Origin of the sequence: Thermoanaerobacterium xylanolyticum LX-11, assembly GCF_000189775.2 — a bacterium.
GTDB lineage: Bacteria > Bacillota > Thermoanaerobacteria > Thermoanaerobacterales > Thermoanaerobacteraceae > Thermoanaerobacterium > Thermoanaerobacterium thermosulfurigenes.
In genome coordinates this window covers 1,021,716-1,137,058 of the sequence record NC_015555.1, presented here as the reverse complement: position 1 = coordinate 1,137,058, position 115,343 = coordinate 1,021,716, and the positions used below count along the sequence as shown (strand labels likewise).

Below are 115,343 nucleotides of genomic sequence, written 5' to 3'. Positions count from 1 at the left end.
ATCATATCCTTAGTTGTAGTTTTTCCACTGCTGCCAGTTACAGCAATAAACGGAATATTGAATTTACTTCTATAATATTTAGCTATCCTGTGCAAAGCGTCTTTTGTATCTTCGACAAATATAATCGGTTTATTATCGTGCCTTATACAATTGGTAGACTCTGTAAGTGAGGCAGAACCTACATTTAAGGCATCATCTATGAATTTCTCTCCATTGAATCTTTCACCTTTTAAAGGTATAAACAAATCTCCAGGCTTAATTGTCCTCGAATCGGTACTTATACCGCTTACGCATATATTTATATCTCCAGATAGCAATTTCCCTTCTGTCGCATCTAATATCTCTTTAACTGTTAAAATCAACTTTTTCATCTCCATTTAATATATCTCTTACTATGTCTCTTTCATCAAAATCTATGACTTTGTCTTTCAATACTTGATATGTTTCATGACCTTTACCAGCTAAAATTACGACGTCATTGTCCTTCGCTATAGATAGTGCGTACTTTATAGCCTCTTTCCTATCTTCTATGATTGTGTAAGGACATTTTGTATTTTTAATGCCTTCTTCAATTTCTTGTATTATCTTAATAGGCTCCTCCGACCTTGGATTGTCCGAAGTTATAATTACAAAATCAGCATATTTGCCAGCGACTTCTCCCATTTTAGGGCGTTTGCCTTTATCTCTGTCACCTCCACAACCAAAAAGCAATATCTTTTTCCCAGTATTGTATTCACCAAATGCTTTCATCAAATTCTCAAGTCCGTCCGGAGTGTGGGCGTAGTCAATAACTACATTGTAAGGTACATCCAAATCAAGAACTTCAAATCTGCCTTTTATCTTGACATCCTTAAGAGCCATTTTCACAGACTGAAGCGGTATACCCAATATAAATGCTACTGAAATAGCCGCCAGTGAATTGTAAACACTAAATAGTCCCGGTATCTTTAAGGCTATTTCACTTTTTATATCTTCTATCTGAACGGTAAATTTCGCACCTTTAATATCGTTTTTGATATCTTTTGCCATTATGTATGCATAGTCTTTTATACCATATGTTACAACTTTAGCATTAGAATTCTCTATCATATACGAAGAATAATCATCATCTATGTTTATCACGCAAGCTGTCTTTGCCATTCTAAAAAGTTTAGCCTTTGCATTAGCATATTCATCCATCGTCTTATGAAAATCTAAATGGTCTTGGGTTAAATTCGTAAAAACAGCTATGTCAAATTTGCATTCATCTACTCTGTTTAACGCCAATGAATGTGAAGAAACTTCCATCACTACGTATTTCACACCTTCATCAACCATGAGCCTAAGGTATCGTTGAAGATCTAATGACTCTGGCGTAGTCCTCTCAGTTGGATAAACTTTATCGCCAATCATGTTGTGAATCGTTCCTATCAACCCGACTTTATTGTTCTGGCTTTCCAGTATGGACTTTATCATGTATGTGACAGAAGTTTTGCCGTTTGTTCCTGTCACGCCTATCATAAAAAGCTGCTTTGAAGGATCTCCATAATAATTTGATGCGATTTTAGCCAATGACTTCCTGGCATTTTCTACTTTTATGACGGTGATGTCTTTATCTATGCTTACTTCACGTTCAACTACAATGGCAACAGCTCCTCTTTCTACAGCATCATTTATGTAATCCGCGCCATCAAACTTAAATCCTTTGATTGCGACAAATAGCGAACCTTCTTTCGAATTTCTCGAATCATAGCAAATGCCTTTTACATCAACATCGATGTTGCCTTTAACCGTTGTATAATTTACATCCTTTAATATATCCACAAGTCTCATAATAGGCCTCCTAATTCATTATATACATTTAATAGTATAGCACAATTATGCAGTTTGCATATATCAAAAACTGCATATTGTGCTTGAATTAATTTTCCAGTGGCCTAAAGTCGACTTCAACAGTTGTTCCTTTATCAACTTTTTCACCTTTTTCTGGCTTCTGGCTTACAGCAATACCAGAACCATTGATTTTTATTTTCAGCCCTAAAGAGCTTAATATGTTACTCGCTTCTGTGATAGATTTTCCTTTTAGATCAGGAACATCAACCTTTCCGTTATTATTGTATTCATTTAAATACAAGACAATTTGCGAATCTTCTTCTACCATTGCCCCAGGTTTAGGCATTTGGTCTACAACTGTGTTTCCAGTTCCTTCGATGGAAAATTGCAGCTTATCTTTTAACAATGCATTTTGAGCCTCATTCAAGTTTAAATTCCTTACATCTGGAACTTTTACAAGAGGCTTCACTACAATGCCTTTTGGTTTTACATTTAAGTACGTCAAAGTATCATACAATATACTTCTTACTACAGGTCCTGCTAACGCACTACCAAAGTGGGTTTCGGCATTAGGTTCATCAATCACCACAAGCGCTATCACCTTTGGATCTTCTGCAGGTGCAAATCCCACGTATGAAGCCACGTATTTTCCAGGTGTATATTTTTCTGTAGTGCCTGTTTTTCCTCCAACATCATACCCTTCTATGTAACCTGCCTTACCTGTGCCTTCGGATACTACACTTTCAAGTATCTGCCTCATTGTAGCTGATGTCTTTTCGGATATCACTTGCCTTATTACGGTTGGTTTGAATTCTTTTATAGGTTTCCCATCAGAATCGACTATCTCTTTGACTATATGAGGCTCCATCAATTTCCCACCATTTACTATCGCTGAAACCGCTCGTATCATTTGAAGCGGTGTAACCGCAATACCCTGTCCGAATGAATTTGTAGCAAGCTCTACAGGACCTACATCTTTTTCTTTCATTACAAGGCCAGGTGCTTCTCCAGGCAATGTTATGCCGGTGGTTTCTCCAAAGCCAAATTCATGAATGTACTTGTACAATTTGTCTACTCCAAGCCTTTGGGCAACTGTCGCAAAAACAACGTTGCAGGAATTTTGGACTCCTTGTACAAATGTTTCGCTGTAATGTGTGGCCCAACAATTTATTCTCTGCCCTGCAACCATAATATATCCTGGATCATAAAATTGCTCATTTAACCCAACAACACCTTCCTCCAATGCTGCTGACGCTGTAACCGTCTTGAAAACTGAGCCGGGTTCGTAAGCATCCGATATAGCCTTATCTCGCCAATTTTTAAACCAATCGCTTTTGGAACCTGCAAATGGGTTGTTTGGATCGTAATCAGGTCTTGATGCCATGGCTAAAATATCACCTGTCTTAGGATCCATTACGATTGCAACAGCACCTTTTGTCGGCTTAGTATGTGCATACGCATCATCAAGAGCTTTCTCAGCAAAATGCTGTATGTTTGAATCAATCGTCAAAACGACATTGTAACCATCTATAGGTGGGATGTATTCTTCTTCACCATTCCCCATTTTCCTGCCCAATGCATCAACTGGCGACGAAATCCTTCCAGGTATTCCTCTTAAATAGCTGTCGTATACCGACTCGATTCCGTCCAGTCCTTGATTGTCTACACCTGTAAACCCAAGTATGTGGGAAGCTAAATTCTTCTCTGGATAATATCTTTTTGTATCTCCAGATATTACAATACAAGGTAGATTTAATTTTCTTATCTTGTTAGCCGTATCATCATCAATTCTCCTTGCAATCAATACCTCTTGTACATTCTTGTTGTTTATCTTTTTAAGGATATCTTCTTTGTCGATTTTTAAAATCTCAGACAGCTTTGACGCAATTTCATCTTTTTGGCTGTCTTTCACTTCTTTCGGTATTATGCTAACTTTATTAGAACTTGCGCTTTCAGCAAGTGCCTTTCCATTTCTGTCTAATATCAAGCCGCGTTTTGGCGTAACTGCAACGTCTAATGTCCACTGAGGTATGGCAAGCTTTTGAAATTCATCGCTTTTTACTATCTGTATCCAAAAAAGCCTAACAATGAGAACGCTAATAATAAGTATAGAAAAAAACAGCAAAAATAAAATTCTCTTTTTGGTAGAAATGCTTGGTGATATTTAAAATCCCTCCTATCTCACCAGCAGTCCCAAAATCCTTCCCCAAAAAGTCTTATTTTTGTTTTCATCATCTGTTTTTTTCTCAGCGACTTGATTTTGTTTGCCAACACTCATGTAGACTATCTGCCCTTTATCAGGCTCTACCATTCCTAACTGATTTTTCGCTATTTCTTCTATTCTCTGCAGATCGCTCATTGAAGCAATTTGGACTTCTAACTGCTGGTTTAACTTTTCTATTTCACTGGCTTTTGCCTCTACGCTGCTTAATGCAACAGATTTTTGATAGATCAACGCATACCTAAACAAAACGGTAAGGCTTAAAAATCCTACAAAAACTATTACTGCAAGGTTTTTAAGCTTCTTATTCTTTTTGGTTTTCTTTCCTTTATTTTCTTCATAATACGGCTTTAGATCATAATCGTAATTGTGCTTTTCTAATACCAATTTATTCTTCCCCCTTATACTTTAGAACAGCAACTTTTCTGCAACTCTTAGTTTTGCACTTCGAGATCTTGGGTTTACTTTTATTTCAACTTCACTTGGTACAATAGGTTTTTTAGTAATTATCTTTATTACTGGTTTTTTTCCACATGTACATGGCAAATTTTTAGGGCATGTACACGGATCTTCCAATTTCTTGTACGCATTTTTCACAATACGATCTTCCAATGAATGGAATGTTATGATTGCTATTCTTCCTCCAGGATTCATTACATCTACAAAGTCAGCAATAGCATCTCCAAGCCCTTTTAGCTCTTCATTGACTTCAATCCTTATGGCCTGAAATGTTCTTTTGGCAGGATGTGGTCCTGTCCTCCTTTTTGATGCAGGTATAGCTTTTTTTATTATGTCTACTAACTCAAATGTAGTTTTAATGGGTTTTCTCCTTCTCTCTTCAACGATAAACTTTGCAATTCGTTTAGCCCATAGTTCTTCACCGTAATCAGAAATTACCTTTGCAATTTCATCTTCTGAATAATTGTTTACAACATACTCTGCTGTAATGTCACTTTCTTTGTCCATCCTCATGTCAAGTGGGGCATCGTGCATGTAAGAAAATCCCCTTTGTGCCTCATCTAATTGATATGAAGATACGCCAAGGTCTAATAACGCCCCATCTATGCTCTCAATCCCACATTTTTTTAATATATCTTTTATATTCTTATAATTATCATGAATATACGTTGTATTATTGAAGTCTTTAAGCCTAATAGATGCAGCTTTTATGGCGTCCATGTCCCTGTCTATTGCGATTAATTTTCCTTTATCAAGCCGTCTTAATATCTCATATGAGTGACCGCCACCGCCTAAAGTTCCATCTACATAAATACCATCAGGTTTAATTTCTAAATATTCAATAGTCTCTTGCAACAACACACTTTCATGTTTGAAATCCATAAAAATCACCTTATATGTTTAAATCGTCTAAATGCTCTGCAACATCTTCAAAAGAAACATCAATATTATTTGAATATTCCATCCATACTTCTTTACTCCAAATCTCCACTCTTGACGATACCCCAATTATTATGACTTCTTTCTCAATTTTTGCATGTTCTCTCAAGATGTTCGGTATTAATACTCTTCCCTGCTTGTCTATTTCGCATTCAGTGGCACCTGCTAAGAAAAATCTGGTAAATGCTCTGGCATCTTTTCTGTTAAGTGGCAATGTCTTTAGCTTTGCCTCGATATTTGACCATTCTGACAATGAGTAAGCAAAAAGGCAATTGTCAAGCCCTCGCGTCAACACAAATTTATACCCCAGTTCGTCCCTGAACTTGGCAGGTATAAAAACTCTCCCTTTTTGATCTATTGTATGTTCATATTGCCCCATCAGCATACCGAACACCCATTTCTATTGCACTTCTAACCACTTTGCACCACTTTAAACCACTTATTATGTTTATTCTATATAAAACCCAAAAATCCTTCAACAAATTAAAAATTTTTTTCACAAAAAAAATAACGAGTATGGCTCGTTATCAAAAATTTTAACATATTATGGCTTTACAACAGATAATACACAGTTATCTTCATTAAAATGCGTCTTAAATCTATTTAGTACATCATCAGGAGTTATACCTTCTATAACAGATGTAAAATCCAAGATATTAATGTCTTTCATGTAGTATGATATAAAGTTGTGTGCAATACTTTCAACAGAATTAAATGATTTTACAAATCGGCCAAGTATCTTTTTCTTAATTCTATAGAAATCACCTTCATCCACTTTATTGATGGATGAAATTTTAGCTATAAGAGCCTTTTTCACAGCTTCAGGATCTACAGATTGACCACCTATTATAGAGTAACCATGATCTACTTCACCTACGTACTCTACATCAAAAGTTGTATCAATAAGTCCATCATTATAAAGTTTTTCATACAAGTCGGAGCTTCTACCGGCTAAAATCTCTAAGCAAATCTGTGTAGTTATGTCCTTTTTAAGTAATCTCTTTCCTCCATAACCTATGTCATTGTCTTTAAATCCAACATTAAATAGCGGCATCGAAACAGACATCTTTTGTTCCACGTAATTCTTGTTTATTTTAATCGGCTCATCAGGATAAATGCGCTTTATCTCTCCATTTCTTTTTTCTTTTTTAACACTATCATTTACGATTTCTGCAACTTTATCCACGTCCACATCGCCAACCGCAAACAACACCATGTTTGATGGATGGTAAAATGTATTGTAGCATTTATACAAGATGTCTTTGTCAATTCTTGATATAGATTCAATTGTACCTGCAATATCTATTTTTACAGGATGTTCGCGGTACAATCCACCTAACATATTGAAAAAGAGCCTCCAAGACGGATCGTCATCGTACATGCGAATTTCTTGAGCTATTATGCCTTTTTCCTTTTCTACATTTTCATCTGTAAAATAAGGCCTTTGGACAAAATCCAAAAGAAGTCTTAAATTGCTGTAAAAATTGTCTGTGCAAGAAAACAAATAAGCAGTAGTTGTAAAATTCGTATAAGCATTTGCAGAAGCCCCATTCTTAGAAAACTCTTCAAATACACTTCCACTTTCTTCCTCAAACATTTTATGCTCCAAAAAATGTGCAATACCATCCGGCACATGTGTAGGTTCACTTTCACCAGGAATTATAAATTCTCTATCGTTAGAACCATAATGGGTTGCAAACATGGCATACTGCTTTATAAAGCCTTTCTTAGGCATTACGAAGACATTTAATCCACTTTCATGTTCATATTTGTACATTTTTTCTTTTATCAAGTCATTAAATATTTCCATCATTTCATATCACTCCTCATTTTTTGTCATGAAATAGACAGTATCCAATTGCAGCTTTTTAGATACATCCACGATATCATTTATTGTAACTTTTTTTACCTTATTTATAAAATCGTCTATACTGTAATTTGTATGTGAAAGTTTTTGTGATAAGTAAAAATCCGCCAGTTGTGTTCCACTGTCTTTTATTGAATTAAACGACGTAATCAAAGCTTTCACAGCGGAATCAATTTCATAATCAGATATATTACCTGATTTTATCTCCTCTACTTGCTTTTGTATTATCTCCAATGCTTTTTCGTAATTTTCAATTTCAATGCCTGACATTATAAGCATTAATCCTTTAAATCTTTCTAACCTTGTCTGTGCATAATATGCAAGGCTTTCTCTTTCTCTAACATTCATAAAAAGCTTGGAAAACGGTCCTCCTCCCAAAACGCTGCTTAATACTAAAAGAGAAAAATACTCCTCATCCCATGGATTTACGTTTGTTCTGTATCCTAAAGTAAGTTTCCCTTGAGTAACATCAAGTTTATCTTCTACATATTTTACCTTATTGATCTTTCTTAATATAGGCGTATCTGGAATCACATCTACATTCGTTCTCTCTACTTTAAAATAGTTATTGAATAACTCTTTCACATTGTCTACATCCACATTGCCTACGACAAATATATCTATTGGAAGCCTTTTAATTGCTTTTTTATAATACTCATAAAGATTTTTTTCATCTATTTTATCTACGTCATCTACATTTCCAAGCTCATAAATTGAGTAATCTTCGTCTTTACACATTTCTTCTATACACCTTTCAACGGCGTATTTAGTCTTTTCATTTACGCGGGAATTGATAATATTCTTCTGCTTTTCTTTCTCTTGTTGCACATACGTTTGTTCAAAACCATCATTTGATATTAATGGATTCAAAAGTATGTCTGATATGAACTTAACGCTTTCTTCCAATATATCTTCCTTTAAATATGTACTATCTACAATTTCCATCTTAAACTGTGCAATCTGCCGCTCACCTTTTTTATAAACCGAATAAGCAAACGTAGCACCGTAAAGATCTTCTAAATGCTTTGTTATATCCTTATACGTTTTAAAGCTAAAGCTCCCTCTCCTTAGAACTGATGGCAGCAATGCAAATTTTGCCGTTTCATCGCTTAATTTATTGCTTATGTACACATTAATTGTTACCGTTTTAAACTTATTAAGTTTATTGACATAGAGTTCAATACCACTCGCAATGTTTTCCTTTATAATGGACATATTTTTCACTCCTTCTATAATAATCCAATTGACCTAATTATATTTAAAAACTACAAATATGTCAACAAAACATAAACCCGGGTTTCCCCAGGTTTATATTATGCACTTGGCGTTATCCTTTTTAGTATCTCTGTTATCTGTTTAGTAAACTCAGATAATGGTCTTCCGGCTGCTATTCCTTTTGCTATATTGTTTATCCTTGTATATAAATCAGGATCAGATGTTACAGACACATTCTTTATACCTTTATCAGTATATCTCACTGTCTTCTCTACTTTTTTCTTAACCTGTGTCTCATGTGTACCTTGGACACTGGCTTTCATGTCAATACCTACAATAGCAGTATTTCCGGATATAACTACAGTAGCCTTGTTTACTTCAGGAAGTTTTGCCACATTGCTGGCTATTTTTGCTGCTCTAACGCTTTGCGGAACCGGCTTTTTCGCTGGAGTCGGTGTAGTAGGTGCAGGTGTTGTTGGAGTTGGTGTTGTCGGCACTCTTGACGGTGCAGGAGTAGTCATTCCTGGTGACGGAGCTGGTGTCGTCCTAGGCGTCGTAGGAGTATATCTTGTTGGTGATGGCTTTTTAGATGCTTTGCAACCCGTCAAAGATATAGACAATGCCATTATCAATGCTAAAAGTATTGAAAAAATTTTTTTGCTATTTTTCAATTCAAACACCTCCAATCAATATTTTGCTCAGATGAAGTCAATTTATTACAATATTCAATGTAAATTATATCCAACATCTCAGTTTGAAGTTTTAGAGTTTTTCATATATAATCTATTTGATGTATTTAGAAAAATTTTTTGATTTTAAAAAGCGGAGGAATACAGATGGAAATAGGAATAGTTGGTCTACCTAATGTTGGAAAAAGCACGATTTTTAATGCAATAACACAAGCAGGCGCCGAATGTGCAAATTATCCTTTCTGTACGATAGAGCCTAATGTAGGAATCGTATCTGTACCCGATAAAAGACTTAATGAATTAGCAAACATTGTAAATCCTCAAAAGATAATACCTGCCACGATAAAATTTGTCGATATAGCAGGATTGGTAAAGGGTGCCAGCAAAGGCGAAGGCTTAGGCAATAAATTTTTATCACACATAAGAGAAGTTGATGCAATATTAAATGTGGTAAGGTGCTTTGATGATAGCAACATAACTCACGTTGAAGGCAGTATTGATCCAATAAGAGACATCGAAATAATAACGTTAGAGCTTATACTGGCTGATTTGGAAGTTGTTGAAAAGCGAATTGCAAAGACTTCCAAATACGCTAAAAACGATAAAACTGCTGCATTCGAATTGAATGTATTGGAGAAAATCAAAAAGACATTAGATGATGGTAAGCCTATCCGCACAATGGACTTTGATGATGAGGAATTATCCTTTGTAAATCAACTTATGCTTCTTACATCAAAGCCTGTAATGTATGCAGCTAATATATCAGAAGACGATCTTATATCTAAAAGCGAAAATGAGTATGTTAAGAAGCTTAAAGATTTTGCAAAAAATGAGAAATCTGATGTTATTGTAATATCAGCAAAAATAGAAGAAGAACTTTCGTCACTTCCAGATGAAGAAAAATATGAATTGCTTTCCGAATACGGTTTAGAAGAACCTGGATTAAATAACATAATCCGTCATGGGTACTCTCTTTTAGGACTTATTACATTTTTTACAGCAGGTCCAAAGGAAGTAAGAGCCTGGACTATTAAACGAGGTACAAAGGCACCACAGGCTGCCGGAAAAATACACTCAGATTTTGAGAAAGGTTTTATACGTGCTGAAGTAATATCGTATAAAGATTACGTTGAATCAGGTGGAGAAACTCCAGCAAAAGAAAAAGGATTGATGAGGTTAGAAGGAAAAGATTACGTCGTGGAAGATGGCGATATAATAGTATTCAGATTTAACGTATAAAATCCCATAGACTTATGCCTATGGGATTTTTTAGCTTTTTATCTTTATCTCATCTATTTCAAGACTGTTAATAAATTGTTCATAGTCTAATTCTTTTTCGCCTTTAATGACATCATCTAAATCCGGCTTTATAATAGGATGTTTCGGAACGAATATGGTGCAGCAGTCTTCATACGGCCTTATAGATATGTCGTACGTCCCGATTTTCTTAGAAATCTCTACAATTTCACTCTTATCCATTCCTATAAGTGGTCTAAACACTGGCATGTGTGTCACTGCATTTGTGCAGTACAAGCTTTCTATGGTTTGGCTGGCAACTTGTCCTAAGCTTTCACCTGTTATAAGCGCTTTTGCACCGTACTTAAGAGCAATATTTTCTGCGACTCTCATCATCATTCTTCTCATTATAATAGTAGTCAATTTTGGAGGACACTTATCGTATATGGCAAGTTGAAAATCTGTAAAATTCACCACATGTAAATATACATCTTGTCCATACTCTGAAAGTTTTTTGCACAAATCAATTACTTTGTCCTTTGCACGCTCCTGCGTATATGGTGGACTGTGAAAATACACTGCTTCTATCTTTACTCCTCTTTTCATCATCATCCATGCTGCGACGGGGCTATCAATTCCACCTGATAATAAAACCACAGCTTTCCCATTTGTGCCTATAGGCATTCCTCCAATTCCATCTACGGTATCAGAGTACAAATACGCCTTCTCCCTTATTTCCACATTTAATACCACATCAGGATTGTGCACATCAACATGAACACCATCAATGTTTTTAAGTATTTCACTTCCAATCATTCTACTTAATTCAATGCTTTCATAAGGAAATGATTTATTAGGTCTCCTAGTCTCCACTTTAAAACTTTTATTTGAATGATGCCTCATAATCTCAATTGCCGAGTCGTATATCGCATTAAGGTCCAATTCTACTTTTTTAGCTATTGTTATTCCAACTATTCCAAATACCTTTTTAAGTTTGTCAATAGCTTCTTTTGCATTGTTGCTTGTTTCTACGTATATCCTCCCATGTGTCTTTTCAACTTTTACTCCATCAAAGTTTTTTAAAGCTTCTTTAATGTTTCTAACAAGTTTATTTTCAAAAAAAGCTCTATTGTCGCCTTTTAAAGCTAACTCACCATACTTTATAAGAATAACTTCCATTTTTACCTCCTTTTGTATCTCCTTAAAAATTTCACTTTCTCCTTTAATACATCAACCGTATAATCTATTTCTTCATCTGTATTAAATACACTTAAGGAAAACCTAATAGCACCTTCTATATATTCGCTACTTAATCCAATAGCCTTTAATACATGGCTTTCAGTATTTTTATGGGATGAACAAGCAGAACCAGTTGACACATATATACCCTTGTCTTCCAAAGCATGAAGCAATACTTCACCTCTTACACCTAAAAAAGATACATTTAATATTTGCGGTGCACCATCATCGATGTCAGGGCCATTTAAGTGAATATCAGGAATCTCGTTTTTTATACCATCGTACAATTTTCTCTTTAATGTTTTAAGTTTAGCCTCGTATTCAAGAAAATTATCATTTATCAATAGACATGCTTCTCCAAGTCCTACGATGCCTGGCATGTTTTCAGTTCCTGACCTTAAATTGGCTTCCTGCCCTCCACCGTACAAAATAGGTTTAATTTTAGTCCCTTTTTTTACGTATAGAGCTCCTATGCCCTTTGGCCCATGCATTTTATGGCCGCTTAAAGACAAAAGGTCTATGTTAATATTCCTTAAATCAATATTAATTTTTCCAATTGCCTGTACACCATCAACATGAAAATAAAATTTATCTTTCATTTGTTTTAATTTGGCAATCTCATCCAATGGTTCTATAGTGCCTATCTCATTGTTGACAGCCATTATAGACATCAAAATCGTCCTGTCATTTATGACATTTTTTAACTCATCTAAGTCTACATATCCTTGTTTATCTACATTGAGATAAGTGACATCAAAACCTTCTTCTTCAAGCTGCTTCATGACATTCAATACAGATGGATGCTCAATCTTTGTGGTTATCAGATGATTGCCATATCGCTTCATGCTATGTACAATGCCGCGTATAGCCAAATTATTTGATTCAGTTCCACCTGATGTGAAAAATACTTCATCTGATGCACCCCCCAATAATTTCGCTACATCTTCTCTTGACTTAGACAATATCTTTTCTGCATTATATCCTTTACGATGTACCGACGATGGATTGCCATATTCGACTTCCATTACTTCAACCATTTTTTCAGCTACTTCTCTACGAACTTTCGTCGTGGCGCTATTGTCAAGATATACCTCCATACATATCAGTCCTCACATTTTTATGTAATTCAAATATATTATATGTTAATGATGATATATATTTCAACAAAAATTTAGGGCCCAATAGATGGACCCATCATTTTTAAAACTCCTAAGCTTCTTTAAACGATGTTTCACTTGACTCATCTTCACCGTGATCAACATGAAAATCGACGTCATCAGTATCAAATTGGCTGATTCTGTCTTTTATGTTTTTATGGTAAGATGAATCACCAAATTTATTGACAGCCAATTTTGCTTGATTTACGTTGTTATTTATTACTCCTGCACCACCAATACAACCTCCAACACAAGCCATGCCTTCTATAAAATTGTTTGGCAATTTGCCAGCTTTCATTATTTTCAATGTCTTGTTGCATTCATCAAGTCCATTGCATACTACAGGGTTTACTTCAACATCTGCGCCTATTTCTTTAACGGCTTCAACTACAGCCTCTAAGACTCCTCCCGATCTTGCAAACTTTCTTCCAAAAAGCGTAGCATCATCCACTTCCACATCTGGCTGTTCTTTCATGTCTATTTTTGCCGCATCTAATACAGCAACCATCTCTTCAAATGTCATGGCAAAATCCGTTATACCCTTTACGTCATCTCTCATGACTTCCGATTTCTTTGCAGTACATGGACCTATGAATACTGTCACTGCCATAGGATCGTGTTTTTTAATGTATTTTGATATAGCTGTCATTGGAGATACAGTTGTCGATATGTTTTGCGATAGCTCAGGATAGCTTTTCTTTATGTGTGCCACAAAGGCAGGACAACATGAACTTGTCATGACTTTTATGTCTTTTATTTTATGGCTAAATTCTTTTGCCTCTTCCATAGCTACAAAATCTGCCCCAAGAGCAACTTCAATCACATCGACAAAACCAAATTCTTTCAAAGCAGATTTTATCTGCCCCACTGTTACATCTTTAAATTGAGATGCTATGGCTGGCGCTACCAACGCATAAACTTTTTTCCCACTCTTAATCGCCCTTATAATGTCAACAATATAAGACTTGTCTGTTATAGCTCCAAATGGACATGCCACTGTACAAGCACCACATGAAGTACACTTTTCGTAATTTATGGCAGCTTTCAATTCTTCATCCATAGTTATGGCTTTTGCTGAACAAGATCTAATGCATGGCCTCAAATTGTCAGAAATTGCATTGTATGGGCACGCATCTTTGCATCTACCACATTCTATGCACTTGTCATAATCGATGTTTGCCTTTTTGTTGATTATCGTTATGGCACCTTTTGGACATACCTCTGTACACCTGTGAGTAATACACCCTCTACAAGCTTCAGTGACACGATACCTTTTAATTGGACATTCTTCACAGGCAATATCTAAAACCTGAATTATTGGCTCTTCTCCGTCCACTGCGTGTTTCATAGTACGCTTTAAATTTTTCCCCATAGCAACTTTGGTTCTTTGTTCAATTATAGCTCTTTCTTTATACACACAACACCTAAATCTCGGTTTAGTTCCCGGTATTATCTCATAAGGTATTTCGTCGTATTCATCTTCAAGCCTATCTTCAAGAGTCAATTTCGCAACGTTGTAAAGTACCTCGTACTTTAACATCTGAACATCTGTGTTAAACTTAAACAAGGCAATCTATCCTTTCTAAAAATAATTTACTTCCACATTTTTATTTAATATCTCTAATAAGTTTATAAGCTCTTCCACAATCCTGACCTTTATTCTAAGATCAGATGGAAAATCAGGATTTTGATGGGCACTGTTTACAGCCTGACCCACTAAGAAATTTACGTCAGTAGCGTAATTTAAAATCTTAAACAACCGAGTTGCAGCATCTTTTCTTGAAAATCTCAATAAGTTTGAATCTTTATTCTCAATATATTCTTTGAAAATTTCAACAGTCTTTCTTAAAGTCAATACACCTTCTGTCACCAAATCAATTCCATCAATGTGTGCATAAGGTGGTATGTCAGGATCAATATACTCTGTAGATGTGATCACATCTTTATTTAAAATCCTGCTTACAATTTTTGCAGCAGTACCGCCACATACCACCTTTAATCCTTCACTTTTCATGAGTTTTTTCACAACCCATTCATCCATATTTTTCAAAACCGGTGGTCCTACCATTACTGTAACTTTTTTCGATTCGTTAACTTTTATCACTATTGCAGTTGTATCATCACCTGGTTTATTCTTGTACAAATTATTGCAGGTTGTTATAAGCTGTGAGCAAATATCTGATGCATCGCTGTAGACTTCCAATATTTTTGATAAATATTGCTTGACATTATCCCACTGCCAGCCGAGATTTAATATTCCTCCTACACCTGCATGGATTACTCCGTCAGATACAACTATCAGTGAATCGTTCAAATCCAATTTGAAGCTGCTTTCAAAGATTTTCTTGTCACCTATTTCAACACAATTTCTGTCAATCTTCTTATACACACCATTCTTAAAATAAAACACAGATGGATTGTCATATTCAACCAGATGAGCATTATTGCCACATATAGAGACAACAGTAAATGTAGAATATGCTATATTCCTCTCTTTGCATATTGGCAATGTTTCAGCCACTGTTTCTACCACATCTTTTAGTTCAGAACCCATATCCAGCATTTTTGACACTATTCGTACTGTCAAAGTAGATAAAATGTTCGCCTTAACACCACTTCCAAGTCCATCTGCCATAACTGCCATTACATAATCTTTTTTTCTTATTATTTGAACACTATCTCCGCACAACTCTTCATCATACTTATTCAATGATGCATGTGCAATATCGATGTAATGACTCATTCATCATCACCTTGATTTAACAGCATATCTTTCATTTTGGTCAGTATGACTTTTGTCTCCGCGGTTGTTTCCCCTAACAAGCTGGCTATCTCTTGTGCAACTTTCATCTGTCTATCTATCACTTGCTGTGCTAACTGGTAGTTTTCCTTTTTAAGTTTTGAGAAACTTTCCTTTTGTTTCTCCATTTTCGTTATATCTGTAAAAATCCCAATGGCAATTTTATACTCTTCTAAATAGTAGATGCTTTCCAATGCTATGATTCCGTAATTTTTAAATGATACTTTCTTGTTGAAAATGCTTTTCTTATTTTCAATAACCTCTACAAAATCAGATATATCAAAGATCAACGATAGATCTTCACCTTTAACCATTGATGAATTCACTAAGAACATCTTCTCAAATGCTCTGTTCATATCTTGAATTTCATACTCGTTATTGACCGCAATTATGGCATTGGGAGTAGAGCTTATTATGATATTGGACAATGTTTCGGCCCTCCCCCTCATGTATGGCAAGCACATATAAGGTTCTGCCATTCCATTAAAGACTGCTATGGCCTTTTCCCTACAAGTGTCATAGCCACATGCACCGCAATTCAATTCATCTTCAGGTGAAAACTTGCCAATTTTCGATAGTATCTCTTTTATCTCGCTCTCGCTTGGCATCTTCCATTTATCGCTTAAATCAATAAACTTTCGACTTAAATCTAAAGAAAAATCGCTAAAGTCGCTGAAATCATCGTTAACTCTCTCCTTCACGCGAGAATAGCTTATAACTTCTTCCTTTCTTTTTGCAATTCCACTTTTTAACTTTCCAAATGCGGGACCATTGATACAACCGCCATCGCAAGCATTAGCTTCTATCCAATACCCATGTAAATTGCCATATCTTAAATCATTCAAAAGATCTTTGACATTCTCTATCGATGACACAGAGACAACCTTTCTTAAATTCAAATCAACATCCATGCAATCAATTGTTTTTCCTTCAATTGGATACAATTTGTACTGCTCTTCGACATCAACATCTTCCAAATAATCTTCCATATATTCAAAATCTACTTCATCTGTACCAAGCAAATTCATTACTTCTTCAAATGTCAATACAGCATCTATAGCTCCCTCACAACTAAAATCATTCATCTCAGCTTTTTTAGCGAGACACGGACCTATAAATACAACTTTCATGCTTTCACCGTACATGATTTTTATAGCCCTTCCAACAGCTACCATCGGTGATACGACTGGTACAAGGCAATTTATAAGATCTGGATAGTATTTTTCAACCAAATAATTTACGGATGGGCATGAAGTAGTGATTAAATTGTCATATTTCAAATCATTATAATACTTTTCATACTCCTTAGATATAAGCATAGCACCTACTGAGGTCTCAACTATCATTTCGGCTCCTAAACTTTTTAAAGCCTTCAAGAATTTTAAAGCATTATTATGCCCAACAAGTGCAGGATACGATGGAGCTACAGTGAAAACAACTTTTTCACCCCGATTTAAAAATGATTGCACTATTTCTACATCTGATCTAACTGTCTTCGCATTCTGAGGACAGATATTTAAACATCTTCCACATGCTATGCACCTGTATTCTATGATTTCAGCTTGTTCATTATTAACTTTTATCGCTTTTACTGGGCAGTATCTAATGCATTTATAGCAGTTTCTGCAATTGGCTTCTTTGAAATTAATGACACTCATTTTAGTTCACCTAAAACATATTCTTTAAAAAATTTTTCTACGTTATTAGGTTTAACTGATAAACACTTTCCATCATCAATTTTTACAGAAACCGCCCTTAAACAATTGCCCATGCAAAAATCAGCTTTTAATTCTACTTTGTCCTCAATACCGTAATTTTTAATCATTTCTTTTAATTTGTTTATAACATCGTAGGAACCTTTCAAGTGGCATGAACTACCTACGCAAACAGTAATAACCATAAAAATCACCCGTATACTGTATACAATTATTTTATTACATAAAAGAAAGCGTGTAAATAATAGTTAATTTATTAACAATTAGCGTTAAAAAATTAAAAAATTAGTCTTCCTCCCTTGATTCTTCAATCAACTTTTTTAATTTTCGTCCTCTTTCATTGACATCCAATGAAATATCAATAGCATCTTCTTCAGCAATATTACTAGGAAGATACTTTGTGGGAATATTTATCTTCCTGTCATCATCAAGAACAACTATAGCTACGTCATCTTCTATCTTCTCTACAATACCATGTATTCTCACATAAAACACCTTCTTTTTATTAATTATACACCCTTCTATTTCCATTATCAACATAGAGAAGGGTCTTTTCTGACCCTATTTTACTGCCAAATATTGCTCATTTTAAAAATTTAACTAATAAATCAACAACACTTTGAAGTTCCTCATAAGTTATCTTTCCATCTTCATTTGCAAGAAAGCACTGTTCAGCATGTTCATTTATGATTGACAATCCAACTTTTTCTAAAGAAGCTCTCACCGCTGCTATTTGAAGCAAAATGTTAGAACATCCTTTGTCTTCTTCCACCATTTTTTCGATTCCAGCTATATGCCCCTTTATGGTTTTTAATCTTAAAAGTACATCATCTTTTATACTTTTGGTCATAGCCATCACCTTTCAATTGTATTTTATAACTTTATCTAATTTTTCAAAAATTATGCTCATTTCTTTTTTAAAAAGTTCTTTCCAGTCAAACGTTTTAGCAAATTCCCTTCCGTTTCGTCCGTATATACTCATTTTATCATAATTTTCTATCAAATCTATAGCTTTTTCAACAAAATCCGATACATTGTACTCTATAGTTATACCACAATCATTTTCTTTAATCAATTTCCCTAAATCGCCAATGTCTGTTGCTATCACAGGAAGGCCAGATGCCATGTATTCTACAGCTTTAAGTGGAAAAGAATATTTTATTAGTTCCGTTGGAAAAAGCGTACAAAGTCCAATATCAGCTTTATTAAAATACAGCGGCAAATCGCTATACTTTACTTTTCCCAAAAAATGTACAACATCATTTACTTTGCAATCTCTCGACAATTTCCTAAGAACATGTTCATATTTTCCCTTCCCAAGTATCATCATCGAAACGTCATATTCTCGCCTTAAGATAGGAAGGGCTTTTATAGGCATCTCAACGCCTGACCAATGCTCTAATGAACCGCTAAATACAATGACTATTCCTTGATGTTTTTCCTTTCTGCCATTAAACAGTTCATAATTGACACCATTTGGTATGTAATATGGTGTAATGCCTGTCATGTTTTTTCTCAATTCTATCAAATGTTGATTTACAGAAAATGTAACATCAGAATTTTCAATGCAATATTTCTCCATGTTTTTTGTCCTCTCATAAATGTCCTCATATTCAAAAAACGCAGGAAAATAGTCGATATCTTCATAAGCCAAAAAACTTATTTTCCCAGCCTTCAGAAGTTCTACAGCAGTCAAACCTGCCCATGGACCTTGTGCAATACATATATCGTATTTAGAAGAATCAAGTTCAACGTATTTTTTATACAAAATCATCGGGCTAAAAAGACTTGCAAACTTAACAGGTATTCCTATATAAGTAATCGTACCTTCTTGCTTTTTTAATACCCCAAGATCGTCATACCTACAAAATACTACCGTCAAGTCATATTTGTCTTTTAAGTAATCTATCAAGTGATGACTTCTCTGCGGAAGTGAATTTAAAATATCGATAAATGTCATAAATAAAATTTTCATAAAAATCCTCCTATCATTGTTAATCGAGTAGGAGGCGGTGACTAACCGCCGTCCTCTCACACCACCGTACGTACCGTTCGGTATACGGCGGTTCATTAAGATTTAATGTACGATTAGATACCTTTTTGATAAACTTCTATAACCTATGTCTTCGAAGTATTTATTTGTAAGAGTCATATTGAGTATTTGGCTATTGGATATTCTCCAGTAGCCTTTCCTCGTATTGGCGTATGCCCAGGCTTTTTGTTTTTCTACTCCTAATTTTATCAGATTGTCATACTTTGTTTTTGTCTTCTTCCATTGCTTCCATATACATGCTCTTAGTCTACGCCTTATCCATTCGTCAAGAGCTTTCATTATTCCTTTCGCATCTGCTAATCCAAAATAGTTAACCCATCCTGTCGTTATCTGATTCAATCTACGTATTCTGTATTCCATGCTTATTCCCTTGTTTCGATTGGTTATTTCTCTTACTTTTTCCTTAAACCTTTTGATGGATTTTTCATGAATCCTTATTCTTACTTCGTTTTCTTTTGTATAAAACGAAAATCCTAAGAATTTTCTTTTCCATGGTCTATCTACAGCACTTTTTGTTTCATTGACTTTTAGTTTTAATTTGGTTTCTATGAATTTCTTTATGCTTTTCATTACTCTGTTTCCTGCTGACCTGCTTTTTACGTATATGTTGCAATCATCTGCATATCGACAGAATTTATGTCCTCTTCTTTCTAGTTCTTTGTCTAGTTCATCTAACATTATGTTTGCTAGTAGCGGACTTAATGGCCCTCCTTGTGGTGTCCCTTCTTCTGTTGCTACTTTGATTCCATTTATCATTACTCCTGATTCTAAGTATCTTCGTATTAGCTTCAGTACTCGTTTGTCTCCTATCCGCTTTTCTAATTTGGACATTAGTATGTCGTGGTTTACTCTGTCAAAGAACTTTTCTAAGTCTATATCTACTACCCATGTGCATCCTTCGTTTATATATACTTCTGCGGCTATTACTGCGTCTTTTGCACTGCGTCTAGGTCTGAAACCATAACTGTTATCAGAGAATGTATGGTCGTATATTCCACTTAGTATTTGGGCTATTGCTTGTTGTATTAGTCTGTCTAGTACTGTAGGTATCCCTAGTAGTCTTGTTCCTCCATCTGGTTTTGGTATTTCTACTCTCAACACTGGTTGTGGTTTATATTTTCCTTCCAGTAATTGTTGCTTTATGGTCGGCCAGTTTTCTTTGAGATACGGTAGAAGTTCATCTACTTCCATCCCATCGACTCCATGGCTTCCTTTATTTGCAACTACTCGTTTGTATGCTTCTTTCATGTTTTCTCGGTCTAGTATCATTTCAAGCATATTACTGGTGTATCTTTGTACATTGTTTCTTCTATCTTTTGACGCCGATGATATACTATGCACTTCCGCTCTCTCTTGAAATTCCATTTCTTGATTGAGCGGATAGCCTCTTTGTTGAGTTGTCTGCAGTCTCTGCATATCTTTCGAGTTCATAAGATTTCCAAAACCTCCTAATGTTCGGTCCTTCCTTATCTATTCATGACTAGATAAGTACTATGACCTCTGCTGACTTCTCAAGGTTCAGCCATACATCACTGCATGGGTTGTCATTTCAGAGTTCACTTTAATGACTTATCCTTGAGACCTCCCCGGGTAAGAACGATAACCTTCATCTCGTCTATCTGCCAGATTTACTGTATGGGGTTCGGGTAGTGTTGGACTTCGTTTTGTTCAGCAAACTCGTCCGCCCCAATTCAGCCTCTTATCTGGTTCGTATTCCTCAGACCGAGATTTTGCCTACCGCTTCCTTCAGATTCCACCTCACGATGGACACCCTTGCGGTTCAGCTAGTGGTTCCCACTACCAAGCCCACAGCGGACTTTCACCGCCAAGTTATCGCCCATGCCGGGCGCACTGAGAAAAGCCAGCTTATGCTGGCTTTTCATATTTTTAATATGGTGAATATGGGGCTTTCTGCGGAGGAAATATAGGTGGGAATGGTCTCTGCATGAATTCATCACATACATTTGTCGGAAACTCCTCGCACTCAGGTGGTACTGGGCAGAATCCATACGAAGGTATCAATAATTGCACATCCATAGCAGATTTTATGATGATCCATACACCTATGATTACCTCTAATGTTGTTGGTGTTCCAACATTGACTCTACCAAATAAGCACTCTGCAACAGCCTCAAACTTCATGATAGCAATAGTAGGTTCTGGCACGTACAATACTATATCCTTATTAAACGTAGTTGTTAGTCCTGTCAATGTTTGAATATCGCCAGATGTATTTGTAATCACTACATCATATGTTACTTGGAATGTAGCCTGCACTCTTGCAAATCCAGGTCTTTCAGGAATAGGTGTAAGTGTAAATCCTGGAGGTGATACAAGTGTAACAGTCACATTTTCACAGCGTCCAAATGTTGGGTTTGTAATAGTAGGCACAAATGGAACTGGTGGTATGCTGTCTAAACACAATCTCTGTGAGCATGAATCGTATATCTTTGTAACTTCTATGCAAGTTATCTCTGTTGGTTCAGGAAGCTGACCTGGCTCTACTGGACCTGGTCCTACTTCTTGTTCTCCAATCAGCTTTTTAGCAAATGCCATTTTATTTCCCCCTTACGACTAAATTTTTGTTTAATTTGATTTTGCATATTTCTAGTTACAATATACGTAATAACCATAATATTTGTTACAAATAAAGAATATAATTTTAAATGAAAGGAGGTATTTTATGGACAAGGTGCTATTAAATTTTAAAGGCAAGGTGTACAAATTTTCATCAAATCGGAACTCTATTTTGTTAAATATAGCTGGTGAAAATTCGGATGAAATAAGCCTTATAGACAATACAATAAGCGATTTCGATGTTGGATTAAACTCGGATGAAATTTTAATCACATATTTTAGCAAAGAGCAAAACATAGTTTTAGCACATTTAAATGATGATAACAAAATAATCAAAAAGATTTTGTACCATTATAATGACAAATCATTTTTTGCAGATAACTTCAGATTAATAATATTTGGTGGAACATTACATCTATTTTTTATAGAGCATAATCTATCAACACCCAAAAAATTGATTCTAAAGCATTTTGTACTCAATAAGACTTTCAAAGTTAATGACGTAGCTGTCATTTACAACAGCCAAATTAAGCCTTTCTACAGTGTAGCATCTGATAAATTCGGAATTATGCACTTAGTTTATGTCACAACCGAAAACACTCAAAAAATATACTATACAACGTATTTAAATGATACGTGGACTTTAAAGACTACAATTTCTGAAGCCATATCGCTTGAATATCCGAACATATCCATCGATGACAAACGAAACATTCATATATGCTGGGTTGAGGAAAACATAATAAAAGAACTAAAGTATAGAAAAAAAGTCGATGGTGGATGGCCAAAAGGATCGTGGGACAAGAAAATCACTTTGTCATTTTCAGATGCAATTTTGTGGCCTTGCTTTAACATAATAGACACCACTATATGGTGTACATGGATTCAACAAGACACTTTTTACAGCGCTGTATCATCAGACGGCGGCAATAGTTTCTGCAAGCCTTTTAAATTAGCTGAAAAGCCTTCGTCATATGAATTTGTAAAAAAAGTGGAAGATTCAATAGAAAAATTCACATTTTTAGATGATAACGGATTAGAGCTTCCTTTTAATAGAGTTAAAGATATCATATCATATGATAAAGATAATTACTTCACATTTTATATAAAAGAAGTCCAAGAATACTTAAGCACACTATCTAAAAAAATAGAAAACCTCCAAAAGGAGAAAGTACATTTAGAGAGAAATCTAAATCAAAAAAGCTATGAAATCGCACTTAAAAACAGAAATATTGAAGAACTTAAAGAAAATTTGAAGAAATATTATGAAGAAAGAATGAAGTACACTTCAAAAATTGACAATCTTAATTCTGTTTACAACAATGTCCTTTTGGAAAACGAAAAATTAAAAAAGCAGGTAAAAGATCTGCAAAATAAAATAATCATATTAAACTCAAAGCTTAATGAAAAAGTAGAAAATGGGACAATAGACAAAATAAAGTCAATTATCTTTGGAAAACCTAACGAACACCTATGACGGTATATCCGCTATATGTTTTCTCAACTTCATATATCCCTTTATAAGGGATATTTATTCTTTGTACTATTAATTTCACAATATCCACGTATTCCAGACCAAATTTTAAAGAATGGCTGCAGCTATTCATTATAGAGCGTGGCGTTGGTATAAATTCTACAGGTATATTGTTCTGCCTTAATACTTTGTCACACAACACTGCATGTTGATAAGAATAAAAGACTAATATCCCATATCTCATCTTTGCACCCCCTACTCACATTATATTCAGAGGCGCAACTATTGATAAGATTTCCTACGTGTCCATTAATTACTTAAAGGTTTTTTTCTTTTTTTGTCGAATAATTTTAATTAAGGGGTGTGATATTAGTGAAAAAAAATCTAAAGTACTATGCGACATTTGCAGTAATTTCATTGTCAATGATTAGCTCTTTTAATGCTGCAAAAGCTTCGTATTCTTACGGAACATATACAAACAACAATGTTGTCTACAATGGAACGACAACTTCAAATGCCACCACATCAAATTACTCTGTATTCAATACAGCCACAGTAAAAATAAATTATGTACAGGCAAATAACACAAATGCTTGGTACAACAACAATTATTGGTGGGTTACAATGGCTAATAACACTGCAAATGTAAACCAGACGACAATTAATACAAAAGGAACTGTTACAACTACGACTACATCAGCCGGCAATTCATCTTCCAATGCTGTTGAAAGCGTCAAGAATAGTAGCGCACAACAAAATTATCAAGGGTTATCAGTACAAGAAAAGCAGTTGGTGGATCTCATAAATAGCGAAAGAACGTCAAGAGGCTTGAGTCCGCTTACCATCGATGAAAACCTATCAAAAGTAGCCAGGATAAAAGCTGAGGATATGAGGGACAACAACTATTTTTCTCACACGTCACCTACTTATGGCTCGCCATTTGATATGATGAAAGAATTTGGTATAAGTTACAATGCCGCTGCAGAAAACATAGCACTAAACAGCGATGTTGTAAGTGTTCATTATGCATTGATGAATTCCAGCGGTCATAGAGAAAATATCTTAAACCCTTATTTCAATAAAGTCGGCGTTGGCGTTGTCACAAACAGCACTGGAAACGGCGTAATTGTGGTAGAAATGTTTATAAATCAATAAAATTGCTAAAAAACACCGGCTATACCGGTGTTTTTAAATGACCTTTACCTACTTAAAAGGAAGGATCTATATGCTTTATATCCCATGTACAAGTCAAGTTTTGATGACAATTCATAAGGTGAATGCATGCTTAAAAGTGCAATACCACAGTCAATAACCTCCATGCCATAATTTGCTGCAAAAAGTGCGACTGTTCCTCCGCCTCCAATGTCAACTTTTCCAAGCTCTCCTGTCTGCCATACTACATTATTTTCATTAAATATCTTTCTCACTTTTGCCACAAACTCAGCATTTGCATCATTTGATCCACTTTTTCCACGTGAACCTGTGTACTTCGTCAGGCATACACCATTTCCTATATATGAGCTGTTAAGTTTTTCACTTACATCAGGGTATAAAGGATCAAAGCCAGCATTTACATCTGCAGATAACAATTCTGCATTTCTCATGGCTGCTCTAAGCTTTATATCAGTGCTGCCTTCTTGCTTTTCCAAGATTTCCGCTATAGCATTTTCAAAAAATCTGGACTGCAATCCTGTATTTCCCATGCTTCCTATCTCTTCTTTGTCAGCAAATATAGCTACTGCAGTCTTTTCAGGATTGTCAACATCTAAAATAGCTCTAAGTACGTCATAAGCGCATATCCTATCATCTTGTCCGTAAGCACCTATCATACTTCTGTCAAAGCCTATATCCCTTGGTTTATGTGCTGGCACCAACTCCAACTCAGCACTTATAAAATCTTCTTCCACTATCCCATATTTCTCGTTTAAAATTTTCAATAAATTTGGCTTTACAGAAACGTCTTCAGACAAAGGCATATTTCCTATGACTGGATTCAATGCTTCTCCAGTGACCACGTCAGCAGCTTTTTTCTCCATTTGATCTTTTCCAAGGTGAGGCAGTAAATCAGTTATATATAGCACAGGATCTTTTTCATCTTCTCCAAGGTTAAAAACGACTTTTTCGCCACTTTCTTTTATGACAACTCCGTGCAATGCCAATGGTATCGTAACCCACTGGTATTTCTTAATCCCCCCATAATAATGTGTCTTAAAAAGAGCAAGACCACTATCTTCGTATAATGGATTTGGTTTTAAATCAATCCTTGGTGAATCTATATGAGCGGCTGCTGCTTTAAATCCATTGCGGACAGAATCTTTTCCAATAACAGCTAAAATTACCGATTTGCCTTTATTGTCATAGTACACCTTTGTGCCTGGCTTTAAGTTTGTAGCTGTTTCTAAATTTATAAAGCCATTTTCTTCAGCAATCTTTATTATCCTGTCTGCAACTTCTCTCTCCGTCTTACACTCTCCTATGAATGCTTTGTAATCTTCTGCGTACTCAAATATCTTTTCCCTTTCATCGTCATTTACTTTAAGCCATCCATTTTTGCTTTTGTATCCTAATCTTTTTTCAATGTCTTTTAACTCGCCACTCTCCATTTCATACGCCTCCTAAACATTTTGGATTACATATTAACTATAAAATATTTTTGGAATAAAAGCAAATTTTATGTATGCATATTGTACATATTATTATTTTTTAATAAATATATGGCAGCTTGAGTCCTATCTTTTACATCTAATTTTCTAAATATATTGTACACGTGATTTTTGACTGTCTTTTCGCTTAAGAAGAGCTTATCTGCTATCTCTTTATTGCTATAACCTTCAGCGATTAAATTCAATATCTCAAACTCTCTGTCAGTAAGATCTTTTTTGCATTCATTCTTCTCTAGGCTTTCAATTTCCCTGATAAGTGAAGGATGTATGTAAACGCCTCCATTTGATATGATTCTTATAGCCTTTATAAGTTCATCTGAATCTGCATCTTTTAATATGTAACCTTCCACACCTATTTTCAATGCCTCCATAAGGTACTCTTTGTCATTGTAGATAGTCAAAAACATTATTTTATTTTTAGGATCATTGCTTTTAATCATCTTTGCAGCTTTAATGCCATTTACATTTGGCATGTTTATATCCATCAAAATTATATCTGGAGAATTATTTTTAGCCAAATTATAAGCTTCTTCTCCATCTGAGGCTTGATACACCACTTTCATATCTTCTTCTAATTCAATTATCTGTTTTAGCCCTTGACGCAAAAGCACATGGTCATCAGCTATCATAATGTTAATCATTGCACTTATCACCACCTAGCGGAATGGAAATGTAAATTTGAGTCCCCTCATTAGGTGAACTATTTATTTCAAATTTCCCGTTTAATATCTGAACTCTCTCCCGCATCCCCAACAGTCCAAATTTATTGTCTTGAGATGTCTTTTCAAAACCTACACCGTCATCTTTTATAATTATGCTTATAAATCGATCACCAAACTCTAATCGTATCACGGCATTCTTCGCCTTTGAGTGCTTCCGAATGTTTGTCAAGGCTTCCTGAATGACCCTAAAACAGGTTATTTCTATTTCAGGCTTTAATCGTTTATGTTCAGATAAGGTAATAAAATCCACATTTATTCCAGTATCATTTTTAAAGTCATTTATGTACTTTGATACAGCAGGTATTAAGCCTAAATCATCAAGAACGGACGGCCTTAAATCGTAAATGATCTTTCTCACTTCTTTCAATGATAAATGTGCTATGTCTTTAAGATTTTTAAGCTCATCTTTAGCTTTTTCTACATCTTTGCTAATAAGTTTCTCGCATAGCTCTGCTTTTAATATTACATTTGCCATAGACTGGGCTGGACCATCGTGTATCTCGCGAGCGATCCTTTTCCTCTCATCTTCCTGAGCTTCTATTATGCGTATATTTAGAAGTTGCCTGTCTTTAAGTTCTTCGTACTGGCTGTGAAGCTTTGTCAAATCGCCTGTCAAGTAATCAAGGGCAACACCTATCTGTGTAGAAAGTTTTTCTGCTTTTTCTACAATTGCCCTATACTCAATTAGCTTTCTCTCCAGCTCATTTCTTCTTGCTATAAGGTCTTTTTCTTCCTGCCTTTTTAAAATAAGCGCTACCTGAATCTCCTTCGCTTCTTCGTAAGCTTCCTTTATGGCATCCTCACTTATATTGCCAAAGCGCTGGCTTACATAAGCCAGTTTTAACTTAGAGCTTTTCTCTTTTCTTTCAAGTTGTTCTACCTCTTTTATAACAAATCTAACCTTGACTTTCAGCTCGTTTATCTGTTCTTCTAAAAGGTGATACTCATTCCTTGTCCTCTCTAATATTTCTGAAATCTGCTCTTTGCTGCTACCTATAACTTCTATCGTCTTTTCTACTATGTTGTCAAGCTTTTTATCATATTCAAACTTGGAAGCCATTTTTACACCTCAAAGACAAATTTTATTTATCTAATTCGACAAAAATTTGCTAATTCCTCTATTTTTTTAATTTTAGACATAAAAAAAAGACCCGCTAGGGTTTACAAATGGGCTTAGATGGACTTGAACCATCGACCTCACGCTTATCAGGCGTGCGCTCTTACCGCCTGAGCTACAAGCCCATGGTGGAGATGAGGAGATTCGAACTCCTGACCCCCTGCTTGCAAGGCAGGTGCTCTCCCAACTGAGCTACACCCCCGTCAAACAATTATTATTATACCATAATTTCTAATGTTGTCAATTGCTTTCTATATTAATTTTTGAATTTCCATTTGGAACAGGCACAGTGTACTTATTGCCATTGACGTCTACAAAGCTTTGAGGCACATCACCTACGATTATGCTATCTGCAATAGGCATGTGTGTGGATACCTGTATTTGCTTTGATGCAAGCGGTGCAATTATTTGGATGTTTGTCTTTATGTAAAGATATATTATGTGCCTCGTCTGATTTATTCCCGCTGGTTCAAAGCTTGATTCAAAGTCTACATTCACCGAACCAATAGGCAGAAGTCCTACTTTTATCTTTGGGCCTGTGTTTGCAAATACATCCTTTGATATTAGACTACCAAGAGGCAGTTTCACGTACACCGATCCTATGCTGTTTAAATTATCCTGAACAGCTTGAGTAATCTTTGCAGATAAAATATTCATCTCTATCGTATTAGCTTGCAGCATCGATACTTTTCCACTGTTGTCAGTTCTTACATTTATAAGGTCGCTGTATTGAATACCTTTCAATACCTTTTCATTTATAGACTTATTGATAGATTTAACAGCCACTTCCTGAGCTACTGTCTCACTGGCTTTAATAAGAGCAGGTGTCAACCTGTATGTTACAAACATATACAGCAATGATAATATAAATAATGATGCCAAAACGTAAACAAAATTTTTGTTTATCCCACGTATTTTTATCCTCCTTCTTCCCCACTTTTTTCTCCTCATATATAAAAACACCTCCTCTACATTTTATGATAGATGAGGTGTTTTGGTTACTCATTTTTCTTTTAATTCTACGATTGTGACGCCGTCTTCTCCTTCGCCATACCTTCCAAGTCTAAAAGATTTTACATGCTTGTTCATTTTAAGAAGCCTTGTGATACCACTCCTTAAAGTGCCAGTCCCTTTCCCGTGTATGACAGTTACCTGTTTTAAACCTGCAAGGTATGCATCATCAAGGTATTTATCGACTTCTATCGAAGCTTCCTCCAATGTCTTTCCTCTTAAGTCAATTGAAGTAGAAATATTGGTAGATTTCTCATTAATGTACTTAGCAAAACCTTTCTCCATCTCTTTCTCTTCGCTTGATTCAGTCTCTCTAAGGTTGCTTATGTGCACATTCATCTTTAGAATTCCTGCCTGTATCTTTACATTTCCATCCTTATCAGGTTCTGACAAAGCTATTCCAGTCTGATCAAGCGGAACTATGTATAAAGTCTGTCCAGGCATGACATCTTTGGGAACTTTTTTATATTCGGGAATTTCCGATTTCTTAAGGCTTTCTTCCATCTCATTTATGTTTTCTTTAAGTTTAAGCCTAGCTTCCTCAATAAGCTTATTCTTTTTGTCGGATTTTTCCGCCTCTTTAAGCTTAGCAATAATTTCATCAGCAGTAGCTTTTGTATTTTCTAATATCTTTTTCGCCTTTTCTCTGGCTTTTTCTATAATTTTTTCTCTTTCTCTCTCTGTATCTTTTATTTTTTTTTCATACTCTTGTCTTAAACTTTCTACCTGATTTTTTAATGCTTCAATCTCTTCTTTGGCGTTTTCTGCTTCTATCCTTTTGTTTTCAAGGTCTTTTAATATGTCCTCGAATTTTAGCTCTTCACTTGTTATATAACTTTTTGCATTGTCTATGACGTCATCATTTAATCCTAAACGCTTGCTTATCTCAAATGCATTGCTTTTTCCAGGTATTCCTATGGTGAGGCGGTAAGTGGGCTTTAATGTCTCTACATCAAATTCCACAGAGGCATTCTCCACACCTTCGTTTTTCAGCGCATACTGCTTAAGCTCACTGTAATGTGTCGTGGCAATTGTGCGACAATTCATCCTGTGAAGAAAGTCAAGTATACTCATGGCAAGAGCAGCACCTTCTGTCGGATCTGTGCCAGCTCCTAATTCATCCAGCAAAACTAAACTATTGCTGGTGACATTGTTGAGTATTTTTACTATATTCGTCATGTGTGCTGAAAATGTGCTTAAGCTTTGCTCTATGCTTTGCTCATCTCCAATGTCGACAAATATGTTGTCAAAGAAAGCAACATCAGAACCCTCATCAGCAGGGATATTTAATCCTGACATGGACATAAGCGTCAAAAGCCCTACAGTCTTTAATGTGACAGTCTTTCCACCTGTATTAGGCCCTGTTATGACAAGAGTATTAAAAGATTCACCTAAATGTATGCTTATAGGTACGACTGCATCTTTTGAGATGAGAGGATGTCTTGCATTTTTTAAATTTACATATCCTTTAGTATTCAATATAGGTTTTGTTGAGTCTGTGCTTATGGAATACTTCGCCTTTGCAAAAATAACATCCAGCTCTTTTAATACAACCATGTTTTCATTTATCTCATCAACATGTTTTCCTACATCTTCTGTGAGCTCAGCTAAAATCCTTTCTACCTCATGTTGTTCCTTGATTTCAAGCTGTCTTAGATCATTGTTAAGTTCTACAACAGCCATAGGTTCTATGAAAAGCGTAGCACCGCTAGACGACTGATCGTGAATAAGGCCTTTAAATGTTCCTCTGTATTCCTGTTTTACCGGTACCACGTATCTCCCGTTTCTTATGGTTATGATAGGATCTTGCAGCTCTTTTGGCGAAGACGCAATTATAGAGTTTAATGTATCTCTTATCTTATTGTTTATTTGCGCTTTCTGCCTTCTTATCTCTTTTAAGGCAGGCGATGCGTCATCAGCCAGTTCATCTTCAGACATGACAGCTCTATCGATCTTATCGTACAGTTCCTTAATATTCGTAAGCCTCATGTTGTACTCCCTTAAATATAGGAAACTGCTTTCTTCCTTTTCGTTTCTCAAATACACTTTGACTTTACCTGCCAATGATAAAAACCTCGATAGAGATAAAAGCTGTCCCGGACTCAATGACGACTTTATCTTAGCTTTAGCCAAAATCTCGTCTAACTTTTTAAATGCAAAAGAAATATTGCCGTAAGAACTAATAAAAGATACCGCTTCATTTACTTTTTCAATTTCTTCTAATGCTTTTTCTACATTTTCGTACGGTTTAATGCTTAATGCTAACTCTTTTCCCGGTTCTGAATCACACAAATTTACAATTTGATTAATTATCTTGTCAAATTCCAAATTTTTAAAATACCTTTCATCCATTACAATACCCCTCTGTAAAAATGTCCTCTTGTGTAGTTTTCAACGTGTAAATCATAAGTTCCAAATTCCAATGAATCTTTGTAAGCTTTTATTACATCTCTTATTTCTTCATCGCTTTCAACTGTATCATTTATCCTTATATAAGATAAACCTATCTTTTTTAAATCATTCATCTTGTCCGCCATATATAAAACCGATGAGTTTAAAAGCCTTATTTTACAAAAGCCGTCGCTTACAATTTTCATGAGATTGCCCTTCCTGTCCTTTAAAAAATATTTTCCTTCTTCACAGCCTCTTTTATCGCATCCTTTTAAATTTTTTATTGGACAGTATTCCATCGTCAAAAGCGGCAATCTTCCATAAACAATCGCCTCAAATTTCGTATTGCTTCTTAAAGATATATCCTCTATCTGATGAATGTTAAGCTCCGGTGATAGTGTTATTGTATCTGCTTCATGGAAAAAATCAACAGCAAGGCTATTTGAAACATTCAAATTGAAATCAACACACACATCAAGTCCTAATTTTACTGCAGTATCATACAAACCTATGTTAGTCACAAGGACTTTTTTTAAACCCATCTCTTTAATATTTTTAAGCATATGTTTAAAATCATCCAGCTCATCCCTCATTATCTGCGGAAATGCCGGGATTATCTCACATTTATCCATGTAACAAATGACATCTTTTAGCACATCACCATTTAGCCTGTAATCGAAGTAGACTCTATCTACTCCAAGCGCGCACGCTATTTTCACATGTTCTTCTTTTTCAGTGTAAAATGACAATTTCAAATCACTAATTTTATCATTTATTAATTTATAAAGATTTATGTTAATATTTTTAGGCCTTCTATATTTTAATTTTTTTGTAATGAGGACTTCTACCGCTTCTCTTCTCGTCTCTTTTACCTCACTTAACGGCATAAAGAGGCCCTCATCCATGTCTACTTCTATGCTTTTCACAAAGAAAGGCGTATCGTTTATTGACGCCACTTTTTCTATCAATGTGTCTTTGTCAACAGCCTTTTTCAATGCCTTAGTTGAGACAATTTTGCTGTCTTTAGAGACACATATGTCGTTATTTTTAATCATTATATTAAGATGTCTATTTTCTTTCATATTCACAAATACATCAACAGGCGACTTTAACTCATTGGACACAGAAAATATCTTGTTTAATTTTACATCATACGTTTTGTATAAGACGTCACCACAATTTACAGGTATTTTTTTAAGCTCTACAACTTGCCCCTTATGGGCTTCATCCACTTTTTTGCCATCTGCTATAAGAACATCGACTTTATACCCATGTTCACCAGTCTCTGTTGATATGCCATCTCCAACTGATAGACTGTTTAAAAGCGATACTTTTATTTTTTTGCCATCAATGGATATGACTTTGCCTAATGGAACACCTTTATTTTTTGGATTTATGTAGCTCATGTAACGTGGCTTTCTTTCATAAAGATATCCATTAGAAAAGCCTCTGCTAAATATTCCAGACATCATTTCTTTGTACACGTCTGTGTTGATATTTTCTCCGCTTAAATATGCATCAATGGCCTTTCTGTATGATGCGACGACAGATGCCACGTATTCTTTTTCTTTCATGCGGCCTTCAATCTTAAATGAGTCAATGCCTGAGTCTATCATATCCTTTATGTGGTCTATCGTACATAAATCTGCCATACTTAATAAATGCATATTGCTGGCAATTGTATTCATTTTGTCATCTAAAAGATCGTATTTCAAGCGACATGGCCCCGCACATCTGCCTCTATTGCCACTTCTTCCGCCAATTATGCTGCTAAATAAGCATTGACCAGAGTAAGAGACACAAAGAGCGCCATGAACAAATACCTCTACTTCTATGCCAGTCACAGATTTTATCTTTTCAATTTCTTTTAAGCTTAGCTCACGAGGCACCACGACCCTTTTTATTCCTATCTCTTTGGCTGCTTTAATGCTTTCTAAGTTGCTTAAAGTCATCTGCGTGCTGGCATGTATGTCCAACTCAGGATAAAAGTCTTTAAGTAGTTTAACAACACCAAAGTCCTGAACTATTATCGCATCCACATTTAACTGATACAGATAATCGATGTATTTGAGAAGCAATTCAACTTCTTTGTTAAACACGATTGTATTTACAGTCACATAAACCTTTCTATCTCTCAAATGGGCATACTCTACTGCTTCTTTCAATTCATCTTCTTCAAAATTTGCCGCATATGCTCTGGCACCAAAAAGCTTGCCGCCAATGTATACAGCATCAGCTCCGTAATTTAAAGCAAATTTTAGCGTCTCCAGGTTTCCTGCAGGAGCCAACAATTCTACTCTTTTCATCAAATCACCTTATAAAGATATTTATATACTTAGTCTCTTTATTTTAATAGATTTTAACCAACATCGTCAAATGTATTTATGTATTCCTCCAACTCTTCTCTGGCTGCTTTTAATTCTTCTTTCAGCTTTTCAACTTCTTCTGTTAATTCTTCTATCCTTTCGTCATCAGCACTTAACCTTGATTTTAGCGATACAATCTCTTTTTTTAAGGCACTGTTTTCTTCCCTCGAGATAAAAAGCTCATCAGCTATATTAAGGGCCGATAAAACAAGCACCATCTGATTTGAAAGCCTATTGTAACTGCCGGAAATACCTGATATTACACCGTTTAAATGTTCTGTCAATCTGAGTATATAATCTTCAGGATAATCTGTCTTCAATATGTACTCATTGCCATTTATATTTACCGTTATCTTCCTAATTTCCATTAGAACATCCCCTCAAACCAAGCATTACTTTATTTATTTCTACAAATCTTTTCGATTTCCTCCTTTATGAAGAAAAAAAGACCAATCCGGTCTTTTTTTATCTTAATTGCGCTCCAAGTTCCTCATTCAGACTCATTACTATTTTGTCGTGGACTTTGCTTACTTCCTCGTCTGTCAAAGTCTTGTCGTACGATCTGTACCAAATTGAAAATGCCACGCTTTTTTTGCCATCAGGAATATTTTCACCTTCGTACACGTCAAACAATTTAACATCATCTACAAGTTTCCCGCCAACTTTTCTTATGACACTTTCTATATCTGCTACAAATGTGTTTTTATCCACCAAGACAGCTATATCCCTTTCAACGGCTGGATATTTTGGCAGCGGCTTGTAGACTTTCTCGTCGTTTGCATGCTTAAACAAAAGCTCAAGGTTTACCTCTGCGACGTAAACCCTCTTATTTATATCGTAGTTTTCTGCAACATCAGGGCTTAATTCGCCAAATACGCATATCTTTTCATCCTCTACAATGACATCAGCAGATCTTCCTGGATGATATGCAGGGTTTTGACTTCTTACGTATTTGACATTCTTGATGTTGAGAACGTCTAAAAGTTCTTCAACCACACCCTTAATCGTCAGAAAATCCACATCCTGTCCATACATGGCAATTATACCGCTTTTTATCTCTGTCGGAAGTTCTTCTACAGGCAGCGATTTCGGTATAAATACCCTCGATATTTCAAATGCTTTAAATTCTGGGACTTTGCGGCTGTAATTTGTGTAAGCCACGTTTAGCATGAATGGCAAAAGCGTCGTTCTCATGTAAGCCTGATCCTCTCCAAGCGGATTCATTATCTTGACAGCATTCCTCAAATAGCTGTCATCAGGCAAATTTATCCTGTCTAAATCCTTCATGCCCATAAATGACGTTGTTATGACTTCATTTAATCCGCAGGACAAAAATACATCCTTTACGGTATCTTCCAGTTTTTGTTCTCTTGTCTTAACACCTGCTGTAATCTGAGTTCCTTTTAAGAGGGTATCTTCTATGTTGTTGTAGCCGTACATTCTCCCGATTTCTTCCGCAATATCTGCTTCACCGTCAATATCACTTCTAAATGCTGGCACCTTCACTATCAAATTTTCTCCATCGCAGATGGCGCCAAAATCTAAAAATGAAAGTATTTCCTTCATTTCTTGGCAAGACAGATTTGTTCCTAAAAGCTTGTTTATTCTTTCATATCGCACACTTAAGACTTTCTCAGTTACAGGTTTTGGATATACGTCTAAAAGCCCTTCTAAAATCTCTCCGCCGCTTAATTCAGCCATAAGCTGTGCTGCTCTATTGCAGGCCAAAACCGTAATCTCTGGATCAAGCCCCTTCTCAAACCTTGACGATGCTTCACTTCTAAGCCCCAGTTTTCTCGATGTATATCGTATATTGCTGCCTTTAAAATTGGCGCTTTCTATCAATATGTTTATTGTATCATCTGTTATTTCAGTATTTTGACCACCCATAACACCAGCTAAGCCTATAGCCCTTTCCTCATCTGCGATTACAAGCATATCCCTATCTAAAATCCTCTCTTTGTCATCGAGAGTTGTAAGCTTTTCGCCTTCTTTTGCCCTTCTTACAATAATATGCCTGTTTTTGACTTTATCTAAGTCAAAAGCATGTAGAGGCTGTCCCAACTCCATCATAACGTAATTTGTCACATCTACTATGTTGTTTATGGGTCTTATGCCTGCTTTTAACAACCTCATTTGCATCCACATAGGCGATGGACCTATTTTCGCATTTCTTATCACCCTGGCAACATACCTGAAACACAAATCATCTGCTTCAACTGTGACAGTAGCTGGATTTTTGTCGTCAACTTCGTTTATTTTAACTTCAGGCATACTGTAGCTTTTTCTGTACGTGGCTGCGGCCTCTCTTGCAATTCCAACTACCGAAAGACAGTCAGGCCTATTTGGCGTTATTTCAAATTCTATTACATCATCCAATTCAAGGACCTTTCTCACATCCTCACCTAAGGGGAGCTCAGGCAGGATAAATATGCCATTTCTTTGGTATTCCGGAAGCAAGCTTTCGTCTAATCCCAATTCTTTGGCAGAGCACATCATTCCATTTGATTCAACACCTCTTAATTTACCTTTTTTTATCTTTACGCCGCCAGGAAGTGTTGAACCGTGCAGTGCGACAGGAATATAATCACCAACTTTGATATTTTGAGCACCTGTCACTATCTGCAATTTTTCTTCCCCTACATCTACGATTCCTATTTGAAGTTTATTGGCATCAGGATGTTTTTCTAAAGATACAATCTTTCCTATCACTACATTTTTTATTTCTTCTCCGTAACTTTTTATAGTCTCCACCTTTGAACCTGACATCGTAAGATCGTCAGCCAATTTTTTTGCATCAACAGACAAATCTACGTAGTCTTTTAACCATGAATACGATATTAGCATGTCTTAACCTCCTTAAAACTGTTTAATAAAGCGTAGGTCATTTTCGTAAAGAAGACGCAAATCGTCTATCCCATATTTTAACATAGTTATCCTGTCAAGTCCCATCCCAAATGCAAAGCCTGAATACTTCTCAGGATCGATTCCAGACATCCTAAGCACATTCGGGTGAACCATGCCAGATCCTAATATCTCAATCCACCCGGAATATCCACAGACTCTGCAGCCTTTTCCGCCACACGCAAAGCACGATACGTCCATTTCTGCACTTGGCTCAGTAAAAGGAAAATAGTGAGGCCTGAATTTAGTCTTTGTATCAGAGCCAAAAAGCCTTTTGGCAAATAGATTTAACACGCCTTTCAAATCTCCCATCGTTATTCCTTCATCAACTGCCAATCCTTCTATCTGATTGAATACAGGAGAATGTGTTGCATCTATTTCGTCTGACCTGTAAACTCGCCCCGGTGATATGACTTTTATAGGCGGTTTGCTTTTTTCCATCGTCCTGACCTGTACAGGCGATGTCTGCGTCCTAAGCAAAATATTTTTGGTAATGTAGAAAGTATCCTGCAAGTCCCTGGCCGGATGATCAGGCGGAGTATTTAAAGCCTCAAAATTGTAGTAATCAAGCTCGATTTCAGGCCCTTCGGCGATAGAAAATCCAAGCCCTAAAAATATGTCCTTTATTTCATCTAAAACTTTTGTCATAGGATGTTTGTGGCCTATCTCATGGACTTTTCCAGGCAATGTTATGTCTAAATATTCGCTTTTTATTTTTTTCTCTTTTTCCTGTCGCAACACTTCTTCTCTTTTTTGAGTAAGCTCTTTTTCGATCTCTTCTCTTACCTCGTTTGAGATTTTGCCAACAATAGGCCTTTCGTCAGGTGATAGGCTTCCCATACCTCTCAATATCTTTGTGAGTTCGCCTTTTTTCCCTAAATATTTAACCCTTATCTCATCAAGTGTCTTTAAACTTTCCGCAGATGATAGCTCTTTTTTGGCTTCTTCAAGTAGACTTCTCAATGTCTCTTCCAAAGAAATACTCTCCTTTCTTTCATAAATATAATAAAAAAACTCCATCTTAAAAAGGACGGAGATATGACCGTGGTACCACCTAATTTGGCTAAAAGCCCACTCATTTTGATGTAACGGATATAAACCGGTTATGCCTACTATCAGTTCAGCACACTGCTTAAGAGGGAACTTCCACTACGCAGTACCAACAATGCTCTCAGTCTACGGCATCGCCTCCCTGTCGCACTTAAGCGTAATGTACTTTACTCTTTCATCGCATTTTTCTTTATTTTTTCGAATATTATATCATCTTTATGCTATTTTATCAATCTCTGCCTCTCTGATTCATAAAGGCAAATAGACGCTGCTACAGATACATTTAAAGATTCCGCCATGCCATCCATAGGTATCTTAAAGGAACTATCTATGAATTCATCTAAAAGCCTATTTACACCTCTTGACTCATTTCCAAAAATCAGTGCTGCATTTTTTGAAATATCAAAATCGTATATGTACTTTTCTGCTTTAAGACTTGTAGATAAAATTCTTATGCCATGTTTCTTAAGTACATGAAAAAGCCTTGAAGGCTCTACATCATTTACAACAGGTAAGTGAAATATGGAGCCCATAGTGGACCGCAAGACTTTAGGATTGTATATATCTACAGTATTATTTATAGCAAAGACGCCATCTACATTAAATGCATCTGCAGACCTTATTATGGTTCCTACGTTGCCTGGATCTTGTACTTCGTCAAGTATCACGTAGAAGCCGCCTTCTTTGACAATGTCATTCACTTCCCACTTAGGCATCTTGACAACAGCCATAATCATCTGTGGAGCGACAGTGTCAGAAATCTTCTTAAATACCTTTTCATCCACAAAGACTATCTTTTCTTTTTCAATCTGAAAGTCTATATTAAAATCTTCTGCAACCAGCAGGTGTACAATTTCAAAGCCGCTTTTTAATGCTTCAAAAACGCTGTTTTTGCCTTCTACAAAAAACAACCTTTTCTCATATCTGTATTTCTTATCCGCTAACTTTTTTACATCCTTTATAAACTCATTTTTTTCGCTTGTTATGACCATTTGACATTCACTATCCTGTATATAGGTTAAAACCCGGCATGTACCGGGTATAAGATTATGCATTCAGTTGTTGCTTTGCTATGTTAACCAATTCTGCAAATGCTTTGTTGTCGTGTATAGCCATTTCTGATAACATCTTTCTATTTATCTCTATATTGGCCTTTTTAAGTCCGTTTATAAACCTGCTATAAGAAATACCATTTGCTCTTGCTGCAGCGTTAATTCTGGCAATCCACAACTTCCTGAAATCTCTCTTTCTTAATTTCCTTCCAATGTATGCATAATTAAGTGACTTCATTACAGCTTGGTTGGCTACTCTGAAAAGTTTGCTTTTTGCACCATAGTAGCCTTTAGCAAGTTTTAATATTTTTTTATGTCTTTTTCTCGTAACTTTTCCTGATTTTACCCTCGACATTTTTATACCTCCTAATTATTTACGCATAAGGAATCAAGCGCTTTATGTTCTTTGCATCGACACCACTTAAATACGCTATCTTTCTCAAGTTTCTCTTAGTTTTTCTAGTCTTTTTCGTAAGTATATGCCTCTTAAAAGCTTTTGATCTTTTTACTTTACCGGTTTTTGTAAGAGCGAATCTTTTTGCAGCTCCGCTGTGTGTTTTCATTTTTGGCATTTTCGTATCCTCCTCAATTAAACGTTTTTAGGTGCTAATATCATCATTAAATTTCTGCCCTCCATGTTTGGGGCCTTCTCAACATTACCGTATTCCTCTAAGCTTTTTGCAAATCTATTTAATAGTTCTTCGGCAAGATTTGTGTGTGAAGCTTCCCTGCCTCTGAATCTTATCGTCACTTTTACTTTATCTCCGTCTTTTAAGAACTTCATGGCACTTTTGACTTTAACGCCAAAGTCGTGTTCTTCAATCGCTGGAGTCATCCTTATCTCCTTTATGTTGATGACTTTCTGCTTCTTTTTAGATTCTTTCTCTTTCTTGCTTTGTTCATACCTGTATTTTCCGAAGTCCATTAATTTGCATACTGGTGGATTTGCCTGTGGTGCAATCTTAACCAGATCGATGTGCCTTTCTAAAGCAATTTTGTATGCCTCTTTTGCTGACATTATACCTAATTGATTACCATCTTGATCAATGAGGCGCACTTCCTTATCTCTAATTTCCTCATTAACCTGCAGCTCCTTGTTAATAAATACGCACCTCCTAAAATATTACAAAAAATAAAACGGGTATAAACCCGCTTCTTTTTTGGCTAAAACAACATTTTACTTTAAACCTGACACCTGCGGTGAAAGGTGAGAAGCGGGTGCTTCTACTTTAAACACAAGTTAAATTATAGCACAACTTATCATCTCAGTCAATACCCTTCTCGACATAATATCAATACTTTTCAACGATGTTCTCTTTCGGTTTCTCCTGTTTCGGCTCTACCTTCTCGACATAATATCAATACTTTTCAACTCTTTTCATATACATATTAAAGTTTTCTATCATATCATGCAAGGAATCTCCGCTAAATTTTTTAGTTACTTCATCGGCTATAGTCCACGCACATACAGCTTCTAATACAACTGCAGCAGCTTCAACAGCAGTCACATCTGAACGCTCATATGTGGCTTTCACTTCTTCCTTCGAATCTATATCGACAGACGTAAGAGGCTTTCTCAGAGTTGGTATGGGTTTCATATAAGCTCTCAAAACTATTGGCATACCGTTGGAAATGCCACCTTCAATTCCACCTGCGTTGTTGGTCTTTCTGTAAAAATGCCCATCGTAAAATATCTCGTCGTGAACTGAAGACCCCTTTTGCCTCGCCGACATAAATCCCATACCGATTTCCACCCCTTTTATGGCTTGAACACTCATGACGCTATAAGATAAAAGGGCGTCCAGTTTGCGATCCCATTGAACATGACTGCCTAAACCTATTGGCACACCGTCTATAGTAATTTCGATCACACCGCCTAACGTATCCCCTTCATTTTTAGCTTCATCTATAAGCGCAGGCCACTTTTCTCTATCTCTTTCTCCACCTATCTCCAATATATCGCTTTTTACCACTATGCCAAAGTTTTTAAGAAGCAATTTTGCTACAGCTCCAACAGATACTCTCGCTGCAGTTTCCCTTGCACTGGCTCTTTCCAAAACATCCCTCATGTCTTTTAGATCATATTTGATGGCACCAGATAGATCAGCATGGCCTGGTCTGGGTCTGGTCACTCTCGGCACATCTTTTCCCTTCCAATTTTCATAATCAAGGTTTCTAATGAGAATGGAAAGCGGTGCACCAATTGTCAAATTGTTTCTGACTCCACCTAAGATGTGGACAACATCGCTTTCAATAGACATCCTGCCGCCTCTACCGTAGCCAGATTGCCTTCTTTTAAGCTCATTATTTATAAAATCCAAATCTATAAACAAATTTGATGGCAAACCCTCGATAATCGCAACAAGCGCTTCTCCATGGGTCTCTCCAGATGTTAAATACCTCAAATCATACTCCCCCTTTGCTTAATACAGTTTTTTCAGGTTTATATAATGCAACAGCAAAAAGCAATACGCTGGACAAGACTCTCAATACTGTCGTAACATACATGAATGTCTCATATCCCACAATTTCATAAAACCACGTTCCAGCAATAGGCGATAAAAAAGCCGCAAACTGAGTAACAATGGTATAGATGGCAATGTAATTCATCTTTTCCTTATGGTCAGGCAATAGTTCTAAAAGCCAGTTTAAAGATAGCATCGTATATCCTGCCGTAGCCATACCGCCAAAAAAATCTATTACAGCACCTACATAGAGGCTTGTAACTTTAGCCCACAGTGCTGGAATTGTCGATATAAGCAGGGTGCTTATGCTTAATGCAATGCCATTTCCTTTTCTATCCGCAAGATTCGCCCACCACTTATAGGTTATTATAGATCCTACTGAGCCTACAATCGTAGAAATGCTCATCCACATGTTGTTAGCGTGTAGATCGTCGACTTTGTAAATGGTAAATATAGGCCATGCCATCATCCACGTGAAAGTGAATATGAAAGATGCAAGGCTAAAATAAATAAACTTTCTCGATTGCATCATAGTTTTTAGCGAATCTAAAATAGACGCTGAAGCTTCTTTTTTATGTGACACGTAGTGAAACTTTGAGTAATAATAGGCGTCAAGTATCCCAAACAAAAATGCTATAAAAAACATTATCTGGTACCCGTATGGAAACTTGATTCTGTCCAAAAGTATGCCTGTTATGAATACTGCTGCTGTACCTAACACACCTGTCCAGATATTTCTATCCGCAAAGACTTTGCCGCGAAACTCCTCAGGTATCAAATCACTCATAAATGACTGCCAACACATTCCTGCGACAATAGCCGGCAAATTCAATAGTCCAACAAATAAGACCACCGCTTCAGGCCTAAACTTGCTCATAAACGGAACTAATGCAACTAAAAGATAAAAACTCCTTGTAATGTACTCTAAAACGTAAGCAAATTTAAAGACATTTTTAGCTCTATTTATAAAGATTGTGGCAGGCAGTATCCCAATCAAAGCCATAAGGGCTGGAAGAGAATTAATAAGAGATACTTCGTAGTTGTTGGCACCCAATTTTATAGCGAATATGCCTACAAATGGCATAATCATGTTGTAACCTATAGAAAATGTTATGCCATTTAGCAGATTCATTTTTATGTTGTAGTTAAGATATTTGTAGACCTCCCTATTTTTAGTCGTAATTATTCCCCCCAATAAAACACTACATATTTAGATTACCATTTTTTATTTCGTCAATCAAGGTAGTAGAATGTCCACCAATTCAAGCTTGGTGGACATTTCTTTTAGAGGGACTTTTGCTTAATCTCTTCCAAAATGGATGATAAAAATTCTTGCAACGACTTAGAGCCAAGATCTCCTTCTTTTCTGGACCTTACAGAAACATTTCCCGCTTCTACTTCCTTATCGCCTAATATAAGCATGTAAGGTATTTTTTGCATCTGTGCTTCTCTTATCTTGTAGCCTATTTTCTCATTTCTATCATCAAGCTCAACCCTTATGTCATTTTCCAATAGCCTTTCATGAATATTCTGTGCATAAGCCAAGTGCTTATCAGAAATCGGGAGTATTTTTACCTGTACAGGAGCAAGCCATGTAGGAAAAGCACCGGCAAAGTTTTCTGTGAGAATCGCTATAAACCTTTCTATGCTGCCAAATACCACCCTGTGCAGCATGACAGGTCTATGCTTTTCTCCATCGTCGCCGACGTATTCGCAGTTAAATCTTTCAGGCATCTGAAAATCCAACTGTATCGTTCCACACTGCCATGTACGTCCTATACTATCCTTCAGATGGAAGTCGATCTTAGGACCGTAAAAGGCTCCATCGCCTTCATTCACTTTATAATTGAGCCCTATATGCTCCATAGCCTTTATTAAAGCATTTGTTGCCAATTCCCAGTCTTCATCAGAGCCTATAGAATTCTCTGGCCTTGTAGAAAGCTCAACAAAATACTCAAATCCAAATATCTTGTAGAAGTAATCGATAAGTTTGATGACGCCCAGAATTTCTGATTCCACCTGATCTGGCGTCATAAACAAATGGGCATCGTCCTGCGTGAAACTCCTCACTCTCATCAGCCCATGGAGAGCACCTGATAATTCATGCCTGTGAACAAGCCCCAGTTCGCAAAGCCTAAGTGGCAGATCTCTGTAACTATGCATAGTTGAATTGTACACAAGCAAAGCACCTGGACAATTCATTGGTTTAATAGCATAATCTTCATCATCAATCTTTGTAAAGTACATATTTTCTTTGTAGTGATCCCAATGGCCTGATCTGTGCCACAGCTCTTCGTTTAAAATTATTGGCGTCTTAATTTCCTGATAGCCTCTTTTTGCGTGTTCTTTTCTCCAAAAATCTTCTAATATATTTCTTAAGATCATTCCCTTTGGATGGAAAAACGGAAAACCTGGCCCTTCATTATGGATGCTGAAAAGATCCAATTCCTTTCCCAATTTCCTGTGGTCTCTTTTTTTAGCTTCCTCAAGCATATTTAAGTATTCATCTAACATGCTTTTCTTAGGAAAGCTTATGCCATATATTCTTTGCAGCATCTTGTTGCGCTCATCGCCTCTCCAGTAAGCACCTGCTACCGAAAGGAGTTTTATGGATTTAACCATGCCTGTTGATGGCAAATGAGGCCCTGCGCAAAGGTCTGTAAATTCGCCTTGTCTGTAAAAAGATATTGTGGCATCCTGCGGCAAATCCTTAATAAGCTCAACTTTGTAAGGTTCACCTTTCTCTTCCATGAATTTTATAGCTTCCTCTCTTGGAAGCACAAACCTCTCAAGCTTTAAATCTTCCTTAATAATCTTATTCATCTCGTCTTCTATCTTAGAAAAATCATCAACTGTAAAAGGTTCATCAACATCAAAATCGTAGTAAAAACCATTGTCAATGGCAGGGCCTATCGTAAGCTTCACATTTTTATAAAGCCTTTTAATAGCCTGTGCCATTATATGTGATGAAGTGTGCCAGTATATCTTTTTTCCATCCTCATCATCAAAAGTCAAGATTTCCAGCTTGCCGTCTTCGTTTATTGGTGTAAACAGCTCCACAATTCTGCCATTTAATTTGCCACCAAGTGCTTCTTTAGCAAGCTTCTGGCTTAGACTTTTAGCGATTTCATATACGCTTATGCCACTTTCATATTCTCTTTCTGTTCCATCTTTAAGTATTATTTTCATATCTTGTCCTCCTTTTTAAATTTAAATAAAAGAACCTCACGCCAAAAGAGGCAGAGGTTCTGCGGTTCCACTCTCATTTATACTCTAAATTATAACGGAATTACCGATCGGATTCATCACCCGCAGCTTAGAGGTGGTCTTCGATACCAAAAATATTTGAATGATTTCAGCCTACGTCATTCAATCTCTTTGATATTTTTAGATATCTACTTTCCTCATCATCGCCAAAATATTGATTTTTTTCTATTATATAATTGATATACTGACTTGTCAATATTCTACAGAAGCCTTACCACAAATGCCTGTAAAATGCCGATTACAAAACCTAAAACCCCGCCTAAAATTACAATCATCTTTAATTCTTTATTAGAAACATCCAGTATAATCTTCTCCAGCTTTTCAAGCTCAAAAAGTTTTATCTTCTCCTCAACTATTTCTGCTATGCCAATCTTTTCTGACATATCGTTTAGCATCGTAGCTGCAGATTCATCCAAAAACTTCTCTGCTTCTTTGCTTACAATCCCAACTACATAATTTACTATCATCGATTTTAATGATTTCGGTATAAATGAAGGAATATTCTTCTCAACTGTAGAATCAACGTCGTCTAATATCTTCTTTATTATATAATTGCGATTGTCCGTATTCAAAAGCTTATCCAATATGTCGTCCATCGATACAAGTTCGTCTTCCACTACTTTTCCTATTGATGACGCTATCTCATCTCTCCTTCTTGGTATAAGCCCTTGAATAGAAATGCCAAAAATTTTTACAGGCTTTATCGGTCTAAAAAGCATGACGACAGCAATGTAATTTGTTATCCATCCAATAGCAGCACCCACAACGCCTAAAAACATCATTTGTAGAAAAAAATGCATTAGATCACCTCAACAAAATAAGCTACATATATAATAACAGATTTTACTCAATAATAAAACCCAGCCTAAGCTGGGCATTATTTCCTTGCCTCATTTATCGTACATAAGCTGCAACCATTGCATATAAACACTTTGTTTGAAAATATTTTTTCAACAGTATCAAATACATCTTTACTTTTTATATTTTCCAACGAATGTATATATATCTTAGAAGGCGCCATTGCAATGAGTGTGCTTATAAGCATATCATCATCTGTCAATTCTCCTCCTGTAAATTCAATTGTTATATCGCTTAAAAATTTTCCTGTTATAGGTTTTTTTTCTTTATCGTAAAATAAAAATTTTCCGCTTTTATCAACGAGGATGTTAAGAACATCTATTTTGGAGTCCTGAAGTTCTACAAAATACTTTAATAGCCCGATAAATTCATCGTATTCCTTTTGCATCATGTATTCATCAACCGCTCTATCCACTACCTCACTTAACTCGCCAATAAAATCCCTTAACCTGAAATTGACAAACCCTTCTATGTCAATAGTCTCATTGTCCTTTAAGAAATCCTCTATTTCCTCAAAAATTCTTTCTTTCTTAACTAATTTGAATGTCTCTCTATTTACATCGTTATCTAAAATACCTCTCGCTATGTTTTCAATCTTTCGCTTCTCATCAGAATCAAAATAGTAATAGTATTTATCTATAATCCTTTTTATCAACTTCTTATCGATCTGATTGACTATTACATCAGAAATCATATCAGATACATGCTCTTTTATTTTAGCTATATTTTTACTCGAAACTCTATCCTCTACGTCTATATTAAAAAAAGTAATGTTACCACGATTATCTAAATTTACAGTAAAATCTAACCCTTTATTTTTCATATATTCTAATTCATTGTTAAAAACACTGCCACTTAATAAAGCATTTGGGATACCGATAGACAAAAGCTGCATTTTTCTCACTCCCTTCGTTAGTAGTATGTGCTTTTAAGTCTTTTCTTTGCATCATCAGTAGAGTGGAATAATGGAACCTATGTCTTTTACTTCACCAGATGACAAAAAAATTATTTCTTTGTTTTTATATTTCAAAAAATCAATTATTTTCTTGTATTCGTTGTGATATCTTAAATCTCCAGCAACGCAAAAAACATCTTTATCTATAAGTCCAGACGCTCCTCCTATAAATCCATAATCAAATCCATCAAGCTTTATACAGCCTTGTTCAATCAAAAGGCAGTCAAACCCTTCTTTAGAAGCCGTCTTATAAATACCTGCGTCCGATGTTATAAAACTTATATTGTCCACAATTGCTATATTGCACTTGGTGTATCCTTGCTTAACGTGTATAAATTTCACTCCTTTTTTCTCTAATACTCCCCTTAATACTGGATCAGTATACTTCAAATTATGAAAAGCATAATCGCCTAATCTTGCTACATTATATGCTATATTGTCAGGATAGTTTCTACCTAGTACAGTCTTTCCAAATATTACATCCAAATTTAAGTCTTTGATTTTTTTAACAAAGTTTCCATTAATATCAGGTGCTAAAACTACCTGACCGTCACCTACATTATGCATTATTATATCTGGATGATATGATATGGCTTCGTAGAGAGAACTATGTCTTTCTGTCATTACGACTTCTATTCCTATCTTTTTCAATGAATTAGCTACATCACAATGCCTTCCATCGACGACGACACACCGTACTTTTTTGTCAGGTACATAAGGATTTTTCAAAAATAAAACCTCCTAAAAAAAATCAGCATACCTACCGTATGCCTAACATTTCCTTCTATCTTTTAAGTATTTACTTCCTTCCATAGACTTAAGCTTCCTCTTAATCTCTGCAGCTACTGCACTTATCTGCAGCTCATTATCAAAATTCCTGTTTTCGTTCGTCACAACAGCTATAGATATTGAAACGAATGGAAACCTCTGTATTTCTCCTCGCCTATTGATGACTTCTATATAGCCATTGGCCAAATCCTCATCATCGTAATACCTCTTTATATCCTCATCAAAGGTATTTATTATATAATTGCATATATCATCGATTTTATCTGGAGTAGTTATTATTATAAAGTCATCTCCGCCTATATGCCCTAAAAAATCGTTGGGATTTCCACATTTAAAAAGGGCATCTTTCAAAATCCTGGCTGTCTGCCTTATTATTTTATCGCCACGTGAAAATCCGTAGTAATCATTAAATGACTTAAAATTATCCAAGTCTATGTACAAAACGGCGTACAAGAGCCCATTTTTTATGCGCCTTCTTATCTCATACTTTATGTCAATATTGCCTCTAAGTCCTGTAAGTGGATTGGCCATTCTATTGTGCTCGATCCTCTGAAACAGATTTTTCACTTGTGCAAGAAGTTCTTTTTCATTAAATGGCTTTGTTATGTAGGCATCAGCGCCTAACTCCAACCCGTGCAGTTTCTCTTCATAATTGTCACTGGATGTCAAAAGTATTACAGGCACCAATTGATTTTCTTCTTCATCCCTCAATATTCTAAGTAAGTCAAATCCACTAAGACCAGGCATGACTACATCAAGTATGACCATATCCGGCAAAATACGTCTATACAACTTTAAAGCCTCATCACCATCTTGTGACTCGTAAATTTTATACCCGGCACTGCCTAAAATGTTTTTTAAAATAGTCCTGCTTAGCTTATCATCATCAACGATCAATATACTTTTTTCATTCACATTACTTCCCCCAAAATCTTTTTCACCCATAATAAATTATATTTAAGACTTGTAAGAATGATTCGCTCCAAATGCAAATAAAAAATAATAACCAATATATTACATCACTAATAAATTATAATATTGAAGAAGGCAATAGTCAATAAAATATAAGAAAAATGGCAGGTTTGATGCTCTGCCATAATCGACTTTTGCAAATTTACCAAAATACTCCACCATATCTTGTTGATACCTGCCTTTAGATAATAGACATAGTCCTGCCATCCTCGTTGTAAGCACCTTCAACTTGATGCGAAGCCGTAGCCACGCCAAACAAAAAATCTTTGCTAAAGTCTGACATTTCACATCCTCCCATAAATTATCTATTACAATTATACCATATATTTACTATTAATAAAAAGAAAATAGACAAAAAAAATACAGGTATATACCTTTCGTACATACCCTTTCTAAATATACTATGCGTTTACTAATTTTATAGCGCCATGCGGGCAATACCTTGTGCAGACGCCGCATCCAGTGCACTTTTCTTTATCAACATTTATCTCTACTTGAAACAAGCCCTTTCTTGACAACTTAAATGCGCCAAACTTGCAACTGTGGCTTGCTGGGCAAAACGGTGATCTATCGCATATTTCTTGATCTACATATGCATACCTCATATCATTTCCTCCTTTAGTCTATCAATATTTTATTATACCCCCCTACTGTAGTAGGGTTGTCTGTATACATTATACTTGTCTTTCGCTTTATTTGTCAAGATATTTTTATAGATCATCTATAAAATTCTTATCTTGTACTTTAAAAGCCATTCATTTACTTGTATAAGGTATGCATATAACTGAGGACCACCCATAAGTTGAGAAAACCATGCTGGGTCGTAATCTTTCGCATCAGTATCTATGAGATTTTGCACTTCATTTTTGTTGACTAATTGTAAAATCGGTGAAGACGGATCGTCAATAATCCTTTGAAGCCAACTTTTTACCTTCTCTTTAAAAACCGGATTATGTGTCTTAGGATATGGACTTTTTTTCCTTTCTACTACTATATCAGGTATATATCCTCTTAACGATTCTCTCAAAAGGCCTTTCTCTCTGTTGTGGAGATTTTTCATATCCCACGGAATATTCCAGACATACTCCACTATCCTATGATCCAAAAACGGTACCCTGACTTCAAGACCTGACGCCATGCTCATCCTATCCATCCTATCCAGAAGCATGGAAAGAAATCTCGTCTGGTTTAGATAAAATATCTCTCTCATACGAGAAGATGCTTTATCTTCTCCTGAAAGCTTAGGTACTTCCCTTAATGCTTCATTGTACCGATCGTTTAAGTACTCTGTTGGACGGATCTTTTTTACAACGTCTTTAGATAAAAGATTCATTCTTTTTTCAACCATTCTTATCCATGGAAAAGTACCTGACTCGATGGCAGCTTTATTTCTAAACCATGGATAGCCTCCAAACACTTCATCAGCACCTTCACCTGACAGTGCGACTTTTACATCCTTTTTGACTTCTCTCAAAAATAAGTACAAAGACGAATCAACATCAGCCATTCCCGGCAAATCGCGGGCATAAAGAGCAGGTAATAGGGCATCTGCCAGTTCTTCATTATCTACATAGACATAATTATGAGCCGTATATATTTCTTTTGAAACAGCTTCAACTAAATCTGAATCGCTGTTTGGCTGAAATTGATTTGGTTTAAAGTATTTATCGTTTCCAATGTAATCTACCGAATATGTTATAAGCTTGCTGCCTAATTTCTTTAACTTTTCATTGGCAAAGGCAGAAACCGCAGTAGAGTCTAATCCACCAGAAAGCAACGAGCACAGCGGCACATCTGAAACAAGCTGACGCTTTGAGGCATCATCTAAAAGATACCGAATTTTTTCCATCGTAATTTTAAGGTCATCTTCATGGTCTTTACTTACCAATGACCAATATCTCTCAATTTTTATTCCGCCTTTGTTAAACGTAAGAGAATGGCCCGGCTTTAACTCATATATGTCACGAAAAATGCCAATCCCCGGCGTCCTGGTAGGACCCATGACAAAAATCTCTGCAAGTCCTTCTTCATCCACTTCGGCCTGAACGTATGGATGTGCTAAAATCGCTTTGATTTCCGAGCCGAAAATGAGAGAACCATTCTTATAAGTATAAAAAAGAGGTTTAACACCTATCCTATCCCTTGAAAGAAAAAGCTTATTCTCATAATCATCCCATACCGCAAATGCATATATGCCATTTAACTTGTGGACACAATCACTTCCCCATTCGATGTATGAAGTCAACAAAACTTCTGTATCTGAATGACCATTGAATTTGTAACCTAACGACCTAAGCTCATCTCTTATTTCCTCCGTATTGTACAATTCGCCATTGTATATTATCACGTACTTTCTCTCGCCAAACTCTTTAATCATTGGCTGTTCACCGCCCTCAGGGTCAATTACTATAAGCCTTGTCTGTGCAAAACCACAATGGGTCGAAAACCATGTACCCCAGCTATCAGGTCCTCTATTCCTAAGTCTTTCTCCCATTGCAACTACTATGTTTTTCCTATTTATCACTTCTTCATCAAAGCTTACCCATCCTGCTATTCCGCACATCGTATCAGCCCCTTTCGAAATAATAATAAGGGTAGCCATATTGATTGATATTGAATTTCATCTGTTTGTAGTATATGTAGAAAGGGTAAAAATGTGAAAATTCTTGGTGATACTTACCTTGCCAAAGTATTTGCTATGTAAAAAAAACTCCCACCATAAAAGATGGGAGATTTCTTTAATTCTTTGTTAAATTAGTGAATTTATGAATTGACCAGATGGCATCAGCATTGTCTGTATTAATGACGCATCAAGCATTCCAGTTGAATCATAAATTCCCATATTGTTATTGACTAAAGGCATTGTTTCATTTGCATAGTCTGTAAGAGGACTTTCAGCTATTCGCCAAGCAAATTGACCTACATTTACAGCCAATCCATCAAATCCAGAAAAGGCTGCTTGAGCAGTGCTAAAATTGTTCTGTATCGCATTATTGTTCTGTATCGCATTATTTAAAGCATTTTGATCTACCGAGAGAGTCATATCTGGATTTTGAGTAATTCCAATAGCTTGTAAATTTGATGCCTGATATTCATAATTTTGAGTAAGCTCTGAAACAACAAGAGGGCTTATATATTGCTGATTTTGATTTGCATATGTTAACAGGTCGTTGTAGTTATTGACAAAATTATTTATGCTGTTGCTTATGGATTGCGTATCAGGCGCCACTGTTACTGTAGCATTGCTTACAGTTTTATTAAATGTCATGGATAAGTTGTTATTGTCAACATTGACGGTGTTTGTTTGAGATGTACCACTTACTCCATTAATAGTATAATTTGCATTTGTTGCTTCTACTGTTACTGTATTTGCGCCAGTATATGAAACTGCATTGCCGTTGACATCTGTCAATGTGAATGCATTATTTGTTCCAGTATTATTTGCATTTATTTCTAACTGACTTGTACCAAGATATGGATTGTTATTTACAATGGCTGTAACCCCTATATTTGCAGAGTTAATTGCTTGAGCCATATTATCTAAGACAGTTTGATTAGTGTCTCCTTGATTGACATTAAAAGATATATTATATTGTTGCCCACCTACTTGTGCTTTAAAGCTGTATGTTCCAGGTGTAAGGCTTGTGACGCTATTGCTTGATAAACTTGTACCATTGTTTTGTTGCGCCATGGCAAGCTGATTTACAGTAACATTATAGGTAGAAGCAGTTGCACCTGGCTGAGCTGATACACTTATGGAATTTGGATCACTGGATGTAGCAACCATCTGATTAAAAACATTATCAGGCGATGTAAGTTGTAACTGTGACGCTGCCTCAGCTAAATTATTTGCGTAACTATTCAGCATGACAAGGGCATTTGTCGTTTGCATTGGCAATTGTTGGTTATACATATCTGTATACAATGCTTGCTGTGCAATTTGAGATATATTGTCAGAAGAAATATTTGATAATGAAGTCAATGGATTGCTCATATTAAAAAGATAGCTGTAATCACTGTAATAAGGGTACATCATATACATATAACTTGTATCAATATAGCCTGCCATATTTTCACCTCCAACCTTTTTATTTTACTTTTTTATCGGCAAAACTTTTAAAAATTTAATAGAAAATGTCAAGTTTTTGTTAATATCTAAAAGGCTTCTACACATTCTCTCATGTAGAAGCCTTGGTAATTTCACTAAATCTTTATATTGCTTTTTCTCCGCGCTCACCGGTTCTTATCCTTATGGCGTCTTGTATGTCGTATATAAATATCTTTCCATCACCTACATTGCCTGTTCTTGCCACTTTTGTAACAGCATCTACGATGTTTTCGACGCTTCCATCATCTGTCACAATCTCAATCTTAACTTTTGGAAGAAGGCTTATCTCAATTTCCGCACCTCTGTAAATCTCTTTTTTACCTTTCTGATGTCCACATCCAAAAACCTGCGACACCGTCATTCCGTGTATTTTCAGCTTATTAAGCTCTGACTTTACATCTTCCAAGACATCCGGTCTTATTATGCATTCAACTTTCTTCATTATTTTACCCCCTTGCTTAGTACAGCATCATCTAAAACTTGTGGACTTTTTACATTTTTTTCAAGAACACCATCCGAGTACACAACAGGCGTCAATTGGAAATCAGGATATGCTAAAACGCCCATTTCCGGCAAATCAAGCCCTGCGATTTCGTCTTCCGGTTTGACTCTTATACCCATTATAGCATCAAGGGCTTTATAGAACAAGTAACTTAATCCAAATCCATATACGACTATAACCGCCATATCTATAAGCTGTGCCCAAAGTTGACCTGTACTACCATAAAGTATTCCTGTTACAGCACCTTGTACTCCGTTGAGCCCTGCACCATATGTGCCATCTGCAAATATGCCGACGCTTAAAATACCCCACAAGCCATTTACACCGTGTACAGAAAAAGCTCCTACCGGATCATCAATCTTAAGTTTATTTTCAACAAAGGCAACAGATACGCAGACCAAAATGCCAGCCACAGCACCGATTATAAAAGCCGATATACCATTTACAAATGCACATGGTGCCGTTACCGCCACAAGTCCGGCTAAAGCACCATTACACATCATCGACGGATCAGGTTTTCCATATTTAACCCACATATAAAGCATTGCAACAAGTCCTCCTACAGCCCCAGCGATCATGGTATTTGTTGCAACAACCGCCAACCTTAGATCCGTTCCATTAAGTGTGGAACCTGCATTGAATGCAAACCATCCAAAGAAAAGTATGATGGTACCAAGAATAGCCATTGGTACGTCATGGCCTGGTATTGGCACAGGCGTACCATCTTTCTTGAATTTCCCAATTCTTGGTCCTATTACCATCGCTCCTGCAAGTGCCATCATGCCCCCCATTGCATGAACGACACCAGATCCTGCAAAGTCAATTACACCATTCCCGAGTCCGAGTTTGGCTCCAAGCTGTGAAAGCCATCCTCCTCCCCAGACCCATCCACCATAGATGGGATAATAAACCATTGAAACAAAAAACGATCCAATGACAACCGCTAAAAATTTAACTCTTTCTGCCATCGCACCAGTAGGTATTGTAACCGTCGTATCCATAAATACCATCTCAAAGAAGAACAACGCATACACACCTACATCATACGTTCCACCGCTTAATAGGAAAAATCCATTAAGCCCCACTAAATTCCATCCTCCTATGCTTAGTGCGTGGTTTAAAGGTGCTGTACCACCAAGGCTTGAAAATGAACCAGAGCCGCCCATCATAAATGCAAAACCTGTCAAGAAAAATCCAACAGTACCTACTAAAAATACCATAAGATTCATGGCCATAGTGTGCATTGCATTTTTAGCCTGTGTAAAGCCAGTTTCAACAAGTGCAAACCCAGCCTGAAAGAAGAATATCAAAAATGCAGTTAGCATTACCCATACGAAATTAATGCCAAGCTTATTCTTTGCAACCTGTGTTGCTACTTCATCTAATGTAGGTTTACCTGTAACTGCACTTGTAATGTCTTTTACAGTGCCAAGATTAGCCCCTGTTGGATCACCACCAGCAGCATATACCACCCCTACTGTCATTATCAAAAGTAATGCCAATACAATACCTATTACAATTTTCTTTTTCATGAAAAGCACCTCCATATTATTTAACTTTTATATTCTCTTAAAATTTCTAATTGAAAACTTTTTATCTTTTATATTTTTTGAAAGATTGTAAATCCTTACAAAATAGATTATTACAAGGTAGACAATTGGCAAAGCCATTATAAATGCTGGCACGCTATTGGAAAAGATTATTATTGTATTATGCATAGATATGCTGTATAATATAAACGTTAAAGCTAAAATAAAAATTATTGTATTTATAGTGTATAATGTGATGATAGGGATTTTTTTCATTTATGTCATCACCTCCTTTCAAAAAATGAAGGTGCTTAGATCTCCAAGATTTAAGCACCCTTGCTTTTTTATCGAATGACTATTTGTTTTATTATTGATTAAAGTCAAAAGCTTTAAAGCCAATGTTGTACGCTTCTTCACCGTGTTCAACTATATCAAGTCCTAATTCCTCTTCTTCTTTAGTAACTCTAAGCTCCATAAATAAGCTTATAAATTTCAATATTATAAATGACATAAGCCCTGCAAAGATGTAAGTTGTAACAACTCCTGTAAGCTGAATAAGCAATTGATTCGGATTGCCGTAGAATAAGCCATTAGCACCTGCAGGATTTATAGCTTTTGTTGCAAAAAGTCCTGTAGCCAGTGCACCCCATGTACCGCCAACGCCGTGTATACCAAACGCATCAAGTGAATCATCATATCCAAATTTATGCTTGATGTAATTGACAGATGTGAAGCATATTATACCTGATATGACTCCTATTGCGATCGCAGAAACTGCTGTCACATATCCTGCTGCAGGTGTAATAGCTACAAGTCCTGCTACAGCACCACTTACAGCACCAAGTAGTGTAGGCTTACCGCTTACTTTCCATTCGGTTAATACCCATCCCATGGAGGCGGCAGCAGCAGCAGTATTTGTCACGACAAATGCATTAACCGCCAGACCATTTACAGATAAAGCGCTTCCTGCATTAAATCCAAACCAGCCAAACCATAAAAATGCTGCTCCCATCAAAACCATAGGCATGTGATGTGGTACCATCTTTGTATTTTTTCTCTTGCCCAGTATTAAAGCCGCCACAAGTCCTGAAACGCCAGAACTTATGTGAACGACTGTACCACCAGCAAAGTCCAATGCGCCTAAGTTTTTAAGCCATCCACCATTTCCCCATACCCAATGTGCAAGTGGATCATATACTAATGTAGTCCAAATAAGCGTAAATACGATGAATGCTGAAAATCTCATTCTTTCCGCAAATGCACCCGTTATTAAAGCAGGTGTTATTATGGCAAACATCAATTGATATACCATAAACGCCAAAAGTGGTATCGTCGATGAATAAGTACCATCAGGTCCAAGACCAATATTGTTAAGACCAGCCCAATGTAGATTTCCTATCAAGTGGTATGTATCACCACTAAAGGATAATGAAAATCCAAATAATACCCATTGTACAGAAACAAGTGCGATAATAGTGAAACTTTGCATCATTATGCTTATGACATTTTTCCCATTAACCATACCGCCGTAAAAAAATGCCAATCCCGGTGTCATGATCATGACTAATGCTGATGAAAATAGTATAAATGCTGTATCACCTGTGTCTATCTTGCCTGTCGCTGCAAAAGCCATATTTGGTATTAAAACTGCCAATAAGAACATCAATGTAATAAATATCTTTTTCTTCACATTTATTCCTCCTTTAAAAATAATAAAAGAAGACGCCCTAATACATAGGTTACCTATGAATTAGAGCGCCTTTGCTCTGTCAATTTAAAGTAATAATATTTATCTTAGTTATAATAGTACATCTATATATGTTTTTTGTCAATATCTAAGTTTACTATTTTGCAAAAAATTTAAATTGCAATTTAATATAAATCTGAAATGAATGTTGTAAAACAAGTAAAAATCTTATAAACATCAACTAATACAAAGTAAATCAATCTTTCTTTTTGAAATAATAATCAGGCAACAAAGATAATTTTTCGCAATATTTTTTCTCATTAAAATGAGTTTTCTCCTTAAGTATATAATATATCTCTTCAATCAAGACCGAACCTATCATTTCTTTTGACTTTTGTTCAGAATAACCTAAATTTTTTAGTCGCATCAGGGTAGCTTTTGTACATTTCGGATCATCCATTTTCAATTGATTCTCAACAACATCCATAATTAAAGCTTTTAATCTATAATTAACCATAATTCTTCTCCTTACAATTCATTCATAGTAAACATAATAATATCATTTATTCAAAGCTCTAAAGAGTTATAAACAATGATTTGATTTTATTAGTTGTCTTTAAAATAAACTATATTTATTCTTTTTAGCAATACTTGCGTAAACAATGAATATATCGGAACATTAATAATTTCTCCTACAACCTTTGGAGGTAGAGTAGTCACTAAAGGCATTTTAAATAACAGCAGAAGAAAATAAGGCACCAATATTACTGATGAAATTAACTGACCTACACCAATTGCTATCAGCAATTGCCATATAGAAGGGATTGGAGCTTTTATCGGCTTTAAAACCAAAGCAGGAATAATACCTGTGAGAGCTGCTGTCAATGTAAAATGTGGCATGTATGGTCCTAAAGGATTAATGTAATACCCAACTATATCACCTACAGCACCTACTATACCTCCTGCTGTAGATCCAAACATTATCCCTGCAAGAATCACCGGCAATGCGCCAAAGCCAATTCTTATACCTTCAATACCACCAACAGCTATTCTAATACTAGCTATTCTACTTAAAACTATGTTTAGGCTAATCAACAATGCTAGAAAAACCAGTTCTCTCGTATGTATTTTTTTCATTAAACAAGCCTCCCTATCAATTATATAGGTTATAATAAGACTGCTACACAATTAGAAAAAGACTACTACAATGGTACCATAAACTCTATATATCATCAATACTCTCAAATCAAGTTTTTTTATAATATCATATTAATTGCTTTTTATATATAGTAGCCTTTTAAGATCCGCTGCAAGCTTATTTGACATTTAGACTCATATTATATATTTGATGACATTACCATCAAATATTGACTCTATTTCCTTTATAAAAAATTCCTTCATTTCATTTATCTCATCATTTTTGTACATAAATTTTTTGTAGCCAAATTGACCGAATCTACAAACCCTTTCTTCGTCATTCATAGGCAGTGTATTTTCAGGAAAAATCTCTGATATGGTACTTTTGGCTTTTGCTGTGTATCTGTGTGAGATGATTTCAAATGTTATTGGATATGCAGTTTTTTCAGGTATACTTTCCTTCATTTTAAATAATAGTTCTTTATAATCTTTTTGCCAATTGTCATACAAAAAAACAGGCGCTATCAAAAAACCCATGGGATAGCCTGATTCAATTATTTTTCTGCTGGCTTCCAATCTTTTCTCTAATGATGGAGTCCTTTTTTCATATTCGTTTATGATTTTTTCAGTATTTAAACTAAATCTCACTTCTGTATGTCCATTATGTTCAATATCAAGAAGTGTATCTATGTCTGTAAACTTCGTGACAAATCTAAATCTTCCACTTTCGCTTTTGCTGAAAAATTCTATCGCAGATTTTAGAATGTTTGTATACGGCTCTACTGGCACGGGATCTGACGTTGCCGAACCTTCAAAAATTGTCTTTTCAGGTTTCCTTGCTTCAATATAATCATTTGCCCACATAAATATGTCATCTATATTTACATTGACCTTTATGTAAGGCCTCTCGCTTAAATTTGTATTAAGATAACAATATTGACATTGACCTACACAACCAGATAGCAATGGTAGCTGATAATTAGCTGATGGTTTACAAGATTGAAAATCTATCTTTTTCTTCACGCCCACAACTAAAGTATTTTTCCCTTCTTTATAATATTCTCGTAAATTGTCCCCTGGTATATGTCCTTTTATTCTATTTCCTTTCATCTCTATAAATTCAACTTCTTTTCTGTCTTTAAAAAATTGGTATATGTTGTATCCAATTTCATAGTCTATAGCATTTTTTTCAAAAATAATGCGCTTAGGAATAAACATTTTCGTACTCCTTTTTTTAAGTAATTTGTTTATTTTTATTCTTAGCACATTTCAAATAGTATATGCAAAAAGCACATCCTATTTGTAAGAATGTGCTTTTCATACTACTTTGATATAGCATCTTTTAAGCGCCTTGTGGCAAAACCTATATCATCTGATGCCATGATCTCTGATACAACTGAGATTCCATCAACGCCCGTTCTCATTACATCTAATGCATTGCTGTATTTTATGCCTCCAATTGCGACAACAGGAATCTTTACTGCTTCTTTTATTTTTTTTAAATCCAAAAGCCCTATTGCTTCACCTATATCTTTCTTTGTGCCTGTGTAGAATACTGCACCTGCTCCTATGTAGTCAGCACCATCTCTTTCTGCCTCTACGGCTTCATCTACGCATCCAGCAGATATGCCGATTATCTTATTATCGCTCATGATCTTTCTTGCAATGCTGCATGGCAGATCTTCTTGACCTAGGTGAACTCCATCTGCATCAACAGACAGTGCTATATCAATTCTGTCATTTATTATAAATGGAACATTGTATTTTCCTGCAATATCTTTTAATCTTTTAGCAATCTCGTAAAACTCTCTTGATGAAATATCCTTTTCCCTAAGCTGTAGCATAGTAACACCGTTTTGCAATGATTCTTCTACAGCATCGTAAAAATCTCTACCAGCCTTCAAAAGGTTTCTGTCAGTGACCAAATAAAGAGATACATCAAAATCTTTCATGCTTACGCCTCCAATACTTCAATATCAGCGTATTTCCTTATAATGTCGGAGTTTATAAGGTACAGATTGTCTATAAATTTTGCCCTAAATGTCCCAGGCAAATTGCACTCTTTTTCCGCCAATTCTCCAGCTATATTCATAATAAGAAGGGCAGCCAATGACGATATCACTTTGTCATGGCTGCATGCAGACGTAGCCGCCATTATTGCACCTAAAGTACAGCCCGCACCTGTTATCTTTGTAAATAAATAGGTACCATTTTTAACTTTTACTACTCTTTTGCCGTCGCTTATATAGTCTTCTTTACCTGTTGCAACAACAACCGTATTTGTTAACTTTGCAAGTTTTACACATGAGTCAACATTTCCGCTGTCATCTAAAGAATCTACACCTCTGACATTTGCACTTTCACCTGATAAAGCCTTTATTTCACCGCCATTCCCCTTTATAATGCTTATATCACCTATTTTCAAAAGCATATTTACAAAGTCAACCCTGCTTTTTATAGCAGCACATCCTACAGGGTCTAAGACGACTGGTTTTTTGTGGTCTTTTGCTGATATTACAGAATTGATTATTGTCTCTTTAGTTTCATTATTGATAGTACCTATATTTACGTACAAAGCATTTGAAATTGCTGTAAAATCGTACGCTTCGTCCGGTGACATAACCATTGCAGGAGATGCCCCTATACTTAGTAGTGCATTGGCATTATCGTTTATTACGACGTAGTTTGTTATAGCGTGGACAAGCGGCACTTCTTCTTTTAATCTTTCTAAAACCTTTATTGCTTCTTCAACCATAAATTTTCTCCTCTCTCTTATTTAAAGATTTCATAATTGGATAGATTACAGCAGTTAAAATAATCGTACCTATTGTGGGCGTTATAAACCATTTTGATAGATTTGTGCCAAAATATGTAAGATAATTGTAGAATATCGTACCCACCGCAAAAGAAATCGTGGCAGGCACATTTAAGAAGCTATGGCTTTTGCTTTTCATCAAAAAGAAATCTTCAAATACAACCGTATATGCTGGAATAAATACACTTCCTATGGCGTATAAAAAGTTTTGGTAATTATCCATTGGGAACAAATATGCGGCAATAAGCCCCACAATGGAATATATAATAAGCAGACTTTTTCTGCTTAATTTTGCTTTGACAATAGAAAGGGTTGAAATAGCAGCAGAATACACATCCATAAAAGTCGTAGTAACCGTCGACAAAAGTATAATGAGAAGCGGTACAATTCCCGTTTTTATTGACGCAAAATACGAGATTATATCCTTTCCGCCTGTTTTTAAAGCCACATAAAGTCCTATAAAATACATGAAGCAGCTTGCTATGAAATATCCTGCAAATGTATATATAAAGCTGGACTTCCCATCTTTAGCATTTATAGTGTAATCCCCTACCAGCGGAAGCCATGATACAGGCATAGCAACGGCAAGCTCAACAGCACCGCTGAAACTCATGTCTCCCGTTACTGACGCTATTTTCCCGCCTTTTAAATACAATACAACAAATATAGTCAATATAAATAAAAGTACAACAGCAATATCGTTTATCCAATAAGCTTCATTGTCAAAGAATAATGTCCACAATAAAACAGATATGCCAACGACAAAAATTCCAATAGCAGTAGACATGCCTATGGCACCGTTGAAAGCCTTTGCAGACTGTATTATCATTACAGCCGTCCAGCCAACCAATTGAAGCACATTTAAAAGCCCTATAAATACCATGCCTCTCTCGCCCAATACACCTTTCGTGGACTCTATTGCAGGCTTCTTAACTCTAAAGGACATAAGCCCTCCTAAAGCAAAAAACAGAGTACCAATTATATGACCTAACAATATGCTTAAAATTCCTTTAGTTAAGCCTAATGGTGCAAAGTATGAACCAGTAAAAACCTCTGCAATGGATATGGCCGCACCTGCCCATATCAAAAAAAGCGTCGAATTTTTAATCTTCATAGTCAATACCTGCTTTCTTATAAAGATCTACTAAATGTCCTACAGGTCCTACACCTTTACCTATCTCAAGAGAATTTTTAATAGCCTCTGTTATGTAACTTTTTGCGTTTATTACTGCATCTTTCAAGCTAAATCCTCTACCAAGGTACGAAGCTATTGCAGATGAATACGTACATCCTGTCCCATGTGTATTTTTGGTGTCGATCCTCTCCTGCGGCAAAAGTAAAAATTCACTTCCATCGTAAAATACATCAGTAGCATTTTCTACAGAATGACCACCTTTTACAACGACAGCTTTTACACCCATATCGATGATTTTTTTAGCAGCCTCTTTCATGTCTTCAATTCCCTCAATATTCATTCCCGTAAGTTCACATGCCTCCGGTATATTTGGAGTAATGATATCTGCCATAGGCAAAAGTTTTGTCTTCAATGCATCTATGGCGTCTTCTTTTAGAAGGTAATATCCGCTTTTTGATATCATGACAGGGTCTAACACGACGTTTTTTGGATTCCATATTTTAAGTGATGATGCAATAGCGTCAATGATTTCTCCACTTGACACCATGCCTATTTTCACAGCATCAACTTCTGTATCCTCAAATACACAGTCAATCTGCTTTTTGATGATATCTGCATCCATCTCCCTCACGTCAAAAACTCCTACTGTATTCTGCGCAGTAACTGCCGTTATGACGCACATGCCGTATACTCCAAGTGCGCAAAACGTCTTTAAATCTGCCTCTATGCCAGCTCCACCAATGCTGTCAGAGCCTGCAATTGTAAGTAACTTTCTCACATCGATTCCTCCTTTTTTGTATGCCTTAAGGAAATACGAAACAAAAAAGTGTGCTGGATAAGCACACTTAAATCCCAATGTACTCCCTACGCCGGCATTATCCAGATCAGGTTATGGGTCATAGCAGAAATAGCTGCTAACTCTCAGCCGGGCTATCACCCCAGCTCCCCAGACTAAATATTAACTTTTATTTAATTTTAACACAAATTGTTTGACTTGTACAGGATATTTCACTCTATGATCGTGTCAAGTATTTTTAGGTTTTTTTGAAAAAAAGACCTCACTATCACTCTAAGGATGAGTATTGATAGCTGGATTTTAAGAAAAGTTTTTAGTGTTGAAGTCTCTTAACTTCTTGATAGCATAAAATCGCCACTCACTCTATAATCTTTGATTTTCTTTTAATATCTCACTCATTCTCAGATTCTCACGCTCTTCAAAGAAGCCATCATGTATATCAATGCTATTTATTCATGAATTTTACATGTGATAGGTAACCCAAATAAGCTCCCCATAATAATAACTAAAACTACAATCTTCAATATATATGCATACTTTTAAATGGCATTTCTCAATAGTAATGATTTTATAGCCTGACTTGTTAATGTTTTTTTATTTTGCAATATTGGCAAGCTTATTATGTTTTCATAAGTTGATTTTATTTTCTTTAGTTGTTGTTTCGCTTTATACACTGTTTGCTTTGGTATTTCTATTGGCTTTAAGCTTTCATATTGCTGTTTTAATACGACACCTTTCAGCGATATGCCGCTTGCTTTTATTGCTCTTAATTTTGCCATTTTGTGAGCTCCAACCTTGCTCCATGAAATTGGTCTGCTTGATAGTCTCTCTGAAAGTACATGACTTACATGACTTTCTGCACTGCATCCTGTTATTTCTTTTTTGTAAAGGCTGTATGAATTTATTCCATCCCAATTGTTATTTATATATGTTTGGCACTTCGTTACGGGATTTTCTGTTCCGTTTAATTCTAGTTCTTTGTATTTTTGTGTTAAAAGCTCATTGACTTTTTGTTTATCTGCTTTAAATATGGCTTTCCATAATTCTCTCTTTGTTTTTTTATCTTCTTTTATTGCAGCTGTTATGTATTTTTGTAGATGAAATAGGTCTAATACGTATACGGCGTTAGGCAGATATTTTACTCCGAATTTTATCCATTCCGCTCCATCTCCAGATACGTATATGCGTTTTATTTTGTCTTCGTTATATGTGCTTGCAATGTACTCCCATACTTCTTTCCATAACTCTTCTACTTTATCTCCTTCGTATACACCGGAAAAGTATACGGCATTTTTTAGTTCATTTCTGCCTTTTGTTATTGTTTGTTTTCCTTCATGTACGTATATTAATTTTACAATGTCTGGTTTGCCGTTTTGAAGATGTATATGATCTTCATCAGCTTCTATGTATAAAGTTTCTATTTCTTTTTTAGTCTTTGGCTTTTCATATGTTTGAAGGTTGTCTATTTTTCTTAATGTGTTCATTACTGTTTGCCGGCTTACATTGCAGTTAGCTCCATTTCTTTTAAGTTCCTGAGTGGTTTTTTGATATGAGAGTATTGTAGAAAGATCCGTTATATCAGCTTTAAGCTCAGCATCTATTCTTTCATATTTTTGGATGCCAGCAGCTTTATCTACGAGATATGCCTTCTCTCCTGTTTCTTTGTTTTTATAGTACCGTCTTTTGTATGTGATATCTCCAAATGCAGTTGTTATTGTCCTTTCACAATCTTTTTGGACTACCACCCAGTTTTTCCTTTTGTATTTATCTTTATATATGCTTTGATCAAGTTCATGAAGTACATCTGCACAAATCTCTTTTCCTAATTCATTTAGAATTTTTTTAAGTTCTTCTTCAAATTCCAAATAGGTATATTTTCCATCAAGTAATCCAATAATTTTTTCTACAACAAGCAGGAATTTTTGAAGTGTATGTTGAATTATTTTCATAAGACCTCACCTTCCTATTTATTTTCTAACTCATCCTCTTGGGAGGATGGTGAGGTCTTATTTCTACATTTCATCGCTATTTTCCTGCTTTTTCACCTAAAAAAATTTTACACTAAGCACTCTATCGTCAAATTTTCTTGATAATCTATACATTGTTCTTTTATATATATATAAATTATGGTAAAATAGAATTAATAATTATGGGAGGCAGGAATTTTTTATGAATAGTACTTATCTATCAATAGATGATATTATAAAAAATGTATCATTTTTAGTAAATATATTCGATGGTATAAGAATAGTAGATCCTTTAAAAAAGAAAGTTTACTACTCTTTTCTAAATAGCAAGGAAATCATTGATGAAAAAGATTATTGCTATGATTTTTGGAATCAAGGTAAAATATGTAGTAATTGTATATCAATAAGAACAATTATTGAAGATAAAACTTTTGTAAAAGTTGAATATACTGGAGAAAAATTATATTTAGTAACATCGACACCATTTTACACAGACTCAGGTAAAATTGTAGTCGAACTTTTAAAAGATTCTACAGATGCAGGTTTGATTGAAGATATTAAAAATCTGACAAGTCAAAATATATATGATAAAGTAAATGAATTAAATGAATTAGTGGTAAAAGATGGTCTCACTGGACTATATAATAGACGATTCGTAGATGAAAGATTACCTGTTGATATCCTTAGAGCTTCTTTAAATACCATGCCAGTCTCCATAATAATGGCAGATATAGACTTCTTTAAAAAAGTAAATGATACATATGGTCATATTGCAGGTGACGAAACGCTCAAATTTTTTGCCTCCATAATTCAAAGCAATATTAGAAAAGATGATTGGGCAGCTAGGTATGGTGGAGAAGAATTTTTAATTTGTTTGAAAAATACAGATAAAAATGAGGCTTACGAAATAGCTGAAAGAATAAGAAAAAGCATTGAAAGCAGCACTATAATATATAAAGACAAGGAAATTAAAATCACTTCCAGCTTTGGGGTATATACATTTGAAGGCAATTATGAAAATTATTTAGATGTTATTGAAAAAACCGACCAAAAATTATACGAAGCAAAGAAAAAAAGAAATCAAGTTATGGCTTAAGCTTTCTTAGTTTCAAAACTATGTCTCTTGATTTTTCCCCAACTGCTTTTTAATTTTTTAAATTTAACAATACCTTCTATCCTAAATAGAGTTGTCATCTGCCTGTATCCAAAATTTTCTAATACACCGTATATACTTAGTTTTAAAAGTTGAACCAACTTAGGATAATTATTAAATGTATATTCTTCTAACAATATAGCACCTAATGATAAAAGCACTCCATAAAGAATAGCCGCTGCAAAATACAAAATAAAATATTTTATGTTTAGAATACCTAATATGTACGTAATCGGAATAAAAATATACCCTAGTATTTCAACAACAGGTCCTATCATTTCAAATAACCAAAAGTAAGGAACTGCTATTAAACCAATTTGCTTATACTTTGGATTTAATAGCATTTTTTTGTGTTTAAAAAGGCTATCTATAAGACCTATCTGCCATCTTCTTCTCTGACTCCTTAGATCTTTTATACTTTCTGGTGCCTGTGTCCAACATACAGGATCTGGAATAAACTTTATTCTGTATTCTTGTCTTTTCTCTACAAAATGTTCGTGAAGTTTTACTATAAGCTCCATGTCCTCACCGATTGTATCTTTATCATAGCCACCAACTTCTATAACAGCATCTTTCCTACAAGCCCCAAACGCACCAGATACGATAAGAAGGCAATTTATCAAATCCCAACCAGCTCGCCCCAATAAAAAAGCCCTCAAATACTCTACTATCTGAAAATTTGCTATTCTATTTCTTGGTAAATCGATGTTTATGATTTTATCTCTTATTATAGTGCTACCATTTGCTATTCTGACTATGCCACCAACAGCAATTGTTCTTTTATCCTCAACAAAAGGCATTATTATTCTTACAAGTGAATCACTTTCTAAAATTGAGTCTGCATCGATAGATGTTATTACTGGATAATTAGATACATTTATACCAGCATTTAGTGCATCAGCTTTTCCACCATTCTCTTTATCTACTAATATGAGATTAGGTATATCAATGTTTCTATAGACTTTTAGTATTTTATTGGTTTTGATACGATATCTAATTGGTTGATCTACCTCTTTTAATTCAAATGCTTCAATCACCTTTTTTAATGTATTATCTTTCGAACCATCATTTATTACTACTACCTCAAAAATTGGGTAGTGCAACGATAAAAGCGATTTTATATTCTCTACTATTGTTTCTTCCTCATTATAAGCTGGAACTAATATAGATATTGGTATCATATTTGAAGAAGATATAAATCTCCTATAATCAGAATATCTTATTTTCTTTATGTATCTATTTAAATTAATTGCAGCTAAAATTAGCTGAAAAAAATATATAAAGTTAATTGCGAAAACATAATAAATAAGTGTTTTATTAAATCCTAAAATAATCGATTTTAATAAAGATATGCTCAAGCCATCACCTCCATCTTGCTTTTAACATATTCTGTAATTAAGTCAGAAAGTTTAGGACCTGTGTAAAATACCGATTCATATTGCAGAAGCTTATCGTATCCATAATCTGTTTCCAAAACAGAAACGACTATATCCTTTGCAAAATTATCATCTTTTTGAAATACCGTTTTGATGGCCTCTAAACCGCCATTTATATTTATCAATGAATGTGCAGCATTATACCTTACGTACCATTGTTTATCAGACAATGCTTCTACAAGAGGTGCAAGTGACCTCTCATCCTGTATTTGACCCAATACTTTAGCTGCGACTGCTCTTACTTCCCACTCTTCATCTTTTAAAAGCTCTATGATTTTATAAGTAAACCTATTATCACCCATACTACCCAAAGCCTTAAGAGCCGCTATTCTCTTTTCTTTGTTTTTGCTTTTTAGAAATTTAGCTATATCGTCTGCTAAAGAAGTATCCTTGTAATTTCCAGCTGATTTTATAAAAATAGAAGCAATGAAATCATCATCAAGATACATTAAAGATCTATAGACATATAGTTTATCGCCCTCAAAATTATCAACAATTTCTATAATACTTCTCTCACTTAATAAAATTGTATTTGAAAGACTTTTAAACGCTTCTACAAAAGATTTTTCATCGCCTATTTTAGCAAGTGCCAAAAGAACATTATATAATAGATCAGTAGAATGTGTGGTAACTAAATTTAATAATGGCTTCACAGCCTTTTTACTCCTATAATCACCTAAATATCTACATACCAAAGAAACTTTGAATATATTTCTTTTATTTAGATTGCTTATCTCATAATCTATAAGCCCAATCTTTTCGCATAATGCTGTCAATCTTTCAGCAACAATACCCTTAAAATTTTCAAAATAGTATGCCATTCTCTCTTCTACTAAGTTTCTCTTGATTTTATTTCTCATTAGAACTCTTAATTTCTCTATATCAGTTTCACCAACATACTTCTCATCAAGAAGATATACTAATTCATCAAGAAATTTAGAGATCTCATTCATATACCTTTGCTTAAGCATATTATTTATCAATACATATATCTTTTCAAATATTAAATACGCATATAAAGCAAGTATAATACCCGAAAATACAGCTATTGAAATTATGGCTATTGATTCCATTTAATCACCACTATTCTGACAATAATTTTTTTATTCTGCTGTCTAGCTCCATAGGTGAAAAAGGTTTTGATACATAGTCATCAGCTCCAATTTCGAAAGCTTTTTTCACAAAATCTTCACTATCTTGAGATGTCAACAGTATTATTTTTATTTCTTTGTGACTTTTCTTTATAGATTTTGTCAATTCATCTCCATTCATAGTTTTCATATAATAGTCAGTAACAACTAAATCAATTTTGTTATTATTTATGATTTCAAGCGCTTTAACGCCATCATCAGTTGAATAAACATTATATCCTTTGCTCTTATACCGCGACGTCAATATTGACAAAATTATCTTTTCATCATCTACAAATAAAATATTATTCTTTTTTTCACCTTGAAGCTTTTTATCGCTGCAATTGTCGGCTATGTTTATCATATTTTTTATTTTCAATACTAACTCATCCACATTAAATGGCTTTTCTATACAATCAAACGCACCCAATTTTAAATATTCTATTTTCAAACTACTTTTATCATCAATTATAAAAATAGGAATTTTACTTGTTATTCCATTTTCAGATAAAAGCCTTAATAAATTTAATGCATTGATGTTTAATGAATTTTCCAAAATAATTAAATCGGGATTATCTTTAATAACTCAAACTTCGCACTTATAAAAGTAGCTCTGTACCTTGATAATTCAATATTATTTGGCTATAAAATAGCATGAGACCTCCATTTTTGGTATAATTGAATTATCAAAAAATAAACCAATTGGAGGCTCATGCTATGAATAGTATAACACAAAATTACCAAATTGATAATAAGGTTTCTACTTCGATTAAAAGTTTCTTCAAAAAATATAGAATTTCGGCTGCTTTAAGGTTATCGAATGCTTACAAAAGCAAGGGTATTCCCGTTATTTCTATTTTCGAGTACTTATTCTGTATGATCTTTACCAATAGATCTATGTATATGAATATGCTAATGGGTACAAATCAGGTTGGTTTTAAGAAAGACACGGTTTACAGATTCTTAAACTCTATTCATATTAATTGGATTCGGTTTACCACTTGGCTTAGTGCACAGATTATAAATGAGACAATTACTGGGTTAACAAGTGACAAACGCGTAAATGTTCTTATTGTTGATGACTCTTTATTCGAACGCTCTAGCTCTAAAAAAGTAGAACTACTAGCAAAAGTATATGACCATGCTAAGAAAACATACAAATATGGCTTTCGCCTACTTACACTCGGATGGTCAGATGGAAATACTTTTATCCCAGTCAATGGATGTCTTTTATCTACTGAGAATCAAAAGAATCGTATCAATGAAGCTATACCTGTGGACAAGCGTTCCGCCGGGTATTTAAGAAGGAATCTATCCCAAACTAAAGCAACAGCCGTAGCTCTGGAATTAATAAAGACCGCTAAAAAAGCAATGATTCCAGCATCTTATGTATTGTTTGACACTTGGTTCTGTTCTCCCTCTTCTTTGATTGCTATTAAAGAAATAGGCTATGATGTTATTGCAATGGCAAAGAAAACATCAAAGATGCATTACCTATATAATGGAATAATGCAGCCGTTAACAGAAATATACAAGCAGAACAGAAAAAGAAGAGGCAGGTCTAGATACCTGTTATCCGTGGAAGTTTCCATTGAAAAAGACGGAAAATCTATTCCTGCTCGAATTGTATTTGTCAGAAACAGGAATAATCGAAAAGACTATCTGGCACTTATTACCACGGATATGAACCTTAACGAGGACGAAATCATTCGTATATACGGGAAGCGCTGGGATATAGAAGTCTTTTTCAAAGTGTGTAAATCATACTTGAAGCTCAGCAAGGAATGCAATTCATTATCTTACGATGCGATGACAGCACATACAGCAATCGTATTTACCAGATACATGATGCTTGCACTAGAGAACCGTCGATCATCAGATTTACGAACAATGGGAGAGATATTTTACTACATACAGGATGAAATGTCCGATATTACGCTGATTCAGGCTTTTCATCTACTTATGCAAGTATTCATAGATACAATAACAGATAAACTATCGTTATCTTCAGAACAGCTGGACCAATTACTTGATGCTTTTATGGCTGCGATTCCCAAAGAACTTAAGGAAAGACTTCCGAAGTGTGCATAATTGTGTAAATTACTATTACTTTTTTCTGGCAAAGCATTAAGTTTTCAAGGAACAGAGTAATTATTTATGTGCGAAGTTTTAGTTTAATAATGAATTCTAAAATTTCTCCTTCTAAAGGGAAAGTATCTAATACTATTTCAGATAACTTGTTGTATATTTCATTTTTTAATATATCATTTAGATACAATAATACCTTTTTATTGGTTAAACTTTTTGATTTGACTGTCATTTCAGAAAAAGAATATTCATAAGAAGGCATAAAATTTCCCCCAAAATTATTAAATAAAGCTTTATATATTTATTTTACAATAGTCACATATTAATAATCAAGAAAAATCTTATGCCTATATTCAAGCCTTTATCAAATTTATATTTTAGATTTAGTTTAGCCTGCCAACTAATAATTGTCAAATTTGCATGATTGATGATTTCTTATCTCTCTTTTTTAAGATACTTAAAACTTTCGTTGTATAAGATAATGTTTTTGTAGGACATGCATCAACACAATGTCCGCACCCTACACACCTTATATCAGTAACATCTTTACCGTAATATGCTGCACTTTTTATGTCTATACTCATAGGACATGATTCATTGCATTGTCCACATTGAATACATTTTGAATTATTTGTAGTGATTTTTTGCCCAGCAATTTTACTTATCAATCCCAAAACTGTTCCCAATGGGCAATAATAGCAATATCCTCTGCCTGTTAATGCAATCCAAAAAAACATAGCCATAAGAAGTTCGCCAGCAAGATACTTATACGATTCTATCTTACTTATCGCATCATAATTGCCACCTAAAAACACTCCAGATAAGAATAATATCCACCAAATAGTTAAAAATAGCGATATAGCAAAGAATAACCATCTTAATAATGCAAATATTTTTATTCCCTTTTGATTTAGATGCTTTTTCTTTCCCAAAAGAGGAAAGACAGGATCAAAAACTTCTGAAGCAAATCCATTAAAAAGACAGATTGTAGAGCATTGCCATCTTCTACCGTATAAAAAAGTTCCTATAAAAACGATTATGCTAACCAATACGTAAAATATTAATACACTTGAAATGCCTGCAACACCCCATATAGGAAAATAACTTTTATAAAACGAAGAATTATGGTATAAAAGCTGCAATGGCACTGTCGTCCATGGAAGAGGCATAGCAAAGAAATATACATCACCATTGTGAAAAAACAGTGGCATTATAATATGTACAATAAGTGCTGCAATGATTAAACCAATAAGGTTCGCTTTTCTCATTTTTGTCCTTTTCGACTTGCCTATTATGTTTATAGTAAGAAAACTACCTGCAATAATAAATATGGTCTTAATCCAGTTCTCATAAAATTGCCAAACCCAATTTATAGCATCAGCTACATTTTTAGGGGCTTTACTTGCATATCCATAATTTAATCCGGCTATGATTATGCACATTATAATATAAGTCCACAAAATCGCTTTTAGTAAAAAAATGTACTTATCCCTTTTGTCTACCATACATTCCCCTCCACTCCTATATATTCCATTATAATCGTTAAAAACATTATAGCATATTAATTATATTTTTAAATAGCTTGGCACATTCATTTTAGGAATTACAAAAATCTTTTAATCATTAAAATATATTCTTATTGAATAACATCTTATTTGGGGTTATAATGAGCTTAAACATAATTTACATAAAAAGGAGATGCTGGAATATGCATGAATTGACAAATGAGAAGTGCATTTTTGGTTTTTCAAAGCACAACGATCCTGTACTTAATGTAAACGATGGAGAGGAGGTGAAGATAGAAACTTTAGATTGTTTTTCATGCCAAATCAAAACAAATGATGACAAGTTAGAAACAATGGATTGGGATAAAGTAAATCCCGCAACAGGTCCAATCTACATCAATGGTGCGAAAGAAAATGACGTATTAGAAGTGATAATCAAAAAAATCGACATTGAAAATAAAGGTGTCGTTGCGACAGGAAAGGATTTAGGAGTTTTAGGCGATAAGATGAATGATTTATATTCAAAAGTAGTTGAAATAAATGATGGCAAAGTCATCTTCAACGAAAAGCTCTCATTTCCTGTAAAGCCAATGATAGGGGTAATTGGAGTTGCACCAAAGGAAGGCGAAATAAACTGCGGCACACCTGGTCCTCATGGAGGGAACATGGATACAACACTTATAGGAGAGGGCTCTAAGCTTTATTTGCCTGTTTTTGTCGACGGTGCACTTTTCGCATTAGGAGATTTGCATGCTGTAATGGGAGATGGAGAGATAGGCGTATCAGGTGTAGAAGTAAGCGGCACCGTTACAGTTGAGTTTAGAGTATTAAAAAACTTAAAGCTCAATAATCCACTTGTAAAGACAAATGAAGTAACAGCTACAATCGCATCGAACGAATCAATATCAAAAGCCATAGAAACAGCAGTAAAAGACATGGCAGAACTTTTTCAAAAAAATACTGACCTATCAATAGAAGAAATATCAACTCTTTTCAGTATATCTGGCAATGTCCAAATATCTCAAGTTGTTGATCCACTGAAGACAGCACGATTCTCAATGCCAAACTGGGTTTTGGAGACGTATGGGATAGAATTTTAATCAGGGGGTAATATTCTATGGATAACAAAAATGACAGTACTCTTGAAAAATTCGGTTACAAGCAAGAATTAAAAAGAGCTTTATCTGTCTGGGATCTTATCATTTATGGACTCATATTTATGGTTCCAATTGCTCCTTTTGGTATTTATGGCTTTGTTGCTGACATATCAAAGGGAATGGTAGCACTTGCTTACCTAATAGGCATTATCGGTATGATATTCACTGCATTCAGCTATGCATCAATGTCTGAAGCCTTTCCAATAGCAGGTTCTGTCTATTCTTATGCAACAAATGGTTTAAACAAAATCATCGGTTTCTTTACAGGATGGGCTATACTTCTCGATTATCTTCTTGTACCTGCTCTATTGTATGTAGTAAGTGCTGCAGCATTAAGCAGTATATTTCCAGCAATTCCAATTGTGGCATGGGCATTGGCTTTCATAATCATTAATACAATCATTAATATATTAGGTATCGAATTTACAGCAAAATTCAACAGAATAGTCCTGATACTTGAATTAATCGTTTTGGCATTATTTGTAGTAGTAGGTATTGTAGCTATATCTAAAGGCATAGGAGGAGCACAATTTTCATTTAAAGCTTTCTACGATCCACAAAACTTTAGCTTAAGTTTAGTCATGAGTGCAGTTTCTATAGCAGTTCTAAGTTTTTTAGGTTTCGATGGAATAAGCACGCTTGCAGAAGAAACAGTAGGAGGTAAAAAAACAGTCGGTAGAGCAACTGTATTAGCACTTTTGTTCGCAGGAATACTATTTATACTTCAAACTTGGGTCGCTTCAATGATATGGCCTGACTATAAATCTTTTAGTGACCTTAACACAGCTTTTTACGATGTAGCAAAAAGAGCCGGTGGTACATGGCTTATGTTAACTACTTCATTAGCTACTGCTTTTGCTTGGGGCATTGCGAATTCATTGGCGGCTCAAGCAGCAGTGTCAAGAGTGCTTTTTAGTATGGCAAGGGATAAAAACTTACCTTCATTCTTGTCAAAAGTTCATCCAAAATACAAGACCCCATACATTGCAACTATATCTATAGCTGTTCTTTCGGCTATTCTCGTTATAATTTACAGCAATAGAATAGCTGATCTTACATCAGTAATAAACTTCGGAGCTTTGACATCATTCTTAGTCCTTCATATAACAGTAATAGTTCATTTTATTAAAAATAAATCATTAAATATATGGAAACACATTGTATCACCAGTTTTAGGTTTTTTAGTGATCTTCTACGTATGGATAAACTTAAACAACCATGCAAAAATTCTTGGAGCATCATGGATTGGAATCGGTATAATATATTACATCATACTTAAATTCGTCTTCAAGAAAAAGGTAGAAAATTTGGATGTATAAAACCTAAGGGCCTCTAAATCACATTGAGGCCCTTAATACATCTCTTCATCTGCATTTTTATTGCTAAATAAAGCTATATTGTCTTTCTGCACAATCAATATACCTATAAGTATTACGATTGTGCCGATTACAAGCTGGATTGTGATCTTCTCCGATAAAAATATTGCTGCAATTATGCTGGCTAATATTGGCTTTACAAAGAAAACCATAGATCCTATGCCAGTATTTACACTGGATAAACCTAAGAAATAAGTGTAATATGCAATGCCTGTAACAAATACAGTTAAATACAGCATCTGCGGAATAGCCCTTAGCGGTAAACTAAAAATAGGATATTTGTTGTACAAAAGCAAAGGTATAAGAAGCAAACTTCCTATTATGAATGAGAATGAATTCATCACAACGCTATCGTACTTAACAGTGAATTTCTTACCTAATACAGTGTATACACCATACATGATTGAAGATAGAATGAGAAATACAATTCCAGTAATATGGTTTCCGCCTGAAATCAATTGTTTGTAAAATACTATAACTAAACCTATTACACCAAGTATCAAACCATAAATTTTGGCAGAATCTAATTTTTCATTTAATAGAAATGAAGCTGCAATCATTACAAAAAGAGGATTTGAGCTAAATATGACAGCAGAAAGACTGGCGGATGTCATGTTTATCCCTATCTGCAAAAATGACATACTAAACACCACATTAGTAAGCCCTATTAACACTAATAACCAAAAATCTTTAAATGCGATATGTAAATTTTTGCTTTTAATATTTTTTATGGCAACAGGAAGCAATATGAATCCGCCTATAAAAAACCTGATGAAATTTATCTGAAGTGGATTTACAATGCCTGTCAGTGTTCTTCCTACAACCTCATAAGTGCTGAAAAAAAGCACAGTTATGATAAGGTAGATATAACCTCTATTCAATCTCTACACCTTCTTATGTAAAATTTACAACATCATTTTTATTATATACCCTATGTCAAGATTTCATTAAGGTTTTACACATTTTTCTTATACTTTAAATCAAACTTAATACAAGCACCCCCGCACTCTCTATTATGAGCTTCTATTTTCCCTCCATGAATCTCTACCAACTTCTTTGCAATGTAAAGTCCCAGACCAACGTGTCCATCTTCTGATGACCTTGATATATCTCCCCTGTAAAACCTTTCAAAGACATGTGTTAAGTCTTTCTTGCTGAATCCATTTCCTGAATCACAAACTGTTATATAAATTTTATCTTCATCGATATTACATCTTATTTTTATCATTCCTAATTTAGGAGTATATCTTATACTGTTAATGACAATGTTATCCATTACCCTCTCAAACTTTTGAACATCAATATATACCATTGCCTTATCATGCCTATGGTCTAAAATATCCAAATCGAAATTTAAATTTTTGTCTTTTGAAATTTGTTTATATTCATCTATTTTACGTGTTAAAAAATCTTTTATATTTATTTGACTAAAATTCAGATTGGCTGATGAATCATCTAATTCAGACATAAAAAGCATCGTCTTCACAATCTTTATACATTTATCAGCATTCTCAACAATCACATCTAAATACTTTTTAAATATTAACTTGTCATCTATACAATCATCAAGCAATGATTCAGCGTATCCTCTGATTATTGAAATAGGTGTTTTCAAGTCATGTGCAAGGGACTCTACCATTTCATGCCTTTCCTGTTCAATTTTCCACTGAGCAGTAAGAGAATTTTTCAATTCATCTTTCATATCATTAAATGCCACACAGAGACTACCAAGTTCATTATCCGCTTTATAGTCAATGTCAAAATTGAGATCTCTTTCTTTTATTTTTCTTGATGCCTCAATAATCAAATTTAAAGGCTTTCTTATATTTTTAGTAAATTCCATAGAAAAAAGTATTGTAAATAAAGCGATGTAAATAAACGGCGAAAATACTATTATTATAAACAATGGCTCGTATAAAAATTTGTCCAACTTATTGATAAAATAAGGCGTTAATGTATAAGACAGTGAAACAGCACCTTCTATCGTACCTTGCTTATTTATTATCGGTATGATTTTATAATAGCTACCTTTTACACCAGATGTCGTATTTATAATTTTATACAGCTCATCTCTATTCCTAATCAGCTTCTGATTATCAGTGCCATATATTTTATCGCCATTTTGATTCATCACCTGATACTTAATACCCTCTTTGGGTACGATTTTGTCAATCTTACTTTTATTATTAATATTTAATATATCTGCCCCATACCCTCGAATCTTGCTTTCGATTGAAGGAATCATATTCTCATAATGATTCGCTGGATAAACCTTTTTATACTGAATATTTAAAAACAACAGATATCCTATATAATACGTCACTATAGTAGCCAATATGCTTAATATCAATATAGAAACAAAAGATATAATAAACTGTGTCTTTAGCGGTTTATTTTTAAATATCATAAAACCTTCTCCCATTTATAGCCTATTCCCCACACTGTCTTAATATATTCTGTGTCAGGATCAAAGCCCCCAATTTTTGCTCTTATATTTTTAATATGCTCTGTAACTGTAGTAGTATCGCCTTCTGCATCAAAACCCCATACTTTTTCATAGATCTGTTCTTTTGAAAATACTTGACCGGGATGAAGCGACAAAAGCTCTAAAACATCAAATTCTTTTTTTGTAAGCCCAATAGGATTCCCCTTCACCATCACTTCACGCGACTTTAAATCTATCGTAATGTTTTTAAAATTCAATAAAGCCCTTTTTTTCTCCTCATTTAATAAAATTGCTCGCTTTTCCCTTCGCAAGTGTGCATCTATCCTTGCTAACAATTCCTTTAAACTAAATGGTTTTACAACATAATCATCACCACCTAAGGCAAATCCCTTTATCCTGTCCATTTCGCTTTGCTTTGCACTTAAAAATACGATGGGACAAATTACAGTATCCCTTATCTTGCGGCAAACTTCATACCCATCAATATCAGGCATCATTATATCAAGCACTATAAGATCCGGCATTTCTTTAGCTTTTTCAATTCCTTCCTTTCCATTATAAGCAGTCAGAACAGTATTGCCCTTTCTTTCAAGCGAATCTTTTAACAAATCAGCTATCTCTTTCTCATCGTCAATAATTAATATTTTACTCATACATTTTCCTGCCTTCCCATCTCTTAAACCATATTATACCACCAACAATCATAAATATAAAAAACAATATAGCAAAGATGAACCCACTGGCGATTTGATTAATCAATTCTCCCGACGATATTATTTTAGATGGATATGTCATGCTTGATGAAAAAAGAAGATATGCACCAGGAATCTCTGATAACCTTACAGGCCACGCCCATGGTATATAAGTCCATATACTATTGCCTAAGTTCGTAGACATAAGCGCAGCAACTAACATACCAAAGCCTCCGACTCCAATTGATGCTCCCAATCCCCATGCAAAACTAATCCACATATACATAGACAATAATGATAACGCACCGATTGATTCTAAAATAAAAGACGCTATATAGATGACCCACGGAAAATTCCCACGTAATATTTCAAAACCAATTCCAAAAATAAATATTGAAATCATCATACTCATCTGCATTGATAATGCTATGACTAAGAATTTGCCAATGTATAATTTGCTCCTTTCAAAATTATTACAAAATAAGTTTATGAAACCTCCAGCGTTCTCCTCCTGATTTGCAGCCAAACCAAATAATAAGCCAGCCATAATAGGAACAACCATTGCCGTCCAGATTTCAAAAAAGGCTTGATGTATATAAAAAGCAGATAAAGATCTTACTGATGAGTACCATAGAAATGCAGATGAAAACAATACTGGAAGCAAAAATGTAATATATCTTAACGGCGTACGTTTCGTCTTTATTATTTCAGAATGCAATATTTTCATCAATTTAAATCTCTCCTTCGAAACCAAATCATAGTAAGAATTGAGAATATCAAAAACGCTAAAACTGATACAATAATGCCTATCGGTATCACCGATGGATCTCTTAAAGAGTCATTAATCTGTAACAATGTACCGTTAGGGTGAACACCTATTATTGGACACATAAGCCTTATTGGCCAGCTCCATGGAATATAGATCCAATATGATTTAGAAGCTCCAATCACACCGATAATAAGTCCTACAAACCCTAATGCAATGCTATAAAATGTTCCCTTCAAAGTTGCCAGCCATAGTTCCAAAGGAATAAGAGCAAGCGAAGTAACCCATGTAAAAAATCCTCCTGCAATTATTTTACTCCAAGGAATATTTCTGCCTGCCGTTATTGTTCCTGTTATAATAATAACAATAATCAAAACTAATGTTGACAAAAATGTATAGAAAGCCATTATCAATATTTTACCTATCCATATTTTGTGTAGAGGAACATTGCGACTTTTTATACTTCGATATCCGCCAGATTTTTTCTCATGCAAAGCTACCAGCGATGCATAAAGCGCCAAGCCAATCGGTATAAAAATTACCGGCCACCAATTGTAAACCAAATCAATAAGAAGTTGCCATGGCATAAGATAATTTGCAGGCATAAATATCTTCTGTGGCAGTGCATACAGCACAAAAAACAGCGGCGCAAACATAATAAGTTTTCTCATAAATGTCCTTCTGTACTTTAAATTTTCCGATTTCAAGATATTAATCATTTTTTTCACCTCTCACTACATTAAAAAATAACTGTTCAATGTCTTGCTTTTCGTCTATTGTTCCTTGATATTTAAGCTTGCCATTACTTATAATACCTATTGTATCAACAAGCTTTGAAACTTCTGTTAATATATGACTTGACAATATTACTGTAATCCCCATTTTCTGAAAAGACTTTATTAATTCTCGAAGATTCTGTATACCTATAGGATCTAAACCATTGGATGGTTCATCAAGTATTAACAAATCAGGATTTCCTAATAAAGCAATGGCAATACCTAATCTCTGTTTCATGCCTGTAGAAAATTGTGATACGAGTTTTTTGCCTGCATCATTTAAGCCTACAATTTCTAGAACTTCTTTAATCCTCTCATCAGCAATTCCAATTAATCTTGCGTGAACCAAAAGATTCTCATACGCCGTCAAATTCCCATATAGAGCAGGCGACTCAATAAGTGCACCAATTTTATCAAGATGCTCTCTTCGCCACCTCTCTCCAAATACAAATATTTCACCTGATGTTGGATGAAGTAAACCAGTTAACATCTTTAATGTAGTAGATTTACCAGCACCATTAGGTCCAAGAAGTCCGTATATAGATCCTTTAGGAACTTTTAATGAAATGTCATCTACAACTAAGTGTTTACCATAAGACTTTTTTAAATTTCTCGTTTCAAGTATATATTCCATAATATACCACCTTTCTTTCATCATTTTGTTCGATGTTTGTATTATAAAATCAAATTATAAAGAATTTATAAAGAAATATTTTCATTTCCCTCTTTAATTAATTAGCAAATAATGTTATAATATTATTAGAAGAAAATTATTATTTGTTGATAACGGAGATGATTATATGAATCCTTTAGAGTATGCAATCAAAATGGAACTGGATGGTGCACAGTACTACAATAATCAAGCTGAATTGAATAAAGACAATGAACTTTACAATGTATTTAAAGAGATGGCAAAAGATGAAATGACACATGCAGAAATACTAAAAAACAAAATGAACGAAATTACATTTGAATTAAAAGATGATAGGAATTTAGAAAGGGCTAAAAATATATTTTTCAACGCAAAAGATTTTAAAAATAACATTAAAGATATACAGGGACAGATTGAAGGATACAGGCTAATTTTAGATAAAGAAAAAGAAAGCATAGATCTCTATAAAAAGTTTTTAAATGACACCAACGATGTAAAAGAAAGTGAAATCTTCAAATACCTTATAAAGCAGGAAGAAGAGCACTATAGTATAATCGAAGACATAATAACATTGTTGAATCACTCTTATGAATGGGTTGAATCCGCCGAATTTGGTGTAAGAAAAGAAGAATATTAATACATAAGGACAGGCTTTCACCTGTCCTTTTTATCGCTTTTAATTAGATGTTTCTAAATTTGCAGCTACATTTTGCAAATGCATTTCCCTGTATATCTTAATCCACTTTACCACACAGTCGATGCTGATAGCTACAGCTAATAGCAAAATTATTATTGAGAAAACTATTAAAACCGTATTGCCTGATGGCAGGTAGTTTGTCACAATATTTAGATATGCCGCCGTAACTGTCGTAACTATCATGAATGCAAAAGGCACTGCTGTTATGGCAACATACTTTGCCTTCCCTCTCTTTAAAAGCATCGTCGTCCCGATTGCTAATGCAATTGATGCCAAAAGCTGATTCGATGTACCAAATAAAGGCCATATTGTAGATATACTGCCATTGTACACCAAATAGCCCCACGCAGATGTAAATACAACGCTTGTGATTATGATACCTGGCCACCAATTCTTATTTTTTAATGGCTTGTAGATATATCCACCAGCTTCTTGCAAAACGTACCTTCCAATTCTTGTGCCTGCATCGACTGTCGTCAGTATAAACAAGGCTTCAAAAAGTATTGAGAAATGATACAAATATGACATCAATTCTTTAAAACCTGGTATCGATGAGAAAATGTAAGACATACCTACGCCTAAAGTAACTGCACCACCAGTCCTTCCTGCCAAAGTCTCTCTAACAGCTTTTGAAAGCGCTGAAAGATCAACAGTATTCATTCCAAGATGTGCAAAGATCTGTGGCGGTACATTTATGGCAAAATAGTCACCAGGATGCAAACTTGTAGCAGCAATAAGCGCCATTATAGATACAAATCCTTCTACAAGCATCGCGCCATATCCTATAGGCAAAATGTCTTTTTCACTTTTAATCATCTTAGGCGTTGTACCTGTAGCTATAAGAGAATGGAATCCAGAGAGTGCTCCACATGCAATAGTTATAAATACATACGGCCATACTTTACCGGGTATTATAGGGCCACCGCCATGGATGAATTTTGTGGTCAAAGGCATTCTTATCAATGGATTTACAAATATAACTCCAACAGCTAACAATGTTATAACGCCGATCTTCATATAAGTGCTTAAATAATCCCTTGGTGTCAAAAGCAGCCATACTGGCAAAACTGCAGCCACAAGTCCATAGACAGCTATGATAATCGTCATCTGATGTTGATTAAATGTAAGATATGGTGCCAATGCTGAATGCTGAATTGCAGGGCCAGATACAACTGATATAATCATTAGCGCCACACCGATTATGGTTGCTTCAGATACTTTGTTTGGTCTTATCCATCTCATGTAGATAGCCATAAATAATGCGATAGGTATCGTAGCACCTACAGTAAATGTACCCCATGAGCTATTGAAGAGAGAATTCACGACAACGATTGCAAGACCTGCAACGGTAATAAGCAAGATAAATATTACAGCCATTGTAGCAGCGAAGCCCGAAAATTTCCCTACTTCTGCTCTTGCAATCTCTGCCAGGGATTTACCTTCATGACGTACAGATGCAAACAAGATGACCATGTCATGCACTGCACCTGCCAAAACTGCACCTATCAATATCCAAAGTGCACCAGGCAAGTAACCAAATTGTGCAGCAAGAACCGGACCTACCAATGGACCTGCCCCTGCAATTGCTGCAAAATGATGTCCAAAAAGTACCCATTTATTTGTAGGTACATAGTCGTAACCATTTTCCAACTCATAAGCAGGGGTCTTTTTCGTTTCATCCAAAACTAAAACTTTTGATGCTATAAATGCGCCGTAAAAACGGTATGCTAATGCAAATATACATGCAGCAGCAATAACTAATACAATAGCACTCATAAATTAAGACCTCCTTATATTTTTGATTCTATAAGGAGTATAAGACAAATAGAAATAAAATTCATCGATTATTCCATGAAAGTAAACGATAAATGGATAAAAAGAAATATACGTTATCAAAAAGAAATGTTTACATTTCTAATTTCTGCTAAGGCCTAATATCATTTTAAGTTCTTTTATCTTATTTTTGCCGACAGAAATTTTAGTTTTTTTATCGTCATTCATTGTAAGCCAATAAGTCCCTTTAAACCACGGCAGTATCTCTACAACATTATTCAAATTAACTATGAAGCTTTTTTGCACTCTTAAGAATAATGACTCTTTAAGCCGATTTTCTAAATTCTTCATAGTATCATTGTATTCAAATATGTCGTTTTTGGTTTTTATTAAGACTTTACCTTCCATCGCTTCTGCATACACGATTTCATCAAAATCTATAAGCCTTATCCTGCCAAACTTCTCAACAGGCAACTTATTAAATTGCTTTTCAAAGAATTTCGCCTCGTTGTCTATATAGTTTTTCCATTGATCCGGTTTATCTATCATCCCGGCTATTTTATTGATGGTTTTACTTAATCTGCATGGATTTATGGGTTTTAAAAGATAGTCAACAGCACCAATCTCAAAAGCATCTACCGCATAGCTATCGTACGCTGTGACAAATATGACTAATGGCACCTTCTCAAGCGATGATATATTGCTTGCAACATTGATTCCATTTATCTTTGGTATGTCTATATCTAAAAAGACCACATCTGGCTTTAAACTTATGATCTTCTCAAATGCCTCTGTACCGTTTGTAGCTGTCCCTACGACTTCTAAAGTATTCTTATAATCTTCTAAAAGATGCTTTAATCCTTCTATTGCAGGAATTTCATCATCCACTATTAGAGACCTTAAAACCACCAAAAATTTCCTCCTTCCTTTCTTCATAAAATTTTGGAAAGTCAAACGAAACTTTTGTACCATGTCCTTTTTTGCTATCTATCTTAAAGGAAGCACCTTTATATATGCTTTTAACCCTTTCGTACACATTGTGAAGGCCTATACCTGCATTGTTTCCCGACTCACCGTTTAAAATCTTTAAACGCATCTGATTATCCATTCCCTCTCCGTCGTCTTCCACAGAAAACCTGATAAAATCCTTGTTGTTTTTGGCCTTTATTATTACTGTGCCACCATTGTCTTTTGGAAGAATGCCGTGTTTCACAGCATTTTCCACAATAGGCTGTATCAACAAAGCAGGGATGTACATGTTTAGAATATCACCATCAATATCCTTGACCACATTTATCTTTTCGCCAAAGCGAGCTTTTTCTATAAACAAATAGTCATCTATATTTTCGATTTCCTTGCCTACAGTTATCCATTTTCCAGCATGTCTTAGGTTGTTTCTTAAATATTCGCTCAATGTGATAAGAAGCCTACTGGCACCATCGGGATTGTACTGTATAAATGAAATGACAGTATTAAGCGCATTAAAGAGAAAATGCGGATTTATCTGTGATTGCAGTGCATTAAACTTCATCTCGTCGGCAATCCTTTTCTGGTTTTCTGCATCAGCGATTTCAAGCTGATTCGAAATCAAATTGCTTAGTCCTTTTGCAACTTCTATATCTGTGCTGTTTACAAACTTATTCTTTCGAAAAACTTTAAGTGTGCCAACTAATTCATCATAACAGTATAGAGGTGCTGTCACAGACGATAAAAGGCACAAACCTTTTTTGCTGTTTTCCACATAGACCTTTTTAAACCTAAATGCATTCACTTCAGACTTTTTAAATAGATGACAATTTTCATCCGCTTCATCTAATCCTACAGATGCCAAAATCGTCTTCATATCTGTTATGGCGACAGCATCTACATCAATCGCCTCATATATGATCTCGGAAACAATTTTTGCCGTATCACTATTTAGCCCATTTCTAATGTACGGTATTGTCTTAGACGTAATATCAAGGATTATCTTGGCTTGTCTTGACTGTATCGTGTCAATCTCATCAAATACTGATTTGATGATCAGCATAAACACAGCAATCCCAGTTGAATTGACCAATATCATAGGTATGCCAATCACCTTTACCAGTGATAGTGCACTGACAAAAGGTCTCGATATGGCAAGGATCAATACCATCTGCAATGTTTCACCAATTATGCCTGCTAAAAATGCTATTTTCCAATCAACCGTATTTTTATAGTATTTCTTTATGATGCCGCCTATAAGTCCTTCCGCCGTTGTCGATATTCCACACGCTAAAGCCGTAAATCCGCCTATTAAAAATCTGTGAAACCCAGCTATGAACCCCACAATAAGCCCGATAAAAGGTCCACCTAAAAGTCCTGCTATCATTGGTCCTACGACCCTTGAATTGGCAATAGCACCATTTATAGGAATACCTACATACGTTCCTATAATGCCTATTAAGCTGAATATGGCTATGAGTATCGAAAGATCCTTATAACTCACATTATTGCTTATAACCTTTTTAAAAAAGTTTGCCTTTGACAAGATAAAAGCCAAAAGTCCTATCATGCTGAATCTTTCGGCCAACAAAATAAGCAGATTTAACATAATTTCTGCCTCCAATTATAAAAGCAGTGTATAGTTTTACTGTTAGAAGTCTACTTACAAACTATTTAACATGACTTTTAATTCTTTTTATCGCAATATTAGGCTTTTTTCTAAAATCATCTACATTAATATTATCTACTAAAATCGAATTTTTGTAAACACGGTAAGAATCACCAGTGAAAGAAATATTAAGATCCTTAAATGCTATTCCTGTTACCATTGTATCGTCGTCTACATCATTTTTATCTATATCAACTTTTATCTTATCTAGCCTTTTAAGCTCAAGATACAATCTATAATCTTCTTTCGTCTTTATCAAAAGATCTGGAACAATATTGGCATTTTTTAAAAGGAATAGATTCGTATAAAAGCGACGACGCACTCTATATCTTGCCAAATCAATCTTTTTATCTAATTTTTCCCATTTATCAACCTTAAATCTGACATATAGTTCATCCGAATCCTTTGGTATCTCCTTAATCTCGCTTCTCTTTAATATTTCAAAGCTCTTTACTTTACCATAATACCTTATGCCTGCATCATCACCAAAGCCCTTTGCTTTTGTCTGAGCAATTGCTATATATTTTATATATTTAATTGAAGATCTAATTTCAGAATACGGTATATGGTAAAACTTATATTTGAGATTTACCTCCAACTGTTTATGGCTGCTTAAATTGCCAACTAAAACTTCTTTTTCATTGAATTCTATCTTCTCAATATACTCATACATCCCATGCTGCAATACTGTACTTTCAAATGCAGTTTCAGGCGAATCAGTAATTACCTCGTCTAGCAGATCTTCCACAAGATGTGTCGCATTTGGCAAAAAAGGAAGGCCTCCCACGCCTACTTTCTCGATGCTTTTATAAAATTGATGATTTTTATATTCATCCTCTTTTGAATAAGGAAAGAGAACAAATGCACCAAAAAAAGCCCTCTCAAAATTGTGATTATCCTTGTTCTCATACACGATTGCATCTCTGTACCTGTGCATTGTATTTATATCATCCTCTTCAGGGCCAGGTGTAAAATACTTTTTTAAGTAGTCATTGTCATAGCATATCCTGTACTTTGCATCAAATATATAATTGTATTTGACATTAGAACCCTTTTTCTCCAGAGACAAGGCATTATCAGGTTTTTGGGCTACTGTCGCAGTATCACCATACTTATTATTGTAAGCCAAAAAATACCTTTCGCCATTTCTAGGATTCTGATATTCTACTTTTGCCTTATCTCCCATCTTTATCTTTACAGATAAGCCACTTTTATCAAACTTTATGATGTCCTGCCTTACAAGATTGTACTTATGCCTAAGTATCGAATTAAGCTTTATAAAGCACCAGTACTCGTACAGAAGCGCCATATTCTTGGTAGAAATCTTGATAAAGCCCTCTCTCATCATGAGACCCTTCAATAACATGATGTAGTATTTGTAAACCTCTCTATACCCTGCTGCCATGTTTAGAACAAGCGACAATGAATTCATTGTGTATATGTCTCCAACATCTTTTAAAAACGTAGTAGAAATATGTTTATCAAGCTTTGTAATCATCATATCTATCTTATCTACTATATCCCTATCCACAATTGCAGTGCCATTGTCACTCTTGCCTATATACCGCTTTTTAAGCATTCTAAGCCTGTTTATCACAGACTTTATCATGTACTTTATAAGCCTGTTTTCAAATGTATCAAATGTCACAGTATTTTTTAAAGACAGCGCTTTTTCAACAGCAATCACGTCACCTGAAGCTTTTACATACTGCTGATGCCTGTTTATCCACTTTATACATTCATTGTCTACTCTCTTAACCTTGTAGTTGTTCTCAACAACCCTCTCTTTTGCCAATACGTGATGCGGCATTTTCAATACTATCCCGATTGCACGATCAAGTCTATCAAATATAAGATTTATTATGGCAAAAAACTCTGTAAGGGTATTGCCAACAGTGTCATTAAGTCCGGTCAATAAATAAGTCTTTTTATAAAAGTCAAAAATCAAATTATAAAGCTCATCATTTATATCCTTTAAAATCGCATTATAATCATTTAGATAATCTATCTTTGAAGGGTAAACTTCTATCTCCACTCTCAGGTACTCTTTGCCATCAACTTTGATTATCAAATCAGATAAGCCGATGTCATTGGTGAAATTGACAACACCTGTTAAGATTTTTTTCGCATGACCTACAGGACTGACTTTATTTCTTATATTGATATTATCGTGATAAAACTCAATATCGCACTCTGATATCTTCTCTATTACTATTTCATAATTCTGTTGCTCAAAAAATAAAGGGTCGATTTCACTAGACAATTGTATGGCCTCTCCCAACTCCTGCGAATAAACTTCTGCCACATATTCATCTCTGCATGATATCTTTACACTTGATTTTACGCCTTTATTTATATCAAGCTTCATCATATCGGGATCTTTAAGAGACCCCTTTATAGTGAAGTAAAACTTAGGAGTCCATATGTATAGAAGTTCTATATCAGAGCCAGTAAGATGTGAAACCATCTTCCTCATATCTCCTTGTCATAAACGCTATCTTCTCACATGATTTTCTGTACTTCGCATTGGCTATTTCTTCAAACATCTTCTCACTTACATCGCTGTCGTAGTCAAACCTATTCTCAAGGTTGCCTGAACATATCTTAAAAAGCTCTATAAGTATTTTCTTTATGCTTATGCTGCTGCCATTTATCCTAGGCAATATCTTTTGAAGTATCTCATAGTCCATGGCATCATCGAAATCCATCAAACCATGCATGGAATTGTATATAGTGTAAAAGCATATCTCATCTCTAACCCTGTATCCAAAGCGGTAATATCCCAATACAACGTTTATGTTTTTCAATATGGATATTGTATCATCTACGATATCATCATATCCAGCACAGTCTTTCAGCATAAGAAAATCGCTTCTTAAAAAAGCATTGTTTAATGTCTTTGGCGATACCTCTTCTACGTCTTCAAAGGCATAGTCAAGGTCCACATCGGACAATTCTATTACATTTGCCCTGTCTAAAACCTTCTTGCTAAATGGAAATGTAGTCTCATCCATATTTACTGTACCTATAAAATACAGATTATCAGGTATGTATATATCACCGTATTCGCTAAAAGAATCCTTATCTAAGAGCTCTCTATTTAAAAGTCTGTCTGTGACAATAGTTTTATTAACTTTATTTCGCGATTCTATGATGGACAAGACATCGCTGAAGTAGTACTCTACTCTTGCAAGGTTCATCTCATCCAAGACAAAGAAATACGGCTTTTGAGGATTTTCCATCGCATCTTTTACAAAAGTAGTAAGAACTCCAGGATGAAATCTGCCATTTAGATCCTTATACCCCAATAAGTCTGTAGAGTCAGACCAGTCAGGCCTAACAGGCACAAGCTTAAAGCGGCCATTTTCCGCAGTCGCACCAATGGCTTCAGCAAAAAGCCTTGCCAGCTTGCTTTTGCCTGTCCCTGATATACCTGCCAATATTAAAAAAGGCTTCGTCTTCAAAGACAGGTAGTAGTTTTCAATCAGATTATCATCATATAAAAATCCACTGCTTCTTATGTAGTTTTTAATGTTTGTAATTTCATCTTTGATGGTGTTATAAGTATTTTCCATATCTTCCTTTACCTCAATATCTTCAATTATATCGGAACCTTTTTTTGAAAAGTATGATCTTGGCTCCTTTTCAAAAACATACATTGGGTTTACTTGATTTCCAAAATTTATTCTCTCAGTTCTATCATGCTGATATAAATTTTCTCTTTCAAATGAATCATCATCTATTTTAGTAATTTCTCTTAATTCTATTCCTCCAACACACTTATTTATATCTGATCTATAATATTCAGGAATGAATTCTATATATTGTCCATTCCTCATTTCATCTCTATCCCAAAATCTGCTTATTAAGCCAATACCTCTAATATGTCCTTGATTATAAAAAAATGCCTTTATCTCAATACCATTTTGAATTTGATCATTTATCGTTTTAATTTTATCTCTGCCTATACCTGGACTATTTTCATTTGGCTTTATTATGCCCCAAATTACTTTTCCCTTTTTCTTAATTACATTTATATGCTCTTCAATTGTATCAACACTGTACAATGAATCATTGTATTTTAAAACGACATGCATTGCTTCCAAAATAAATCACCTTCAAATATCATAATTATCATGCAAAAGTGATAAGTAAATTGTTATTTACTTTATATAAATTTAATGAATCCGAATTATGTATATCTATAGTCTCTATAGATAATCTAAATGGAAAAGAAGGATTTAATTTATTTACTTCATAAAAATTTACATAATCTTTTTTAAATGATCTCATATAACATTCTATAAAAAATAACTCTATGTCAACATTGTCTATGGCAATCATGTTTGCCTTTTGGCATATTCCTGGCTTTTTCTTTTCAAGAACTTTCCATTGTACCATTGAATATATAATTCTAGGAACAGCATATTTTACTGTGCTCCTCTCACCCCATTTATCATATATCCTATTTAAAACAGTTTTAATTGCAAAATCATCTTGCAAATATAATAATTTACCTATCGTGTCAATAATATCGCAAAATATAGGAAAAGCAAGCATCATCATTGACCAATTAATTAATAATCTCTCATTTTCATTTGCATCATTGTATAACTTTATTGCCTTATCTCTCAAGTTGGAAAATTCATCAGGCATTGAAACCCACGTACTTGTCAGTATATTTACACATTTTTTTCTATTATCATCAGAAATAACTTTGTCCTTTAAATAATCATTTAATTCTTGTTTAATAATCTTTATATCAAATTCTTTATTATAAATTTCTACCGTTTTATTAAGCCACTCAATTTCTATCATTCTATCAAAGCCCACTTTTTGCATTATGTTCTTCCTTTCTTACGTGAATAAATGGCACAATTACTTCCTCAATAGATGCTCCACCATGTGTTATAATTCTTCTATCATTATCTACAAATGCATTATTTCCATTAGAGAGTATAAAACTGTAATCATCAGGCAATCCAAAACCTGTCCATACGAATGCGTTATTGTTATTGAGCGCTTTATCATAATTTAAACCGCGTTCGTAAACTCTCACTCTTTCACCAGCTATTTCAACAATACTGCCTTCATTCAGCCGTCCATTTCCAACAGAATATATGTTCCCATGATCGGATGTTATAAAAATTTCATATCCGTTTTTTGCTAAACTATCGAGAAATAAATTAAAATCACTATTTTTAAGCCATAATTTTAAATCTTGGTATAGTCCCTCTACAGACAGTATTTGTCTATGAATCAACTTATCAACAATATCCACCACAAAGCCTAAAATTTTCGCCTTACGATTATTTATTATATCATTTAATCTGCTATCTTTAAAATCTATTACACTTCGCATATAAAAAACATTGTCCAAATAAAAACCTTGGTTCATCCAAAATCTTTTCCATTGCCTTTCTTCATAATTGGTCGTCATCAGTGTATCTTTAAAATACACAGGTATTTCACCCGAAAAAATCGATTGCCTTGATATTGATGTCAAGGTCGGTATCCACGCAAACAACGTAGTTGACTCTATTTGCCAATATCTTTTTTCTTTCAGATAATCTTTAATAATATGCCAATCATCAAGAGACATTCCATCAAAAACTAAAAGCGCTACTTTATCAAAACCATCTTTTTTCATCTTATAATTTATATACCATGGCACATGATGAAGCATAACTGGTCCATTAACATAAGATGCCGAAGAAAGATAACTATATTCATTAGTAAGCCATTTTCTAAATCTATCTTCTATTTCTTTTTGAACGTCTTGGAATTCATGGTTAGAGCAATCTCCACTATAAAAAATATACAATGATTCTCCCCAAAGCTCAGAAATATTTTGCCAATCTCTATACGATTTTGCCTTATCAATCTTTTCTTTTACGCTTGACAAAATATTTTCTAATTCTCTCTTTCTTCTTAAATTTTCATCATAAATTATACCAGCATGTGTCCATTTTGGCAGTGCATCAATATTATCTATCACCACAGGATCAATATATTTTTCATAAAATAGGTTGTCAATATATACTTTTATATCATTATTACCAAAATTAATTGCCGCATTTGAAGTCTTATTTAATAAATCATTTAAATATGTCTTCCATTCATTACCTAAATATGCAAAAAAATTATCTTTCGTATAAAATACCTCTTTATTTTTTATCTTTTTAAAATAATCTTTGCTATTAAGCCTTTCTATGAAATAGTCAAAGATAATCTCAGGCAACTCTATTCCCTTGTAATAAATACTAACAAAGGTTTTAATTAAATCAATATAATTATTAATAACCTCAGGAACAATTCCGTATATATTTTTTAAGATATATTCTTTAGTTTCAGCTTCACTTAATTGCTTGCCTGTGTAATATGAATAAATCGAATAAAGTTTTTCAAGTATGTCCGGATGCATCTCTTTTAAAACAGTATAATTTAATTTCGGGAATAGTTCGGTTAATGTAATTGCAATATTAGAAGAAGACATTTTTATATCATACGGTATTGTAATCTTACCGTCATATCTAATTAATAATTTCACACCACTTTTCAATTTCCCACTTGGAGCGATCTTAAATTTACTTTCAAAATAATATCTAAAAAGATCTGGATCTTTAAAATCGTAGATATCATACCCATTTTCCTTTAGCGTGCTAATTATATCACTATTTGATAAAATATTGTCTTCATCAAATACCAAGATTACATTGTTATCACACCTATTCAATTTGCTAACTATATAATTTATCATCATAAACATGCATCCCTTTGTCAGTAAAGATTTCTTACAACAATTCAATAATAAATAAAGGATTCAAAACCGGCAATATTTTTTCATAATCTCTCATTTTTTGATTTAATTCATTTTCTTCTTTTTCTATCTCTTTAAGCCTATACCTTTTAACAGCATCTAAACCAATTCTTTCTGCTGCCTCTCTTCTTAATTTTAATGCATATTTATACCTATTCAAGTCTTTTTCAAATTTTTCAAAGTATGATTTTTTAAGTTCTTCAAATTTATCAAAAGCTATATTTTTAGCCTTTTCAAATATCATATTGTAATTTTCTTCTGAAAGATCTTCAAATCTCTCAAAAATTATTGAAACATCATCTTTCAAGAATATGTCCCATAGCATATTTGCTGATGCAATCCGCAAGACGCCACTTTTATTTATAAATAACGGAAATATCCTTTTAAAACTGTTATTATATCCATTGATCCCTACTTCCCATAGTGACCAGTATCCATTTTCATTTGGAACACCATCAATTGATACAACAGGTATTTTCCCATCATATATATATTGAGGTATATTTTTAACCATATCCTCCAAATCTTTATTGTTTAATGATAAAAAGTCGTCATCTATAAGCATGGTAATATTATCACCATCAGAAAGCTTTTTATTAATATACATCTGCTTTAACCAATGCTTTATCGGTGTATTATTGATTTTTTCAATCATTTCTATATTTAATTCTTTTTCGTCTTTTAAAATGCCCTTTATATTGTTTATCTTTTCAGCATTTTCTTTTATCTTAATTTCGACTTCACTGACTCTAAAATCAATATCATCTGGGTTTTCTATGCTTTTCATATACAAATCAGTAAAGTCCATCTCTGACTGTACAGAATCCAATATGTCCTGCATTTTGTCTACGCCAAATTGTTCAAATATTATCTTAAGCTTTTCTTCCAAAACCTGTCTTACTCTGAATTCTATCGTATCAGATAAAACATAATTTATTACCACTACATCTCTCTTTTGCCCTATCCTGTCAATTCTTCCAATGCGCTGTTCGATTTTCATCGGATTCCAAGGCAGATCATAATTTATCATTATATTGCAAAACTGAAGATTAAGACCTTCACCGCCTGCATCTGTAGACACAAGTATATCGGCACTTTTCTTGAATTCGTCTATTGCATTGTTTCTTTCTTCGATCGACATTGTACCATTCAAAATAGCAACAGAATATCCTTTTTCTTGTAGAAATTTTCGCAAGAATTCCTGCGTTGCAATAAATTCTGTAAATATAATGACTTTAGGTTTTTCACTGTGCTCCATCTGCAATAAATCAAGATCTTCTAATAGTGTTTCTGCTTTTACATCAATATATTGGCTTTCTGCACGTTCTGCTAAATGCAACAAATCCTCTACTTCCCTCTGCTCTTTTTTTATGTCTTGATATTTAATTTTTATAAGTTCATCTAGAGCTTCCTGTGCGTCATATTCATAAAAGTCATCTTCATCAAAATTATTACTGCTTGTTCCGCTGTTTTTTAGAATCTCAATTCTTCTCTCTAAATTCTCTTTAATTGCGTGTGTGCTGCTTGTAACTAATCTCTGCATTAAAACCATCAGAAAACCTATGTAGTTTTTCTTCTCTCTCCTTGCCAAATTATATCCCTTTGATACATACTCTGTCACTTTTTCATATAGTTCTTTCTGCAAGCTATGCCTTGCACTCCATGATATATTTTTAGTCTTCGTGATTCTGTTTTTAAAAAGTGGATTGCCTTCAGAGTCTAATGCTTCCCTCTTTTCAGTTCTCACTATGTAAGGTGCCACTTGTTCCCTTACAATAGCATTTTCATCTGGAAATGCCTTTTTATCAAGCAATCTTATTAACCTCAAAAAAGAATCTGTCTTTCCTTGGTGCGGTGTTGCAGTAAGCAATAAAAGATATGGGCTTGCATCGGCTAAAACTTTGCCTAATTTATATCGAGCCACATCAGACGTTGATCCTGCTATCCTGTGGGCTTCATCCACAATAATTATATCCCAACCTGCATTAGTTAAATCCTCAATTCTTTCTTTATTGTATTTCTCTATATCTTCTTCTGTCCACCTTTGTCTCTTTTCCAATGGCTTTACAGAATCAATTGATGTAATAACCTGATCAAATCTCCTCCAAACATTGCCATCGCCGTATAGCCTTTTAATAGCGCCAAAATCTTGTGGCAATAGTATATTAAAATTTTCATCAAATTTATTTTTCATTTCATCATGCCACTGATTTATAAGTCCCTTTGGACTAATAATTAGTATTCTTTTTATAAATCCTCTTGCTTTAAGTTCTTTGATTATAAGACCTGCTTCTATCGTCTTTCCTAATCCCACTTCATCTGCAAGTAAATACCTTACTTTACTATCTGATAAAACACGGTTTAATGCATATATTTGATGAGGAAGTGGAATGATACTGCCGCCTATTGGCGACAGTATCCCATTTAACAATTCATTAAATACTCTAGAAGATATAATGATATACTTAAAATAATGTATATCAAAATCGTCTCTTTGTGAGTAATGTCTAAGTACCTCATCAGATACTAAGCGAAGACTTTTATCGATAGGATCATAGACACAATATGTTTTATACCCCCATAGTTCATTTGAAGAAACTATTTGTACGTATCTACCTTTCTCACAATCAAAAACCCACTGGCCTATACTGTACAACTTAAACACCTAACCTTGTTTGTGCATTATCATAGTACATCAGCAATGTCTGGTCTTCCTGCAAAAATGATTCAGGCAGCCTTTCGCCAACATTTACAATAGTATCATAATCCTTATTTCTCCAGCATTCCTTAAAGCCTACTCTTATAGCTTCGGACCTAAATGTCTTAAGCTTTCCTTTAGAATTTTTATACTCTTCAAAATCCTTCAAGAGTTTTTTCTCCCTTAATTTCTCCATGTCTGACTGTCTATTGACATCTGGCACATACCATCTGCCATCATCATCTTTCAAAAAATTTTCTTGAAGTATGTCTATAAGCTCTGGTATGTTTTCATGCTTTCCCTGATGAAGCTCTTCTAAAAACAATGGCTGTAGTTCTTGATATGTCATAGGCTTATTTAAAAGCTTATATTTTAGCCACTGTATTGCCATCTTTTCATCTTTTATGATGAATGAAAGCTGATCATTTAGCTCAAGCTTTGCTCGCTTTGAGTCATAAACCGCTGCTTGGTCCGGTAGAAAGTACATTCCGTCTCTTTCTATGTACCTTTTCTTCAGTCCAGCATAAAAGTCAGATGATCCCATCGGTATAGATGCGCCATTCTGTATGTGAAAAGCAATCATGCTGTCATAAAGCAGATAATCACGCCTCTCATCTACGATATCAAGCCTGTCACCAACTTCTATTGTAATAGGAAGCTTCTCAAGGTGCTGGCTTACAAAATCCCACACACCTTCTTCTGTGCCAGCCTCTTTTAAAAACCTCTTTACAAAGCCTTCTTTTGGCTTATATGCCGATATAACAAGATCCTGCTTTACAGCAGTCGTTGTCGTAACTTGCTTGAAAGAGCCTTGTTTTTTGTCAAGCGTCCTAACATTAGCTATGACAAAGCCTGCTTTCAATATGGCTTCCTGTATGGCATTCCAAACAGCATTTTTTGAGTTATGAAACTCTACAGTCATCCATCTGCCTGGCTTTAATATCCTGTACATCTCTGAAAAGCACTTCTCCATCAACTCTTGATACTCATGAAGCCCCTTCTTCTGCGTTTTATTAATTATAGCCTCTGTCTTATTGTTTGTAAAAACTTTAAGCCATGATTCCCATAAAAAATTCAGCTCGCTGTACATAAGATTATCTCCAAATGGAGGATCTGTAAATATATAGTCAACAGAGTTAGGTTTAATTAATGTATTTATTGTAGAACCTAAATACAAGCAAATATTATTTGGATTAAATTTTTTTATATTATCTAATGGTTTTAATATCCCCTTAGCGCCCCATAATTTTCTTTTTAGATACTCAATTAAATTTAGCTCTTTTATTAATGATGGTACATATAATGTTCCTGATACATTTCCCGTTCTTTCACCATATCTAGACATTTTAGTTGCCATAATAACTATTGCAGTAAAGATGAATTTAGATATATGTAAAAACAAACTTCTTGAACTTTTAATCCTATCATATATTGCACTTAAAACACATAGATTTCTCTTTGTGTAAAAATGATGCACATGTGTTATACCAATTCTATCATTTCTCCTTGATTCTTCTCCATCCAGCATCCTATCTGTCGGATACCAGTATGATATATCCATCTCTTCGATCTTTTCTATAAGCTCCATATCAAATTCATCAGGTTTCTTTTCATATCTCTTATTGTCTACTGTATAATTTATCAAGACAGGAACTTGTTTTACTTGATTTATCACTTTATCCAACGCCTTATCGTATACAGTTTTCCATGCTTTATCGAGATTTTTCTTGTTTACAGCAGCACCGCAGTGTGGACACTTAAACTCATCCATCACTTTGCCATCTTCTTTATTAACTGCAATATCCCAAAAAACTATCTCATCACTGCAGTTCGGACAGACAAAAACATCCGACCACACTGTGTAGTTTATCCTTCCTTTTATGACACTTCCATCTATGTACTTCTGAGGTACGCCATCAATAGTGTGAATCGTCTCATACATCCAGCTGCACTCTTTTTCCACTTCATCAAGGATTCTTTTTGCTTCTTTTTCGAATTCTTCAGTATCAACAGGCGTATTGTAATTGTATGCGATAAATGTTGCAGCAGGCGATAGATCGCCAAGTATCGCCCTTCTCGCACCCCACTCTACTTTTTTGCCTTCTTTTTCAAACTCTTTTTCCACTTTAAACTTAAATTCTGGATCTGGATTGCCGCACATTTGTGCAGCAACACCTGTCATGCCGGTTCCGCAAAATCCATCAAAGACGATATCGCCTGGCTTTGTATAATGAAGTATATACCTCATTATGGCTTTGTGAGGTACTTTTGTGTGATACGAATGAGCATTGTATATAGGGTCGTTTTTCCCTTCTGATACGTCTGCAGCATATGGTTCGCATTTGTAATCATCAGTTTCCTCATCATACGGCTTACCATACTTCTCTATAAAATCATTTATGAAAAGATTGGGACATGCCGTATAGTGCGGCGGATCGGAAAGCTCAATTATATCCTCATCACTTCCTATCGGAAATCCATCTATATTTCGTACACTGTCCAGCATTTCCTTTGTTAGCTTCACGTCAATTCCTCCATCATTTTATTATAATTCTTACTTTATCTTTTTCTTTGCCTTGTACCTTGTTTTCTATAAATTTCATAAAGTTGTTTTTAAAATCGTCCAATGTGACATGACCATTGCCTGTTATAAAAGTAATAAACTCTTTAGAATCTATTTCTACTTTATCAAGTCCTTTTAAAAGGTCTTTTATAGACGATAGAAATAAATTGTCTATATTTTCCGGGAACGATCTTCTTACAATAAACTCATTAATACACTTCTGTTGATCATCATTTAAATACCCTATATTAATTTTTACAAAAGGATCTTCAATATTTTCAAGCAATTTTTCTTCCCATTTTTTATAAATCTCATCAATTTTATTTTCTATCTCATCCAACTTTCCATATACCAATAACTCATTTTTATCACCGTACCTATACTTGCAATGTATGCACTGGACTTCTGTTTCTAAATCTTGTTGTGTCAAACTAAAGCATGAATGGATTTTGCCAAGCTCTTCTTCTATTGCAGTCAATTCTGAACCACTAAGTATATCAATTGATTTTAGCTTTCTTAAGTTATAAAGCTTGCTGCTGTTTAATATTTTCTTTTTATGCTCATCTCCTTTGTAGTCCAGCCTGTGCTTTCTATGCTCTTCAAAGTATATATCGATATACTCTTTTTTAATGTTTATCAGCTCATTAATTACATCGTTTTTAGCCGCATTCAGATCAACATTATCGATATTTTTAATCGTATCTTCTATTTTTTGCTTAACATCTTCCACTTTTTTAATCCAATCATTATTATCTGTTAATACCAAACAAGCTTTAGATATGTATACTACGTAAGCATCAATGCTATTAACAAAATTCAATATTTTTTGAATTCTATTTATCATCTTCAACGCAGCAAATTCTCTCTCAATCTCTTCTTTAGAATACCTAAAATTCCTCAATTTTCCTGGCGTATTAAACCTCTTAAGAGTATTTAAAAATGATATAAAACCGTTCAATTCATCTTTGTATGACTTTTTCTCAGCATCATTAAATAGCAGCTTATCCCAAATCGTCTTACCGCTAGTAACGTACTGAATTGTTGAATGAGCTTCACTAATTAATTCATCAAATTTTTTATTCATCTCTTTTATTGCTTCTACCTGCTTTTCCGGATTTGAAATAGTTCCTGTCGGCAAACCGATAATCTCCATAAGTCTTTTTAAAGTATTAATCGGAATCCCCTTTGGTCTATCACAAAAAGAAAAGTTGACAATATCATTTGGAGCTAACTTCGCCAAATCAGATAGCATAGTAGCATCGTATTTCTTATTGTTTATAGTAATTGCAATTTCTCCATTATACACTAAAGTACAAAGTATGAGAGCTACCCATTCTCCGTCCAATCTAAACTCTTTATCGACTTCAACTTCATTTTCCAAGACGAAAATATCGTCGTGGTTTAATACTTTGCCTTCAGGCAAGCTATTCACCATATCCTGAAAATACTTAGCATATCTTGAATTTTCAACTGTTATATTTCCATCATTGTCGATTAAATCAAATGTCTGAAGTATTTTTGCTCCATGCTCAGACTTTTGCCCTGCAATGTAATTAAGCCCGTATTTAAACATTGCTTCTCTATTATCTCTAGTTATAGTAACTTTAAACTTCGGATAATCTGGATATTTATCAGCAAAGTACAGTGACAAACAAGATGAAGCAACAAAATCTATGTAATCTTTTATCGTCTCGTCTTCTCTTTTTGTGCCCTTTGCAATGTCTAAAATTCTCTTTGTAACTCCATTATATGAAACGCTAAAGCAATTTCCAACATTTGTCTTTATCCATTTAACTATTTCCTTCATAAAGCCATCAGCTTTGTTGTCATAAATAGCCTTGCCATCATTTGCTGAACTATCGTATAAAATCATCGATGCAGAATAAGACTTTAACAAGCTTTCCAGCTTTTCATCGTAATTAGTAAATTCAAAAAACACCTCATCTTTTTTCCCATTTTCAATGTACTTTCTATTATTTTTTGAATATAGATTTAAAAAGTATATGTAAAAATCTCTCGGTGGTTGTGCTGTTGATCTCTCATCTGGAGACCCCATAAAGAGATACCCATCTCTCTCAATATTTTTATCAAGCCATTTTAAGCTGTATTCCCAAATTTTAAAATTTGCCCTATATTCTTTCGCATTCCAATCAAGAACCTTTATCAATATTCCAAAGTAATAGCGATTTAAAGTGTCATCGTCTAGTTTTTCAGCTTTCTCTTGTATGATAACATCATAGTCTATACCGACTCGAACCATATCAATGTAATACTGCTGATTATCTTGATTGTAGGATATAAACTGACCATTGACAGTTCGTATTATGTCTTTCATTATGGTCTCTATTGTTGTCCTTAAGAAATCTTCTTCAAACTCTGGGATCCTTATAAATAAGCATAAATCATCTTTTATGTTATCAACTGTTATTCCAATTGGTGTTCGTATGTCACCTGTAGCCAACCTATATACACTTAATGCGTTTATAATCTTTATTGCACTATCTTTGTATTGTGGCCTTGGAAAAGAGCGCAAAATTGCTCCTTCTATTACATTGCTTTTATCGATAACATCTTTTATATCTGGATTCGTCCTCATAGACATATTGTCTTTTATAAAATCCCAATACTCATCATAAGATATGATTCCAGGCATATCCTCTGGTACTTCTTCATCAATTATATTTTTTATAAGATTCGTGATGGTCTTTAAAACTTCTCTTTTTTCAGCTATATAAATTTTTTCAAATACTTCAATAAAAGCTGGATGTATAGGAAACAAGTCTACAAATTCATTCATTCTCTCTGCCATATTTTTATATAGACTTGAAAATTTTTCAAGATGGCTTCTGATGTATGCTTTTTGCTTTTCATCTTTTTTTAAAATTCTCTCTGACACGACATAGGATATATCTTCTCTTTTTATGATTATTTGTTCAAATCTATCTTTTACTTTTAATATCGTCCTTGCCACAAATTGAAAGCCAGGATTGTCAAACAATGATTCTTGCACGCCAGACATAAATCTAATCTTTGTTGATTTGCTTATTTCTCCAATTTCCCTTAAAAAGGCTAAATCTTTAATAAGCTCTTGTTCTTTTCTTGTTTTTAAGAAGTCAAAAAGCTCATCAACTACAATAAGGTAGCCTTTGCCTGGATACTTCTCTTCAAATAGAGCCATCATTTCCATGAACGAGTCTTTGTTATTTGCCACTTTATTCATGGGCGGAAAATTGTACTCAATTCCCAGCTGATGAATATTTTCTTCAACTTTAGACAAAACTATATCCCTCAATGGCATGTCTGTAGAACCAATATCAAACCTTAAAACTTTAAATTTTCCAGCTATCCTCTTCATGCCATCTTTAAACTTGTCATTTGTTACAAATTTTAGCAATTTTTCATTTTCGGCAATTGATGATATGACAGACATTAAGTGGGACTTACCTGTGCCATAATTACCAACGATAAAAAGCCCCTTATTGTCAATTGTTTCATCAAATTGCAGCTGTAAAATACATATATTAACAATATTTTCTGCCATATTATCAGACATCACATATGATTTAACAAGAGAAGCCGCTTTTTCTTCATCATCAGCATCTTTCAAATTAATTATCGTCTCAATTGGATCGTAATATACAAGATCACCGTATCTCACATTGAATCCTCCCTCTAATTTAATTTCTATATGCAGTTGCTGCATACCATTATGAAATCAAGATCATCATTTTTATATCTTCTATATTCTGGATGTGAAGGCTCTGCATACGTCAACACACCATCTGTATAATTGCCTGTCCAGATTGCTATAATCTTTCTGTACCTACTCACACTTTTCAGTAACCGCAATGGATCAACCTTTAAATGTGGCTCAAATAAGATCTCTATGTTGTTTAACACAATCACGTCTGTCTTATAGTCATTAAGTAATTTTTTAAAATATTCATCAACATATATCCAGCGTTCAGATATAGGAACGCTAATCAACTTTTCTGATAATCTAAGATTTACATTCAAAACATCATATGCATACTTATTAGATATTTTCTCTACAGCTTCTGCCTTATCATCTAATTGAGTCAAAACTATTATCAATTTATGATATTCATTTGACAAAATAGCCAATGCGTCTCTAATATTCTCACATAGTAACATAATCATCCCCTTTTCTACCTATAAGTTATATAATTCTATATAAATCTGCAATTTCCTTCAATTATTTTAAAGTTTTTGATAAACTCTTTAAATCAAAACTTAAATAAATTGTATATGCTAATATAAAAGTGGTTCTGTGCTAACGAAAAAGTGATCCACTTTTCACAAAAAAATCTGTAAAATTTATTATACAAGATAAATTTTACAGAAGGTTGAAAAGTGTAATTATTGATGTAAATTTATACCAAATAAATAGAAAAATGTGGCAAAACTACTAAGCCACATTAATCACATATCTCTTTAGGTAATATTCCTAAAAAATAGTTTTCTATCAAATCCCAAAATTCTTCATTGCTAAAATTTCCATCAAAAAGATAAGTAAGCATTTTTACAGATATTTTATGTCTTTCTCCTATTATTTCCAACAATCTATTTTTATATCTATAAGGCTTTTCTATTATTTCCTTCAAGGTTTTCGTTTGGTTTACATAAATATAAATTTGACTGTTTTTTCCACCTAATGATTTAAATGTTAATAAATCTAAGGATTCAATTAAGCCTAAAATAAGCATTACTTCTTTAATGTTGCCATTTTCTATATCGTCAACAATATACATTCTTCCATTTTCAGCATTGTTAATAATATAATCAAATATTCTATTTACCCATTTGAAATATTCTGTAACACCGCTCATAAATCTATATTTAATTTCTCCAGTCTTCAATGGTTTAACTGTATAAATTCTACTATGTATATTTTTATTATAATCTCTTTGAAAAATAGACATGGAAGAAATAATAGTTTCAATTATGCTTTTTGCTTTATACTCATTATCGCCAGTCTTTGCTATCAACAAATCAACCAAACCATCTTTGCCATCTATGTTATAAAATTTCGAATCTCTTACAGCATTAAAAATAATATCTTTTATGGTATTCATAATTTTGTCATATGTATTTAAATAGTTAAAGTCTTTAAAGTGTATTTCAACACACAATGCTGGATACATTTCATTCTTATATTCAAAATTTAGCTCTTTATCTTTTGAATAAAGCATATATTTAAATTTAGGAAACGAATATTTTTCGTAAAAATTTTCTTCCCATATTTTTTTCAAATTGACAGAGCATATACCAGGATAACCATCTTCTATATGCAAAACATCACCATATCTCTTAATCATGTCCTTTTGAATTTGGGCTTCTATCTTAAAATATCCTATTTCGAATAATGGTATAGGTCTAACGCTAAAAGGCGAAAAAGCAAATCTTCTTTCAAAATCCTTTTGTATCAATAGCATTGCTGTTTTTACTTTGTTTATCCCGTCTTCTTCATCAGAAAACGAATTTTCAAATATATGCTGAAAAGATTCTGCATCTATAAGCATGGCATTCCTTTTTTTTGTCAATTTTTTATTTGAATTGTTTCTTATATTTTCTAAATACAGTTCATACACTTTTTTTATAATATTAATTAGCTGATACTCTTTTACAGTTGATAACCCATGCAATTTATTTATATGCTTAAAATCATTTTTCATAAAATTGTAATATGCTTCTCCTATCAATTCAGGCTTTCGCGCAGCTCTACCTATTTCTTGTACATAATCACATACATTGCCCGTTGGTGCAAAATGAGCAATTATATCAATATCGTCAATATCAATCCCCATACCAAATGCTTTTGTTGCTAACATTATAGGAGTCTTATTCTCTTTAAATTTAATATAATTCTCCTTCTTTTCGTATGAAGTAAGCCTGCCATGATATTTTGTAATATATTTCCCAAGATCATTGACTATGCAATACTCGTAAAATCTGTTTATTAACGCTATCGTTGGAAAATAGATAAGCATTTTTTGACCCAATATCATTGTTTTATTTATTTTTTGTATAAGCTTATCAAATTTGTTTAATTCATATTCATCTTTCTGTGTAATTGTAATTTCAGATTTCTCTATATTTATTTTTATATCATTCCTTTTAACATAACCTAGATATGTGATTGGATCTATCATTTTAAGACTTTGTATTGTCTCACTATACATATCTTCAACTCCACCATAAATAGCGGTTGCAGTAAATGTTGCTATTACAAAATTATGTTTACCATTTTTGCGTTGGTACTTTTTTATTCTATCTAAATGATCTCCTAAATACCAATAATCAGGTCTAAATTGCTTACCCCATGTCGTAACTATGTGAGCCTCATCGATTACTAACAAGCCCAATTGGCGATCTCCTATTATCTGCTCTAAATCACTTTTGCTTAAAAGCGATTCTGGAGACAGATATAGTATATGGCATTTTTTATCAGCTATTTCATTCAATATTGCTTGCCGCTCTACTGGCGATATGTCTGAATTTATAGTTCTTGCATATTTATAATTTTTCTTGTCTAAATTATATACCTGATCATTCATAAGGCCAATTAATGGTGAAATAACTATAGTAAAAAGTTCATAATTTTCTGCTAAATAAATTGCAGGAATCTGAAACATAGCAGATTTTCCTGAGCCAGTAGGTGCAGTTACAAAAATATCTCTGTAATTTTCCCCTCTATAACACTTCTCAACTTCTTCAACTATTCTTTCAATTATTTCACCTTGAGATACATTTTTTACAACTTTTTCTTTGTTGTATAATCTATCAATATCATACATCTTAATTTCTCTAAAAGCATCTTTTCCCCAATATTTTTTTAATATTTCATAAAAACCTCTTCTAATCGTTATTTGACTTTCTTTATCTATAATGTATCCTATTTTTATATTTATATGGTTTTTATATAAATTCTTTAAAATCTGTAATTTATCCGAATATAGATTATAATTGTTATATCTATCCCACAATATATATATATCATTTACTTTTTCTTCATTTATTTCATTCAAAAACGCTATATAGCTTTCTTCTGCATCTAATTTATAACATTTATCTGCGGATGTAATAATTTCTCTATCAATTTTATCATTTGACTTTGTAAATACAGGATATCTTACTTCTTTTTCATCTGATATTATATTATTATATACCACATAATATTTACCATTGATATTTTTAAAATTACTATATATTGCTGTATAATCCGATAAATTGTTGATTTCCTCATCTGATTCATTATCATCATCAAAGTTAATCAGTAAAAGGGTTTTTATGTTTTCAGGAATAACAACGTATAAAGGGAAATAATTTATATAAATATTGTTTTCAAGAATCACAACTCTCTTAAACGTATCTAATACAAACGCATATAGCATAATATATTCTTCGTAAGTAATTACGCGTCTTTCATTTAATAAATTAATAAAATACTTTGTTTTATTATTTTTTAAAACGGTATCAATACTTATTGATATATCACTATCATATAACTTTATGTCAAATCCTTTTAAAACTACAATGGTTTCATCATCTTTTAAATGGCTTTGTATTATTTCATTAATATAATTTTTTAAATTTATCAATTATTTTCACCTCAATATAAAATCTCTCAATTTTTTTGATCTTGAGGGATGTCTCAATTTTTTTATTGCTTTTTCTTCTATCTGCCTTATTCTCTCTCTTGTGATATTAAACTCTTTTCCTATTCGCTCTAATGTCATCTCATCTCCACCATCTAAACCAAATCTCATCCTTATAACTTCTTTTTCCCTGCTTTTTAATGTATCCAATATGTTATTAATAGTTTCTTTTAATAGTTTTAAGTCAATCTCTTCTTCTACTGTAGGATTTGTTTTATCCACTATTAAATCAAGTAATTCGGTATCTCCATCGCCTGAATTTGGGTTTACATATTTGTTTAAAGAATCAATAGATAATACATTTTCTATTACAAACATTATGTCGTCATACTTGTCTTTAGATATTCCATTTTCTTCTAATATTTTTATTATCGCTTCTTTCGATAAATCAAAATGTATACTTAATATATTTAAAACTTTGTTAATTTCATCAAAATAATGAACAGGTAATCTTATAATAAATCCATAATCACATATACTCCTTTTAATAGCTTGATCTATCCACCAAGTAGCATATGTCACAAACTTAGTCTCTCTTTTTATATCAAAACGCTCTGCAGCTTTTATTAAGCCAAAATAGCCATACTGCACTAAATCATCTTCATCAATATTTAACTTATATCTTTTAAAACATTTGTAAGCTCTACTCATAACAAGTTTTTTATTTCTGTCTACAAGTGCTTCTAATGCCCATTTATTGCCTTGCTGGTACAATATACATAATTGTTCATTCGTCAGAAATTTAATTTTCTCAGCAGATACTTTTTCTTGTTTTGTCAAAGTATCATTTACTATTTGACCATTATCATCATAAGTAATTTCGATATTTTCATCTATCAATATATTTATAATTTCATACTGTTGGTGCAGATCAAGCATTGAAAACAACTTGTCAAAAGCAGTCTCATTAATTGCATTATTTTTGTCTAAAAAAGGCTTAATTTTGTGTAAAACGAATTCCTTATTCATTATAAAATCTCCCAAATAACAAATATCTTCTTGTTTATAAATTCGATATAAGCTATTTATTTCCTGCATATCTATAAAATATTTTTTTATTTATAGTCCCTTCCCCCTACGTATACGACGGAAATACGTGGTCATCGCTGGCTCTTCCCGTCAAAAGGTATCTCTCAAGTTCTTCTATGTTGTACTTTCTCTGTGGATATGAGTTGAAGTAGTTTCTCGGTACTTCATAATCACGTTTCGGCTGTTGTGCACTTTCTATTTGTGAAAATAGTTCCTTTTCTTTAACGTAGTTTTCTGCAACTTTCTCTAAAAATTTTGCTGGATATTTTATTTCTTTTCCTTTCATCCTAGAAAGGCAGATCTTCACATCATCGTCACTAAGACCGTATTTGCTTTTAATGGTATTTATCAAGGCATTCGATATTGGCGTATTGCTTTTAAGCTTAACATTTTTTGATGTGCTTTGCTTCTCCGTTTCAAATTTTTTTACCGTAGGAAAATCCTCATGATTGATAGATCGATCTATCATATTATTTTTATCAATCCATCTATCTGATTGATATGATTTATATATATTATTACTCATTGTATATATGTCATCACTTTTTGAAACTGGTGATTTTTTAATGGTTTCAGAAAATGATGATCCACCTTCGGGTTTACTAAACTGTGATGTGGTTTCACTTTCTGAAAAACCATTTACATTAATTGATTTAAGCCAATCCTCGTATGTAAAATATTGGCATGTTTCTTTGTCATAAGCATACGTCACATTTTTGTCACTTTCATTTTTTGAAATCATGTAGTACTTTTTTATCCTGCCTAAGTCTGTGTTGTCAATAAAGCATATTAGAAGCTTTTTGTCGATCAATTTTTTGATTGTCTCCGAAATTGCACCGGCTGATAATCCTGTACCACTGTCTAACCTCTTTTTAGTATCGTCAAGTTTGCCATTCTGGAATTCATCTGTTGTAATGTGGGCTGGAGCTTTATCAGCATGTTTTAATAAAAACAGCAGAAGTTTTATCTCGCTTCCTGAAAGAATATCTAAATTTTCGTATATGTAACCTATTCCTAACATCTTAATCCTCTCCCTATATTTTATTTTGGCTTTCAATTATAATATAGGGAAAGTCAAAAAATCTTATATGCGCTTTTAAAAATTTTTTTGGCTTACGATTTTTTTGATATAGACTGATTCATATTCGTCTTCCAAAATGTCCATGATTATCTCATCATACCTTTCACCTGCAATTTTTTTCGCTCCTCTTATCCTTCCTGCCTCCTTGAAGCCAACTTTTTTGTAGCAAGATATAGCCGGTTTGTTGTAAGAGTAAACTCTTAAATAAATATTGTGCATATTGAGGATATTGAATCCAAAATCAAGTGCCAGTTTAAGCGCATCTTGACCATAACCTTTGCTCCAATATTCTTTATTGCCAATAAATAGTCCTACCTCAGCAACTCCATTTATATAATCTATTTTAGGAAAACCGATATTGCCTATAAGTTCATCCTGCTTAATATCTATAATAGCAAAATTGTAATCTTTAGAAAAGCTTTCTACAAGTTCTTTTTCTCTTTCTTTAGTAACGATCTGTGATGCAAAAAGCATTCCTGCCGCAACTTCCATGTCGTTAATCCACTCTACATATTTCTCGTAGTCATCCACATTCATCGGTGATAGATAACATTTTTCTCCTATTAATTTCTTGTAATACAATTTCATCTCACCTCGCATTAAATATTAAAACAATTTTATTCCTATAGGTTAAACATGTCAAGAAATTTACTTTTGTCAAACTCGCATAAATTATACTTAAGATTTAAAACTAATAGTGACACTTGTATGTATGTGGAGATGTTGTGTATGAAGAGCGTAACGATTAAGGAACTTTTTTCTGCCATGTTTTTATTTGAAATAGGAAACACTATTTTATTTGCACATGGAATATCAGCAAAGCAAGATTCATGGATAGCGGTTTTATTGGCGATGATTTCGGCCATACCGCTTTTGTATTTGTACGTCTTTTTATACAACACATACAAGGTCAATCTAACTGAAATATTAAAAATAAGCTTTGGAAAGATCATTGGAAAGATGATATCAATAATCTACATGTTTTACTTTTTTTACATGGCAGCTCGCGTCACAAGAGATTACTTAGAGCTAAGCACAAGCAGTATATTTCCTTTAGCACCTATTAAATTTATTGCCATTTTCTTGATGGTTGTAACTGCGTACTTTTTGCTGTTCGACATAAGCGTAACATTAAAAGTAGCTAGCATCCTGCTGCCTTTTTTTCTATCCTTAGTATCAGTCGTTTTTATCTTTGCTTTCACTATACCAGGCTATAGCTTCAGCAAGATCTTTCCGGTATTTGCAGGTGGAATAATACCTATATTAAAAGCAGCATACCCGCGTATACTTACTTTTCCTTTTGGAGAGATGTTCGTCTTTATGATGGTATTTCCAAAATTAAAATGCAATAAAGATTTATTAAAGTACTCTTATCTTGTTTATTTGATTACTGGAATTTTACTTGCATTCAATGATATAAACATGATATCTGCAATAGGCGTCAAAGAAGCATCCAGAGTAAATTTCCCATTTTACACTGTAACAAGACTTATCACATTAGGCTTTTTTAGAAATCTGGATTCTTTATACATAGCTCTTATGATAATAGGCAATTTAATCAAGATAATCATTTTTGCCTTTGCCGGTTTAAAAGCCTGTCAATCCGTTTTTGATATTAAAGAATATAAATTTTTGCTTATACCTATTGCTGCAATCATATATGCCTTGTCAATTGTCACAGCAGAATCGTATTTTGTTCAAGTGCCCGTAGAGCTTCCTATAATGGCCCTTTACGTTCATATTCCATTGCAAGTAATAGTACCTATTCTTTTATTGATAATCTATTTTTTTAAAAGGCATAAACTTCATTCTTAACTTGATTTTGCCACCTTTATGTTATATCATAGCCTTAAGGGGTGGTGTAAATGATTAAAAGAATTTTAGGAAATACCGGCGAAGAACTTTCAATAATAGGATTTGGGGGTATACTTGTCATGAATATGGAGCAAAGCAAAGCTAATGACTTGGTATCTTACGCTATAGATCGAGGAATTAATTATTTTGACGTATCCCCCAGTTATGGCGATGCAGAGATTAAACTTGGAAATGCTTTGGTCGGCAAAAGAGAAAAAATATTTTTGGCATGTAAAACTGACGGTCGTACAGAAGAAAGTGCTTTAAAGGAAATGACAGAGTCTTTTAAAAGGCTAAAAACTGACTATTTTGATTTATATCAATTGCATGAAATGAAGACAGAAGATGACTACAATAAAGCTATAAGCCACGGCGGTGTGCTGGAGCTTTTAGACAAAGCAAAAAAAGATGGAAAGATAAGATATACAGGATTTTCTGCACATTCTGTCGATATTGCTTTAAAGCTTATGGATGCCTTTGATTTCGATGCAATATTGTTTCCAGTAAATTTTGTAAATTATTTTAATGGAAATTTTGGACCTCAAGTTATTGAAAAAGCAATTTCAAAAAATATAGGCAGGCTTGCCATAAAAGCAATGGCATTTACGACAAAATCTCAAAATGATACATCACATCCAAAAACTTGGTATACGCCAGTAGAAGACAAAGAAATTGCAAAGCTGGCATTGAGATTTACATTGTCTCAGCCAGTTACTGCCGCAATACCACCTGGTGATGAATCATATTTCCCATTGGCACTGGAAGTGGCAGAAAACTTTAAAGAAATCACAGAGGATGAAATCAACCATCTAAAAGAAATCGCTAAAGGCGTAGAACCAATATTTCATGCATAAAGACAATACCTCCAACCACTTATTGATGTAAGGGGTGGTTGGAGGTTTATTTTAAATTGTGTGGAGGAATACATAAATGAATGCAGCAATGATAATAAGGGAAAAGAAAAGGAATAATCTTATAGATATAGGTAAGAAATACTCAGAAATTATTAGCGATGTTTTACATCCTATGTGTGCTATTATAATCGGTTCAGTTGCCAGAGGGGATTTTAACGATAGTAGTGATATTGACGTAATATTAATATCGGATAAAATACCTGTTAATTATAAGGAAAGGATGAAACTATTATACGATCATGTTTTTGATGCAATCGAACCAAAGGGCTATAACACTAATGAATTTAAATTGCTGTATTTTAAAAAAAATCCAATTTCTGTGGAAGCAATTGAAAAAGGTATTGTAATTTATGATGATGGAATATGGGATAAATTAAAAAAAGATGTTCTTTAGGAACAACATAGATAACTTTATTAAAAAAAATCGGCTATTATAGCCGCAATTTAAACATTTTTACTTTAATTTTTTTCATTTACATAATCACTTGGAGTTTTTAAAATTTTAATGGGTACTGAAAATAAAAATTTATTTAATTCGCTTATCAACTCTTCTGTTATCTTAAAAGACTTTTCTAATAACCCATTATTTTTTGCAATAAAATCATCTTTTAATCCTATTTCAGTTTTACATTGTTGGCATTTGATTCTAATAATTTTTCCGTCATTATTATAAAAAATAACGTGATTTGTGTTTTTGTTGCAATGTAAGCAAAATAACTCTGCCTCCATATATTTGAACATGTAAACATCTCTTATAAACTATTCTTAATATTTTTAATATAATAACAGTAGTCAATGGTCTTTGCTTTATATATTGACGACTTAAATTTCATTTTATAATTTAAAAAAATTTAAAAACCTCTGGTATATTCATCTCAATACCAGAGGTTTTTAATTAATCAGCTGTTATTTCATTTAAAAACTTTCTCGACGCTTCTTCGATTTCATCAGGTGTCGACATTTCCATTACCATTTTTGCAAACTCTTGTGCTTTCTTTTTAGATACATTTCTTATGATATTTTTTATAGTTGGTATTGAACTTGCGCTCATTGAGAACTCATCAAGGCCAAGTCCTAATAAAATAACTGTTGTTAGAGGATCTCCTGCCATTTCACCACACATAGCTGTAAATATACCTTCTTTATGAGATGCATCAATTACATTTTTTATAAGACGCAAAATCGCTAGATTGAATGGTTTATAATAGTCTTTTATCTTTTCATTCATCCTATCAACAGCAAGCGTATACTGACAGAGATCATTTGTACCTATACTAAAGAAATCAACCTCTTTTGCTATTATATCAGCAGTTACTGCGGCCGATGGTATCTCAATCATTACACCAACTTTTATATTCTTATCATATTTAATGTCTTTAGCATCAAGTTCTTCTTTTACTTCATTTAATATCGCATTCGCCTTTCTAACCTCTACAACCGACGAAATCATTGGGTACATTATCAATATGTTTCCATAAGCACTTGCTCTAAGTAAGGCTCTAAGTTGAGTCTTAAACATTTCTTTTTCATCTAGACAAAGCCTTATTGCCCTATAACCAAGGAATGGATTCATCTCATCTGGCATATTTAAATATGGTAACTTCTTATCGCCACCAATATCTAATGTCCTTATTGTAACAGGTTTTCCATTCATCTTCTCAGCTACATATTTATACGCTTCAAACTGTTCCTCTTCAGTTGGGAAATTGTTTCTATTCATATAAAGAAATTCTGTCCTGAATAAGCCAATGCCTTCTGCACCGTTCTTCAAAGCACCTTCTACATCATTTGGTGTACCGATATTAGCAGCTAACATTGACTTTTCACCATCTGTTGTCATTGCAGGCAGATCCTTAAACTCTTTTAGCTTTTCAACTTTCATCTTATATTTATTAAGTTTTTCTTCATATTCCTTCAACGTGGCATCATCTGGATTTATTATCACTATCCCTTCGTTGCCATCGATTATTGCAGTCTCTCCACCTACGACACTCTGAGTTACATTGCCTGTGCCAACGACTGCTGGTATCTCCAATGAACGGGCCATGATCGCTGTGTGAGACGTCCTTCCTCCTACGTCTGTAGCAAACCCCAGAACCATCTCTTTTCTCATCGTAGCAGTGTCTGACGGTGTCAAGTCTTTTGCTATGATTATCACTTTTTCATCAAGCTCTGACAAGTTGACATTGATAATTCTAAACAAATTATTTATTATTCGACTTCCAACATCTCTTAAGTCAACTGCTCTTTCTTTTAAATATTTATCATCTAAGGATTCCATCATAGACGCATGTTGTTCTATCACTTGATTTACTGCATTATCTGCTGTTACATGCTCATTTTTTATCATGTTTTTTACAGAATCATGAAACTCTGAATCATTCACCAACATTAAATGCGCTTCAAAAATTGCTGCTTTGTCTTTACCAAATTCTCTTTCTGTTTTTTCTTTGATCTTTTCTATTTGTTCTTTTGTTAATTTAATCGAATTTTCAAATTTTGCAATCTCATCTTCCACCATTGCTTCATCAATACTTTGAGTATTAATTTCTGCAAATTTCTTTGTGTATAAAAATACCTTGCCTATTGCAATACCTGGTGATGCTGCAACACCTTTTAACATTTCTTTTCCTCCTCGTATAATATGATTTGTAATCAACCAAAAAGATCGATCTTTAAAAAGATTACAAAATTTAATTGAACCTTGATAATTGAATATTGTTTTTTTTAATTTCGTCATTATTAGCTCTTTCAAGTGCCACTTGATACTTATGCATACATCGCATAACTACTATCTATGTTTGGGATGATGGGTTGTCAAGCCCGAACGCAGTGAGTTCATTTTAGGCTTGACCATACATCAGCCAAACATATAATCTTCTATTCGATGTATGCTGGATCGCTGCATTTTGCATTTGTAGTACACGAATTCCCTCTTTCTTCTTCAGGTTGTCTCTGTTAAACTATTTTTAGAATTTGGTTTCAGGGTCGCTCTGAAAACCTCCTGAAGACCCTACTTTAGGGTACTTCTCGTCTAAGACTGCACCCCTGGGATTACTCGTTTAGTTCTGACTCGCTTGCTGTCCATATCATACTCTTCCGTATGTTTCAGCATCCATACGGTGTATCCTATGAGTATTGATATAGTTCTGATATCGCGAGGCTGTTTCTCGGTAATCTGTCAGGGATTAACCTGGTACTGGTTCTCAATTTTTTTAATGAAAGGAGGAATTTACGTGCCCAGTACTTTATTCGTCGGTATAGACGTAAGCAGTCAATCTAATTCTGTTTTCTTTATTGATCAAGATGGCAATAACCTCATTAAGAAACCTTTTTCGGTTTCTAATGATATCCCAGGTGCTTTGTATCATCTCTGAGGTGATTTCTCATGCTAACGCTATTAATGCTTTCTGTGTCAAAATTGGTATGGAAGCCACTTCTTATTATGCATGGCACCTCCATCTTCACCTGGCTTCTTCTCCTGACCTGGCACCTTTTAACCCTAAATTCTTTGTTATGAATCCAGGTTAAGTCAAGGGTTTTAAAAAGGCTTATACCTATTTGCCTAAAACTGACGATTTTGATGCCAGAATCATTGCTGATTGTGTCAGATTCGGTAGGGTAAACCCTACTCCTATGCCTGACTTTAGGTATGCTGCGCTACAGCGCCTTACTCGTTTTAGATACCATCTGGTACAAACTATATCCAGTGAAAAGAGCAGAGCTTTGAACCTCCTTTATCTCAAGGAATATTTTCGGCAACTTCTGTTGCTTGATATATCTGAATTTCAGGAGACATCTTTTAAATTTATCCCCCAAAATTTCATTCTGAAATCCTTTTTCGATTTCCAATTCATTTACATCTTTATTTACATTGTAAGATTTTTTCTTTATATTTTCCTTTTTTTAACATATATGGTTACATTCTATCTTGACTTTTTTAAATCGCCCCAATAATCGAAATGGATGGTGTTTTTACCATACTACTTGTTATTGAGGTGATTTTATGTTGGGCGCATGGCGTTCGCATCCTGATTATAAGTCTTTCCTTGTCGAAAATATTCAACCCATTTATGCTTCAGATAAAAATCGTGTCATTCAATTTTCTGAAGCTTTATCTAAACTCTATAATTTAGATCTTGATGTTCTTAAACCTGTACTGGAACCTTATTATTCTAATACTGGTTCTCCAGCCAAAAATCAGCCTGAAATTTTTCGGTCTTTTGTACTTATGTCTCTTCTTAAATGTCACAGTATTACTAAATGGGTTTACATGCTTCATCATGATGACCTTTTGTGTTACATGATTGGCGTGTCTCCTGATAATATTCCTGGTGTTGGTACTCATTATGACTTGATTAACAGGTTATGGCTTGAGGATCCTGATATTGAAAAAGACCGACAGGATTCTCTACATCCTTTTAAACGCAAACCACGTAAAAAACTTGCTAAAAATCAGAAGCTTCCACCACGCCACCCTGGTATTATACAGAAATTTGTTGATTTGGCTTTACAGGGTAAAATTTTTGAGTCAAGACCTGAGAAGCTTCTTCAACAAATTTTTGCCGATGTTGCTGTTAGGCCTTCCGCCAATGATGGCATCCTCGGTGATATTGAAAAACTTACTATTTCCGGTGACGGTACTTGTATTAAAACCGGCGGAAGTCCTTTCGGTATTAGAACTTGTGATTGTGCTAATAAGGGTATATTTAATTGTGACTGCCATCGCAAGTTCTCTGACCCCGATGCTCGCTATGGTTGGGATAGTTATCATGAGACATGGTTTTATGGTTATTCTGGTTATTTTTTAGTGACATACAACGAAGAGCTTAAATCTGATATTCCGATTTATCTTCGCTTGGTTGAGGCTCCTCGTTATGATGGTGTTACTGCTATTATTGCTTTGTCTGAAGCAAGGGCTTTGTATCCTGATTTCGTTTTTGATAAATTTATTGGTGATTGTGCTCATGATAATTACCCTACTTATCATCTTCTTAATAAGTGGAATATTAAACCTGTAATTCCGCTTAATAAGAAGAATAAAAACAACAGCAAGTACCAAGGTACTATTAAAATCAATGAAAATGGTATTCCTGTCTGTATGGCAGGATTACCTATGGTTTACAATGGTTTTATGAAAGACCGTAACAGAATTAAATGGCGCTGTCCTTTTGCGACTGGTAAAGTTGATTCATGTAATTGTAAAGATAAGTGCTCCTCTTCTGATTATGGTAGAACCGTTTATACGAAGCCTTCATCTGATCCTCGCTTGTTTACCGTCATTCCACGTGGTTCTGATGAATGGAAAGGCGAGATGAAAAAGCGAACTTCTTCTGAGCGTGTTAACAAAAGGCTTCTTAATGACTATGAGTTGGAGCTATCTAAAACCAGAGGCAAAAAGCGTTGGTCTTTCTGGATTATGATACATTCTATTAATATCCATCTTGATGCTAGATTGAAAAAATCTAAGTTTGATTTTATTTCTATGCTTGATGGATTATTAGGTAGAGCAGCATAAATATTGAGATTCCATATACTGTTAATTTTTAAACCTATTTTATTAGGCTTTATTTCTTATACTCTTTTTTTAAATTGATTTTCATTATTTTACATTTTCTTTCCTCTTTTCAGTATTTTATCGCAAAGGCTTTGTTATTTTCTGTATCTAATTTTTAATTTATGCCATAGTATGACGCTGGAAATTAGTTTCCGAAATCACACTCAAGTTCTCTTCATACAAGGAAGACTGTCTTTTTAGCGACGTCTTTGGCTCAGCATCTACTTCTGTTTTTGATTCTTTTACTCCTGATGAGATCGCTGTTATGCCTGTGGAGGAACTTGTAGATTTTGTCTTGAGTCATGGCAACAATAGATTGAAAAATCCCGAAGAAATTGCTAAGACACTTAAGTCTGCTGCTAATAGGGCATATCGTCTTAATCCTGACATGTGCGATACTGTTAGCATGACTTTGACCATGACTCTTGAAAATATAAGATTTCTTGAGTCACAACTTAAAAAACTTGACAAAGAAATCTCTAAACAGCTTAATGGCTTTCACCAAACTCTGACTACTATTCCAGGTTTCGGTAATGTATTAGCCGCAGGCCTTGTGGCTGAGATTGGCGATGTTAAGCGGTTTAAAAATGAATGCGCTGTAGCTAAATTTGCAGGCCTCGTGTGGAATAAATATCAATCTGGCAACTTTAGTGCTGAAGATACCTCTTTAGCTAAGTGCGGTAACCAGTATTTAAGGTACTATCTTGTAGAAGCAGCTAATTGCGTAAGGATACACGCAAAAGAGTATGCTGATTTCTACTGCAAGAAGTACAATGAGGTTACAAAACACCAGCATAAAAGAGCCCTCGTCTTAACGGCACGTAAGCTTGTAAGACTGGTCTTTGCTATGCTGAGTAAAGGCCAAATCTACCAACCAGGAGGTAATGGATAGATTTAATAAGTATTTTTAACTGAATATACTCTAAGTTCCTTCCATTATTATCCAATTTATGGTAGGTTTATTAAGTGTTGCCTTTTTTAGAGCTTTTGAGACCTTTATTTTTCAAGGTTCCAAAAAATACTACTTGACATTTCACCGCTTGTCTTTTCAAACTTAAGTTATTACTAAATCCTAAAAAGTTCTAAAATAGTAATGTTTCGCATATATTTTAAAAGGATTTGCCCCTATATAATAAATCAAAAATATTAAATCCT

The 115,343-nt window shown here is 34.2% G+C and carries 98 protein-coding genes, 2 tRNA genes, 2 pseudogenes, 1 riboswitch and 2 other annotated features (1 of these 105 only partly in view); of the genes and pseudogenes, 15 read left to right on the top strand and 87 right to left on the bottom strand.

What is annotated here, in order from left to right; translation table 11 throughout:
- The 9 genes from THEXY_RS05470 to THEXY_RS05430 all read right to left on the bottom strand — a co-directional run.
- Window positions 1-377, bottom strand: the start of a protein-coding gene (locus THEXY_RS05470; protein WP_230197647.1) for a UDP-N-acetylmuramoyl-tripeptide--D-alanyl-D-alanine ligase. 1,012 nt of this gene lie to the left of the window's left edge; the window shows 377 of its 1,389 coding nt (coding positions 1-377); it begins with the start codon at window positions 375-377; its stop codon lies beyond the left edge, outside the window.
- On the bottom strand, window positions 346-1,812 hold the full coding sequence (locus THEXY_RS05465; protein WP_013787834.1) for a UDP-N-acetylmuramoyl-L-alanyl-D-glutamate--2,6-diaminopimelate ligase: 1,467 nt from the start codon (window positions 1,810-1,812) through the stop codon (window positions 346-348). Before THEXY_RS05465 ends, THEXY_RS05470 begins: the two co-directional genes overlap by 32 nt.
- An 88-nt stretch (window positions 1,813-1,900) precedes the next feature.
- The gene (locus THEXY_RS05460; RefSeq protein WP_489884370.1) at window positions 1,901-3,976 is read right to left on the bottom strand and encodes a stage V sporulation protein D; all 2,076 of its coding nucleotides are present in this window, start codon (window positions 3,974-3,976) and stop codon (window positions 1,901-1,903) included.
- A gap of 12 nt (window positions 3,977-3,988) precedes the next feature.
- Window positions 3,989-4,420, bottom strand: coding sequence for a septum formation initiator family protein (locus THEXY_RS05455; protein WP_013787832.1), 432 nt, complete (start codon window positions 4,418-4,420; stop codon window positions 3,989-3,991).
- A gap of 21 nt (window positions 4,421-4,441) precedes the next feature.
- Window positions 4,442-5,374, bottom strand: a complete 933-nt coding sequence (gene rsmH / locus THEXY_RS05450) for a 16S rRNA (cytosine(1402)-N(4))-methyltransferase RsmH (protein ID WP_013787831.1) — start codon at window positions 5,372-5,374, stop codon at window positions 4,442-4,444.
- A gap of 10 nt (window positions 5,375-5,384) precedes the next feature.
- Window positions 5,385-5,816, bottom strand: a complete 432-nt coding sequence (gene mraZ / locus THEXY_RS05445) for a division/cell wall cluster transcriptional repressor MraZ (protein ID WP_041592077.1) — start codon at window positions 5,814-5,816, stop codon at window positions 5,385-5,387.
- A gap of 159 nt (window positions 5,817-5,975) precedes the next feature.
- Window positions 5,976-7,244 carry an EF-P 5-aminopentanol modification-associated protein YfmH gene (gene yfmH / locus THEXY_RS05440; protein ID WP_013787829.1) on the bottom strand — a complete coding sequence of 423 codons (1,269 nt, stop codon included), beginning with the start codon at window positions 7,242-7,244 and terminating at the stop codon, window positions 5,976-5,978.
- Between the two features lie 6 nt (window positions 7,245-7,250).
- A complete protein-coding gene (gene yfmF, locus THEXY_RS05435; protein ID WP_013787828.1) occupies window positions 7,251-8,513 on the bottom strand; it encodes an EF-P 5-aminopentanol modification-associated protein YfmF in 1,263 nt (420 codons plus the stop codon).
- A 98-nt stretch (window positions 8,514-8,611) separates the two neighbouring features.
- Window positions 8,612-9,184, bottom strand: a complete 573-nt coding sequence (locus THEXY_RS05430; RefSeq protein WP_013787827.1) for a YhcN/YlaJ family sporulation lipoprotein — start codon at window positions 9,182-9,184, stop codon at window positions 8,612-8,614.
- Window positions 9,185-9,349: 165 nt separating this feature from the next.
- On the opposite strand from THEXY_RS05430, the gene ychF reads away from it, so the two are divergent.
- Window positions 9,350-10,441 (top strand): redox-regulated ATPase YchF, encoded by a 1,092-nt coding sequence (gene ychF / locus THEXY_RS05425; RefSeq protein WP_013787826.1) that lies wholly within the window; start codon window positions 9,350-9,352, stop codon window positions 10,439-10,441.
- A gap of 30 nt (window positions 10,442-10,471) precedes the next feature.
- Here ychF and thiI read toward each other — a convergent pair whose 3' ends face one another.
- The 11 genes from thiI to THEXY_RS05370 all read right to left on the bottom strand — a co-directional run bounded on the left by thiI (window position 10,472) and on the right by THEXY_RS05370 (window position 21,958).
- Window positions 10,472-11,617, bottom strand: a complete 1,146-nt coding sequence (gene thiI / locus THEXY_RS05420; protein WP_013787825.1) for a tRNA uracil 4-sulfurtransferase ThiI — start codon at window positions 11,615-11,617, stop codon at window positions 10,472-10,474.
- 2 nt (window positions 11,618-11,619) lie between these two features.
- Window positions 11,620-12,774, bottom strand: coding sequence for a cysteine desulfurase family protein (locus THEXY_RS05415; RefSeq protein WP_013787824.1), 1,155 nt, complete (start codon window positions 12,772-12,774; stop codon window positions 11,620-11,622).
- A 112-nt stretch (window positions 12,775-12,886) separates the two neighbouring features.
- Complete coding sequence (locus THEXY_RS05410; protein WP_013787823.1) at window positions 12,887-14,401, bottom strand: 4Fe-4S dicluster domain-containing protein; 1,515 nt, start codon at window positions 14,399-14,401, stop codon at window positions 12,887-12,889.
- A gap of 15 nt (window positions 14,402-14,416) precedes the next feature.
- Entirely contained in the window at window positions 14,417-15,577 is a 1,161-nt protein-coding gene (locus THEXY_RS05405) for a SpoIIE family protein phosphatase (RefSeq protein WP_013787822.1), read from the bottom strand.
- A complete protein-coding gene (locus THEXY_RS05400; RefSeq protein WP_013787821.1) occupies window positions 15,574-17,292 on the bottom strand; it encodes a [Fe-Fe] hydrogenase large subunit C-terminal domain-containing protein in 1,719 nt (572 codons plus the stop codon). The genes THEXY_RS05405 and THEXY_RS05400 overlap by 4 nt, the downstream gene beginning before the upstream one ends.
- Complete coding sequence (locus tag THEXY_RS05395; protein ID WP_013787820.1) at window positions 17,289-17,534, bottom strand: (2Fe-2S) ferredoxin domain-containing protein; 246 nt, start codon at window positions 17,532-17,534, stop codon at window positions 17,289-17,291. The genes THEXY_RS05400 and THEXY_RS05395 overlap by 4 nt, the downstream gene beginning before the upstream one ends.
- 100 nt (window positions 17,535-17,634) lie before the next feature.
- Complete coding sequence (locus THEXY_RS05390) at window positions 17,635-17,835, bottom strand: DUF3006 family protein (protein WP_013787819.1); 201 nt, start codon at window positions 17,833-17,835, stop codon at window positions 17,635-17,637.
- A gap of 97 nt (window positions 17,836-17,932) precedes the next feature.
- Entirely contained in the window at window positions 17,933-18,199 is a 267-nt protein-coding gene (locus tag THEXY_RS05385) for a metal-sensitive transcriptional regulator (RefSeq protein WP_013787818.1), read from the bottom strand.
- 12 nt (window positions 18,200-18,211) lie between these two features.
- Window positions 18,212-19,324: a glycosyltransferase gene (locus THEXY_RS05380; RefSeq protein ID WP_013787817.1), complete on the bottom strand. Its 1,113-nt coding sequence runs from the start codon at window positions 19,322-19,324 to the stop codon at window positions 18,212-18,214.
- A gap of 102 nt (window positions 19,325-19,426) precedes the next feature.
- Complete coding sequence (gene ltrA / locus THEXY_RS05375; protein ID WP_013786870.1) at window positions 19,427-20,833, bottom strand: group II intron reverse transcriptase/maturase; 1,407 nt, start codon at window positions 20,831-20,833, stop codon at window positions 19,427-19,429.
- A gap of 456 nt (window positions 20,834-21,289) precedes the next feature.
- Window positions 21,290-21,958: a hypothetical protein gene (locus THEXY_RS05370; RefSeq protein ID WP_013787816.1), complete on the bottom strand. Its 669-nt coding sequence runs from the start codon at window positions 21,956-21,958 to the stop codon at window positions 21,290-21,292.
- Between the two features lie 127 nt (window positions 21,959-22,085).
- On the opposite strand from THEXY_RS05370, the gene THEXY_RS05365 reads away from it, so the two are divergent.
- Window positions 22,086-23,456 carry a hypothetical protein gene (locus THEXY_RS05365; protein ID WP_013787815.1) on the top strand — a complete coding sequence of 457 codons (1,371 nt, stop codon included), beginning with the start codon at window positions 22,086-22,088 and terminating at the stop codon, window positions 23,454-23,456.
- Here the strand turns inward: THEXY_RS05365 and THEXY_RS05360 are convergent.
- Entirely contained in the window at window positions 23,440-23,697 is a 258-nt protein-coding gene (locus THEXY_RS05360) for a putative Se/S carrier protein (protein WP_013787814.1), read from the bottom strand. The two genes, THEXY_RS05365 and THEXY_RS05360, sit on opposite strands and share 17 nt — an antisense overlap.
- A 128-nt stretch (window positions 23,698-23,825) precedes the next feature.
- Here THEXY_RS05360 and THEXY_RS05355 point away from each other — a divergent pair, with 128 nt between their 5' ends.
- Complete coding sequence (locus tag THEXY_RS05355; protein WP_013787813.1) at window positions 23,826-24,608, top strand: CAP domain-containing protein; 783 nt, start codon at window positions 23,826-23,828, stop codon at window positions 24,606-24,608.
- A gap of 44 nt (window positions 24,609-24,652) precedes the next feature.
- On the opposite strand, the gene THEXY_RS05350 is transcribed toward THEXY_RS05355, so the two are convergent.
- The 38 genes and pseudogenes from THEXY_RS05350 to THEXY_RS05170 form a co-directional block, all read right to left on the bottom strand.
- Complete coding sequence (locus THEXY_RS05350; RefSeq protein WP_013787812.1) at window positions 24,653-26,056, bottom strand: aminopeptidase; 1,404 nt, start codon at window positions 26,054-26,056, stop codon at window positions 24,653-24,655.
- Between the two features lie 68 nt (window positions 26,057-26,124).
- The gene (locus THEXY_RS05345; RefSeq protein WP_013787811.1) at window positions 26,125-26,757 is read right to left on the bottom strand and encodes a response regulator; all 633 of its coding nucleotides are present in this window, start codon (window positions 26,755-26,757) and stop codon (window positions 26,125-26,127) included.
- Window positions 26,750-27,898, bottom strand: a complete 1,149-nt coding sequence (locus THEXY_RS05340) for a sensor histidine kinase (RefSeq protein WP_013787810.1) — start codon at window positions 27,896-27,898, stop codon at window positions 26,750-26,752. Before THEXY_RS05340 ends, THEXY_RS05345 begins: the two co-directional genes overlap by 8 nt.
- A gap of 108 nt (window positions 27,899-28,006) precedes the next feature.
- A tRNA-Ile gene (locus THEXY_RS05335) sits at window positions 28,007-28,080 on the bottom strand.
- A 1-nt stretch (window position 28,081) separates the two neighbouring features.
- Window positions 28,082-28,157, bottom strand: a tRNA-Ala gene (locus THEXY_RS05330).
- A gap of 38 nt (window positions 28,158-28,195) precedes the next feature.
- Complete coding sequence (gene yunB / locus THEXY_RS05325; RefSeq protein WP_013787809.1) at window positions 28,196-28,906, bottom strand: sporulation protein YunB; 711 nt, start codon at window positions 28,904-28,906, stop codon at window positions 28,196-28,198.
- 51 nt (window positions 28,907-28,957) lie between these two features.
- On the bottom strand, window positions 28,958-31,318 hold the full coding sequence (locus THEXY_RS05320; protein WP_013787808.1) for an endonuclease MutS2: 2,361 nt from the start codon (window positions 31,316-31,318) through the stop codon (window positions 28,958-28,960).
- A complete protein-coding gene (locus THEXY_RS05315; protein WP_013787807.1) occupies window positions 31,318-33,663 on the bottom strand; it encodes a U32 family peptidase in 2,346 nt (781 codons plus the stop codon). Before THEXY_RS05315 ends, THEXY_RS05320 begins: the two co-directional genes overlap by 1 nt.
- A gap of 53 nt (window positions 33,664-33,716) precedes the next feature.
- On the bottom strand, window positions 33,717-34,091 hold the full coding sequence (locus THEXY_RS05310) for a cell division protein ZapA (protein WP_013787806.1): 375 nt from the start codon (window positions 34,089-34,091) through the stop codon (window positions 33,717-33,719).
- Window positions 34,092-34,188: 97 nt separating this feature from the next.
- Complete coding sequence (pheT, locus tag THEXY_RS05305) at window positions 34,189-36,570, bottom strand: phenylalanine--tRNA ligase subunit beta (RefSeq protein WP_013787805.1); 2,382 nt, start codon at window positions 36,568-36,570, stop codon at window positions 34,189-34,191.
- Window positions 36,571-36,582: 12 nt separating this feature from the next.
- Entirely contained in the window at window positions 36,583-37,602 is a 1,020-nt protein-coding gene (pheS, locus tag THEXY_RS05300) for a phenylalanine--tRNA ligase subunit alpha (protein ID WP_013787804.1), read from the bottom strand.
- 48 nt (window positions 37,603-37,650) lie between these two features.
- Window positions 37,651-37,865: a binding site (T-box leader), on the bottom strand.
- 33 nt (window positions 37,866-37,898) lie between these two features.
- The gene (rlmB, locus tag THEXY_RS05295; protein WP_013787803.1) at window positions 37,899-38,669 is read right to left on the bottom strand and encodes a 23S rRNA (guanosine(2251)-2'-O)-methyltransferase RlmB; all 771 of its coding nucleotides are present in this window, start codon (window positions 38,667-38,669) and stop codon (window positions 37,899-37,901) included.
- Window positions 38,670-38,724: 55 nt separating this feature from the next.
- Window positions 38,725-39,084 (bottom strand): 50S ribosomal protein L20, encoded by a 360-nt coding sequence (gene rplT / locus THEXY_RS05290; protein ID WP_013787802.1) that lies wholly within the window; start codon window positions 39,082-39,084, stop codon window positions 38,725-38,727.
- Between the two features lie 19 nt (window positions 39,085-39,103).
- Window positions 39,104-39,301 (bottom strand): 50S ribosomal protein L35, encoded by a 198-nt coding sequence (gene rpmI, locus THEXY_RS05285; protein ID WP_013787801.1) that lies wholly within the window; start codon window positions 39,299-39,301, stop codon window positions 39,104-39,106.
- A gap of 17 nt (window positions 39,302-39,318) precedes the next feature.
- A complete protein-coding gene (gene infC, locus THEXY_RS05280) occupies window positions 39,319-39,831 on the bottom strand; it encodes a translation initiation factor IF-3 (protein WP_013787800.1) in 513 nt (170 codons plus the stop codon).
- Window positions 39,832-39,852: 21 nt separating this feature from the next.
- Window positions 39,853-39,965: a sequence feature (ribosomal protein L20 leader region), on the bottom strand.
- A gap of 122 nt (window positions 39,966-40,087) precedes the next feature.
- Window positions 40,088-41,134, bottom strand: coding sequence for a chorismate synthase (locus tag THEXY_RS05275; RefSeq protein ID WP_013787799.1), 1,047 nt, complete (start codon window positions 41,132-41,134; stop codon window positions 40,088-40,090).
- 1 nt (window position 41,135) lies between these two features.
- Complete coding sequence (locus THEXY_RS05270; RefSeq protein WP_041592218.1) at window positions 41,136-42,377, bottom strand: MFS transporter; 1,242 nt, start codon at window positions 42,375-42,377, stop codon at window positions 41,136-41,138.
- Window positions 42,378-42,478: 101 nt separating this feature from the next.
- Window positions 42,479-44,383 carry a threonine--tRNA ligase gene (thrS, locus tag THEXY_RS05265; protein ID WP_013787797.1) on the bottom strand — a complete coding sequence of 635 codons (1,905 nt, stop codon included), beginning with the start codon at window positions 44,381-44,383 and terminating at the stop codon, window positions 42,479-42,481.
- Between the two features lie 278 nt (window positions 44,384-44,661).
- The gene (locus THEXY_RS05260; RefSeq protein WP_013787796.1) at window positions 44,662-45,261 is read right to left on the bottom strand and encodes a DUF445 domain-containing protein; all 600 of its coding nucleotides are present in this window, start codon (window positions 45,259-45,261) and stop codon (window positions 44,662-44,664) included.
- 77 nt (window positions 45,262-45,338) lie between these two features.
- Window positions 45,339-46,214: a putative sporulation protein YtxC gene (ytxC, locus tag THEXY_RS05255; RefSeq protein ID WP_013787795.1), complete on the bottom strand. Its 876-nt coding sequence runs from the start codon at window positions 46,212-46,214 to the stop codon at window positions 45,339-45,341.
- A gap of 54 nt (window positions 46,215-46,268) precedes the next feature.
- On the bottom strand, window positions 46,269-47,003 hold the full coding sequence (locus THEXY_RS05250) for a DUF6873 family GME fold protein (protein WP_013787794.1): 735 nt from the start codon (window positions 47,001-47,003) through the stop codon (window positions 46,269-46,271).
- A 42-nt stretch (window positions 47,004-47,045) separates the two neighbouring features.
- Window positions 47,046-48,008, bottom strand: coding sequence for a GGDEF domain-containing response regulator (locus THEXY_RS05245; RefSeq protein ID WP_049781446.1), 963 nt, complete (start codon window positions 48,006-48,008; stop codon window positions 47,046-47,048).
- Window positions 48,009-48,222: 214 nt separating this feature from the next.
- A pseudogene (locus THEXY_RS12540) lies at window positions 48,223-48,318 on the bottom strand (family 1 glycosylhydrolase); the annotation flags it as partial.
- Between the two features lie 118 nt (window positions 48,319-48,436).
- Complete coding sequence (locus THEXY_RS05240) at window positions 48,437-48,640, bottom strand: 4Fe-4S binding protein (protein ID WP_013787791.1); 204 nt, start codon at window positions 48,638-48,640, stop codon at window positions 48,437-48,439.
- A gap of 116 nt (window positions 48,641-48,756) precedes the next feature.
- Window positions 48,757-50,598 (bottom strand): asparagine synthase (glutamine-hydrolyzing), encoded by a 1,842-nt coding sequence (gene asnB, locus THEXY_RS05235; RefSeq protein ID WP_013787790.1) that lies wholly within the window; start codon window positions 50,596-50,598, stop codon window positions 48,757-48,759.
- Between the two features lie 186 nt (window positions 50,599-50,784).
- Entirely contained in the window at window positions 50,785-52,104 is a 1,320-nt protein-coding gene (gene fliD, locus THEXY_RS05230; RefSeq protein WP_013787789.1) for a flagellar filament capping protein FliD, read from the bottom strand.
- 142 nt (window positions 52,105-52,246) lie between these two features.
- Window positions 52,247-52,585 carry a P-II family nitrogen regulator gene (locus THEXY_RS05225; protein ID WP_013787788.1) on the bottom strand — a complete coding sequence of 113 codons (339 nt, stop codon included), beginning with the start codon at window positions 52,583-52,585 and terminating at the stop codon, window positions 52,247-52,249.
- Window positions 52,585-54,177: an ammonium transporter gene (locus THEXY_RS05220; RefSeq protein ID WP_013787787.1), complete on the bottom strand. Its 1,593-nt coding sequence runs from the start codon at window positions 54,175-54,177 to the stop codon at window positions 52,585-52,587. Before THEXY_RS05220 ends, THEXY_RS05225 begins: the two co-directional genes overlap by 1 nt.
- A gap of 27 nt (window positions 54,178-54,204) precedes the next feature.
- Entirely contained in the window at window positions 54,205-54,450 is a 246-nt protein-coding gene (locus tag THEXY_RS05215; protein WP_013787786.1) for a hypothetical protein, read from the bottom strand.
- A gap of 91 nt (window positions 54,451-54,541) precedes the next feature.
- On the bottom strand, window positions 54,542-55,864 hold the full coding sequence (locus THEXY_RS05210) for an ammonium transporter (protein ID WP_013787785.1): 1,323 nt from the start codon (window positions 55,862-55,864) through the stop codon (window positions 54,542-54,544).
- A gap of 253 nt (window positions 55,865-56,117) precedes the next feature.
- On the bottom strand, window positions 56,118-56,378 hold the full coding sequence (locus tag THEXY_RS05205; protein WP_013787784.1) for a hypothetical protein: 261 nt from the start codon (window positions 56,376-56,378) through the stop codon (window positions 56,118-56,120).
- 89 nt (window positions 56,379-56,467) lie between these two features.
- Window positions 56,468-56,998 (bottom strand): folate family ECF transporter S component, encoded by a 531-nt coding sequence (locus THEXY_RS05200; RefSeq protein ID WP_013787783.1) that lies wholly within the window; start codon window positions 56,996-56,998, stop codon window positions 56,468-56,470.
- Window positions 56,999-57,193: 195 nt separating this feature from the next.
- A complete protein-coding gene (gene splB, locus THEXY_RS05195) occupies window positions 57,194-58,216 on the bottom strand; it encodes a spore photoproduct lyase (RefSeq protein ID WP_013787782.1) in 1,023 nt (340 codons plus the stop codon).
- Between the two features lie 104 nt (window positions 58,217-58,320).
- Complete coding sequence (thiE, locus tag THEXY_RS05190; protein WP_013787781.1) at window positions 58,321-58,950, bottom strand: thiamine phosphate synthase; 630 nt, start codon at window positions 58,948-58,950, stop codon at window positions 58,321-58,323.
- 2 nt (window positions 58,951-58,952) lie between these two features.
- A complete protein-coding gene (thiM, locus tag THEXY_RS05185) occupies window positions 58,953-59,753 on the bottom strand; it encodes a hydroxyethylthiazole kinase (protein WP_013787780.1) in 801 nt (266 codons plus the stop codon).
- Window positions 59,746-60,927, bottom strand: coding sequence for a putative hydroxymethylpyrimidine transporter CytX (cytX, locus tag THEXY_RS05180; protein WP_013787779.1), 1,182 nt, complete (start codon window positions 60,925-60,927; stop codon window positions 59,746-59,748). The genes thiM and cytX overlap by 8 nt, the downstream gene beginning before the upstream one ends.
- Window positions 60,917-61,726: a bifunctional hydroxymethylpyrimidine kinase/phosphomethylpyrimidine kinase gene (thiD, locus tag THEXY_RS05175; protein WP_013787778.1), complete on the bottom strand. Its 810-nt coding sequence runs from the start codon at window positions 61,724-61,726 to the stop codon at window positions 60,917-60,919. The genes cytX and thiD overlap by 11 nt, the downstream gene beginning before the upstream one ends.
- A 66-nt stretch (window positions 61,727-61,792) precedes the next feature.
- Window positions 61,793-61,907: riboswitch (TPP riboswitch) on the bottom strand.
- A 376-nt stretch (window positions 61,908-62,283) separates the two neighbouring features.
- Window positions 62,284-63,693, bottom strand: a complete 1,410-nt coding sequence (locus THEXY_RS05170; RefSeq protein ID WP_013787446.1) for an ISLre2-like element ISTxy1 family transposase — start codon at window positions 63,691-63,693, stop codon at window positions 62,284-62,286.
- Between the two features lie 220 nt (window positions 63,694-63,913).
- Between THEXY_RS05170 and THEXY_RS05165 the strand changes: the two genes are divergently transcribed.
- On the top strand, window positions 63,914-64,807 hold the full coding sequence (locus THEXY_RS05165) for a GGDEF domain-containing protein (protein WP_013787777.1): 894 nt from the start codon (window positions 63,914-63,916) through the stop codon (window positions 64,805-64,807).
- Here the strand turns inward: THEXY_RS05165 and THEXY_RS05160 are convergent.
- From THEXY_RS05160 to THEXY_RS12210, 3 genes are read right to left on the bottom strand one after another with little or no spacing between them, the layout of a single operon-like run.
- On the bottom strand, window positions 64,804-66,222 hold the full coding sequence (locus THEXY_RS05160) for a glycosyltransferase family 2 protein (RefSeq protein WP_013787776.1): 1,419 nt from the start codon (window positions 66,220-66,222) through the stop codon (window positions 64,804-64,806). The genes THEXY_RS05165 and THEXY_RS05160 overlap by 4 nt on opposite strands.
- Window positions 66,219-67,373 carry a HEAT repeat domain-containing protein gene (locus THEXY_RS05155; RefSeq protein WP_013787775.1) on the bottom strand — a complete coding sequence of 385 codons (1,155 nt, stop codon included), beginning with the start codon at window positions 67,371-67,373 and terminating at the stop codon, window positions 66,219-66,221. Before THEXY_RS05155 ends, THEXY_RS05160 begins: the two co-directional genes overlap by 4 nt.
- Window positions 67,374-67,383: 10 nt before the next feature.
- Window positions 67,384-67,986 carry a response regulator gene (locus tag THEXY_RS12210; protein WP_049781445.1) on the bottom strand — a complete coding sequence of 201 codons (603 nt, stop codon included), beginning with the start codon at window positions 67,984-67,986 and terminating at the stop codon, window positions 67,384-67,386.
- 161 nt (window positions 67,987-68,147) lie between these two features.
- Here THEXY_RS12210 and THEXY_RS05145 point away from each other — a divergent pair, with 161 nt between their 5' ends.
- Complete coding sequence (locus THEXY_RS05145) at window positions 68,148-69,521, top strand: IS4 family transposase (protein WP_013787204.1); 1,374 nt, start codon at window positions 68,148-68,150, stop codon at window positions 69,519-69,521.
- Between the two features lie 64 nt (window positions 69,522-69,585).
- Here the strand turns inward: THEXY_RS05145 and THEXY_RS05140 are convergent, their stop codons facing one another.
- Together THEXY_RS05140 and THEXY_RS05135 are read right to left on the bottom strand one after the other, a co-directional pair.
- A complete protein-coding gene (locus THEXY_RS05140; RefSeq protein ID WP_013787773.1) occupies window positions 69,586-69,780 on the bottom strand; it encodes a hypothetical protein in 195 nt (64 codons plus the stop codon).
- Window positions 69,781-69,928: 148 nt separating this feature from the next.
- Window positions 69,929-71,023 (bottom strand): 4Fe-4S binding protein, encoded by a 1,095-nt coding sequence (locus THEXY_RS05135; RefSeq protein WP_013787772.1) that lies wholly within the window; start codon window positions 71,021-71,023, stop codon window positions 69,929-69,931.
- A gap of 203 nt (window positions 71,024-71,226) precedes the next feature.
- Here THEXY_RS05135 and THEXY_RS05130 point away from each other — a divergent pair, with 203 nt between their 5' ends.
- Both THEXY_RS05130 and THEXY_RS05125 read left to right on the top strand, forming a co-directional pair.
- Window positions 71,227-72,123, top strand: a complete 897-nt coding sequence (locus tag THEXY_RS05130; RefSeq protein ID WP_013787771.1) for an acetamidase/formamidase family protein — start codon at window positions 71,227-71,229, stop codon at window positions 72,121-72,123.
- A 17-nt stretch (window positions 72,124-72,140) separates the two neighbouring features.
- Window positions 72,141-73,499: an APC family permease gene (locus tag THEXY_RS05125; RefSeq protein ID WP_013787770.1), complete on the top strand. Its 1,359-nt coding sequence runs from the start codon at window positions 72,141-72,143 to the stop codon at window positions 73,497-73,499.
- 32 nt (window positions 73,500-73,531) lie between these two features.
- Here the strand turns inward: THEXY_RS05125 and THEXY_RS05120 are convergent, their stop codons facing one another.
- The 6 genes from THEXY_RS05120 to THEXY_RS05095 form a co-directional block, all read right to left on the bottom strand.
- Complete coding sequence (locus THEXY_RS05120) at window positions 73,532-74,437, bottom strand: DMT family transporter (RefSeq protein ID WP_013787769.1); 906 nt, start codon at window positions 74,435-74,437, stop codon at window positions 73,532-73,534.
- A 74-nt stretch (window positions 74,438-74,511) separates the two neighbouring features.
- Window positions 74,512-75,963 carry a HAMP domain-containing sensor histidine kinase gene (locus THEXY_RS05115; RefSeq protein ID WP_013787768.1) on the bottom strand — a complete coding sequence of 484 codons (1,452 nt, stop codon included), beginning with the start codon at window positions 75,961-75,963 and terminating at the stop codon, window positions 74,512-74,514.
- A complete protein-coding gene (locus tag THEXY_RS05110) occupies window positions 75,960-76,655 on the bottom strand; it encodes a response regulator transcription factor (RefSeq protein ID WP_013787767.1) in 696 nt (231 codons plus the stop codon). Before THEXY_RS05110 ends, THEXY_RS05115 begins: the two co-directional genes overlap by 4 nt.
- A complete protein-coding gene (locus tag THEXY_RS05105) occupies window positions 76,648-77,421 on the bottom strand; it encodes a lantibiotic immunity ABC transporter MutG family permease subunit (protein WP_013787766.1) in 774 nt (257 codons plus the stop codon). Before THEXY_RS05105 ends, THEXY_RS05110 begins: the two co-directional genes overlap by 8 nt.
- Window positions 77,421-78,179, bottom strand: coding sequence for a lantibiotic immunity ABC transporter MutE/EpiE family permease subunit (locus THEXY_RS05100; protein WP_013787765.1), 759 nt, complete (start codon window positions 78,177-78,179; stop codon window positions 77,421-77,423). Before THEXY_RS05100 ends, THEXY_RS05105 begins: the two co-directional genes overlap by 1 nt.
- Complete coding sequence (locus THEXY_RS05095) at window positions 78,172-78,870, bottom strand: lantibiotic protection ABC transporter ATP-binding protein (RefSeq protein WP_013787764.1); 699 nt, start codon at window positions 78,868-78,870, stop codon at window positions 78,172-78,174. Before THEXY_RS05095 ends, THEXY_RS05100 begins: the two co-directional genes overlap by 8 nt.
- A gap of 166 nt (window positions 78,871-79,036) precedes the next feature.
- On the opposite strand from THEXY_RS05095, the gene THEXY_RS05090 reads away from it, so the two are divergent.
- Complete coding sequence (locus tag THEXY_RS05090; RefSeq protein ID WP_013787763.1) at window positions 79,037-79,525, top strand: ferritin-like domain-containing protein; 489 nt, start codon at window positions 79,037-79,039, stop codon at window positions 79,523-79,525.
- A gap of 39 nt (window positions 79,526-79,564) precedes the next feature.
- Here THEXY_RS05090 and THEXY_RS05085 read toward each other — a convergent pair whose 3' ends face one another.
- The 15 genes from THEXY_RS05085 to THEXY_RS05015 all read right to left on the bottom strand — a co-directional run bounded on the left by THEXY_RS05085 (window position 79,565) and on the right by THEXY_RS05015 (window position 106,451).
- On the bottom strand, window positions 79,565-81,361 hold the full coding sequence (locus tag THEXY_RS05085) for a carbon starvation CstA family protein (protein ID WP_013787762.1): 1,797 nt from the start codon (window positions 81,359-81,361) through the stop codon (window positions 79,565-79,567).
- Window positions 81,362-81,499: 138 nt separating this feature from the next.
- Complete coding sequence (locus THEXY_RS05080) at window positions 81,500-82,267, bottom strand: LytR/AlgR family response regulator transcription factor (RefSeq protein WP_013787761.1); 768 nt, start codon at window positions 82,265-82,267, stop codon at window positions 81,500-81,502.
- Window positions 82,239-83,933 (bottom strand): LytS/YhcK type 5TM receptor domain-containing protein, encoded by a 1,695-nt coding sequence (locus tag THEXY_RS05075; protein WP_013787760.1) that lies wholly within the window; start codon window positions 83,931-83,933, stop codon window positions 82,239-82,241. Before THEXY_RS05075 ends, THEXY_RS05080 begins: the two co-directional genes overlap by 29 nt.
- Before the next feature lie 61 nt (window positions 83,934-83,994).
- Window positions 83,995-86,469 carry a DUF2357 domain-containing protein gene (locus THEXY_RS05070; protein WP_230197646.1) on the bottom strand — a complete coding sequence of 825 codons (2,475 nt, stop codon included), beginning with the start codon at window positions 86,467-86,469 and terminating at the stop codon, window positions 83,995-83,997.
- The gene (locus THEXY_RS05065) at window positions 86,435-88,090 is read right to left on the bottom strand and encodes an McrB family protein (RefSeq protein WP_041592216.1); all 1,656 of its coding nucleotides are present in this window, start codon (window positions 88,088-88,090) and stop codon (window positions 86,435-86,437) included. Before THEXY_RS05065 ends, THEXY_RS05070 begins: the two co-directional genes overlap by 35 nt.
- Before the next feature lie 37 nt (window positions 88,091-88,127).
- Complete coding sequence (locus THEXY_RS05060) at window positions 88,128-88,835, bottom strand: hypothetical protein (protein ID WP_013787757.1); 708 nt, start codon at window positions 88,833-88,835, stop codon at window positions 88,128-88,130.
- Window positions 88,816-90,756, bottom strand: coding sequence for a BREX-3 system phosphatase PglZ (gene pglZ / locus THEXY_RS05055; RefSeq protein WP_013787756.1), 1,941 nt, complete (start codon window positions 90,754-90,756; stop codon window positions 88,816-88,818). Before pglZ ends, THEXY_RS05060 begins: the two co-directional genes overlap by 20 nt.
- A gap of 31 nt (window positions 90,757-90,787) precedes the next feature.
- Entirely contained in the window at window positions 90,788-93,478 is a 2,691-nt protein-coding gene (locus THEXY_RS05050; RefSeq protein WP_230197645.1) for a DEAD/DEAH box helicase, read from the bottom strand.
- On the bottom strand, window positions 93,471-96,035 hold the full coding sequence (locus tag THEXY_RS05045; RefSeq protein WP_013787754.1) for a DNA methyltransferase: 2,565 nt from the start codon (window positions 96,033-96,035) through the stop codon (window positions 93,471-93,473). The genes THEXY_RS05050 and THEXY_RS05045 overlap by 8 nt, the downstream gene beginning before the upstream one ends.
- Window positions 96,036-96,048: 13 nt before the next feature.
- Window positions 96,049-99,732, bottom strand: a complete 3,684-nt coding sequence (locus THEXY_RS05040) for a DUF6079 family protein (protein ID WP_013787753.1) — start codon at window positions 99,730-99,732, stop codon at window positions 96,049-96,051.
- A 26-nt stretch (window positions 99,733-99,758) separates the two neighbouring features.
- The gene (gene brxF, locus THEXY_RS05035; RefSeq protein ID WP_013787752.1) at window positions 99,759-100,229 is read right to left on the bottom strand and encodes a BREX-3 system P-loop-containing protein BrxF; all 471 of its coding nucleotides are present in this window, start codon (window positions 100,227-100,229) and stop codon (window positions 99,759-99,761) included.
- Between the two features lie 284 nt (window positions 100,230-100,513).
- On the bottom strand, window positions 100,514-103,696 hold the full coding sequence (locus tag THEXY_RS05030) for a DEAD/DEAH box helicase (RefSeq protein WP_013787751.1): 3,183 nt from the start codon (window positions 103,694-103,696) through the stop codon (window positions 100,514-100,516).
- Window positions 103,697-103,702: 6 nt separating this feature from the next.
- Window positions 103,703-104,722 (bottom strand): sigma-70 family RNA polymerase sigma factor, encoded by a 1,020-nt coding sequence (locus tag THEXY_RS05025; RefSeq protein WP_013787750.1) that lies wholly within the window; start codon window positions 104,720-104,722, stop codon window positions 103,703-103,705.
- 106 nt (window positions 104,723-104,828) lie between these two features.
- The gene (locus THEXY_RS05020) at window positions 104,829-105,803 is read right to left on the bottom strand and encodes a hypothetical protein (RefSeq protein WP_013787749.1); all 975 of its coding nucleotides are present in this window, start codon (window positions 105,801-105,803) and stop codon (window positions 104,829-104,831) included.
- A gap of 75 nt (window positions 105,804-105,878) precedes the next feature.
- Window positions 105,879-106,451, bottom strand: coding sequence for a GNAT family N-acetyltransferase (locus THEXY_RS05015; protein ID WP_230197644.1), 573 nt, complete (start codon window positions 106,449-106,451; stop codon window positions 105,879-105,881).
- A 141-nt stretch (window positions 106,452-106,592) separates the two neighbouring features.
- On the opposite strand from THEXY_RS05015, the gene THEXY_RS05010 reads away from it, so the two are divergent.
- The 3 genes from THEXY_RS05010 to THEXY_RS05000 all read left to right on the top strand — a co-directional run bounded on the left by THEXY_RS05010 (window position 106,593) and on the right by THEXY_RS05000 (window position 109,025).
- On the top strand, window positions 106,593-107,678 hold the full coding sequence (locus tag THEXY_RS05010) for a GerAB/ArcD/ProY family transporter (protein WP_013787747.1): 1,086 nt from the start codon (window positions 106,593-106,595) through the stop codon (window positions 107,676-107,678).
- A gap of 50 nt (window positions 107,679-107,728) precedes the next feature.
- Window positions 107,729-108,571 (top strand): aldo/keto reductase, encoded by an 843-nt coding sequence (locus tag THEXY_RS05005; RefSeq protein WP_013787746.1) that lies wholly within the window; start codon window positions 107,729-107,731, stop codon window positions 108,569-108,571.
- Between the two features lie 76 nt (window positions 108,572-108,647).
- Window positions 108,648-109,025, top strand: coding sequence for a nucleotidyltransferase domain-containing protein (locus THEXY_RS05000; RefSeq protein WP_013787745.1), 378 nt, complete (start codon window positions 108,648-108,650; stop codon window positions 109,023-109,025).
- 65 nt (window positions 109,026-109,090) lie between these two features.
- Here the strand turns inward: THEXY_RS05000 and THEXY_RS04995 are convergent, their stop codons facing one another.
- Both THEXY_RS04995 and ptsP read right to left on the bottom strand, forming a co-directional pair.
- Window positions 109,091-109,372: a hypothetical protein gene (locus THEXY_RS04995; RefSeq protein ID WP_013787744.1), complete on the bottom strand. Its 282-nt coding sequence runs from the start codon at window positions 109,370-109,372 to the stop codon at window positions 109,091-109,093.
- A gap of 154 nt (window positions 109,373-109,526) precedes the next feature.
- Window positions 109,527-111,254 carry a phosphoenolpyruvate--protein phosphotransferase gene (gene ptsP / locus THEXY_RS04990; RefSeq protein WP_013787743.1) on the bottom strand — a complete coding sequence of 576 codons (1,728 nt, stop codon included), beginning with the start codon at window positions 111,252-111,254 and terminating at the stop codon, window positions 109,527-109,529.
- 613 nt (window positions 111,255-111,867) lie between these two features.
- Between ptsP and THEXY_RS12535 the strand changes: the two genes are divergently transcribed.
- The 4 genes and pseudogenes from THEXY_RS12535 to THEXY_RS04975 all read left to right on the top strand — a co-directional run.
- Window positions 111,868-112,008, top strand: a complete 141-nt coding sequence (locus THEXY_RS12535) for a hypothetical protein (RefSeq protein WP_154645619.1) — start codon at window positions 111,868-111,870, stop codon at window positions 112,006-112,008.
- A gap of 184 nt (window positions 112,009-112,192) precedes the next feature.
- Window positions 112,193-112,588 (top strand): IS110 family transposase, encoded by a 396-nt coding sequence (locus THEXY_RS12365; RefSeq protein ID WP_083815329.1) that lies wholly within the window; start codon window positions 112,193-112,195, stop codon window positions 112,586-112,588.
- A 49-nt stretch (window positions 112,589-112,637) separates the two neighbouring features.
- Window positions 112,638-114,149 carry a hypothetical protein gene (locus THEXY_RS04980; protein WP_013787742.1) on the top strand — a complete coding sequence of 504 codons (1,512 nt, stop codon included), beginning with the start codon at window positions 112,638-112,640 and terminating at the stop codon, window positions 114,147-114,149.
- Between the two features lie 202 nt (window positions 114,150-114,351).
- A pseudogene (locus THEXY_RS04975) lies at window positions 114,352-115,080 on the top strand (IS110 family RNA-guided transposase); the annotation flags it as partial.
- Window positions 115,081-115,343: the final 263 nt, after the last annotated feature.

Excerpts from the sequence above, each read along its gene's own strand:
- THEXY_RS05465 (WP_013787834.1), bottom strand. The coding sequence starts at position 1,812 with ATGAGACTTGTGGATATATTAAAGGATGTAAATTATACAACGGTTAAA.
- rsmH (WP_013787831.1), bottom strand. The coding sequence starts at position 5,374 with ATGGATTTCAAACATGAAAGTGTGTTGTTGCAAGAGACTATTGAATAT.
- mraZ (WP_041592077.1), bottom strand. The coding sequence starts at position 5,816 with ATGCTGATGGGGCAATATGAACATACAATAGATCAAAAAGGGAGAGTT.
- yfmH (WP_013787829.1), bottom strand. The coding sequence starts at position 7,244 with ATGATGGAAATATTTAATGACTTGATAAAAGAAAAAATGTACAAATAT.
- yfmF (WP_013787828.1), bottom strand. The coding sequence starts at position 8,513 with ATGTCCATTATAAAGGAAAACATTGCGAGTGGTATTGAACTCTATGTC.
- ychF (WP_013787826.1), top strand. The coding sequence starts at position 9,350 with ATGGAAATAGGAATAGTTGGTCTACCTAATGTTGGAAAAAGCACGATT.
- thiI (WP_013787825.1), bottom strand. The coding sequence starts at position 11,617 with ATGGAAGTTATTCTTATAAAGTATGGTGAGTTAGCTTTAAAAGGCGAC.
- THEXY_RS05415 (WP_013787824.1), bottom strand. The coding sequence starts at position 12,774 with ATGGAGGTATATCTTGACAATAGCGCCACGACGAAAGTTCGTAGAGAA.
- THEXY_RS05405 (WP_013787822.1), bottom strand. The coding sequence starts at position 15,577 with ATGAGTCATTACATCGATATTGCACATGCATCATTGAATAAGTATGAT.
- THEXY_RS05400 (WP_013787821.1), bottom strand. The coding sequence starts at position 17,292 with ATGAGTGTCATTAATTTCAAAGAAGCCAATTGCAGAAACTGCTATAAA.
- THEXY_RS05395 (WP_013787820.1), bottom strand. The coding sequence starts at position 17,534 with ATGGTTATTACTGTTTGCGTAGGTAGTTCATGCCACTTGAAAGGTTCC.
- THEXY_RS05385 (WP_013787818.1), bottom strand. The coding sequence starts at position 18,199 with ATGACCAAAAGTATAAAAGATGATGTACTTTTAAGATTAAAAACCATA.
- THEXY_RS05380 (WP_013787817.1), bottom strand. The coding sequence starts at position 19,324 with ATGAAAATTTTATTTATGACATTTATCGATATTTTAAATTCACTTCCG.
- ltrA (WP_013786870.1), bottom strand. The coding sequence starts at position 20,833 with ATGAACTCGAAAGATATGCAGAGACTGCAGACAACTCAACAAAGAGGC.
- THEXY_RS05370 (WP_013787816.1), bottom strand. The coding sequence starts at position 21,958 with ATGGCATTTGCTAAAAAGCTGATTGGAGAACAAGAAGTAGGACCAGGT.
- THEXY_RS05365 (WP_013787815.1), top strand. The coding sequence starts at position 22,086 with ATGGACAAGGTGCTATTAAATTTTAAAGGCAAGGTGTACAAATTTTCA.
- THEXY_RS05360 (WP_013787814.1), bottom strand. The coding sequence starts at position 23,697 with ATGAGATATGGGATATTAGTCTTTTATTCTTATCAACATGCAGTGTTG.
- THEXY_RS05350 (WP_013787812.1), bottom strand. The coding sequence starts at position 26,056 with ATGGAGAGTGGCGAGTTAAAAGACATTGAAAAAAGATTAGGATACAAA.
- THEXY_RS05345 (WP_013787811.1), bottom strand. The coding sequence starts at position 26,757 with ATGATTAACATTATGATAGCTGATGACCATGTGCTTTTGCGTCAAGGG.
- THEXY_RS05340 (WP_013787810.1), bottom strand. The coding sequence starts at position 27,898 with ATGGCTTCCAAGTTTGAATATGATAAAAAGCTTGACAACATAGTAGAA.
- yunB (WP_013787809.1), bottom strand. The coding sequence starts at position 28,906 with ATGAGGAGAAAAAAGTGGGGAAGAAGGAGGATAAAAATACGTGGGATA.
- THEXY_RS05320 (WP_013787808.1), bottom strand. The coding sequence starts at position 31,318 with ATGGATGAAAGGTATTTTAAAAATTTGGAATTTGACAAGATAATTAAT.
- THEXY_RS05315 (WP_013787807.1), bottom strand. The coding sequence starts at position 33,663 with ATGAAAAGAGTAGAATTGTTGGCTCCTGCAGGAAACCTGGAGACGCTA.
- THEXY_RS05310 (WP_013787806.1), bottom strand. The coding sequence starts at position 34,091 with ATGGAAATTAGGAAGATAACGGTAAATATAAATGGCAATGAGTACATA.
- pheT (WP_013787805.1), bottom strand. The coding sequence starts at position 36,570 with ATGCTAATATCGTATTCATGGTTAAAAGACTACGTAGATTTGTCTGTT.
- rlmB (WP_013787803.1), bottom strand. The coding sequence starts at position 38,669 with ATGGTCATAACAAGCGAAAAAAATGAGTTTATAAAGGATGTAAAAAAG.
- rplT (WP_013787802.1), bottom strand. The coding sequence starts at position 39,084 with ATGTCGAGGGTAAAATCAGGAAAAGTTACGAGAAAAAGACATAAAAAA.
- rpmI (WP_013787801.1), bottom strand. The coding sequence starts at position 39,301 with ATGCCAAAAATGAAAACACACAGCGGAGCTGCAAAAAGATTCGCTCTT.
- thrS (WP_013787797.1), bottom strand. The coding sequence starts at position 44,383 with ATGAAAATAATACTTAAAGATGGAACAGAAAGAGAATATGAAAGTGGC.
- THEXY_RS05260 (WP_013787796.1), bottom strand. The coding sequence starts at position 45,261 with ATGCATTTTTTTCTACAAATGATGTTTTTAGGCGTTGTGGGTGCTGCT.
- ytxC (WP_013787795.1), bottom strand. The coding sequence starts at position 46,214 with ATGCAGCTTTTGTCTATCGGTATCCCAAATGCTTTATTAAGTGGCAGT.
- THEXY_RS05245 (WP_049781446.1), bottom strand. The coding sequence starts at position 48,008 with ATGGGTGAAAAAGATTTTGGGGGAAGTAATGTGAATGAAAAAAGTATA.
- THEXY_RS05240 (WP_013787791.1), bottom strand. The coding sequence starts at position 48,640 with ATGAGGTATGCATATGTAGATCAAGAAATATGCGATAGATCACCGTTT.
- asnB (WP_013787790.1), bottom strand. The coding sequence starts at position 50,598 with ATGTGCGGAATAGCAGGATGGGTAAGCTTTGATGAAGAAGTGATAAAT.
- fliD (WP_013787789.1), bottom strand. The coding sequence starts at position 52,104 with ATGGCAGGCTATATTGATACAAGTTATATGTATATGATGTACCCTTAT.
- THEXY_RS05225 (WP_013787788.1), bottom strand. The coding sequence starts at position 52,585 with ATGAAGAAAGTTGAATGCATAATAAGACCGGATGTCTTGGAAGATGTA.
- THEXY_RS05220 (WP_013787787.1), bottom strand. The coding sequence starts at position 54,177 with ATGAAAAAGAAAATTGTAATAGGTATTGTATTGGCATTACTTTTGATA.
- THEXY_RS05215 (WP_013787786.1), bottom strand. The coding sequence starts at position 54,450 with ATGAAAAAAATCCCTATCATCACATTATACACTATAAATACAATAATT.
- THEXY_RS05205 (WP_013787784.1), bottom strand. The coding sequence starts at position 56,378 with ATGGTTAATTATAGATTAAAAGCTTTAATTATGGATGTTGTTGAGAAT.
- THEXY_RS05200 (WP_013787783.1), bottom strand. The coding sequence starts at position 56,998 with ATGAAAAAAATACATACGAGAGAACTGGTTTTTCTAGCATTGTTGATT.
- splB (WP_013787782.1), bottom strand. The coding sequence starts at position 58,216 with ATGTTTATTCCTAAGCGCATTATTTTTGAAAAAAATGCTATAGACTAT.
- thiE (WP_013787781.1), bottom strand. The coding sequence starts at position 58,950 with ATGAAAGATTTTGATGTATCTCTTTATTTGGTCACTGACAGAAACCTT.
- thiM (WP_013787780.1), bottom strand. The coding sequence starts at position 59,753 with ATGGTTGAAGAAGCAATAAAGGTTTTAGAAAGATTAAAAGAAGAAGTG.
- cytX (WP_013787779.1), bottom strand. The coding sequence starts at position 60,927 with ATGAAGATTAAAAATTCGACGCTTTTTTTGATATGGGCAGGTGCGGCC.
- THEXY_RS05170 (WP_013787446.1), bottom strand. The coding sequence starts at position 63,693 with ATGAAAATAATTCAACATACACTTCAAAAATTCCTGCTTGTTGTAGAA.
- THEXY_RS05165 (WP_013787777.1), top strand. The coding sequence starts at position 63,914 with ATGAATAGTACTTATCTATCAATAGATGATATTATAAAAAATGTATCA.
- THEXY_RS05155 (WP_013787775.1), bottom strand. The coding sequence starts at position 67,373 with ATGGAATCAATAGCCATAATTTCAATAGCTGTATTTTCGGGTATTATA.
- THEXY_RS05145 (WP_013787204.1), top strand. The coding sequence starts at position 68,148 with ATGAATAGTATAACACAAAATTACCAAATTGATAATAAGGTTTCTACT.
- THEXY_RS05140 (WP_013787773.1), bottom strand. The coding sequence starts at position 69,780 with ATGCCTTCTTATGAATATTCTTTTTCTGAAATGACAGTCAAATCAAAA.
- THEXY_RS05135 (WP_013787772.1), bottom strand. The coding sequence starts at position 71,023 with ATGGTAGACAAAAGGGATAAGTACATTTTTTTACTAAAAGCGATTTTG.
- THEXY_RS05130 (WP_013787771.1), top strand. The coding sequence starts at position 71,227 with ATGCATGAATTGACAAATGAGAAGTGCATTTTTGGTTTTTCAAAGCAC.
- THEXY_RS05125 (WP_013787770.1), top strand. The coding sequence starts at position 72,141 with ATGGATAACAAAAATGACAGTACTCTTGAAAAATTCGGTTACAAGCAA.
- THEXY_RS05115 (WP_013787768.1), bottom strand. The coding sequence starts at position 75,963 with ATGATATTTAAAAATAAACCGCTAAAGACACAGTTTATTATATCTTTT.
- THEXY_RS05110 (WP_013787767.1), bottom strand. The coding sequence starts at position 76,655 with ATGAGTAAAATATTAATTATTGACGATGAGAAAGAGATAGCTGATTTG.
- THEXY_RS05105 (WP_013787766.1), bottom strand. The coding sequence starts at position 77,421 with ATGAAAATATTGCATTCTGAAATAATAAAGACGAAACGTACGCCGTTA.
- THEXY_RS05100 (WP_013787765.1), bottom strand. The coding sequence starts at position 78,179 with ATGATTAATATCTTGAAATCGGAAAATTTAAAGTACAGAAGGACATTT.
- THEXY_RS05095 (WP_013787764.1), bottom strand. The coding sequence starts at position 78,870 with ATGGAATATATACTTGAAACGAGAAATTTAAAAAAGTCTTATGGTAAA.
- THEXY_RS05090 (WP_013787763.1), top strand. The coding sequence starts at position 79,037 with ATGAATCCTTTAGAGTATGCAATCAAAATGGAACTGGATGGTGCACAG.
- THEXY_RS05085 (WP_013787762.1), bottom strand. The coding sequence starts at position 81,361 with ATGAGTGCTATTGTATTAGTTATTGCTGCTGCATGTATATTTGCATTA.
- THEXY_RS05075 (WP_013787760.1), bottom strand. The coding sequence starts at position 83,933 with ATGTTAAATCTGCTTATTTTGTTGGCCGAAAGATTCAGCATGATAGGA.
- THEXY_RS05070 (WP_230197646.1), bottom strand. The coding sequence starts at position 86,469 with ATGAGGAAGATGGTTTCACATCTTACTGGCTCTGATATAGAACTTCTA.
- THEXY_RS05065 (WP_041592216.1), bottom strand. The coding sequence starts at position 88,090 with ATGCATGTCGTTTTAAAATACAATGATTCATTGTACAGTGTTGATACA.
- THEXY_RS05060 (WP_013787757.1), bottom strand. The coding sequence starts at position 88,835 with ATGCAAAAAGTGGGCTTTGATAGAATGATAGAAATTGAGTGGCTTAAT.
- pglZ (WP_013787756.1), bottom strand. The coding sequence starts at position 90,756 with ATGATGATAAATTATATAGTTAGCAAATTGAATAGGTGTGATAACAAT.
- brxF (WP_013787752.1), bottom strand. The coding sequence starts at position 100,229 with ATGTTACTATGTGAGAATATTAGAGACGCATTGGCTATTTTGTCAAAT.
- THEXY_RS05025 (WP_013787750.1), bottom strand. The coding sequence starts at position 104,722 with ATGAATAAGGAATTCGTTTTACACAAAATTAAGCCTTTTTTAGACAAA.
- THEXY_RS05020 (WP_013787749.1), bottom strand. The coding sequence starts at position 105,803 with ATGTTAGGAATAGGTTACATATACGAAAATTTAGATATTCTTTCAGGA.
- THEXY_RS05015 (WP_230197644.1), bottom strand. The coding sequence starts at position 106,451 with ATGAAATTGTATTACAAGAAATTAATAGGAGAAAAATGTTATCTATCA.
- THEXY_RS05010 (WP_013787747.1), top strand. The coding sequence starts at position 106,593 with ATGAAGAGCGTAACGATTAAGGAACTTTTTTCTGCCATGTTTTTATTT.
- THEXY_RS05005 (WP_013787746.1), top strand. The coding sequence starts at position 107,729 with ATGATTAAAAGAATTTTAGGAAATACCGGCGAAGAACTTTCAATAATA.
- THEXY_RS05000 (WP_013787745.1), top strand. The coding sequence starts at position 108,648 with ATGAATGCAGCAATGATAATAAGGGAAAAGAAAAGGAATAATCTTATA.
- THEXY_RS04995 (WP_013787744.1), bottom strand. The coding sequence starts at position 109,372 with ATGTTCAAATATATGGAGGCAGAGTTATTTTGCTTACATTGCAACAAA.
- ptsP (WP_013787743.1), bottom strand. The coding sequence starts at position 111,254 with ATGTTAAAAGGTGTTGCAGCATCACCAGGTATTGCAATAGGCAAGGTA.
- THEXY_RS04980 (WP_013787742.1), top strand. The coding sequence starts at position 112,638 with ATGTTGGGCGCATGGCGTTCGCATCCTGATTATAAGTCTTTCCTTGTC.